The sequence below is a fragment of the Rhodococcus sp. NPDC059968 genome (assembly GCF_042738615.1).
Classification (GTDB): domain Bacteria; phylum Actinomycetota; class Actinomycetes; order Mycobacteriales; family Mycobacteriaceae; genus Rhodococcus_F.
Genome location: NZ_JBHWUE010000008.1, coordinates 55,427 through 169,553 on the forward strand (window position 1 = coordinate 55,427; position 114,127 = coordinate 169,553).

The 114,127-nt window shown below is 68.5% G+C and carries 106 protein-coding genes and 4 pseudogenes (2 of these 110 cut by a window edge); 52 read left to right on the forward strand and 58 right to left on the reverse strand.

The annotated features are described in order from the left end of the window. The 6 genes from ACFWAY_RS10390 to mrf all read right to left on the reverse strand — a co-directional run. Positions 1-715: the start of a trypsin-like peptidase domain-containing protein gene (locus ACFWAY_RS10390; RefSeq protein ID WP_378510594.1), read on the reverse strand. Its footprint begins 773 nt before the window's first position; 715 of the gene's 1,488 nt are visible here — the first part of the coding sequence; it begins with the start codon at positions 713-715; its stop codon lies beyond the left edge, outside the window. A 122-nt stretch (positions 716-837) separates the two neighbouring features. After that, positions 838-2,316: an ATP-binding protein gene (locus tag ACFWAY_RS10395; RefSeq protein ID WP_378451387.1), complete on the reverse strand. Its 1,479-nt coding sequence runs from the start codon at positions 2,314-2,316 to the stop codon at positions 838-840. Beyond that, the gene (locus ACFWAY_RS10400) at positions 2,316-3,002 is read right to left on the reverse strand and encodes a response regulator transcription factor (protein ID WP_378451388.1); all 687 of its coding nucleotides are present in this window, start codon (positions 3,000-3,002) and stop codon (positions 2,316-2,318) included. Before ACFWAY_RS10400 ends, ACFWAY_RS10395 begins: the two co-directional genes overlap by 1 nt. A gap of 69 nt (positions 3,003-3,071) precedes the next feature. Then, positions 3,072-3,680: a trimeric intracellular cation channel family protein gene (locus ACFWAY_RS10405; protein ID WP_005238652.1), complete on the reverse strand. Its 609-nt coding sequence runs from the start codon at positions 3,678-3,680 to the stop codon at positions 3,072-3,074. A 108-nt stretch (positions 3,681-3,788) separates the two neighbouring features. After that, positions 3,789-4,043, reverse strand: coding sequence for a type B 50S ribosomal protein L31 (locus tag ACFWAY_RS10410; RefSeq protein WP_378510595.1), 255 nt, complete (start codon positions 4,041-4,043; stop codon positions 3,789-3,791). After that, the gene (gene mrf, locus ACFWAY_RS10415; protein WP_378510596.1) at positions 4,040-5,305 is read right to left on the reverse strand and encodes a ribosome hibernation factor-recruiting GTPase MRF; all 1,266 of its coding nucleotides are present in this window, start codon (positions 5,303-5,305) and stop codon (positions 4,040-4,042) included. The genes ACFWAY_RS10410 and mrf overlap by 4 nt, the downstream gene beginning before the upstream one ends. 97 nt (positions 5,306-5,402) lie before the next feature. Here mrf and rpmB point away from each other — a divergent pair, with 97 nt between their 5' ends. Genes rpmB through rpsR form a run of 4 tightly spaced genes read left to right on the forward strand, consistent with a single transcriptional unit; the run spans position 5,403 to position 6,388 of the window. After that, positions 5,403-5,639, forward strand: a complete 237-nt coding sequence (gene rpmB / locus ACFWAY_RS10420) for a 50S ribosomal protein L28 (protein ID WP_378510597.1) — start codon at positions 5,403-5,405, stop codon at positions 5,637-5,639. Further along, complete coding sequence (gene rpmG / locus ACFWAY_RS10425) at positions 5,639-5,806, forward strand: 50S ribosomal protein L33 (RefSeq protein WP_160094064.1); 168 nt, start codon at positions 5,639-5,641, stop codon at positions 5,804-5,806. Before rpmB ends, rpmG begins: the two co-directional genes overlap by 1 nt. A 12-nt stretch (positions 5,807-5,818) precedes the next feature. Further along, the gene (gene rpsN, locus ACFWAY_RS10430; RefSeq protein ID WP_005259913.1) at positions 5,819-6,124 is read left to right on the forward strand and encodes a 30S ribosomal protein S14; all 306 of its coding nucleotides are present in this window, start codon (positions 5,819-5,821) and stop codon (positions 6,122-6,124) included. A gap of 9 nt (positions 6,125-6,133) precedes the next feature. Then, on the forward strand, positions 6,134-6,388 hold the full coding sequence (gene rpsR / locus ACFWAY_RS10435; protein ID WP_009478875.1) for a 30S ribosomal protein S18: 255 nt from the start codon (positions 6,134-6,136) through the stop codon (positions 6,386-6,388). A gap of 61 nt (positions 6,389-6,449) precedes the next feature. On the opposite strand, the gene ACFWAY_RS10440 is transcribed toward rpsR, so the two are convergent. From ACFWAY_RS10440 to ACFWAY_RS10455, 4 genes are all read right to left on the reverse strand, one after another. Continuing rightward, a complete protein-coding gene (locus tag ACFWAY_RS10440) occupies positions 6,450-7,055 on the reverse strand; it encodes a DUF305 domain-containing protein (protein ID WP_378510598.1) in 606 nt (201 codons plus the stop codon). Between the two features lie 71 nt (positions 7,056-7,126). Further along, positions 7,127-7,516 (reverse strand): DUF6153 family protein, encoded by a 390-nt coding sequence (locus tag ACFWAY_RS10445; protein WP_378510599.1) that lies wholly within the window; start codon positions 7,514-7,516, stop codon positions 7,127-7,129. A gap of 80 nt (positions 7,517-7,596) precedes the next feature. Beyond that, a complete protein-coding gene (locus ACFWAY_RS10450) occupies positions 7,597-8,649 on the reverse strand; it encodes a serine hydrolase domain-containing protein (RefSeq protein ID WP_378510600.1) in 1,053 nt (350 codons plus the stop codon). Positions 8,650-10,479: 1,830 nt separating this feature from the next. Next, entirely contained in the window at positions 10,480-10,707 is a 228-nt protein-coding gene (locus tag ACFWAY_RS10455) for a hypothetical protein (RefSeq protein WP_378510658.1), read from the reverse strand. A 28-nt stretch (positions 10,708-10,735) separates the two neighbouring features. Between ACFWAY_RS10455 and ACFWAY_RS10460 the strand changes: the two genes are divergently transcribed. The 6 genes from ACFWAY_RS10460 to ACFWAY_RS10485 all read left to right on the forward strand — a co-directional run bounded on the left by ACFWAY_RS10460 (position 10,736) and on the right by ACFWAY_RS10485 (position 18,755). Then, positions 10,736-11,377 carry a zinc ribbon domain-containing protein gene (locus ACFWAY_RS10460; protein WP_378510659.1) on the forward strand — a complete coding sequence of 214 codons (642 nt, stop codon included), beginning with the start codon at positions 10,736-10,738 and terminating at the stop codon, positions 11,375-11,377. 54 nt (positions 11,378-11,431) lie between these two features. Next, positions 11,432-12,361, forward strand: coding sequence for an AEC family transporter (locus tag ACFWAY_RS10465; RefSeq protein WP_378451396.1), 930 nt, complete (start codon positions 11,432-11,434; stop codon positions 12,359-12,361). Between the two features lie 14 nt (positions 12,362-12,375). Further along, positions 12,376-12,840: a hypothetical protein gene (locus ACFWAY_RS10470; RefSeq protein ID WP_378451397.1), complete on the forward strand. Its 465-nt coding sequence runs from the start codon at positions 12,376-12,378 to the stop codon at positions 12,838-12,840. Between the two features lie 4 nt (positions 12,841-12,844). Further along, positions 12,845-14,011, forward strand: a complete 1,167-nt coding sequence (locus ACFWAY_RS10475; RefSeq protein ID WP_378510601.1) for an MFS transporter — start codon at positions 12,845-12,847, stop codon at positions 14,009-14,011. Between the two features lie 149 nt (positions 14,012-14,160). After that, positions 14,161-17,343, forward strand: a complete 3,183-nt coding sequence (locus tag ACFWAY_RS10480; protein ID WP_378510602.1) for an NAD-glutamate dehydrogenase domain-containing protein — start codon at positions 14,161-14,163, stop codon at positions 17,341-17,343. A gap of 50 nt (positions 17,344-17,393) precedes the next feature. Further along, entirely contained in the window at positions 17,394-18,755 is a 1,362-nt protein-coding gene (locus tag ACFWAY_RS10485; protein WP_378510603.1) for a flavin monoamine oxidase family protein, read from the forward strand. Between the two features lie 24 nt (positions 18,756-18,779). Here the strand turns inward: ACFWAY_RS10485 and ACFWAY_RS10490 are convergent, their stop codons facing one another. Continuing rightward, positions 18,780-20,306 (reverse strand): PucR family transcriptional regulator, encoded by a 1,527-nt coding sequence (locus tag ACFWAY_RS10490; protein ID WP_378510604.1) that lies wholly within the window; start codon positions 20,304-20,306, stop codon positions 18,780-18,782. A 289-nt stretch (positions 20,307-20,595) separates the two neighbouring features. On the opposite strand from ACFWAY_RS10490, the gene ACFWAY_RS10495 reads away from it, so the two are divergent. Both ACFWAY_RS10495 and ACFWAY_RS10500 read left to right on the forward strand, forming a co-directional pair. Further along, positions 20,596-21,834: an MFS transporter gene (locus tag ACFWAY_RS10495; protein WP_378510605.1), complete on the forward strand. Its 1,239-nt coding sequence runs from the start codon at positions 20,596-20,598 to the stop codon at positions 21,832-21,834. 17 nt (positions 21,835-21,851) lie between these two features. Then, the gene (locus ACFWAY_RS10500; RefSeq protein ID WP_378510606.1) at positions 21,852-23,501 is read left to right on the forward strand and encodes an amidohydrolase; all 1,650 of its coding nucleotides are present in this window, start codon (positions 21,852-21,854) and stop codon (positions 23,499-23,501) included. An 8-nt stretch (positions 23,502-23,509) separates the two neighbouring features. Here ACFWAY_RS10500 and ACFWAY_RS10505 read toward each other — a convergent pair whose 3' ends face one another. After that, positions 23,510-24,133, reverse strand: coding sequence for a TetR/AcrR family transcriptional regulator (locus ACFWAY_RS10505; protein WP_378510607.1), 624 nt, complete (start codon positions 24,131-24,133; stop codon positions 23,510-23,512). A 104-nt stretch (positions 24,134-24,237) separates the two neighbouring features. Here ACFWAY_RS10505 and ACFWAY_RS10510 point away from each other — a divergent pair, with 104 nt between their 5' ends. The 8 genes from ACFWAY_RS10510 to ACFWAY_RS10545 all read left to right on the forward strand — a co-directional run bounded on the left by ACFWAY_RS10510 (position 24,238) and on the right by ACFWAY_RS10545 (position 36,403). Then, complete coding sequence (locus tag ACFWAY_RS10510) at positions 24,238-25,668, forward strand: APC family permease (RefSeq protein WP_378451405.1); 1,431 nt, start codon at positions 24,238-24,240, stop codon at positions 25,666-25,668. Further along, the gene (locus ACFWAY_RS10515) at positions 25,668-27,341 is read left to right on the forward strand and encodes an amidohydrolase (protein ID WP_378510608.1); all 1,674 of its coding nucleotides are present in this window, start codon (positions 25,668-25,670) and stop codon (positions 27,339-27,341) included. The genes ACFWAY_RS10510 and ACFWAY_RS10515 overlap by 1 nt, the downstream gene beginning before the upstream one ends. Before the next feature lie 185 nt (positions 27,342-27,526). Beyond that, positions 27,527-28,957, forward strand: a complete 1,431-nt coding sequence (locus ACFWAY_RS10520; RefSeq protein ID WP_378451407.1) for a gamma-aminobutyraldehyde dehydrogenase — start codon at positions 27,527-27,529, stop codon at positions 28,955-28,957. 52 nt (positions 28,958-29,009) lie between these two features. Continuing rightward, a complete protein-coding gene (gene gabT / locus ACFWAY_RS10525; protein WP_005238605.1) occupies positions 29,010-30,350 on the forward strand; it encodes a 4-aminobutyrate--2-oxoglutarate transaminase in 1,341 nt (446 codons plus the stop codon). Between the two features lie 83 nt (positions 30,351-30,433). Next, positions 30,434-32,395, forward strand: coding sequence for a primary-amine oxidase (locus ACFWAY_RS10530; RefSeq protein ID WP_378451408.1), 1,962 nt, complete (start codon positions 30,434-30,436; stop codon positions 32,393-32,395). Then, positions 32,388-33,842, forward strand: a complete 1,455-nt coding sequence (locus ACFWAY_RS10535; protein WP_378510609.1) for an NAD-dependent succinate-semialdehyde dehydrogenase — start codon at positions 32,388-32,390, stop codon at positions 33,840-33,842. The genes ACFWAY_RS10530 and ACFWAY_RS10535 overlap by 8 nt, the downstream gene beginning before the upstream one ends. Positions 33,843-33,876: 34 nt before the next feature. Further along, complete coding sequence (locus ACFWAY_RS10540; RefSeq protein ID WP_378510610.1) at positions 33,877-34,767, forward strand: universal stress protein; 891 nt, start codon at positions 33,877-33,879, stop codon at positions 34,765-34,767. 55 nt (positions 34,768-34,822) lie between these two features. Next, positions 34,823-36,403 (forward strand): APC family permease, encoded by a 1,581-nt coding sequence (locus tag ACFWAY_RS10545; RefSeq protein WP_378451411.1) that lies wholly within the window; start codon positions 34,823-34,825, stop codon positions 36,401-36,403. On the opposite strand, the gene ACFWAY_RS10550 is transcribed toward ACFWAY_RS10545, so the two are convergent. Beyond that, positions 36,363-36,974: a TetR/AcrR family transcriptional regulator gene (locus ACFWAY_RS10550; RefSeq protein ID WP_378510611.1), complete on the reverse strand. Its 612-nt coding sequence runs from the start codon at positions 36,972-36,974 to the stop codon at positions 36,363-36,365. The genes ACFWAY_RS10545 and ACFWAY_RS10550 overlap by 41 nt on opposite strands. A 162-nt stretch (positions 36,975-37,136) precedes the next feature. On the opposite strand from ACFWAY_RS10550, the gene ACFWAY_RS10555 reads away from it, so the two are divergent. Beyond that, positions 37,137-38,117 carry a nitrilase-related carbon-nitrogen hydrolase gene (locus ACFWAY_RS10555; RefSeq protein WP_378451413.1) on the forward strand — a complete coding sequence of 327 codons (981 nt, stop codon included), beginning with the start codon at positions 37,137-37,139 and terminating at the stop codon, positions 38,115-38,117. Further along, positions 38,117-39,139 carry an agmatine/peptidylarginine deiminase gene (locus ACFWAY_RS10560; RefSeq protein WP_378510612.1) on the forward strand — a complete coding sequence of 341 codons (1,023 nt, stop codon included), beginning with the start codon at positions 38,117-38,119 and terminating at the stop codon, positions 39,137-39,139. The genes ACFWAY_RS10555 and ACFWAY_RS10560 overlap by 1 nt, the downstream gene beginning before the upstream one ends. Before the next feature lie 50 nt (positions 39,140-39,189). Here ACFWAY_RS10560 and ACFWAY_RS10565 read toward each other — a convergent pair whose 3' ends face one another. The 4 genes and pseudogenes from ACFWAY_RS10565 to ACFWAY_RS10580 all read right to left on the reverse strand — a co-directional run bounded on the left by ACFWAY_RS10565 (position 39,190) and on the right by ACFWAY_RS10580 (position 43,246). After that, the gene (locus ACFWAY_RS10565) at positions 39,190-41,163 is read right to left on the reverse strand and encodes a VWA domain-containing protein (protein WP_378510613.1); all 1,974 of its coding nucleotides are present in this window, start codon (positions 41,161-41,163) and stop codon (positions 39,190-39,192) included. Next, positions 41,163-42,548 (reverse strand): sigma 54-interacting transcriptional regulator, encoded by a 1,386-nt coding sequence (locus tag ACFWAY_RS10570; RefSeq protein ID WP_105413400.1) that lies wholly within the window; start codon positions 42,546-42,548, stop codon positions 41,163-41,165. Before ACFWAY_RS10570 ends, ACFWAY_RS10565 begins: the two co-directional genes overlap by 1 nt. A gap of 97 nt (positions 42,549-42,645) precedes the next feature. Further along, positions 42,646-42,768 (reverse strand): annotated as a pseudogene (locus ACFWAY_RS10575) (hypothetical protein); the annotation flags it as partial. A gap of 166 nt (positions 42,769-42,934) precedes the next feature. Continuing rightward, positions 42,935-43,246 (reverse strand): hypothetical protein, encoded by a 312-nt coding sequence (locus ACFWAY_RS10580; RefSeq protein WP_378451416.1) that lies wholly within the window; start codon positions 43,244-43,246, stop codon positions 42,935-42,937. Between the two features lie 164 nt (positions 43,247-43,410). Here ACFWAY_RS10580 and ACFWAY_RS10585 point away from each other — a divergent pair, with 164 nt between their 5' ends. Beyond that, entirely contained in the window at positions 43,411-43,983 is a 573-nt protein-coding gene (locus tag ACFWAY_RS10585; RefSeq protein WP_378510614.1) for a DUF4126 domain-containing protein, read from the forward strand. A 17-nt stretch (positions 43,984-44,000) separates the two neighbouring features. After that, entirely contained in the window at positions 44,001-44,966 is a 966-nt protein-coding gene (locus ACFWAY_RS10590) for an alpha/beta hydrolase (protein WP_378510615.1), read from the forward strand. Here the strand turns inward: ACFWAY_RS10590 and ACFWAY_RS10595 are convergent, their stop codons facing one another. Both ACFWAY_RS10595 and ACFWAY_RS10600 read right to left on the reverse strand, forming a co-directional pair. Beyond that, complete coding sequence (locus ACFWAY_RS10595) at positions 44,967-46,058, reverse strand: N-acetylmuramoyl-L-alanine amidase (protein WP_378451419.1); 1,092 nt, start codon at positions 46,056-46,058, stop codon at positions 44,967-44,969. A gap of 206 nt (positions 46,059-46,264) precedes the next feature. Next, positions 46,265-47,126, reverse strand: a pseudogene (locus tag ACFWAY_RS10600) (DUF559 domain-containing protein). Between the two features lie 402 nt (positions 47,127-47,528). Here ACFWAY_RS10600 and ACFWAY_RS10605 point away from each other — a divergent pair. Then, entirely contained in the window at positions 47,529-47,762 is a 234-nt protein-coding gene (locus ACFWAY_RS10605) for a hypothetical protein (protein WP_378451420.1), read from the forward strand. A gap of 55 nt (positions 47,763-47,817) precedes the next feature. Here the strand turns inward: ACFWAY_RS10605 and purH are convergent, their stop codons facing one another. The 4 genes from purH to ACFWAY_RS10625 form a co-directional block, all read right to left on the reverse strand. Beyond that, a complete protein-coding gene (gene purH, locus ACFWAY_RS10610) occupies positions 47,818-49,374 on the reverse strand; it encodes a bifunctional phosphoribosylaminoimidazolecarboxamide formyltransferase/IMP cyclohydrolase (RefSeq protein ID WP_378451421.1) in 1,557 nt (518 codons plus the stop codon). Next, entirely contained in the window at positions 49,367-50,047 is a 681-nt protein-coding gene (gene purN / locus ACFWAY_RS10615; RefSeq protein ID WP_378451422.1) for a phosphoribosylglycinamide formyltransferase, read from the reverse strand. Before purN ends, purH begins: the two co-directional genes overlap by 8 nt. A 68-nt stretch (positions 50,048-50,115) precedes the next feature. After that, positions 50,116-51,639 (reverse strand): DUF6350 family protein, encoded by a 1,524-nt coding sequence (locus ACFWAY_RS10620; protein WP_378510660.1) that lies wholly within the window; start codon positions 51,637-51,639, stop codon positions 50,116-50,118. A 111-nt stretch (positions 51,640-51,750) separates the two neighbouring features. Beyond that, positions 51,751-52,818, reverse strand: a complete 1,068-nt coding sequence (locus ACFWAY_RS10625; RefSeq protein ID WP_378510616.1) for a DUF5336 domain-containing protein — start codon at positions 52,816-52,818, stop codon at positions 51,751-51,753. 126 nt (positions 52,819-52,944) lie between these two features. Between ACFWAY_RS10625 and ACFWAY_RS10630 the strand changes: the two genes are divergently transcribed. Next, on the forward strand, positions 52,945-53,571 hold the full coding sequence (locus ACFWAY_RS10630; RefSeq protein ID WP_378451424.1) for an IMPACT family protein: 627 nt from the start codon (positions 52,945-52,947) through the stop codon (positions 53,569-53,571). 60 nt (positions 53,572-53,631) lie between these two features. Here the strand turns inward: ACFWAY_RS10630 and sucD are convergent, their stop codons facing one another. From sucD to ACFWAY_RS10645, 3 genes are all read right to left on the reverse strand, one after another. Continuing rightward, on the reverse strand, positions 53,632-54,534 hold the full coding sequence (gene sucD / locus ACFWAY_RS10635; RefSeq protein ID WP_005238543.1) for a succinate--CoA ligase subunit alpha: 903 nt from the start codon (positions 54,532-54,534) through the stop codon (positions 53,632-53,634). Between the two features lie 15 nt (positions 54,535-54,549). Next, positions 54,550-55,719 (reverse strand): ADP-forming succinate--CoA ligase subunit beta, encoded by a 1,170-nt coding sequence (gene sucC, locus ACFWAY_RS10640; RefSeq protein WP_378451425.1) that lies wholly within the window; start codon positions 55,717-55,719, stop codon positions 54,550-54,552. 193 nt (positions 55,720-55,912) lie between these two features. Continuing rightward, positions 55,913-57,865 (reverse strand): hypothetical protein, encoded by a 1,953-nt coding sequence (locus tag ACFWAY_RS10645; RefSeq protein WP_378510617.1) that lies wholly within the window; start codon positions 57,863-57,865, stop codon positions 55,913-55,915. Between the two features lie 231 nt (positions 57,866-58,096). Here ACFWAY_RS10645 and ACFWAY_RS10650 point away from each other — a divergent pair, with 231 nt between their 5' ends. After that, positions 58,097-59,158 (forward strand): M23 family metallopeptidase, encoded by a 1,062-nt coding sequence (locus ACFWAY_RS10650; protein WP_378510618.1) that lies wholly within the window; start codon positions 58,097-58,099, stop codon positions 59,156-59,158. 76 nt (positions 59,159-59,234) lie between these two features. On the opposite strand, the gene pcrA is transcribed toward ACFWAY_RS10650, so the two are convergent. Continuing rightward, positions 59,235-61,721, reverse strand: a complete 2,487-nt coding sequence (gene pcrA, locus ACFWAY_RS10655) for a DNA helicase PcrA (protein WP_378510619.1) — start codon at positions 61,719-61,721, stop codon at positions 59,235-59,237. 273 nt (positions 61,722-61,994) lie between these two features. Here pcrA and ACFWAY_RS10660 point away from each other — a divergent pair, with 273 nt between their 5' ends. Beyond that, complete coding sequence (locus ACFWAY_RS10660; RefSeq protein ID WP_005238528.1) at positions 61,995-62,291, forward strand: chorismate mutase; 297 nt, start codon at positions 61,995-61,997, stop codon at positions 62,289-62,291. A gap of 38 nt (positions 62,292-62,329) precedes the next feature. Here ACFWAY_RS10660 and ACFWAY_RS10665 read toward each other — a convergent pair whose 3' ends face one another. Continuing rightward, entirely contained in the window at positions 62,330-63,784 is a 1,455-nt protein-coding gene (locus tag ACFWAY_RS10665; protein ID WP_378510620.1) for an NAD-dependent succinate-semialdehyde dehydrogenase, read from the reverse strand. Between the two features lie 69 nt (positions 63,785-63,853). Here ACFWAY_RS10665 and pgi point away from each other — a divergent pair, with 69 nt between their 5' ends. Next, complete coding sequence (pgi, locus tag ACFWAY_RS10670) at positions 63,854-65,506, forward strand: glucose-6-phosphate isomerase (RefSeq protein ID WP_378510621.1); 1,653 nt, start codon at positions 63,854-63,856, stop codon at positions 65,504-65,506. A 1-nt stretch (position 65,507) separates the two neighbouring features. Here the strand turns inward: pgi and ACFWAY_RS10675 are convergent, their stop codons facing one another. Next, positions 65,508-66,287: an FAD:protein FMN transferase gene (locus ACFWAY_RS10675; protein WP_378510622.1), complete on the reverse strand. Its 780-nt coding sequence runs from the start codon at positions 66,285-66,287 to the stop codon at positions 65,508-65,510. 104 nt (positions 66,288-66,391) lie between these two features. On the opposite strand from ACFWAY_RS10675, the gene ACFWAY_RS10680 reads away from it, so the two are divergent. Beyond that, positions 66,392-67,651 (forward strand): hypothetical protein, encoded by a 1,260-nt coding sequence (locus ACFWAY_RS10680; RefSeq protein WP_378510623.1) that lies wholly within the window; start codon positions 66,392-66,394, stop codon positions 67,649-67,651. Between the two features lies 1 nt (position 67,652). On the opposite strand, the gene ACFWAY_RS10685 is transcribed toward ACFWAY_RS10680, so the two are convergent. Then, complete coding sequence (locus ACFWAY_RS10685) at positions 67,653-69,017, reverse strand: NAD(P)/FAD-dependent oxidoreductase (protein WP_378510624.1); 1,365 nt, start codon at positions 69,015-69,017, stop codon at positions 67,653-67,655. Between the two features lie 9 nt (positions 69,018-69,026). Further along, positions 69,027-69,779: an SDR family oxidoreductase gene (locus ACFWAY_RS10690; RefSeq protein ID WP_378510625.1), complete on the reverse strand. Its 753-nt coding sequence runs from the start codon at positions 69,777-69,779 to the stop codon at positions 69,027-69,029. A gap of 88 nt (positions 69,780-69,867) precedes the next feature. Between ACFWAY_RS10690 and ACFWAY_RS10695 the strand changes: the two genes are divergently transcribed. The 4 genes from ACFWAY_RS10695 (at position 69,868) to ACFWAY_RS10710 (ending at position 75,365) form a co-directional block, all read left to right on the forward strand. Further along, positions 69,868-71,301 carry a dihydrolipoyl dehydrogenase family protein gene (locus ACFWAY_RS10695; RefSeq protein WP_378510626.1) on the forward strand — a complete coding sequence of 478 codons (1,434 nt, stop codon included), beginning with the start codon at positions 69,868-69,870 and terminating at the stop codon, positions 71,299-71,301. 64 nt (positions 71,302-71,365) lie between these two features. Then, the gene (locus ACFWAY_RS10700) at positions 71,366-72,895 is read left to right on the forward strand and encodes a carboxylesterase/lipase family protein (RefSeq protein ID WP_378510627.1); all 1,530 of its coding nucleotides are present in this window, start codon (positions 71,366-71,368) and stop codon (positions 72,893-72,895) included. Continuing rightward, a complete protein-coding gene (locus ACFWAY_RS10705) occupies positions 72,892-74,361 on the forward strand; it encodes a carboxylesterase/lipase family protein (RefSeq protein ID WP_378510628.1) in 1,470 nt (489 codons plus the stop codon). Before ACFWAY_RS10700 ends, ACFWAY_RS10705 begins: the two co-directional genes overlap by 4 nt. 98 nt (positions 74,362-74,459) lie before the next feature. After that, positions 74,460-75,365: an SDR family NAD(P)-dependent oxidoreductase gene (locus ACFWAY_RS10710; RefSeq protein ID WP_378510629.1), complete on the forward strand. Its 906-nt coding sequence runs from the start codon at positions 74,460-74,462 to the stop codon at positions 75,363-75,365. A 6-nt stretch (positions 75,366-75,371) separates the two neighbouring features. On the opposite strand, the gene ACFWAY_RS10715 is transcribed toward ACFWAY_RS10710, so the two are convergent. Then, on the reverse strand, positions 75,372-75,749 hold the full coding sequence (locus ACFWAY_RS10715) for a VOC family protein (protein WP_378451439.1): 378 nt from the start codon (positions 75,747-75,749) through the stop codon (positions 75,372-75,374). Between the two features lie 145 nt (positions 75,750-75,894). On the opposite strand from ACFWAY_RS10715, the gene ACFWAY_RS10720 reads away from it, so the two are divergent. After that, complete coding sequence (locus tag ACFWAY_RS10720; protein ID WP_378510630.1) at positions 75,895-76,992, forward strand: CaiB/BaiF CoA transferase family protein; 1,098 nt, start codon at positions 75,895-75,897, stop codon at positions 76,990-76,992. 51 nt (positions 76,993-77,043) lie between these two features. Here ACFWAY_RS10720 and ACFWAY_RS10725 read toward each other — a convergent pair whose 3' ends face one another. Beyond that, positions 77,044-78,528 (reverse strand): PLP-dependent aminotransferase family protein, encoded by a 1,485-nt coding sequence (locus ACFWAY_RS10725; RefSeq protein ID WP_378510631.1) that lies wholly within the window; start codon positions 78,526-78,528, stop codon positions 77,044-77,046. Positions 78,529-78,590: 62 nt separating this feature from the next. Between ACFWAY_RS10725 and ACFWAY_RS10730 the strand changes: the two genes are divergently transcribed. After that, a complete protein-coding gene (locus ACFWAY_RS10730) occupies positions 78,591-78,803 on the forward strand; it encodes a hypothetical protein (protein ID WP_378451442.1) in 213 nt (70 codons plus the stop codon). Here ACFWAY_RS10730 and ACFWAY_RS10735 read toward each other — a convergent pair. Continuing rightward, positions 78,776-80,314, reverse strand: a complete 1,539-nt coding sequence (locus ACFWAY_RS10735) for an alkaline phosphatase D family protein (protein ID WP_378510632.1) — start codon at positions 80,312-80,314, stop codon at positions 78,776-78,778. The two genes, ACFWAY_RS10730 and ACFWAY_RS10735, sit on opposite strands and share 28 nt — an antisense overlap. 88 nt (positions 80,315-80,402) lie before the next feature. Between ACFWAY_RS10735 and ACFWAY_RS10740 the strand changes: the two genes are divergently transcribed. Beyond that, positions 80,403-80,939 carry a methylated-DNA--[protein]-cysteine S-methyltransferase gene (locus ACFWAY_RS10740; RefSeq protein ID WP_378510633.1) on the forward strand — a complete coding sequence of 179 codons (537 nt, stop codon included), beginning with the start codon at positions 80,403-80,405 and terminating at the stop codon, positions 80,937-80,939. Here the strand turns inward: ACFWAY_RS10740 and ACFWAY_RS10745 are convergent. Then, positions 80,875-81,306, reverse strand: coding sequence for a racemase (locus tag ACFWAY_RS10745; RefSeq protein WP_378510634.1), 432 nt, complete (start codon positions 81,304-81,306; stop codon positions 80,875-80,877). The two genes, ACFWAY_RS10740 and ACFWAY_RS10745, sit on opposite strands and share 65 nt — an antisense overlap. A gap of 85 nt (positions 81,307-81,391) precedes the next feature. Continuing rightward, on the reverse strand, positions 81,392-82,681 hold the full coding sequence (locus ACFWAY_RS10750) for an adenylosuccinate synthase (protein WP_005260012.1): 1,290 nt from the start codon (positions 82,679-82,681) through the stop codon (positions 81,392-81,394). 218 nt (positions 82,682-82,899) lie between these two features. Between ACFWAY_RS10750 and ACFWAY_RS10755 the strand changes: the two genes are divergently transcribed. Both ACFWAY_RS10755 and ACFWAY_RS10760 read left to right on the forward strand, forming a co-directional pair. Next, entirely contained in the window at positions 82,900-83,553 is a 654-nt protein-coding gene (locus tag ACFWAY_RS10755; RefSeq protein WP_378510661.1) for a hypothetical protein, read from the forward strand. Then, entirely contained in the window at positions 83,550-84,323 is a 774-nt protein-coding gene (locus ACFWAY_RS10760; protein ID WP_378451446.1) for a site-2 protease family protein, read from the forward strand. Before ACFWAY_RS10755 ends, ACFWAY_RS10760 begins: the two co-directional genes overlap by 4 nt. Positions 84,324-84,340: 17 nt before the next feature. On the opposite strand, the gene ACFWAY_RS10765 is transcribed toward ACFWAY_RS10760, so the two are convergent. From ACFWAY_RS10765 to ACFWAY_RS10780, 4 genes are read right to left on the reverse strand one after another with little or no spacing between them, the layout of a single operon-like run. Beyond that, entirely contained in the window at positions 84,341-84,844 is a 504-nt protein-coding gene (locus ACFWAY_RS10765) for a winged helix-turn-helix transcriptional regulator (RefSeq protein ID WP_378451447.1), read from the reverse strand. Positions 84,845-84,885: 41 nt separating this feature from the next. Beyond that, positions 84,886-85,158 (reverse strand): DUF6510 family protein, encoded by a 273-nt coding sequence (locus ACFWAY_RS10770; RefSeq protein ID WP_378451448.1) that lies wholly within the window; start codon positions 85,156-85,158, stop codon positions 84,886-84,888. A gap of 19 nt (positions 85,159-85,177) precedes the next feature. Continuing rightward, on the reverse strand, positions 85,178-85,945 hold the full coding sequence (locus tag ACFWAY_RS10775; RefSeq protein WP_378510635.1) for a ferredoxin reductase: 768 nt from the start codon (positions 85,943-85,945) through the stop codon (positions 85,178-85,180). Continuing rightward, entirely contained in the window at positions 85,935-86,534 is a 600-nt protein-coding gene (locus ACFWAY_RS10780) for a sulfite oxidase-like oxidoreductase (RefSeq protein ID WP_378510636.1), read from the reverse strand. Before ACFWAY_RS10780 ends, ACFWAY_RS10775 begins: the two co-directional genes overlap by 11 nt. 108 nt (positions 86,535-86,642) lie before the next feature. Here ACFWAY_RS10780 and ACFWAY_RS10785 point away from each other — a divergent pair, with 108 nt between their 5' ends. Both ACFWAY_RS10785 and ACFWAY_RS10790 read left to right on the forward strand, forming a co-directional pair. Further along, the gene (locus ACFWAY_RS10785; protein ID WP_378510637.1) at positions 86,643-88,049 is read left to right on the forward strand and encodes an MFS transporter; all 1,407 of its coding nucleotides are present in this window, start codon (positions 86,643-86,645) and stop codon (positions 88,047-88,049) included. A gap of 30 nt (positions 88,050-88,079) precedes the next feature. Next, positions 88,080-89,249, forward strand: coding sequence for a thiolase family protein (locus ACFWAY_RS10790; RefSeq protein ID WP_378451452.1), 1,170 nt, complete (start codon positions 88,080-88,082; stop codon positions 89,247-89,249). A gap of 17 nt (positions 89,250-89,266) precedes the next feature. Here ACFWAY_RS10790 and ACFWAY_RS10795 read toward each other — a convergent pair whose 3' ends face one another. Then, positions 89,267-90,223 carry a helix-turn-helix transcriptional regulator gene (locus ACFWAY_RS10795; protein WP_378510638.1) on the reverse strand — a complete coding sequence of 319 codons (957 nt, stop codon included), beginning with the start codon at positions 90,221-90,223 and terminating at the stop codon, positions 89,267-89,269. 63 nt (positions 90,224-90,286) lie between these two features. Between ACFWAY_RS10795 and ACFWAY_RS10800 the strand changes: the two genes are divergently transcribed. Further along, a complete protein-coding gene (locus ACFWAY_RS10800) occupies positions 90,287-90,748 on the forward strand; it encodes a pyridoxamine 5'-phosphate oxidase family protein (protein WP_378451454.1) in 462 nt (153 codons plus the stop codon). A 266-nt stretch (positions 90,749-91,014) separates the two neighbouring features. On the opposite strand, the gene ACFWAY_RS10805 is transcribed toward ACFWAY_RS10800, so the two are convergent. The 3 genes from ACFWAY_RS10805 to ACFWAY_RS10815 form a co-directional block, all read right to left on the reverse strand. Beyond that, positions 91,015-91,941 (reverse strand): cation diffusion facilitator family transporter, encoded by a 927-nt coding sequence (locus tag ACFWAY_RS10805; RefSeq protein ID WP_378451455.1) that lies wholly within the window; start codon positions 91,939-91,941, stop codon positions 91,015-91,017. A 72-nt stretch (positions 91,942-92,013) separates the two neighbouring features. Then, entirely contained in the window at positions 92,014-93,081 is a 1,068-nt protein-coding gene (locus tag ACFWAY_RS10810) for an aromatic acid exporter family protein (protein ID WP_378510639.1), read from the reverse strand. A 64-nt stretch (positions 93,082-93,145) separates the two neighbouring features. Next, on the reverse strand, positions 93,146-93,562 hold the full coding sequence (locus tag ACFWAY_RS10815) for a DUF3151 domain-containing protein (RefSeq protein ID WP_378451457.1): 417 nt from the start codon (positions 93,560-93,562) through the stop codon (positions 93,146-93,148). A gap of 138 nt (positions 93,563-93,700) precedes the next feature. On the opposite strand from ACFWAY_RS10815, the gene ACFWAY_RS10820 reads away from it, so the two are divergent. Continuing rightward, the gene (locus ACFWAY_RS10820; RefSeq protein WP_378510640.1) at positions 93,701-94,837 is read left to right on the forward strand and encodes a transcriptional regulator; all 1,137 of its coding nucleotides are present in this window, start codon (positions 93,701-93,703) and stop codon (positions 94,835-94,837) included. Between the two features lie 59 nt (positions 94,838-94,896). Here the strand turns inward: ACFWAY_RS10820 and fbaA are convergent, their stop codons facing one another. Then, positions 94,897-95,931, reverse strand: a complete 1,035-nt coding sequence (fbaA, locus tag ACFWAY_RS10825; protein WP_378451459.1) for a class II fructose-bisphosphate aldolase — start codon at positions 95,929-95,931, stop codon at positions 94,897-94,899. Positions 95,932-96,135: 204 nt separating this feature from the next. On the opposite strand from fbaA, the gene ACFWAY_RS10830 reads away from it, so the two are divergent. Both ACFWAY_RS10830 and ACFWAY_RS10835 read left to right on the forward strand, forming a co-directional pair. Further along, entirely contained in the window at positions 96,136-96,867 is a 732-nt protein-coding gene (locus ACFWAY_RS10830) for a VTT domain-containing protein (protein ID WP_378451460.1), read from the forward strand. A 25-nt stretch (positions 96,868-96,892) separates the two neighbouring features. Further along, a complete protein-coding gene (locus ACFWAY_RS10835; RefSeq protein ID WP_378451461.1) occupies positions 96,893-97,558 on the forward strand; it encodes a DedA family protein in 666 nt (221 codons plus the stop codon). Between the two features lies 1 nt (position 97,559). Here the strand turns inward: ACFWAY_RS10835 and ACFWAY_RS10840 are convergent. From ACFWAY_RS10840 to ACFWAY_RS10860, 5 genes and pseudogenes are all read right to left on the reverse strand, one after another. Then, positions 97,560-97,694, reverse strand: a pseudogene (locus ACFWAY_RS10840) (GTP-binding protein); the annotation flags it as partial. 64 nt (positions 97,695-97,758) lie between these two features. Next, positions 97,759-99,114, reverse strand: a complete 1,356-nt coding sequence (locus ACFWAY_RS10845) for an LLM class flavin-dependent oxidoreductase (RefSeq protein ID WP_378451462.1) — start codon at positions 99,112-99,114, stop codon at positions 97,759-97,761. A gap of 69 nt (positions 99,115-99,183) precedes the next feature. Next, positions 99,184-100,302 carry a glycoside hydrolase family 76 protein gene (locus ACFWAY_RS10850; protein WP_378510641.1) on the reverse strand — a complete coding sequence of 373 codons (1,119 nt, stop codon included), beginning with the start codon at positions 100,300-100,302 and terminating at the stop codon, positions 99,184-99,186. 34 nt (positions 100,303-100,336) lie between these two features. Further along, positions 100,337-101,023, reverse strand: a complete 687-nt coding sequence (locus ACFWAY_RS10855; protein WP_378510642.1) for a TrmH family RNA methyltransferase — start codon at positions 101,021-101,023, stop codon at positions 100,337-100,339. 4 nt (positions 101,024-101,027) lie between these two features. Then, positions 101,028-101,627, reverse strand: coding sequence for a hypothetical protein (locus ACFWAY_RS10860; protein ID WP_378451465.1), 600 nt, complete (start codon positions 101,625-101,627; stop codon positions 101,028-101,030). Between the two features lie 114 nt (positions 101,628-101,741). Between ACFWAY_RS10860 and ACFWAY_RS10865 the strand changes: the two genes are divergently transcribed. Next, positions 101,742-102,188 (forward strand): hypothetical protein, encoded by a 447-nt coding sequence (locus ACFWAY_RS10865; protein ID WP_378451466.1) that lies wholly within the window; start codon positions 101,742-101,744, stop codon positions 102,186-102,188. Here the strand turns inward: ACFWAY_RS10865 and ACFWAY_RS10870 are convergent. Beyond that, on the reverse strand, positions 102,172-102,900 hold the full coding sequence (locus ACFWAY_RS10870; protein ID WP_378510643.1) for a lysoplasmalogenase: 729 nt from the start codon (positions 102,898-102,900) through the stop codon (positions 102,172-102,174). The two genes, ACFWAY_RS10865 and ACFWAY_RS10870, sit on opposite strands and share 17 nt — an antisense overlap. Positions 102,901-103,002: 102 nt before the next feature. Here ACFWAY_RS10870 and ACFWAY_RS10875 point away from each other — a divergent pair, with 102 nt between their 5' ends. Continuing rightward, positions 103,003-103,644, forward strand: coding sequence for a ScbR family autoregulator-binding transcription factor (locus tag ACFWAY_RS10875; protein ID WP_378451468.1), 642 nt, complete (start codon positions 103,003-103,005; stop codon positions 103,642-103,644). Positions 103,645-103,649: 5 nt separating this feature from the next. Here the strand turns inward: ACFWAY_RS10875 and ACFWAY_RS10880 are convergent, their stop codons facing one another. After that, positions 103,650-103,943 carry a hypothetical protein gene (locus tag ACFWAY_RS10880; RefSeq protein ID WP_378451469.1) on the reverse strand — a complete coding sequence of 98 codons (294 nt, stop codon included), beginning with the start codon at positions 103,941-103,943 and terminating at the stop codon, positions 103,650-103,652. A 245-nt stretch (positions 103,944-104,188) separates the two neighbouring features. Here ACFWAY_RS10880 and ACFWAY_RS10885 point away from each other — a divergent pair, with 245 nt between their 5' ends. Further along, positions 104,189-105,457, forward strand: coding sequence for a benzoate/H(+) symporter BenE family transporter (locus tag ACFWAY_RS10885; protein WP_378510644.1), 1,269 nt, complete (start codon positions 104,189-104,191; stop codon positions 105,455-105,457). A 4-nt stretch (positions 105,458-105,461) separates the two neighbouring features. Here the strand turns inward: ACFWAY_RS10885 and ACFWAY_RS10890 are convergent, their stop codons facing one another. Then, positions 105,462-105,959: a DUF1992 domain-containing protein gene (locus ACFWAY_RS10890; RefSeq protein WP_378510645.1), complete on the reverse strand. Its 498-nt coding sequence runs from the start codon at positions 105,957-105,959 to the stop codon at positions 105,462-105,464. A 153-nt stretch (positions 105,960-106,112) separates the two neighbouring features. On the opposite strand from ACFWAY_RS10890, the pseudogene ACFWAY_RS10895 reads away from it, so the two are divergent. The 4 genes and pseudogenes from ACFWAY_RS10895 to ACFWAY_RS10910 form a co-directional block, all read left to right on the forward strand. Then, positions 106,113-106,331, forward strand: a pseudogene (locus ACFWAY_RS10895) (NAD(P)-binding protein); the annotation flags it as partial. Positions 106,332-106,479: 148 nt separating this feature from the next. Beyond that, positions 106,480-106,935 carry an SRPBCC family protein gene (locus tag ACFWAY_RS10900; protein WP_378510646.1) on the forward strand — a complete coding sequence of 152 codons (456 nt, stop codon included), beginning with the start codon at positions 106,480-106,482 and terminating at the stop codon, positions 106,933-106,935. 84 nt (positions 106,936-107,019) lie between these two features. Beyond that, on the forward strand, positions 107,020-107,460 hold the full coding sequence (locus ACFWAY_RS10905) for a MarR family winged helix-turn-helix transcriptional regulator (protein ID WP_378510647.1): 441 nt from the start codon (positions 107,020-107,022) through the stop codon (positions 107,458-107,460). A 34-nt stretch (positions 107,461-107,494) separates the two neighbouring features. Then, on the forward strand, positions 107,495-108,763 hold the full coding sequence (locus ACFWAY_RS10910) for an MFS transporter (RefSeq protein WP_378510648.1): 1,269 nt from the start codon (positions 107,495-107,497) through the stop codon (positions 108,761-108,763). 57 nt (positions 108,764-108,820) lie between these two features. Here ACFWAY_RS10910 and pyrE read toward each other — a convergent pair whose 3' ends face one another. The 5 genes from pyrE to clpB form a co-directional block, all read right to left on the reverse strand. Beyond that, positions 108,821-109,351 carry an orotate phosphoribosyltransferase gene (pyrE, locus tag ACFWAY_RS10915; RefSeq protein WP_378451475.1) on the reverse strand — a complete coding sequence of 177 codons (531 nt, stop codon included), beginning with the start codon at positions 109,349-109,351 and terminating at the stop codon, positions 108,821-108,823. A 20-nt stretch (positions 109,352-109,371) separates the two neighbouring features. Beyond that, positions 109,372-110,166, reverse strand: a complete 795-nt coding sequence (locus tag ACFWAY_RS10920; protein ID WP_378451476.1) for an SDR family NAD(P)-dependent oxidoreductase — start codon at positions 110,164-110,166, stop codon at positions 109,372-109,374. Between the two features lie 67 nt (positions 110,167-110,233). Further along, entirely contained in the window at positions 110,234-110,902 is a 669-nt protein-coding gene (locus ACFWAY_RS10925; protein ID WP_378451530.1) for a hypothetical protein, read from the reverse strand. Positions 110,903-110,996: 94 nt separating this feature from the next. Continuing rightward, positions 110,997-111,905, reverse strand: coding sequence for a DUF5666 domain-containing protein (locus tag ACFWAY_RS10930; protein WP_378510649.1), 909 nt, complete (start codon positions 111,903-111,905; stop codon positions 110,997-110,999). Between the two features lie 144 nt (positions 111,906-112,049). Continuing rightward, on the reverse strand, positions 112,050-114,127 hold the 3' portion of the coding sequence (gene clpB / locus ACFWAY_RS10935) for an ATP-dependent chaperone ClpB (RefSeq protein ID WP_378451478.1). 475 nt of this gene lie beyond the right edge of the window; only the last 2,078 of its 2,553 coding nucleotides appear in the window; its start codon lies beyond the right edge, outside the window; its stop codon occupies positions 112,050-112,052.

The following is a 114,127-nucleotide window of genomic DNA, read 5'->3' on the forward strand; positions in this document are numbered from 1 at the left end:
CGCCCTTTGCTGCCGCGCCTGCCACGTGATTGTTGGTGAGGATCATGCCGTCGGACGAGATGACGATGCCGGATCCTTCTCCACCGGAACCGCCTGCCGTCGCCACCTCGATCTGCACGACGCTCGGGACCACCTTGTTCGCGACCGCCTGCACCGAACCTGCCGGTGCATTCGCGGCCGGGGTCGCGGTGTTGTTCTTGGGGGCGTCGAGGGAGTTGGTCACCGCGGCGCCGCTGCCGTTCCGGTCGGTTGCCAGGGAGCCCACGACGCCACCGATGCCACCGCTCACGAGAGCGAGCGCCACAGCGCCCACCACGATGGCGGTTCGGGCGGGACGCTTGGTCGCGGTCGCCGTCGATCCCTCCCCGGCCTGTCCGGGGCCCTGAAGGCCGGGGAACGGGCCCTGAGGCGCCCCGTGCTGTCCGACCCCGTGCTGGGCACCCGGGTGTCCCGGAGCGCCGTGCTGAGGCTGCCCGAACTGCTGTGTGGGCTGCTGCGGCGCACCGTACGGATTGCCCTGGGGGTACCCGGGCGCGCCGTAGGCCTGCTGACCCATCGGACCGCCCGCGGGGTTCTGCGGAGTGGCCGGAAACTGCTCGGTCGGGTGGTAACCCGGCGTCGACTGCGGGTGGGCAGGCTGATCGGGCCGCGAGCCCTGGTCGCCACCGGCATTGTCGCGGCTGTTGCCGTCGTGACTGTCTCGATCTTCGGTCATCGCATCACTTCCATCTCCCGCGACCGCCCGCAGGGGCAGTCGCACCGTCTCTGTGTACGAGAGTGCCCGGTGGGACTGAGAAGGTCCTGAGACCGGCCTTTGAGTTAGCCGAGACCCTGAGACTATTCCGCTTCGGGTTCACCCGGAAGGACGATCCGGATGAGCGCACCGCCCCGTTCGGAGACGTCGACGGCGATCGTGCCGCCGTGCTTGACCACCACCTGCCTGACGATCGCCAGACCCAGCCCGGAGCCGGGCATCGAGCGCGACGCCGTCGACCGGTAGAAGCGGTCGAACACCAGCTCCCGATCCTCCTCCGGAATGCCCGGTCCCGCGTCGTCGACCGTCAGCTCGAGAAGTCCGTCGCCTGCCGGTTGCATCGCGACGCGCACCTGCTCACCGGTGGGACTCCACTTTGCCGCGTTGTCGAGCACGTTGAGCACCGCCCGCGACAATCCCGCGTGGTCGCCGTACACGAACCAGGGAACGGTGACGGCGGTGAAGTCGATCTCGTTGCGCCGGCGGCGCGCCCGCTCGAGGCTCCGTTCCACCACTTCGCTGAGATCGACTCTCTCGAAGATGGTTTCCGGTGCGTCCTCGCGGGCAAGGTCCACGAGATCGCCCACCAGCTGCGAGAGTTCCTCGATCTGCGCCACCACGTCGGTGCGCAGTTCGGCCATGTCCTCGTCCGGAATATGCGGTGCGCCAGGACGACTCGACGCGATCAGCAATTCCATGTTGGTGCGCAACGAGGTGAGCGGCGTCCGCAGTTCGTGTCCCGCGTCGGCGACGAGCCTGCTCTGCCGCTCCCGCGATTCCGCGAGCGCCCTCAGCATCGTGTTGAAACTCTCGGTGAGCCGGGCGAGTTCGTCGTTGCCCGTCACCGGCATGGGCGTCAGGTCGTCCGTCCGTGCCACCCGTTCCGTGGCGGCGGTGAGCCGGGCGATCGGACGCAGACCGGTGCGCCCCACCGTCGTTCCGGCGGCGGCCGCGAGGACCACTCCGCACCCGCCGACGATGAACAGCACCCAGGCCAGGCGGTCCAGCACGGCGCCCGTCGGCGCCAGTCGCTGCGCGATCACCAGTGTGCTGCCGTCCTGGGTGCGCTCGGCCAGCACCCGCTGATTCTCCGCCGTCCGCAACGACGTGTCGCGCTCGCCGCGGGCCACGGACAGTTCGGGTTCACCGATGGGGACACTCGACCCCGGCGGTGTGTACGTGTCGAGGTCCGGGAAGATCAGCGCCACACTGATGTCCGTCGTGTACAGGGTCGCGCCCGCGATGTAGCGCGGATCGAACGTCACGAGATTGCTGTCGATGAGCGCCGACGCGCGGGTGCGCAGCTGGTTGTCCACATCCGCGTACAGAGCCCGCGACACCACGGCGTACGCCGCGATCGCCATGACGGCCACCGCGATGGCCACCACGGACGCAGCGAGCAGCGTCACCCGCCACCGCAACGACACCGACCGCGTCAACGGCATCGGAGGTCGCATCTCGGGCGGTAACGGAATCGGGCCTGTGGGGTACCGGGAAATGTGGTGCGAGTCGTGCTTCGCCGACCCCGACCTGTCGGCGGTCTTGTGGAACGGAACAGCCATCACGGAGGAGTCTCCCGCAGCACGTAGCCGACTCCGCGGACGGTGTGCAACAGGCGGATCTCACCGTCCGCCTCCGTCTTGCGACGCAAATACCCGATGTAGACCTCCAGCGCGTTGCCGGACGTCGGGAAGTCGTAACCCCACACCTCCTCGAGGATGCGTCCGCGGGTCAGCACCCGGCGCGGGTTGGCCATCAGCATCTCGAGGAGCGAGAACTCGGTGCGCGTCAGGCTGATGGACCGCTCGCCACGCGTCACCTCGCGAGTGACCGGGTCGAGCGTGAGGTCCTCGAACGTCATCTTCTCCGAGTCGATGCCCGGCTCCGGCGCGGCGCGGCGCAGCAGTGCACGCAGCCGGGCCAGCAACTCCTCCAGGGCGAAGGGTTTGGGCAGGTAGTCATCGGCTCCGGCGTCCAGACCCGACACCCGCTCCGACACGGAGTCGCGCGCCGTGAGGACGAGAATCGGCAGGTCGTCGCCGGTACTCCGCAGCCGTCGGCACACCTCGAGACCGTCCAGGCGCGGCATCATCACGTCGAGCACGAGCGCGTCGGGACGTGCGTTCGCCACCTTCTCGAGTGCATCGATACCGTCGACGGCCAGTTCCACCGAGTACCCGTTGAAGCTGAGAGAACGCCGCAAGGACTCCCTCACGGCGCGATCGTCGTCGACCACCAAAATGCGCATACCCGACAGTTTGGCCTGATCAACTGAGATATGTCTGAGAAGGGACCATCGAAGTGCCCTGTTGGCCAGTCACTCGAGGACGCGTGGACCCGGCAGACCCCAGTTCCGCCACAGCGCCAGCACCCGCAGCGCCGACGCGAACACCGTGCCCACCACCAGCGCCACATCGGTGCCCGAACCCCACTCGCTCACCACGACCACCAGCGCCGAACCGAGCAGCGCCGGCACCGCGTAGAAGTCCCGCTGCAGCAGCAACGGGACCTCGTTCACCAGCACGTCGCGCAAGATCCCCCCGCCGATCGCCGCCGTCCCACCGATGAGGCACGACGCGAGCGGACTCGCCCCGTGGTCGAGCGCGATCACCGCGCCCGTGCTCGCGAACAGGCCCATGCCCAGAGCGTCGAGCACCAGGATCTCCCGGCGGAGTCGCCCGACAGTCGAATGCAGGAAGAACACCAGCAACGACATGCCGAACGACGTGCCGAGGTTCGGCCAGCTACCCAGCGACGTCGGCGGATGGATGCCCAGCAGGACGTCGCGGACGATGCCGCCACCGAGAGCGGTGAAGACACCGACCACGCACACACCGAAGATGTCGAGTCGCTTCGTCACCCCAACCAGGGCGCCCGAGGCCGCGAACACCGCGATGCCCACCAGTTCCAGGATGTACAGCAGCACCCGCCAAGGTTCGCACGATCACCGTCACTTCCCGGCCGGGTCCCCCAATCCCAGCTTCACGGCCTTCGACCCGTGAGTACTTGTTAACCGCCCGCGGTTAACAAGTACTCACGGGCGCGTGCGCACTCCATAGCGGCGTTCGAACTTCTCGACGCGGCCCGCGGTGTCCATCACGCGCTGCGCGCCGGTCCAGAACGGGTGCGACTCGCTGGTCACGTCCACGACCACCAGCGGATAGGTGTTGCCGTCCGCCCATTCGACGGTGCGGTCGCTGGTTACCGTGGACCGCGTGAGAAACGTGGTTCCGGTGCTCGCGTCCTGGAACACCACGGGGTGGTAGTTGGGGTGGATGTCGGACTTCATTCGTGTCCCTCTCTCGATTCGGGTTCTGCGTAGGGTGATTCGCTGCTCTCGCAGGGATCTTCGTGGAACTGCCCGAACGGGTCGGGCCACGACCGCCATCCCGCTTCGTCCGCGAGTTCGTCGTCGGTGACGAGCGCCCACTGCAACGTGCGGTCGATCTCGGTGGGGTCGGCCGCGTGCACCAGCACCACCATCGACGTGTGCCGGTCACCGAAGCGCTCGTTCCAGCACAGCGCGGCCATCGCGCGGCGCGCAGTCGGGACCTGTTCCTGTTCCTCCGGGGTCATCGCGGCCAGCCAGCGGTCGGCACTGGCCACCCGCAGTCCCCCACCGGCCGACTCGAGCCACAGTGCCTCGTCCGGCTGCGTCGCGACCCACACGCGTCCGCGCGACGTGACGACACCGTCGAGGAGCACGTCCACGGCCTCGTGCAGCCGTTCCGGATGGAACGGCCGGGTGGCGGTGAACTCGACGAGCACGACGCCGCAGTCGTGGGACAGCGGCGGCTGCCCGCGCAGCAGCGGTGAGTGCGCGTGGGACGGCTCACCGCGCCGCGCGCCGGCCGGGATGTCGAGGATCAGGCGCTCGACGTCGAGCGCGTTCCCGCCCCGGACGATCGGCGCTCGAGGTGCCAGCCGGGCCAGGACGGCGTGGAGCCGGGCCTGCTGCCAGCCGTCGCCGGCACTGCCCGACACCACCAGGGCGTCGGCGAAGTCCACCTGCCCGACCGCGACCTGCGCGACGGTGCGGTCGTCGTCCAGTGCGTCGTCGCCGGTGGCGTCGGCCAGCCACGATGCCGCGTCGAGGCAGGTGACGACGCCGTCGACGCGAACGTCCCTCGATGCCGGACCGTCGATCTGCCCCACCACACCGGACACCGCCACGTGCTCGACCGCCCAGCACACCGCCTCGGGCTCGAGCCGGCGGTCGAGGTGCAGCACGATGCGCTGCACCGAACTGCGGGTGTGCAGGCGGCGGAGCAGCGGGAGAAGGTCGACGCGCAGCGTGCAGGAGATGCAGCCGTGCGCCAGTTCGAGGATGCCGCGGCGCTCGCGCGGCGCCCCCGACTCCAGCGTGGTGACGGTGCGGCGCACGACGCCTTCGTGCACGAGGTCGAGATCGTGATGCACGACGACGGTGCCTTCCCGGAGCAGCGACCGCGCCGTGTCCTCGGTGGGGCCGTTCCACCCGGACACCAGGATCAGCGGAGTCCGGCCGTCGAGTATCTCACTCACGAGCACCCTTTCGATAACGATTGTCATTACGTGGACAGAACGCTACATTGGAATCACGTCGTTGTCGAAAATGATTGTCATAACCTCTTGGGGCGCCCCCGCGAGAGGACAGAGAGGAACGCCCATGTCGGCGCACTGCCAGGTGACCGGACGCCAGCCAGGATTCGGCAAGTCCGTGTCGCACTCCCACCAGCGCACCAACCGGCGCTGGGATCCGAACATCCAGAAGAAGACCTACCTCCTGCCCAGCGAGGGCCGTCGGGTCACCCTCACGCTCTCCGCAAAGGGCATCAAGACCATCGACCGGGACGGCATCGATGCCGTCGTCGCCCGAATCCGCGCCCGCGGGGAGAGGATCTGATGGCCGCCCGCAACGAGATCCGCCCGATCGTGAAGCTGAAGTCGACCGCAGGCACGGGATACACGTACGTGACCCGCAAGAATCGCCGCAACGACCCGGACCGCCTCGTGATGAAGAAGTACGACCCGCTCGTGCGGAAGCACGTCGATTTCCGAGAAGAGAAGTAGAAGACACCGCGCATGGCAAAGAAGTCGAAGATCGCGAAGAACGAGCAACGCAAGATCGTCGTGGCGCGCTGGGCCGAGCGCCGCGCAGAGCTGAAGGAGACCATCCGCCGTCCGTCGAGCAGCGAAGACGAGCGCGCCGAGGCCCGCGCGGCACTGCAGCGTCTGCCCCGCGACGCGAGTCCGGTACGATTGCGCAATCGAGACGCTGCGGATGGACGTCCGCGCGGCCACCTGAGGAAGTTCGGGCTCTCTCGCGTGCGTGTTCGCGAGATGGCGCACCGCGGGGAGCTGCCAGGCGTCCACAAGTCGAGCTGGTAAAGGAAGAAGATGGCAGTCAAGAGAGCACCGTCGAAGAAGCCGCGTCCCGTCGAGGGCCGCAAGCCCAAGAAGAACCCGTTGTTCGCGGCCAAGATCGAGCACGTCGATTACAAGGACATCAACCTCCTCCGCACGTTCATCTCGGACCGCGGCAAGATCCGTAGCCGCCGCGTCACGGGCCTGACCCCGCAGCAGCAGCGTCAGGTTGCCGTCGCCGTCAAGAACGCTCGCGAGATGGCTCTGCTGCCCTTCACGAGCCGGTAACTCACGTAGGCACCGAAAAGGCCGCGTAATCCTCGGATTACGCGGCCTTTCGTCATTCCGGTCAGCCGAGCGCGGCCTGCATGTCGGCGATCTCCCTCTGCTGGGCGGTCACGATGTCGGTGGCCATCTGCCTGGCCTCCGGGTTCTCACCGTCGGCGAGTTCGGTGTTCGCCATGTCGATCGCGCCCTCGTGGTGCTCGATCATCATGGTCAGCCATTGCCGGTCGAACTGCGTGCCCGACAGTGCCGTCAGTGCGTCCATCTGATCGGCCGGCATCATTCCGTCACCGTGGTTCATGCCGCGCATGCCGGACGTGTCGGACGTGTCGGACGTCGGAGCCGGTTGCCCCCACTGCTGGAGCCAGGTGGTCATCCGGTCCATCTCAGGCTGCTGCGCCGCCTTGATCGCGGCGGCGAAAGCGACCACGTCGGCGTTGTCGGTGTGGCCGGCGACCATGTCGGCCATCTCCACGGCCTGCGCGTGATGCGGGTACATCCCTCCCACGAACGCGACATCGGCGTCGTTGAACTGCGCCCTCGCTTCGACGGCGGACGTCGATGCACCGGACGTCGCCGAGGTGCCTGCCGAGTCGGTGCCGCAGCCGGCCAGGACGAGAGCCGCGCCTGCCGCGACGGCGATCAGGGCGGTGATGGTGGTAGTACGCATGAGGAACTCCTCGAGATCGATTCGGGAAATGACAGTCGGATCCGCCGGGGCACAATGCCCCGGGCTCCCTGTCACACCCGCAGAATCGAGAGTTCCGCCAAAGAGAACACCGTCCACGGTGGTGGTCCGCGCCCCGACTGCACACGGTCGGCGCTCACCCGCGACCGTCGCGCGGCGGGATCCACGGAATGCCACCACAGAACCATCACCGACGTCAGCGCGGCGATCACCACGATCACGCCCGCACACTGATGTCCGGTGAGATGGGGTTGCTCGCAGCCGTCCCCGCCGCAACCGTGGGGGTCTTCGGCGTGGGACGCGGTGACCGACGGCTGCTCGTGCGCCGCGCCGATCGCGGTCGGCGCGATCAGACTGTGCATGAGGAGCACCCCGGCCGCGACGGCGATCAGCAGCGCGGCACGCGCCCCGACTGTGCGCCTCCGCCCGGCTGCCGTCTCCACACCGCCACTGTAACCGGACATACCCAGCGGGGGTACCCGGACACGTGAGTGACAATGTGTGCCCCGGGACGCGAAAACACTCACATGGGGGTGTGGGCGAGGATCTCCAGACCCTGCTGGTCGAGTCCCCCGATGGTGTCGGTGAGGATGACGAGTCCGCGGTCGTTCTCGCGGTCGAGCACGACGGTGCACTGGAAACCACCGGTCGCGCCGCCGTGCAGTGTGTAGTCGCGACCTTCGAACGGGACGATCGACCACGTCAGCGCCCGGTAGTTGTCGCCGATCCACCGCTGGTCCATGGCCGTGCTCCCGGGGACCGTGCCGTCGAGGAGTGCCCGGACGTACGTCGACATGTCGTTCGCCGTGGACCGCAAACCTCCGGCCGGGGCGTACGCGTCCAACGGCCACGGGTCCTGCGACCTGTGCAGGACGTCGAATCCGCGGGTGACGTTCGCGGGCAGGTCGGCGGTGGTGAGCGGCATCCACGACTGCGACAGTCCGAGGGGAACCAGCATGCGCTCACGGAGCAGCGACGGGTAGTCGGTGTGCGCGGCCGCGGCCAGCGCCTGGCCGAGCAGCGCGAAACCGACGGTCGAGTACGAGTACGTGCCGCGGGTCGTGAGCGGCGCCGACTGCAGTTGCTGCAGCAGGGTGTCCCGGTCGTACGTGAACGGGTTGGACGCGACCACCCAGTGCCCGACGGCCACCACGGTGTCGGTGCTCATCGGGAACTGCGCCAGCCCGGACGTGTGCGACGCCAGTTCGAGCAGCGTCACGTCGCCGACCTGTGCGCCCTGCAGCGGCAGGAGGTCCCCGACCTTCGTGTCCTCGCGCACCTCACCCCGGGCGACGGCGTCGGCGAACAGTTCCGCGGTGAACGTTTTGGTGACGGAACCGATCTCGAAGTCGGTGTCCTCCGTGGCCCCGAAATTCGCGAACCGGGTGCCGGCCGCGCCGATGTACGCGACGCTCGCGTTCTCGCGATAGCTGCGCCCGAGGACCTGCCCGGCGAGCGCGATCAGTTGCGGATCCCCACTCGACGGCGGGGCCAGCGCCGACGCCACGGGAGCGGCTCCCCAGGCGAGGGTCCACGCGCAGAACAGCGCACAGAGGACGGTCGTTCGACGCAGCATTGCGGCTCCTCGAGCGCGACGGAACGCGCATGCAGATGGTCTCCCCGACCGAAGTCTTCCAACTCCTACCGCTACATCTAATACTACCGAGTAGGTTCTGACACTGTCCCTCATTGCGAATGCGTGAGGCTGCATAATACTTGGGCATGTCGGTAGCTGGGGTGCGAAAGGCGCATCGAACGGTCGGTTGCCTTCTCGACGTACCGGTTCGGATAAGCGGATCTTTGACCGCGTGGACCTCGACGCCCATCTGGACAGACCCGCATCACAGTGTGCGGGAGCGGCGCCTGAGAGGGTGGAGACATTGTATTGGCGGGTGTCGGGCGAGATGGCAAGAGGCGTCGCTTGCCGATCAGGAAAAGATTCCTGCGGGACAGCGTTGCTGGTGAGGGATGTCGGGTCTACGAGGATCGCGATTCGGGTTTGCGGGACAGCGGGCTGGGCTGGGCCGGGCTGATGCTCCACGACGCGGCCGAGGGCAGGTTTACGGTGGTGTGGGGTGGCGTGGCGAGATCGATTGGCCCGGTTAACCGGTGGCATGGATCGGGCGGTTCTTGTCAGAGGCCGGCGTTACAGTCGAGGTCCTGCGAGACAGGGGCGGCACATGCTTGGGGGAGTTTGATGGATGACGTCAGGGTGGTGCTGGCCCCGTTCCGGCCGGTTGTATCGTCTGCGGTCGAAACGGAATTAACACCGGCTTCGGGGTGGCGCCGCCGCACGGCTGGGAAGGGTGACCGGTGAGCATCTCGGGAGATCGCGGGTCTTCTCGGAACGCGAAGGTGCTCGCCGATCGTGAATTGTGCCCGCTCACGGTAGCAACGAAACTCGACTGCCATCAGCTGGACGTGACCGAATCCGTTCGGCTGTGCCCGGTTCCTGGTCGGCCTGCATGACCGGGCCGGGAACGACTGCGCCGCGGCAGTTCGCGTTCACCACCCGCGCCCATGTGGCGGTCGACGACGCGACCGGGGATCCGATCGGGCTCGACGACGTCGATACCCGGGTGGGGTGGCTCCTCGACCTGATCACCGGGGCCGGCGGCGAGTTGGTGTCACGGCTGTGGCATCCGGCGACGTTCGATGTGCTCGCCGCCGGTCGTGACCGGCAGGACCGCAGGCTGCCCATACAGGGGCATGTCGCCGCGGCCCGCCTCGGCTGGAACCCGACCTATCCGGACGCGGTCTATGTGCCGTCGCGGGTCACGCGGGTGGTGACCGCGCAGGTGATGGCGACCCTGCGGACCCTGACATTCCGGGACACAGCGATCGCGGCACTGTCGGCCCGATTCGACCCGGCCACCGGGGCTGTGGCGCCGCCGACCGGGCCGGGCGACTCTGTGCCACCGGGTTTCGCTCGGGGCGTGCAACGTCAGCTCATCGCGCGCTCCCGCCGCGACGGCGGGGCACCGGCCGGCCGGTTGCGGATCACCGACGTCCAGGAACCACCCCGGATGGCGGCGATGGCTGGACTGTCGGCCGTCGATCGGCAGCTCGCGCAACTTGCCGTCACTGGTGACGAGCTGGTGTTGACGGTGAAGCTGCCCACCAGCCCGTTCCCGGCGGGGCGGGCGCAGTGGCGGTGGGTCCGGCTGTCCGCGGCCATCCCCGCGCACCTGCACGGCAGAGCTGTCATCGACTGGCATCTGCCGACCCTGGTTCTCGACAGGAAAGGCCTGCTGTGGCGGTGCGCGGCGACCGAGATGGTTCCCGCGGCCGATCTGACGGCCGGGACGGTCGCGGTGGGGGTCGATTGGTCCCCGTCCACGCTCGGTGCCGCCGCCACCGTGGCAGAGGGCCCGGACGGGTTGTCCTCGGATTACCTGGGCTGGACCTATGACGACCGCGGCCTCGGGATCAAACTGGCGCGCCTGCAGGCCGAAGGGCAGATGCTGCACCGCAAGTCGGCGCGGTTGACGCAACTGGCTGCCACCGCCCCGCCCGAGGTCCGCGCGCTGTTGGAGGAGAAGATCGCCGTCCTCGACGAGCACCGCACCGCGGTGGGTATCAAGCGGGGAAAGATCAACCGAGAACAGGCGTTCCACTTCGCCCGCCAGGCCACCGACTACGCCACTGCGGCGGGCGCGGAGATGATCGCGGTCGAGGATCTCACCACCCTCGAGGCCCCCGGACACGGGCGGGTCAACAACAATCGGGCCGCGCAGTCGGCCCGCCGCCAAGCGGTCGCTGCGCTCGCGCACACCGCCGCAGCCCTTGGTATCGCGGTGGTCTCGGTGCCGGCGCTGGGATCTTCGGCACAATGTCCGGGATGCGACGAACCGCTTGCACGCCCCGGTGGGTATCACACCGCGTGGTGCCCGGGCTGCCGGGTCGGCGGTAACCGGGACCATGTGGCGGGGGTGAACCTGGCCAAACGCGCACTGGTCGGCAGGGGCAAAGTCACCCGCCGGCGGGGGCAATTTCCCGCGGTCCGAGTGGCCGAGCATGCGCCGGTGCGCCGGTGCCGGGACAAGAAAAGTCCGACACCGCGTCGGCCACGGCATCGCCGGGTCCGCGGAAGCCTGCCCACCGCGCCACAGCGGTTGGGGGTGACTCCGAAACAGTATGTTCCTGCATCACAAGCGTCGGTGTGGGACACGGTCAAACCCACACCACCGCACGGTGATGCGGGTAGCCGTGACACACGTCCATCTCCAACGCCCGCCACACCAGTGGCAAGTAATGAGATCTACGTAGACGCTATTGTGACCCACCCGAACGCCGAGCACTAGACTTCGGAAGGTTTGCCGACAGGAGGCTGACCCGTCGAGGAGGTGCCCCGCAGCGTGTCGGGAGTGGTTGCGGGATTCACCGTCATATTCGTCATCATCGCCATCGGCTACCTGCTCGGCCGTCGCGGGACGCTGGGCGCGGAGGGCGAATCCGTCCTGGGCAGGCTGGTGTTCTTCGTCGCCACACCGGCGCTGCTGTTCGACTCGCTCGCATCGTCCGACCTCTCCGTCATCTTCTCGCCCACTCTGGCCGTCGCGGCTGCCACTGCATTGACGGTCGGCGCACTGTACATGGTCGTCGCGAGAGTCTGGCTACGCAGGTCCCTTCCGGAACTGACAATCGGCGCACTGTCGGCGTCGTACGTGAACTCCGCGAATCTCGGCATCCCCATCGCAGTGTTCGTGCTGGGCGACGCGTCGTTCGTGGCGCCGCTGCTGCTGTTCCAGATCATCGCGTACTCCCCCATCGCCCTCACCATCCTCGACGTCACCACGCTCCGGCGCGGCGCATCGCGACTCGACACGATCACCGCGCCGTTCAAGAACCCGATCGTCGTGGCGGGCGCCGCGGGACTGCTGATCGCACTCCTCGGCTGGGCACCCCCGGAAGCCCTGATGCAGCCGTTCCGGCTCATAGGTGGCGCGTCGGTGCCGGGTGCGTTGCTCGCATTCGGCATCTCGCTGTACGGGGTGCGGGTGCTGGAGAAGGGGACGAGCCCGCGACGCGACGTCGCGCTGGCGTCGGTGCTCAAGATAATCGTGCAACCGGTGCTGGCCTACCTGATGGCGCGCTATCTGCTCGGGCTCGACGGCCACGAACTGTTCGCCATCGTGGTGGTAGCGACGCTGCCGACGGCACAGAACGTCTTCGTCTACGCCAGCCGGTACGGGGTGGGAACGGTCATGGCGCGAGACACGGCCTTCGTCACCACTTTGGCTGCGATTCCGGGGATTGCGCTGGTCTCCGGCCTGCTCGCGGGATGAGGTTACCGTGGCATATGCGCGTAATCGCCCTCGCAGTGCTGGCCTGCCTCGCCCTCGCCGGATGCGGGTCCGGTTCGAGCACCGACGAACCGACGATTCCCCCGGAGATCGCGTCCGCAGTGGATCCCAGCCCGACCAATCCGTCGTCGGGGATGCCCATTCCCTCCGAAGTGCCCGGCGACGAGTTCGGCACGGTCTTCGAGTCGCGCCCCGACATCGTCCGGGCGAATCCGACCCCGTTCGAGTCGTGGTCCCGCGCGGACGGCAACAAGGTGGCGATCCACTTCGTCACCGGAACCCCGGAGTGTTACGGCGCCGACGCGACGGTCACCGAGAGCGACACCACCGTCACGATCTCGCTGCGCACCGGCACCCTCCCGGAGGCCGCCGACAAGATGTGCATTCTCGTCGCCGTGTTCGGCACCCTCGAAGTCCAGTTGCAAGGGCCGCTCGGCAATCGCCAGGTGATCAACGGATAACCCGGTGAAGCACTGGTTCCTCAATGTCTGCATTGCCACTGCTCTCCTCCAGGCCGTCTATCACGCTGTCCGCGTCCTCGTCTCCTACCGCGTCCTCGGGCTCGGCGGCGACGCCGTCACGATCGGCATCGTCACAGCCCTGTTCTCACTGGCACCGCTGCTCGTCGCGGTCCGGATCGGACGCGCCGTGGACCGGCGGCACGCCGCCGCGGTCCTACGGACCGGTGTGCTGCTGACCGCACTGGGTGTCCTGGTGATCGCGGCGAGCGGCGACCTGATCGTCCTCGCGCTCGGCAATGTCGTCCTCGGGTTCGGCCAGATCCTCGTGACCGTCGCCGGGCAGGGATTCATCACGCTCCTCTCCCCGCCCGGTGAGCTGGATCGGGGTTTCGCCGGATTGACACTCGGCGTCTCGATCGGCCAGGCCGTCGGTGTTCCGCTGGTCGGAGTGATCGCGGCGGCGGGAAGCGCGGACGGCGGCGGCGTCGTCGAAACCACTCTGGCGTTGACGGTGATGGGTGTGGTGTCGCTGGCCGCGATCCCGTTCGCCTGGCCGATACGCGAACGCCCTCAGTCGGCGGAGTCGGCGCCTGAGGGCTCGCGGCAGTCCGTGTTCAGCATGATCTCGACGACGGGGATGCGGCCGGCCGTGTTCAGCAGTCTGATCGTGCTGGCGTCGGTCGACGTCGTCGTCGCGTACCTCCCCGTCCTCGGGCACGAGTTCGGTTTCAGCGTTCTGCTGGTGTCGTTGCTGCTCACCGCGCGGACCGCAGCGTCGATCGTGTCGCGCGCGTTCCTGCCGTGGCTGCTCACCCGCGTGCCGCGGCAGAAACTGCTGATCTCCGCCACGCTGTGCTCGGCGCTGCCCACCGCCCTGCTGCCGTTCGTGCCCGACCCGGTCGGGATGGCGCTGCTCCTCGTCGTGGCCGGATTCTTCTGGGGCATCGGTCAACCACTGACGATGACGTGGGTGGCCGGGCTCGTCACCGCCGCCAACCGGGCCGCCGCGTTGTCGCTGCGCCTGACCGGCAACCGGCTCGGGCAGGTACTGATTCCGCTGGCCGCAGGCGCCGCGGCGGGGGTCGCGGGCACGTCGTCGATCTTCGTGATCACCGGCGGGCTGCTCGGCACCGCAGCGGTCTCCACCTGGCGAGCTGTGAGTACTTATTGACCGCCCGCGGTTAATAAGTACTCACAGCTCCGAAACGTCGCGTCCGTCGCCGTACGACGCTCCACTTCGTCGGATGTGGCGTGCGTCTCTTCTCGACACACTGGTTCCCGAGTCACGCGTTTGCCAGATCAGGGGTCAGGAGCCACACGATGAGCTATTCCGGTGTCATTCCGAGCACGACCGACACACCCCGTCCACGCCAGGACGAGGCCGCCGTGTCGAGCGCGGTCCTGGCGTCCGGAGGGACCACTCCGCGGCTGCGATTCGTCGACACCGCGGATGCACTGCCCGAGCCGGCCGCCGTCATGGTCTGGCCGCAGGGCACCCCGCTGCTCGCCGAGTTGGTCGCGCTGTTCGCGGACCTCGGGTTGCGGGTCGCGTCCCACGAACAGCTGCCGGCGGGCGAGCCCGGCAGCCCGCTGCTTCACCGGTTCGACTTCAGCACCGGCGACTTCGCCTGGGACGCCGAAACTCCGGGCCTGCTGTCCGACGCGTTCGAGGCCGCGGCCGCCGGACATCTGGAGGTCGACGGATTCACCCGGCTCGTCGCCGCGGCGAACCTGACGTGGACGGACGCCGTCCTGGTCCGGGCGGCCTGCCGCTACCTCCGTCAGGTGGGGCTGGGACTGTCGGAGCCCAACATCGTCGCGACCCTGTTGCGGCACAGCGACTTCGTGCGCGGATTCCGCGACCTGTTCACTGCCCGTTTCGATCCCACCGTCACCGGCCCCGACCGTGACAGCGCCGTCGCGGACGCGGAGCGTGTTCTGCTCGACGCGATCGACCGCACCGCGACACTGGACGAGGACCGTCTGCTCCGCGGCCTGCTGTCGTTCACGTCGGCCGTGCTGCGCACCAACTGGTTCCAGCACGACCGGACGATCAGCGCCGCCCCCGCGGCGTTCAAGATCGACCCGTCGCTGTTGTCGCTGTCCGCGGCCGTGACCCCCTACCGCGAGATCTTCGTGCACTCACCGATCGTCGAGGGCAGCCACGTCCGCAGCGGTCCGGTCTCGCGCGGCGGCTTGCGGTGGTCGGACCGCACGGACGACTTCCGCACCGAGGTTCTCGGTCTGATGAAGACGCAGCACGTGAAGAACTCGCTGATCGTTCCGATGGGCGCGAAGGGCGCGTTCGTGGTGCGCACCGAGACGACGCCCGACGCGGTCCGTTCGGCGTACACGAGCTTCATCGACGGGCTGCTCGACGTCACCGACGACATCGTCGACGGCGAGGTGGTCCACCCCCGCGACACGGTGATCTACGACGACGCCGACCCGTATCTGGTGGTGGCCGCGGACAAGGGCACGGCCCGATTCTCCGACCTGGCCAACAGCATCGCGACGCGTCGCGGCTTCTGGCTCGGCGACGCGTTCGCGTCCGGCGGCTCCGCCGGCTACGACCACAAGGCGATGGGCATCACGGCGCGCGGCGGATGGGTTTCCGTCCGCAGGCATTTCGCCGAGATGGGCAAGAACGTCGACACCGACGCGTTCACAGTGGTCGGCATCGGCGACATGTCCGGCGACGTGTTCGGCAACGGCATGCTGCTCAGCCGCGCCATCCGGCTGGTCGGCGCGTTCGACCACCGGCACATCTTCCTCGATCCCGAACCGGATTCCGAGGCGTCCTACCGCGAGCGCGAGCGCCTCGCGTCCGTGCCCGGCAGCAGCTGGGACGACTACGACCGGAGCCTCGTCTCGGCGGGCGGCGGCGTGTGGCCGCGGACGGCGAAGAAGATCCCGCTGTCGCCGCAGGTGCGTGAACGCCTCGGCGTCACCGCCACCGAACTCCCCCCGCACGAGGTGGTGAAGGCACTGCTGACCGCGGACGTGGACCTGCTGTGGAACGGCGGAATCGGCACGTACGTCAAGGCATCGACCGAGGGGCACGCCGACGCCGCCGACCCGGCCAACGACGCCGTCCGGGTGGAGGCGAGCACTGTGCGCGCGGCAGTGATCGGCGAGGGCGGCAACCTCGGCCTCACGCAGCGCGCCCGCATCGAGTACGCGCTGAACGGCGGCCGGATCAACGCCGACTTCATCGACAACGCCACCGGGGTCGCCACGTCTGATCGGGAAGTGAATCTGAAGGTCGCGCTGGACGCGGCCGTTGCGGCAGGCGAACTCCCCGCGGCGGAACGGAACACGCTCCTCGCCCGCGTCCAGGACGAGATCGGCGAATCGGTGCTCGCCGACGCCGCCTCCCAGACCCTCGCCATCAGCCTCGCCGAGGTCCACGCACCGTTCCTGCTCGGACGCCACGAGCGGCTGATCGAGAACCTCGAACGGGACGCCGGAATCAGCCGGGCCGCGGAGGTCCTGCCGTCGGCGGCGGAACTGTCGGCGCGGCACCGCGCCGGCCAGGGCCTGGTCCGGCCGGAGATCGCGGTTCTGCTCGCACAGTCGAAGAACCTCGTCGTCACCGAACTGCTCGCCTCCCCCGTGCTCGACGACGCCGTGTTCGACGGTGTACTCGCCGACTACTTCCCGGCGTCCATCCGCGAACGCGTTCCCCAGCAGATCAGCGGTCACCGGCTCGCCCGGGAAATCGTGGCCGTGATCGTGGCCGGCGACATGATCGACCGTGTCGGACCGGGCCTGATCCACCGTCTGGAGGAGCGGCTCGGCGTCGGCACCCCCGAGATCACCGTCGCGTACGCGGTGGTGCGGCAGGTGTTCGACATCGACCGCCTGTGGAACGAGGTCCTCACCCTGCCCGGCGCGTCCCACCGGACCCGGCTGAACCTGCACTTCGGCATCCAGGACCTGATCGAGCGCACCACGTCGTGGCTGCTGAGGCATCGCACCGCGGGCACGGATGCGCAGCAGTTGATCGAGCGGTTCGCGAAGCCGGTCCAGGAACTCGCCGCCGCACTGCCCCGGCTCACCGGCGCCCCCGCCCAGGACCTGGGCACGCTCCGGATCCTGGCGCAGGGCTTCGCCCTGGAGACCACAGCGCAGTCGCTCGACCTGCCGATCACCCAGGTCGCCGAGACGTACCGCGAATTCGGCCGCGTGGTGGGCCTCGACTGGCTGTCGGAACGGTTCTCCGTCGGCGAGACCGGGACCGCCTACTGGGAGGCGATGGCGGGTGCCGTCCTCGTCGACAACCTGCAGGAGCACTGGCACGGCCTGATCGGACTGGTGCTGCGCGACGCCTCGCCCGCGACGTCCGCCGCCGATGCCGTCGCCGACTGGCTGACCGAACACACCACCGCCGCGGACCGCCTTGCACAGATGCTCGGCGAGCTGCGGAGCCACGACCGCGTGGACAACTCGAGCATCTGCGTCATCGACGCCGAACTGTCGCTCGCGCTGACCCGCTGCTAACCGAACCACCTTTCACGACCCGTCAGCACTTCAACCAAAGGAGCTCGAAAGTGCCTACTCTCCAACGTGATGTCGCCATCGTCGGCGCCGGCCCGTCCGGCCTGGCCGCAGCCACCGCGCTGCGCAAGGCGGGGCTGTCCGTCGCGGTCCTGGAGGCGCGCGACCGCGTCGGAGGTCGGACCTGGACCGACACCATCGACGGCGCGATGCTGGAGATCGGCGGCCAGTGGGTCTCCCCCGACCAGACGACGCTCATCTCCCTGCTCGACGAACTCGGCCTCGAGACGTTCGACCGGTACCGCGAGGGTGAGTCCGTCTACATCTCCGCCGCCGGCGAACGCACCCGCTACACCGGCGAATCCTTCCCCGTCGACGAGACGACCCGCAAGGAGATGGACCGGCTGATCCAGATCCTCGACGACCTGGCCGCGCAGGTCGGGGCCGAGGAGCCGTGGGCGCACCCGCTGGCCCGCGAACTGGACACGATCTCGTTCAAGCACTGGCTGATCGAGCAGTCCGACGACGCCGAGGCCCGGGACAACATCGGCCTGTTCATCGCAGGCGGCATGCTGACCAAGCCCGCGCACTCGTTCTCGGCGCTGCAGGCGGTGCTCATGGCCGCGTCCGCCGGATCGTTCTCGCATCTGGTGGACGAGGACTTCATCCTCGACAAGCGCGTCATCGGCGGCATGCAGCAGGTGTCGATCCGGATGGCGGCCGCCCTCGGCGACGACGTCTTCCTGAACGCGCCCGTGCGCACCGTCCAGTGGGGCGAGGACGGCGCAGTCGTGCTGGCGGACGGGGACATTCGCGTGGAAGCATCCCGCGTCGTGCTCGCCGTCCCGCCGAACCTGTACTCCCGCATCTCCTACGACCCGCCGCTGCCGCGCCGCCAGCACCAGATGCACCAGCACCAGTCGCTGGGACTCGTCATCAAGGTGCACGCCGTGTACGAGACCCCGTTCTGGCGTGAAGACGGTCTCGCAGGCACCGGATTCGGCGCGTCCGAGGTCGTCCAGGAGGTGTACGACAACACCAACCACGAGGACGCCCGCGGCACCCTCGTTGCGTTCGTGTCGGACGAGAAGGCCGACGCCATGTTCGAACTGAGCGAAAAGGAGCGCCGGGCCACCATCCTCGGTTCGCTCGCCCGCTACCTCGGCCCGAAGGCCGCCGAGCCGGTCGTCTACTACGAGTCCGACTGGGGCTCGGAGGAATGGACCCGGGGCGCGTACGCCGCGAGCTTCGACCTCGGTGGCCTGCACCGGTACGGCAAGGACACGCGGACGCCGGTCGGACCGTTCCACTTCTCCTGCTCGGACATCGCCGCCGAGGGCTACCAGCACGTGGACGGCGCCGTGCGGATGGGTCAGCGCACCGCCGCGGACATCGCCGCCCGCCTCGGAAAGTAGTCCCGTCCGATCATCGCCCGGCAGTCACGACTGCCGGGCGATGATCGCGAGCAGCAGTTCGGCGCGCACCCGGGCCACGTCCAGCCGGCAGTCGATCAACGATTCGATCCGCGCCATGCGGCTGCGCAGGGTGTGCCGGTGCACGCCCATCGCCGCGGCCGCCGACTCCCAGTGCCCGTTCGCCTCGAGGAATGCCCGCAGCGATCCCAGCAGTTCGGTGCCGTTGGTGCGGTCGTAATCGTCGATCGGCGCGATCATCGTGTCCGCCAGGGAGTTCAGCACCGCCCGCGTCGAGCTGAAGGCGAGCAGCGCGCTACCGGTCAGCGCCGCGAACTCCAACGGCTCGGCCCCCGCCTCGGCGGCCGACGCAGCGAGCTGGGACTGTTCGATGGCCGCCACCAGACCGGCGACCTCCCGCTTCCCGCTCAGCCCCGCACGGATCGCCTTCCGCGCCGGCGCGGACAGTCCGCGCAGCATCGCCCGTGCGAAGTCCACGTCGTCGGTGCCCCGCAGCAGAACGGTGACCCGGGTGCCGTGACGGCGCGAGAAGAGTTGCCGTCCAGCCTTGTTCATGGCGACCGCGACCGCCGACTCCACCCGTTCCGCGAGTGCCGGTGTCTCGGCCACGACCGTGAGTCCGCGGACCATCCCGTCCGCGTCCGCGGCGTGCCGGATCTGCGACCAGGCGGGCGCGAGGTCGCGGTCCTCGGTGAGCAGCAGGCCGAGGGCGTGCGAGTTGAGCCGGTTCTGCGCGGTCCGGAGCCGCACCGGCTTCTCGAAATCCAACGCGAGCAACGAGTTCGCGTGACCGAGCAGGATCTGGTCGACGTGGCTGAGCGAGGTGGGGCTGATCACGGCGAGGTGTCCGTGCGGTGTGCTGCCGACGCTGATCTGCTGCACCGTGATCGAGGCGCCCGACCGTGCCAGGGACACGCTGCTCGACGCCCCGCCGGTGCCCGCCTCCAGCACTTCCCGCAGTTCCCCGAGCACGTCCTCCGCGGGCTGCGCCGGATGGGACTCCAGCACCCGGCCGGACAGGTCGAGGAGCAGGACGGTGGCCGACGTGGCGACGGCCAGCTCGCGCACGGTGGCGCCGGTGCCGCCCTGGATGACGGCGCGGGTCATCCGCGGTTGCGCCCGGGACGCGCGCAGCACCGCCTCGTACTCCTGCTCCGCGAGTCGGTTCATGACCCGCTTGACGACGGCCGCGAACGGGGTCGGCAAGGGCACCTCGAGTAGCGGCAGCCCGATCTCGTCGGCGACGGACACCAGGTCCTCGGGCACCTCCGGATGCGAGAGCCCGGTGCCGAACCCGACCGCCGCCACACCGACTTCACCGAGGCCGCGCAGGTATCGGGCCCGGTCGGCGGCGGTCAGTGGAAGCCGGATGCCGGTGGTGAGGAGCAATTCTCCGCCGGAGAGCCACCGGAAGGGGTCTTGCAGCTCGGTGGTGTGGGCGAACGTGATCTCGTTGCCGAGACCGGCGGCGCCACCCTTCAACTCGAGAGCCAGGTCCGGCTGGGACAACATCCAGCGAACGGGAACGGTCATGTCGGCTCCTGCGCAGTTGCGGTCGGGTCCGTGCCACCCTGACCGGTCGGGATCGGGATAGCGCTGGACAAGTTGGCCAGCAGAGCCCGGACGACTACTCCATTGTGTCAGACGTCGACCTCGGGCCACGCCGAAACCCCAACATTAACGAATTGAGTTCGTTTGACCCCTTGCGTTAGGGACGCGCCCTCCGCATACTTAACGAATCCCATTCGCTAAGTGACCCACGTCTCACGCGGGCCGCCACCCGAGACACGGAGTTGTCGTTGACCCACCCCAGGAATCCCACGTGACCGCCGCCGTCCGCGTCCCACTGACACTCGGCCGCGGTATCGCGACGTTCAGCGTCTTCGTCGTCGGCTACATCACGGCCAATCTGATCCCGCTCATGATCATCGCGATGGTCGACGATCTCGGGATCACCCAGACCGTCGCCGGTGCCGTCCTCACCGGCTCCCTGCTGGCCACCGCGCTCGTCTGCCTCGCGACCACCCGGTGGGCGGCGGGTCGCTCCCGCCACCTGCTCGGCCGCGTCAGCCTCGTCGTGATGGCCGCGGGATTCGCGGTCGCCGCCACCGTCCACTCGGCGCCCATCGCGTGCGTCGCGATCATCGTCGGCGGGATCGGTGCCGGTGGCGCGGTCGCGGTCGGCGGGGCGGCCCTGGCCGCGCTGAACAATCCGAACCGGGTGTCCGGGATCAACGGGCTCGTCAACCGCACCGCGGTCACCGGGGTCCTGGCACTGATCCCGATCCTCGGCCTGCACATGACCAACGCCTTCGGGATCGTCGCGGTGCTGGCGCTGGCGACGGTGTTCACGATCACCTGGTTGCCGTCGGCCCCCGCGGTCGAGGACGACGACGCGAACACCGCGCACACCCGAACCCCGTTGCCCGAGGGCGTCACCGAGAAGAAACTGGCCGTCGCCGGCTTCACCCTGCTCGTGGCCTTCGCGATCTGGGCGATCGGCGAGGACTCGCTGTGGGCGGTGTCCGGCATCATGGGCGCCGAACACGCCGCCCTAACGGAACAGCAGATGGGTCTGGCCCTCAGCCTCTCCACCGCGGGCGGCATCGGCGCCGCCCTCGTCCTGACCGCACTCGGTTCCCGCCTCGGACGCACCGTCCCCACCGCCGTCCTCCTCGTGCTCGGCTCCGCCCTCAAACTGGGCTCGTGCCTGGCCACCGATTCGACGACGTATCTGGTGCTCATCATCGCCTGGAACACGGTCTACGCCGCGGCCTTCATCTACGTGGTGGCCATCGCGGCCGCGCTGGACTCGTCCGGCCGCTGGTCCGCCCCACTCCTCGGAACGTATCTGGTGGGGTCCGCGTTCGCCCCGCTCTTCGGCACCCTCGTGACCGGCGCAGTCGGCTATGTCGCGTTCGGCTTCGTCCTGGCGGGCATCAGCCTCGCCCTGCTCGTGCCGATCGTCGCGATCGCCCGCCTGTCCACCCGCACCGAGCAGGCTGCCGCATTACCCGGACAGGATCCCACTGCCCGGTACACCACCTCGGTCGTCGTCTGACGGAAAGAGAGAGCACCATGAACACCGACACGACGACCCACTACCGCGGCGGCCGGATCTTCACCGCAGCCGAACCCGCCTGGGCCGAATCGATGATCGTCCAGGGCGATCGCCTCACGTACGTCGGCGACACCGCGACCGCCGACACGCTGTCCGGCGACGCCCGCGTCGTCGAACTCGGCGGGACCTTCGTCCTGCCCGGCTTCATCGACGCCCACACCCACCTGCTGATGATGGGCCAGGCCCTCCAGAAGGTGGACCTGCAGAGCGCCGCCGACCTGAACGACATCCAGAACCGCATCCGCCGATTCGCCGCCGAGAACCCGGACGCACCCCGGCTCCTGGGCCGCAGCTGGCTGTTCCCCGCACTCGACGGGCACCCGCCGACGCGGCAGATGATCGACACGGCCGAGGCCGACCGCCCCGTGTACCTCGATTCCAACGATGTGCACTCGGCGTGGGTGAACACGGCCGCGCTCCGCGAACTCGGCATCGACGCGGACACCCCCGACCCGATCGGCGGCCGGATCGAGCGCGATCCCGTCACCGGCGAGGCCACCGGCATGCTCTACGAGACGGCGGTGACCCAGATCGTGTGGCCGGCGCTCGCGAAGTTGGTCAGCGACACCGAGCGGGACATCGCCCTCGCGGCGGCGTTCGAGCAGTATCTCGCGGACGGCGTCACCGGGGCGGTCGACATGGCGCTCGGCGCGGACGAGGTCGAGGCGCTCGAACGCGCACTGGCCGACGGCGGAGGCACGCTGCCGCTCCGGGTGGCCGGGCACTGGCTGATCGAACGAACCGATTCGGACGAGGAGAACGTCCGCCAGGTGCACGAGGCGGTGGAACACGCCCGTCGCCTGCAGGGTCCATGGCTGCGGATGGCCGGGATCAAGATCATCATCGACGGCGTCATCGACAGTTGCACCGCGGCGATGAAGGAACCGTACTCGGACGGCACGAACGCCGAACCGATCTGGGACCTCGCCTCGCTGGCACCGGTGGTCGTCGCGGCGGATGCCGCCGGCCTGCAGGTGGCCCTGCACGCCATCGGCGACGAGGCGTCGGAGATCGCGCTCGCCGCGCTCGAACAGGCGATCGCCGCCAACGGGACTCGCCCACGTCGGCACCGGATGGAGCACCTCGAGACGATCACGAAGGACAACGTGCAGCGGCTTGCGCGCCTCGGCATCGTCGCGTCGATGCAGCCGGTTCACGCCGACCCGGCGATCCAGGACAACTGGCGGGCGATGCTGGGCGACCATCGGGTCGAGCGGGCGTTCCCGTGGCCCGAGATGACCGCCGCGGGCGCCGTCCTCGCGCTGGGGTCCGACGCCCCCACGGCGCCGCATCCCCCGCTGCCCAACATGTACATCGCGACGACGCGCAAGTCCGCGATCGATCCGGCGCTCGCGCCCAACCTGCCCGAGTACGCACTGCCGATGGCGGACGCGCTCGCGCACGCCACCCGCGACGCCGCCTACTCGTGCCGCTGGGACGACCTCACCGGTCAACTCGTCGCGGGCAAGGCCGCCGACTTCCTGGTCCTCGACGGGGATCCGTTCACCGCCGGCGCCGATTCCCTCCTCACCGCACGGGTGCAGCTGACCGTGGTGGCCGGCTCGGTGCGCCACGAGGCGGAGGTGGCAGGCAGCCACCCCGTGTAGCCTCCCGGTCAGTCCCGTTCGGCTGCGGCGTCTTCCGTGACGCCGCAGCCGATCTGCTCGCAGAACCCCAGCATCGCCGTCCGCGCGGCATCGACGCTGATGAGACTGTTTCCGCCGACGATGTGCAGACCGTACGCATCCTCGAGGGCCACCAGATTCATTGCCGCCTGGTCGATGTCGCCGCGCACGGCGAACTCCCCCGACGCGTGCCCGTCGCCGAGGATGGCGCGATACGTCGCGAGCTGCCGCAGGTACATCTTCTGGACCAGTTCGTCGTGCAGCTCCGAAGTGCCTGTCATGAAATCGAATTCGTAGAGCAACCGCATCAGGGTGTCGTCGGGACCGCTCGGCAGCCCGGCGTCGATGGCCGTCCGCAGCTTGGCGGCGTACGACGACTGCGCGGCCACCGCCTCGTCGCGCAGATCGCAGTAGCGTTCGGTTCCCGCTCGGTGGGCCTCGACGAGAAGCGAATCCAGATCGTCGAAATAGTAGAGCAGCGCGCCGCGCGTCAGGCCCGCACGCTTCGCCACATCCGTCAGGGACAGCGACCTGAGCCCGTGCGCGGATCCCGCCTGCAGCGTCGCCTCGATGAGCTCGGAACGCCGCTGCTTCTGAGTGTTCGGACGCGCCATGCCGTTGACACTAGCCGACGTGATCTGTGACACTCGGCCCAGTTGTTTGACGGAACCGTCAAAAAACTCCTCCGCCCTCGTCCCCTCCCCCGAACGGACAGCTCATGGACCAGACCGCCCGGCCGCCCACCGCCACTCCCCCGCCCGCACCCGGCACCTACGAGGCCTCGCTCTCCCGGAGCATCGGCGTCGGCGGAAACATCCTGATCACCCTGTCGTCGATCTCGCCGGCGTCGAGCGTCTTCATCCTCGGCGGCTCGGCACTCGCGCTGTTCGGCACCGGCGTGTTCTGGGCGTTCCTCATCGCCGGCATCGTCAGCATCCTGATCGCCTTCTGCTACGCCGAACTCGCCTCCGCGTATCCCGTTGCCGGCGGCGACTACTCGCTCGTGTCGCGGGCACTCGGTCCGGCCTTCGGCGTCGCGACGTTCTTCATCAGTCTCATCTCCCTGCCGCTGATCATCGCCGTCTTCGCCCTCGGGGTCGCCGACTACCTGGGTGTCGCGATCCACGGCCTGTCCCCGCAGCAGACCGCGCTCGTCGTGGTCGTGATCACCACCGTGACCGCGTGTTTCGACATCCGCACGAACGCGTGGCTCACCGGGGTCTTCCTCGGCGTCGAGATGGCGGCGCTGGCACTGCTCACCGTCCTCGGTTTCGTCCACATGGAACGGCCATTGACCAGCCTTCTCAGCCCGGAAGTTCTCGACCCCGGCACCGGCACCCTCGCGCCACTGGCGATCTCCGGACTGATGCTGGCCGTCACCCAGGGAATCTTCGCGTACAACGGGTACGGCGGAGCCGTGTACTTCGCCGAGGAGACCAAGAACGCCGCCCGCTCGATCGCGAAGGCCGTGATCTGGAGCGCCGTCATCACCGTCGCCACCGAACTCGTCCCGCTCATCGCGATCCTGGTGGGCGCGAGCTCGCAGACCGAACTCTTCGGTTCCAGCCTCCCCGTCGAGGCATTCCTCACCGAACGCGCCGGTCACGCCGTCGCCATGGTGGTCCTGCTCTCGATCGCCCTCGCCGTGATCAACGCGATCATCGCGATCACGCTGCAGGCGGGCCGGCTTCTCTACGCCGCCGCTCGCGATCGCGCGCTCCCCGAGACCGTCGCCGCGCCGCTGCAGACCGTCAGCACCAAGGGCCGCGTCCCCGTCCTCGCCACCGTCGTGATGGGGGCCATCGCATTCGCCGCGTGCTTCGTCCCGCTGGACGTCCTGCTCACCGCCACCGGGTCGACCCTGACGTTTACCTACCTGTTCATCGCGCTGGCCGCGATCAACCACCGCCGCGGCGGAGAAACCCGAACCGGCTACCGCATGCCGTTGTGGCCGCTGGCCCCGGGAATCTGCATCGCCGCACTCGGCCTCGTCTTCGTCGTCACGCTGCTCGACCCCGAGCAGTGGCTCAGCCTCGGCATCTCCCTCGGGCTCGTCGCCGCCGGCTTCGTCTACTTCGCCCTGTACCTGCGACCGCGCAAGAACACCCACCTGCTGTTGCTGAACGCCGCCCCCGAGGAGAACTGCTGATGCTCGACCTGCTTCTGACCAACGGTGTCGTGCGCACGTTCGACACCACCGCCTGGGCCGAGGCCGTCGGCATCGCGGACGACCGGATCCGGTACGTCGGGACCACCGGGGACGCGCCCGCCGCGCGGCGCACCATCGACCTGCGAGGCCGGCTGCTCACCCCGGGCATCATCGACAGCCACAACCACCTGCTCCTCGGATTCGATCCCGACGCCGCGAGCCTCGAAGGCGCACACGACCTCACCGAGGTCCGGCGACGGATCGGCGCGCACGCGGCCGCCCGCCCCGACCTCGACTGGATCTGCGCCGAGAACGCCGTCTACTCCGTGGTGACCGGGCGCCGCCCGAACGCTGCCGACCTGCGCGGCCTCACGGACCGTCCGGTGTTCATCACCACCTACGACCAGCACTCGGTGTGGCTGAACGACGCCGCCCTGCGGGTCCTCGGAATCGACCGTGGCACCCAGATCCCCTGGGGACGGCCGGAATTCGACGACGACGGCACCCCCACCGGCTGGGTCACGGACTTCTACACCAGCGCGATGACGCGGGCGGGCCTGGCCGGGCTGCAACGCGACATCCCGATGTACTCCCCCGACCGCCGGTACCGGCGCATCACCTCCAGCCTGGAGATGGCGACCGCGTGCGGTATCACCACCGTCGTCGAACCGCAGGTCCCGCTGGCCGAACTCGATCTGATGTACCGGGCGCGCGCCGAGGGGCGGATGAACTCGCGGGTGATCACCGCCCTGTTCCACCCGGTCGGCGCCGACGCCGCGTTCCGCCGGGACCTGCGGGAGGCCGTCGACGGCGCGCCCGTCGACGACATGCTCCGGCTCGGACCGGTGAAGCTGTACGCCGACGACGTGATCGAACCGCACACCGCGGCCATGCTGTCCGACTACGCGAACCGGCCCGGGCACCGCGGAGCGCCCAGCCTGCCGCCGCAGGAGTTCACCGCGATGCTCACCGAACTCGACCGCCTCGGCTTCCAGACGCACACCCACGCCACCGGCGACTGGGGTATCCGGCTGGCGCTCGACTCCATCGAGCACGCCGGCCGCGCGAACGGCACGGCCGACCGACGGCACGGCATCGTCCACGTCGAATGCCTCCATCCCGAGGATCTTCCCCGGTTCTGGGAGCTCGGCGTCGTCGCGGCGATGCAGCCGCGGCACTGCTCTCCCGACCTCGTCGCGGGAACGTGGATGGAAAACGTCGGCGAGGACCGGTGGGACCGGGCGTGGCGATTCCGTTCGCTCGCCGAGTCGGGGGCGGCGCTGGCGTTCTCCAGCGACTGGCAGGTCGGGGAGATGGATCCGCTCGTCGGCCTGTACTCCGCGCTCACCCGCTCGGGTCTGGACGGCCGCACCGACTGGACTCCGAGCGAACGGATGGACCTGGATTCGGCGTTGCGGGCGTACACCCGTGGCGGCGCGTGGGCGTGGCACGCCGAGGACGAGCTCGGAGTGATCCGTCCGGGTGCCCGCGCCGACCTGGTCGTCTGGTCGGCGGACCTCTACACGCTCGAGCCCGCGCAACTGCTGGACCAGAGGGCCGACCTCACCCTCGTCGGCGGCGCGATCGTGCACGACGCCGCGTCCGGGAGCATCCGCCCGGACGTGCCGTTCGCCGGCTCCGGCGCGGCAGGCCACACCTGCTCGCACGGGTGACTCCGGATTGGACAACTCGGCGCGGCGGGGGGCGCGTCTTTCACCATTTTGTCAGCTGCCCCTGGCTTGTGAGGCAGCGCACACTTGTTTTCAGATGTTCTGCAACTCCGGGCCCCGGTCGGACTGTTCGACCGACGGTTCGTTCCGACCCACGAGTTTCGACCCCACGAGAGGAACCGGTACCGATGTCGATCGACGTACTCGAGAACTACATCAACGGTGAGTTCGTCGCCTCATCCGCGACGGAGACGCTGGACTTGATCAACCCCGTGGACGAGAGCGTCGTCGGGCGTGCGCCCGTCTCCACCAAGGCCGATGTGGACGCGGCCGTCGAGGCAGCCGAGCGGGCCTTCGTCTCGTGGGGCAAGACCACTCCGAGCGTGCGGCAGACCGCGTTGCTGAAGCTCGCCGATGCGATCGAGGCGCACAGCGACGAACTCGTCGAGGCGGAGTGCCGCAACACCGGGCAGCCCAAGCAGGTCATCGCCGACGAAGAGATCAAGGTGGGCGCCGACCAGCTCCGCTTCTTCGCGGGCGCGGCCCGGATGCTCGAAGGCAAGGCCGCCGGCGAGTACATGGACGGCTTCACGTCCTACGTGCGCCGCGAGCCGATCGGTGTCGTCGGTCAGGTCACCCCGTGGAACTACCCGTTCATGATGGCGCTGTGGAAGATCGGCCCCGCGCTCGCGGCAGGCAACACGATCGTGCTCAAGCCCAGCGACACCACCCCGAACAGCACGCTCGTCCTGGCCCGGCTGACCAAGGGGATCCTGCCGGACGGCGTCTTCAACGTCGTCCTCGGCAATGGTGAGACCGGTGCCACCCTCGTGGAGAACCCGGCCCTCGGACTGGTGTCGATCACCGGATCCGTGCGGGCCGGCATCGCCGTCGCCGTCTCCGCCGCACGCCAGCTCAAGCGCGCCCACCTCGAACTGGGCGGCAAGGCTCCTGCCATCGTCTTCGGTGACGTCGACATCGAGAAGACCGCGAGCGGCATCGCCGAGGCCGCCTTCTTCAACGGCGGCCAGGACTGCACCGCCGCCACCCGCGTCCTCGTCCACGAGTCCATCCACGACCAGCTCGTCGACGCCCTCGTCCGCAAGGCCGAGACGCTCAAGCCCGGCCTGCCGGACGACCCGGACACGTTCTACGGCCCGCTCAACAACGTCAACCACTTCGACGCGGTCAGTTCCAAGATCGCCGCGCTCCCCACCTCCGCCAAGATCGTCACCGGCGGAAAGCGTTCGGGAGAGCAGGGATTCTTCTTCGAACCCACCGTGATCACCGGCGTCGACCAGCGCGACGACATCGTGCAGGAGGAGACGTTCGGTCCCATCCTCACCGTGCAGAGCTTCTCCGACGAGAAGGAGGCCGTCACCCTCGCCAACGACGTCCGGTACGGTCTGGCGTCGAGTGTGTGGACCAACGATCACGGCGTCACGCAACGCCTCTCGGCCGCACTCGATTTCGGCGCCGTCTGGATCAACTGCCACATCCCGCTCGTCGCCGAGATGCCGCACGGCGGATTCAAGTACTCCGGCTACGGCAAGGACCTCTCCGGCTACGGCGTCGAGGACTACACCCGCATCAAGCACGTCATGAGCTCCAACGACTGACGTCGCCCCACCCCACACCCATCCACGTCACGACCCTGAGGACTGCACCATCATGAACGACATCCAGTACCGGCTGCCGCAGAAGCGCGCCCTGGTCACCGAGCTCCCCGGCCCGAAGTCGGCGGCCCTCACCGCACGCCGCCGCGCCACCGTGGCCGCGGGCGTCGGCTCCAGCGTCCCCGTGTACGCGGCGGATGCCGACGGTGGTGTGGTCGTCGACGTCGACGGCAACTCCCTGATCGACCTCGGCTCGGGCATCGCGGTCACCAGTGTGGGCGCGTCCGATCCGGCCGTCGCCGAGGCGGTTCGGGAGCAGGTCGGGCACTTCACCCACACCTGTTTCATGGTCACCCCGTACGAGGGCTACGTCCGCGTCGCGGAGGAACTCGCCGCCCTCACCCCCGGCGATCACGAGAAGCGCACCGTCCTGTTCAACTCGGGCGCGGAGGCGGTGGAGAACGCGATCAAGGTTGCTCGCCTCGCCACCGGCCGCGACGCCGTCGTCGCGTTCGACCACGCCTACCACGGTCGCACGAACCTGACGATGGCCCTCACCGCCAAGTCGATGCCGTACAAGGCTCACTTCGGTCCGTTCGCGCCCGAGGTGTACCGGCTCCCCATGTCCTACCCCTACCGGGACCAGGACGGACTGACCGGCGAGCAGGCTGCCCAGCGCGCCATCAGCCAGATGGAGAAGCAGATCGGCGCCGATTCACTCGCGGCGATCATCATCGAGCCGATCCAGGGCGAGGGCGGATTCATCGTTCCCGCCGAGGGATTCCTCCCCACCCTGGTGAACTGGGCCCGCGCCAACGGCGTCGTGTTCATCGCCGACGAGGTGCAGACCGGGTTCTCCCGCACCGGTGCCTGGTTCGCCTGCGAGCACGAGGAGATCGTCCCGGACATCATCACGATGGCGAAGGGCATGGCGGGCGGCATGCCGCTGTCCGCGATCACGGGCCGCGCCGAGCTCCTCGACAAGGTGCACCCCGGCGGACTGGGTGGCACGTACGGCGGCAACCCCGTCGCGTGTGCCGCCGCGCTCGCCGCGATCGACAGCATGCGGAAGTTCGACCTGCCCGCTCGCGCACAGCACATCGGCGACCTGGCCCTGCCGCGGCTGAAGGCCCTGGCCGCCGACGTCGGCGTCATCGGTGACGTGCGCGGACGCGGCGCGATGCTCGCGATGGAGTTCGTCAAGCCCGGCACCGACGAGCCGGATGCCGAACTGACGAAGGCGATTGCCGCACATGCGCTCGAACAAGGTGTCATTCTGCTGACGTGCGGTACGTACGGAAACGTCATCCGACTGCTTCCGCCGCTGGTGATCAGCGACGACCTGCTCGACGACGCCCTGACCGTCATCGAGCAGATCGTGCGCTCGCTCGTGTGACCCGTGCGCCTTTTCGGTAGCCACCACAACCGAAAAGGCGCACGAGCACGAAGTGCCCCGCCCCAACGACCAGAGGAGACATCATGACCCGGACGACCACCGGCACGTTCCATCCTCTGGACCCGTTGGGGGCGGACGAATTCGCGAAGGCCGCGGCCGTCCTCGCCCGGGAACACGGGGTCGGGGACGGCTGGCGGTTCGCGTCGATCGAACTGGCCGAGCCGGGCAAGGCCGAGGTGTCGGCGTTCGACACGTCGGGCACCGTCCCGGACCGCCGGGCCGTCGTCGTGTGCTTCGACCGCAGCAGCGGAGACACCTACAAGTCGCTCGTCTCGCTCACGGGAGACAACGTGGTCTCCTGGGCGCACATCCCGGACGTCCAGGCGAATTTCACGGTGGACGAATGGGAAGAGGCGGACGCGTTCCTCCGCGGGCACCCGGACGTGATCGCGGCGCTCGCGAAGCGCGGGGTCACGGACATGAGCCTGGTGTTCATGGACGTGTGGACGTACGGCGACGCGGTGACCCCGGAGCAGTACAAGGGACGCCGGCTCGGCTGGTCGGACACCTGGGTCCGGGCGGCGGAAGGCGCCAACCCGTATGCGGGCCCGGTCAACGGTTTCCACTGCGTGATCGACGTCAACAAGATGGAACTGCTCGAGATCGAGGACACGTTCAGCGTCGAACGTCCCGAGGTCATGGGCGAGTACGTGCCCCGGCACATCCCGGAACGGATCCGCAACGCGAGCACCCGGCCGCCGTTGAAGCCGTTGGACATCGTCCAGCCGGAGGGACCGTCGTTCACGCTCGAAGGCAACAAGCTCGAGTGGCAGAACTGGTCGCTGCGGGTGGGATTCAACTACCGCGAGGGCATGACCCTGCACGCGGTGACCTACAACGATCACGGCCGGGTGCGCTCGATCGCGAACCGGATGTCGTTCGCGGAGATGGCGGTGCCGTACCGCGACACCAGCCCCGATCACTACCGCCGCACCGCCTTCGACATCGGCGAGTGGGGCATCGGGTTCATGACCACGTCGCTGACCCTGGGGTGTGACTGCCTCGGCGAGATCCGGTATCTCGACGCCGTTCTCCACGACAGCCACGGCGTGCCGTTCACGATCGAGAACGCGATCTGCATCCACGAGGAGGACAACGCCGTCCTCTGGAAGCACGTCGACCACGACGCGGGCACCGAGGTGCGCCGCATGCGGCGGCTGACGGTGTCGACGCACGTGACGGTCGCGAACTACGAGTATCTCGTCTACTGGCGGTTCTACCAGGACGGCAACATCGAGTGCGAGGTCCGCGCCACCGGGATCATGGTGGTCAGCCACTTCCCCGAAGGTGGGGAGCACCCCAGCGGGACGCTCGTCGACAACCGCACGTACGCGCCGTTCCACCAGCACTTCCTGATCGCCCGCCTCGATCTCGACGTGGACGGCACCGAGAACACGGTGTACGCGACGGAGACCGAAATGGTGCCGATGGGCCCGGACAATCCCCTGGGTCTCGCGCTGCGCCAGAAGAACACCCCGCTGCGCACCGAACTCGAGGGCCGGCAGGACTTCGACTGGCAGAGCCAGCGGGCGTGGAAGGTCGTCAACGACAACACGACCACCGGCCTCGGCACCGCCCCCGCCTACAAGCTCGTTCCCGGCGGCGCGATACCGTCGATGTTCGACCCGGCGTCGCCGATCTTCCAGCGCACCGGTGCGATCGGCCACACCGTCTGGGTGACCCCTAATTCACCCGACGAGCGCTGGCCTGCCGGGGAATTCGTGAACCAGAGCAAGGTCGATCACGGACTTCCCGCATGGACCGAGGCGAACCGCCCGATCGAGAACACCGACGTGGTGCTCTGGTACACGTTCGGTATCCACCACATTCCCCGGCCGGAGGACTGGCCGATCATGCCTGCGGACACCGTGTCCTTCTGGCTGAAGCCGGCCGGATTCTTCGACCGCAACCCCGCCCTCGACGTCGCCCCCACCCCGGAGGCGTGCGATCACCACCATTCCCACCACGAGGACTCCGATGACTGATTTCGAACGGCTCCGCGCCACCCTGCCCACCGGTCTGTGGATCGACGGCGCCCAGACCGACCCGATCGACGGCGGCACGTTCCCGGTCTACGACCCGGCCACGGGATCCCTCATCGCCGACGTCGCGGATGCGGGTGGCAAGGACGCGATGCGTGCACTGGACTCCGCTGCGGCGGTCCAGGAGGAATGGGCGGCGACCGCGCCTCGGCAGCGGTCGATCATCCTGCGTTCGGCGTGGGAGAAGGTCATCGAGCGCACCGACGACCTCGCGCTGCTGATGACGATGGAGATGGGCAAGGCGCTGCCGGAGAGCCGGGGCGAGGTGAACTACGGCGCCGAGTTCCTGCGCTGGTTCAGCGAGGAAGCCGTCCGCATCCAGGGCCGCTACACCACGTCACCGTCGGGTAGCGGGCGGATCATGGTAACCAAGGTCCCGGTCGGGCCCACCCTGGCCGTTACGCCGTGGAACTTCCCGCTCGCGATGGGCACCCGCAAGATCGGCCCCGCGCTCGCCGCCGGCTGCACGATCATCGTCAAGCCCGCCGAGGACACCCCCCTCACGATGCTGCTGCTCGCCGAGATCTTCGCCGAGGCAGGCCTGCCCGCCGGTGTGCTGTCGGTGCTGCCCGCCTCGAACGCCGCCGCCGTCACCGAACCGCTGCTCGCCGATCCGCGGCTGCGGAAGGTGACGTTCACCGGCTCCACCCGGGTCGGCAAGATCCTCATCGAGCAGTCCGCCCAGCAGGTTCTGCGCACGTCCATGGAACTCGGCGGCAACGCCCCGTTCGTGGTGTTCGGCGACGCCGACATCGACGCCGCCGTCGAGGGTGCGATGGCCGCGAAGATGCGCAACGGCGGCGAGGCGTGCACCGCCGCCAACCGCCTGATCGTGGCCAACTCGGTGCGTGAGGAATTCACCACCAAGCTCACCGACCGGATCGCCGCGCTAGCCGTCGGACCGGGCAGCGAAGAGGGCACCAACGTCGGCCCCCTCGTCAACGAGAAGCAGCGCCGCAACGTGGCGTCCCTCGTCGACGACGCCGTCGCCGCGGGCGCCCGGGTCCGCACCGGCGGCAAGTCCGTCGACGGTCCCGGCTACTTCTTCCAGCCCACCGTCCTCGACGAGGTGCCCGCGAATGCGCGCATCGTCCGCGAGGAGATCTTCGGACCCGTCGCCGCGATCACCGGTTTCGACACCGAGGCCGAGGGCGTCGCCGCCGCGAACGACACCGAATACGGTCTCGCCGCGTACATCTACACCCAGAACGTCGACCGTGCGTTCCGCGTCGCCGACAAACTCGAGAGCGGCATGGTCGGCGTCAACCGCGGAGTGATCTCCGACGTCGCCGCGCCGTTCGGTGGAGTCAAGCAGTCCGGGCTCGGCAGCGAAGGCGGCACCGAAGGCATCGAGGAGTACCTCGAGACCAAGTACGTCGGCTTCGCGTAAACCACCCGCCCCGAGACAGATCGGAACCGTCACCATGCGTTTGGTCGTTGGATATCTCGCCACCCCCAGCGGGGAGGACGGTCTGGCCCTCGGGGCGCAGCTCGCCCGCAGTCTCGGCGCACAGCTCGACATCTGCATGGTGCTCCCGCCGGACCGGACGGTCCCGGCGAGAGTTCCGGCAGAAGCCGGCTTCGACGACATCCTCGCCGGCCGCGCCCAGCGCTGGCTGGACGAGGCGAAGTCGTCGGTGCCGAGCGACATCGACGTCACCGTGCACCTCAGCTTCCACGAATCGTTCGCGCAGGGCATCCTCGACGAGGTCACCCGCCTCGACGCGCAAGCGATCGTCGTCGGCGCCGCGGGTGACGGCCTGCTCGGCAGGCACTCGGTCGGTTCGGTGTCGACGGAGTTGCTGCACTCCGCGCACGTGCCGCTCTGCCTCGCGCCCCGCGGCTATCGGCATTCCTCCGCGAAGAAGATCCGAGAGGTCACCTGCGCACTCGGGACGCGCGTCGGTGCGGACGTCCTGCTGCGAACCGCTGTGCGGACCAGCAAGCGGATGGAGACCCCGCTACGCCTGGTGTCCCTCGTCGAACTGGACCCGCACCACCACCTTCGCGATCATCGGGACACTTCCGAGAGCGTCCGCGAGCGCGCGGTCGCCCATGCACAGTCCACCCTGGACGAGGCGAAGTCCGCACTACCCGAAGACTTCCCCGTCTCCGTGATGATCGCCGACGGATCCTCCGTGGAGTCGGCGGTCCGCAAACTCGACTGGCAGGACGGCGACCTCGTGATGGTCGGCTCCAGCCGGCTCGCCCAACCTCGTCGACTGTTCCTGGGATCCACCGCGGCCAAGATGCTCCGCGTCCTGCCGGTGCCCATGGTGGTCGTCCCCAAGCAGGAGTTCCCCAATAGTGAGTAAACCGTCCGCGACACCCGCCCCGGATCCACGATCGCACCCGACCGGAGGTTCAGACATGACGAACAGCGAAGGCGCACCGGCGTCGGCCGGCGTTGCCGTGAGCACCAAAGGGCTGGCCACCGGTGCGGTCGGGACCTTTGCAGGGGCGGTCCTCGGGATCTCCTCCGTGGCACCGGGTTACACGCTGACTGCCAGCATCGGGCTGATCGTCGCGGCGGTCGGGCTGAAGATGCCCGCCATCTTCATCGCCGGCTTCATTCCCATGTTCCTCACGGCGTACGCCTACCGTGAGCTCAACTCCGAATCCCCCGACTGCGGTGCGTCCTTCACGTGGTCGACGAAGGCGTTCGGACCGTACGTCGGCTGGATGTGCGGCTGGGGCATGGTGATCGCCACGATCATCGTGCTCTCGAACCTCGCGGCGATCGCGGTCCAGTTCTTCTATCTGTTCATCGCGAAACTGTTCGACGCCCCGAGCATCGCGGACCTGCCCGGCAACAAATTCGTGAATGTGGGCACCACCCTGCTCTTCATCGCGCTCGCCACGTGGATCGCCAGTCGCGGCATCACCACCAGCGAGAAGCTGCAGTTCGCGCTGGTCGGCTTCCAGATGGTCCTACTCATCGCGTTCGCGGTGGTGGCACTGGTCCACGTCGGTAACGGGGACGCCCCCGCCGGGCTGTCGTTCGACCTGAGCTGGTTCAACCCGTTCACGGGACTGGCCGTCGGCGCGTTCGTGATCGGCTTGACGGGTTCGATCTTCGCGTTCTGGGGCTGGGACACGTGCCTGACGCTGGGCGAGGAGTCGAAGAACCCGAAGAAGACCCCCGGTCGCGCCGGACTGCTGTGCGTGATCACGATCCTGCTGACCTACCTGCTCGTGTCGGTCGCCGCGATGATGTACGCCGGCGTCGGCGAGGACGGTCTCGGCCTGGGCAACCCGGACAACTCCGAGAACGTCTTCGGCGCGCTCGCCGATCCGGTTCTCGGGAAGTGGGGCGGCATGCTGCTGTTCCTCGCGGTCTTCGTCTCCTCGGTCGCGAGCCTGCAAACCACGTTCCTGCCTGCCGCGCGGACCATGCTCGCCATGGGCGCCTACGGGGCCTTCCCCAAGAAGCTCGCCGACGTGAGCCCCCGGTTCCTGGTCCCGTCGTACGCCACGGTCGTCGCCGGTGTCATCACCGCGGTGTTCTACACGGTGGTGACGTTCCTGTCCGAACGCACGCTGCTCGACACCATCGCCGCACTGGGAATCATGATCTGCTGGTACTACGGCATCACGGCGTTCGCGTGTGTCTGGTATTTCCGGGACAGCCTGTTCACGAGTTTCCGCAATATCGTCTTCCGGTTCGCGTTCCCGCTCCTCGGCGGCCTCATGCTGCTCGCGGTGTTCGTCATCTCGATCCAGGAGAGCATGGACCCGGAGAACGCCAGCGGTGCGTCGATCGGCGGCATCGGACTCGTCTTCTTCCTCGGCTTCGGCATCCTCCTGCTCGGCGCCGTGCTGATGATGATCATGCGATTCCGCAGTCCCGCCTTCTTCCGGGGCGAGACTCTCAACCGCGACACGTCCGCGCTGCGGGACGAGGGCGATCTCACGGCCCGATCGGAGCCTGCGCCACCAAGCCCGCGATAAGCGTCCGCAGCCCGAACTCGAATGCTGCATCCGCCCGTCCGGGGTTCGGCCCGGACGTGGCGAGGGCGGCCCGCATGGCCTCGTTCGCCTCCGGCGCGGTCGCCCAGACCACTTCGGGTGCGGCGAGGTCCAGCGCCGACCCCAGCACGAAGCTGTCGACCGTCGTGATGGCGTGCAGAATCTCCTCGGGCGTGAAGCCACCGTCCGAGAATGCCTGCGCCAGCGCGTTGTACAGCCCGAAAGCCACGCCGGACTGCACTGTGTGCGCGGTGAACAGGGGAATCAGCCGAGGATGCTCGGCGTAGTTGCGCCGATACTCGCGCGCCAGGCCGGCCACCGTCTCGCTCCACTTGCCGTCGGGGTCCGCCACCACGATGCCCGCCATCATGCGGGCACGCATCAGTTCGATGATCTCCGCCCTCCCGGACACGTGGTTGTACAGCGAGGAGGGCCGCACCTTCAGCCGTTCGGCGAGACCGGGCATCGTGAAATCACCGGTGAGGTCCACCATGCGCATGGCAGCTTCGGTGATGATCTCCGGCGACAGCAGTCGCTGTGATGGCCGTGGCATGGGTGCCCTCCTGGTCGGTGCGTGTCACCGGCGACCAGGGTGGATACCGAAGGAATCGAAATCGTCACGTCCCACCCCTTGATCGCCGAGCATTCACCCACCATACTTAACGAATCCAATTCGTTTTAGGCGCTCGCCGAACCGAACATCCGAGGAAGCACAATGTTGACGATTACCGCCCTCACCCCTCCCGAGTCCCTGTCGAGGACGCGCGAGACGGGACGCACCCCGCTCCGTGTCGGCCTCGTCCAGCACCGCTGGCACGAGAACGACGAGGATCTGCGGGCCGAACTCGACGAGGGCATCGCCGCGGCAGCGAAACTCGGGGCGCGTGTGGTGTTCCTCCCCGAACTGACGCTGAGCCGCTACCCCGCGTCGACGCCGGGTGGTGACAACCCGGGACGTACCGCCGAGGACCTGCTCACCGGCCCCACGTTCACGTTCGCCGCCAAGGCCGCCGCGGAACACGGCGTCCTCGTCCACGCGTCGCTGTACGAGCGGAACGACTCCGAGGACGGCGTGCAGTACGAGGACGGGCTCGGGTTCAACACGGCCATCCTCGTCGCCCCCTCCGGTGAACTGCTCGCCCGCACCCGCAAGCTGCACATCCCCGTCACCGCCGGCTACTACGAGGACACCTACTTCCGCGGCGGCCCCGCAACCGATCCGTACCCCGTCCACACCGCCGAGGCACTCGGCGGGGCGAAGCTCGGACTGCCGACGTGCTGGGACGAGTGGTTCCCCGAGGTCGCCCGCGCGTACTCGCTCGGCGGCGCCGAGATCCTGGTGTACCCCACCGCGATCGGCTCGGAGCCCGACCACCCGCAGTTCGACACCCAGCCGCTGTGGCAGCAGGTGATCGTCGGCAACGGCATCGCGAACGGCACGTTCATGGTGGTGCCCAATCGCCACGGCAGCGAAGGCCTCATCACGTTCTACGGCTCGTCGTTCATCTCCGATCCCTACGGCCGGATCCTCGCGCAGGCCCCGCGCGACGAATCCGCGGTACTGGTCGCCGACCTCGATCTCCAGCAGCGCGAGGACTGGCTGGCCCTGTTCCCGTTCCTGGCCACCCGGCGCCCCGACACGTACGGCGTCCTCACCGAGCCGGTCGATCAGGCCTCCCCGTTCGGGAGGGCCTGATGTCCTGGCGCATGCCCGCGGAAGGCGAACTGCACGAACGCACCTGGATGGCCTATCCCAGTGAGGGCTACTCGCTGGGCGACACCCCCGAGGAACACCACGAGGCCCGCACCACATGGGCCGAGGTGGCACACGCCGTGGCCCGGTTCGAGCCCGTCACCGTCGTCGTCGACCCCGGACAGGTGCCGGCGGCCAAGGAATACCTCTCCGCCGACATCGACATCGTCGAGGCGCCGCTCAACGACGCCTGGATGCGCGACATCGGACCCACGTTCGTGCTGTCCGAGGACGGACGCCTCGGCGGCGTCGACTGGATCTTCAACGGCTGGGGCAGCCAGGACTGGGCCCAGTGGGACAAGGACTCGAAGATCGGCGCACTGGTGGTTGCGCGGTCCGGGGCCGAACTCGTCGACTCGCCGATCGTCAACGAGGGCGGCGGCATCCAGGTCGACGGCCTCGGCACCGTGCTGGTGACCGAGACCGTGCAACTCGACCCCGGCCGCAACCCGGAACTGTCGAAAGCCGACATCGAGGCCGAGCTCGCCCGGACGATCGGGGCCACCAAGGTGATCTGGCTGCCGCGCGGACTGACGCGGGACCAGGACACGTACGGCACACGCGGGCACGTCGACATCGTCGCAGCGATCCCGTCACCGGGCGTCGTCCTGGTGCACGACCAGCGCAACCCCGAACACCCCGACTTCGAGGTCAGCAAGGCCGTCATCGACGTGCTGAAGCAGACCACGGACGCCCGCGGTGAATCGTGGGAGATCATCACCGTCGCCGCGCCGACTGTCCTGCGCGACGAGGAGGGTTTCGTCGACTACAGCTACATCAACCATTTCGTCGTCAACGGCGGCGTCATCGCGTGCAGCTTCGACGATCCCGCCGACGAGGAAGCGGTCGCCATCCTGTCGGCCGCATACCCCGGACGCACGGTCGTGTCGGTCGACGCCCGCCCGCTCTTCGCGCGCGGCGGCGGAATTCACTGCATCACCCAGCACCAGCCCGCCGTGCGCTGACGCACCCGTGAGTACTTGTTAACCGCGGGCGGTTGACAAGTACTCACGGGCTAGCGCCTGCGCCGCATGTAGTCGCTGACGACGGCGGCGCCGAGACCGTCCAGCCCGGGGGCCACGACGCGTCCGCCGACCCGCTCGGCCATCCGGTCCACGACCCGCGCGAGACCGGGATCCTCACCGAGCCGGAAGAACGTGACGTGGGCGCCGAGCCGGGCGAGTGTGTCGAGTTCCCGGACCGTCAGACCGAGGGTCCGGGCGCTCGGCGGGTAGTCGAAGTACGCGAAGCCGTCCGGCTCGAGGTGGGCCGTCGGCTCACCGTCGGTGACGATCAGGACCACCGGCTGGGCGTTGGGGTGCCGGCGCAGATGCCGGGCCGCCAGCAACAGCGCGTGGTGGAGGTTGGTGCCCTGGTCCCAGGCGCCGTCCAGGCCGGCGAGTTCCGACGGCGTCAGCACCTGCGCGTGCCTGCCGAACGAGATGAGCTGCAGTTCGTCGCTGCGGAACCGGGTGCTCACCAAGTGGTTCAGGGCGAGGGCGGTGCGTTTCATCGGCACCCACCGCCCCTCCATCACCATCGAGAACGACGTGTCGACCAGCAACGCGACCGCCGCCTGCGACCGCTGCTCGGTCTCCATCACCTCCACGTCCGATACGGACAACCGGACCGGGACCCGACCGCGCTCGGCCGGATCGGACGCCGCCCGCAGCACGGCATTGGTGATCGTGCGGGTGACGTCCCACGGCTCGGTGTCGCCGAACGCCCACTCGCGGGACGCACCCGTCGGCTCCCCCATCGACCCGGCGCGGCGCGTCTCCCGTTGCCCGCCACGCGAAGACAGCTGCTGCGCCACGTCCCGCAGAGCCGTCTGACCGAGTTGGCGCATCGCCTTGGGCGACAGGCGCCACTGGCCGTCCGCCCCGCGGTCGAAGAAGCCCTGATCGCGCAGGGCCTTCTCGAGTTCGGCGAGGGTCTGCGCATCGGCCGCCGCCTCGTCGCCCAGTTGCCGGGCCAGAGCGTCCGCGTCGATGTCGTCGAGTTGTGCGCCCGCGTACTGCTGCGACAGTTGCTCGGCGAGCGACTCGAGTTCCGCGATGTCCTGCAACGCCCCGGTGCCCTCGCCCAGGCCCATGCCGTCGTCGCCGCGGAACCGTTGGGCGCCCTGCCAGTCCTCACCCGGGCGCGCCGCCTGCAGATGCTGGTCGAGACGGTCCAGCTGTCCGATCAGCGACGGATCGCCGAACGCCTGCTGCGCCAGCGCATCCAGTTCGTCGCGCTGCTCCTGCGACAGCGAGTTCCGCAGGCGCTGCGCGGCCGCCGCCCGCTGCGCCAGCGAATCGAGCAGTTCCTCGACATTTTGCGGGTTCTCGGGGAAGTACGCCCCGTGCTTGTCCATGAACTCGTCGAACTGTTCCTGCGTATCCTCGCCGCGGGAATGTTTGTCGAGCAGGTCGTTGAGGTCGGCGAGCATCTCGCGGATGCGTTCGCGGTCTTCTTCCGTGGCCCCCTCGAGGGCCTGTTTCATGCCGGCGAACCGCTGGTCCAGCACCTCGCGGCCCAGCAGGTCCCGGATCTTCTCGTAGTCCTCGCGGGCTTCCGAACTGCGCCAGTCGTAATCGGCGAGTTCCTGCACGGCCTGCGCGGTGGACGGCGACAGTTCCTCGAGGCGCATCTCCGAGAAGCGGGCGTCGTCGTCGAGCGCACGGGCCAGCGTCTTGCGTTCCTCGAGCACCGCGCGGTCGAGGAGTTCCCGGACCTCTTCGAGTGTGCCGTTCAGGTTGTTCCGCTTCAGCAGCTCACGGCGACGCCGATTGGCCTCGGCCGCAAGCTCGTCCAGGCCGCGCATGTCCTGGTTGCCGCGCCGCAGCATCTCGCGCAGCGCCTGCCGCGGGGACGTTCCCGCGAACACGTCGTCGCCGATCGATGCCAGGGCCTCGCGCAGGTCCACCGGCGCTGCCAGCGGATCTCCGCCCTCGTACGGCCCGTACCGCGCGTTGTGCAGCCCGCGCTCCGCCTTGCGGGACATTACGAATACACCGTCTGCCCGTTGATGTCCGGGTTCTTCGAGATTCGACGCGCCAGGTACAGCCCTTCGAGGGCGAACTCGGCGGCCGCGGCCCGCTCGCCGTCGGACTCCGCGCCCAGACGCTCCGCCAACTCGTCGAGGACCTCGAGCTCGGGGAGCTCGTTCAGCAGTGCCTTCGCCGTGATCCGTTCGCCGGTCACCACCGGATCGCCCTGTTCGACCGCGTCCACGAGTTCCGCCAGGTCGATGCCGCCGAGCCGGGTGCGGACCGTGTCGGCCGTCGCCCGCCGGAGCAGGTGCTCCAGGACCTCGATCTCGCGCCCCTCCTCACCGGATTCGAATTCCACCTTGCCCCGCAGGACGTCGACGACGGTCTCGAGGTCGACCGGCCGCGCGACCGGGTCGGCCTCACCGAGCACCGCGCCGCGATGCACCGCAGCCGCACTGACGGTTTCGGCGCCCGCCACCGCGAAGCGGGCGGACACACCCGACCGCTGATCGACCGACGTCGACTCGCGGAGCAGGCGGGTGAACCGGGCCAGGATCTCGAGGAGGTACTCGGGCACCTCCGCGGTGAGATGCGCTTCCTGCAGGATGACCGCGACCTCGTCGTCGAGCCTGGTCGGGTAGTGCGTCCGGATCTCGGCACCGAACCGGTCCTTCAGCGGGGTGATGATGCGACCGCGGTTCGTGTAGTCCTCCGGGTTCGCGCTGGCCACCATCAGGACGTCCAGCGGGAGCCGGAGGGTGTAGCCGCGGACCTGGATGTCGCGTTCCTCCATGACGTTGAGCAGCGACACCTGGATGCGTTCGGCGAGGTCGGGCAGTTCGTTGATGGCGACGATGCCCCGGTGCGCGCGGGGAACGAGCCCGAAGTGAATGGTTTCCGGATCGCCGAGACTCCGGCCCTCCGCGACCTTGACCGGATCCACGTCACCGACGAGGTCGGCCACCGACGTGTCGGGGGTCGCGAGTTTCTCCGAATACCGCTCGCTGCGGTGCCGCCATGCGACAGGGAGGCTGTCGCCCAGTTCCTGCGCCCGGCGGATCGACGCCGGGGTGATGGGCTCATAGGGATGCTCCCCGAGTTCGGAACCGGCGATCACCGGGGTCCATTCGTCGAGGAGCAGGTTGAGGGTGCGGAGGAGGCGGGTCTTGCCCTGACCACGTTCGCCGAGCAACACCACGTCGTGACCCGCGATGAGAGCCCGTTCGAGCTGTGGTTCCACCGTCTCCTCGAAACCGACGATGCCGGGCCACGGATCACGACCGTCGCGTAGGGCCGCGAGCAGATTCTCGCGGATCTCTTCCTTGACGGTGCGTTGAACGTGGCCCGACTCGCGGAGCTCGCCGACGGTGGAAGGTCTGTGTTCCGATGACGTCACCACTCCACGCTACGAGGGTTCGAGCGAATCGGCACGCGGTTAATGCGCGCCGACCCGCCCGGGTCAGCCCTCGCGGCGCGTTCTCGTCCGAGAACTGGGGGTTCTTCCGGTAGCCGAGCGCCTCGTAGAAGGCATTCGACTTGCCGAGGTCCGTCAGGGGGAGGTTCACGAAGATCATGGTCGACATCGAGCAGGGCCTGCCCGGCATCCCGTCCAACATCCTGTCGGCGCGCCTGAAGGAACTCGAGGACACCGGCGGTGAAGGCAATGACGGCACGCGAGATCACCCCGGAGGACGCCATCGCCCTCGGCAGCGTGTCCGTCACCGGCGACCCGGCGCTGTTCGCCACGTTCGCCGACGTCTTCGGCATTCCCTGACTGCCCGCCTACGCGGCGACACCGTACGAGGACGCGGCGTCCAACTCGTCCCAGGCGGAGCGGTAGCGCTCGAACGTCACCGGATCAGCCTCCGCCAGAAGGGAGTCGAGCAGGACTCGCGGATCGTCGCGCCATGCCCGGACGACGTCCGCGACCGCGCGGTTCGAGAACAGACCCGACCCGGTGAGCGCAGACACCCACTCGTCGATCGCTCCCCGGTGAATCCGCTCGACGGCCTCCCGGCGGAATCCGCCGTCGACGAAGTCGAGGGAGAACATGGCGGCGACGAAATCACCGGTGGTCAGCTGTACGACGTTCATGATGCGGCACCTTCCTGGGGTCGGGGGTTCGTCTCGGATGTAATCCGTTGGAACGACTGGTGATGCAGACGCTAGTCGTCGATTGTGTGAGTTCTGTGATGCTTCTCTGAGATCTCGGCCGCGACGGCCGCCTGCCGGTATCGCCGAGCTTCTACACTCCGTGCATGGAGACCTGGGTTCTGCCCGGACTGCTCGGCCTCGGCCTCGCCGCCGCGTCGGGACTGCGCACGTTCCTGCCGTTGCTGATGCTCAGCGCCGCGGTGCACTTCGAGGTGCTCGGGGTGACCCTGAACGAGTCCATGCGGTGGCTCGGTTCGACCGGGGCGCTGGTGGCGTTGTCGATCGCGACACTGGTGGAACTGACCGCCGATCTCATCCCGTTCGTCGACAACGTGCTGTCCGTGATCGGCAACGTCACCGGTCCCGTGGCGGGAGTCATCGCGACCTGGGCGGCCTTCGCGGACGTGGACCCGTCGACTGCCGCGATCGCCGGAATCGTCATCGGCGCGCCCACGGCTCTGGCGTTCAGCACCGCGCAGACCGGCACCCGGGCGGTGAGCACGGCCTCGACCGGCGGCCTGGCCAATCCCGTGGTGTCGGTGATCGAGGACGTCGTCTCGTTCGTCACATCCCTGATCGCCCTGCTGCTTCCGCTGCTCGTCATTCCACTGCTCGCGTTCCTGTTGTGGTTCGCGTGGCGCGGGGTGCAACGGGTGCGGCGACTGCGCGCGACGTGAACTGGTAGACAGTCCCCATGCCTGACACCGAGATCACGTTCGACAGCGGTGCCGTCACGTACTACGGCAGCCTGCGCACTCCCGACCACGCGAATGGGTCGGCGGCGGCCGCGCTGCTGCTCGCCGGCAGCGGTCCCACCGATCGCAACGGCGACAGCGCCCTGCTCCCCGGTGACATCGGAACGCTCCGCCACCTCGCCGACGTGCTCGAACAGCACGGCATCCCCAGCCTGCGCTACGACAAGATCGGCAGCGGCGAAACCGCTCTCGGCCCGTACGAGGTGGAAGAGGTCGGGGGTCTCGGATTCACCACGTTCGTCGACGCCGCATCCGCGGGCCTCGACTTCCTGGCCGCCCAACCCGGGGTCGACCCGTCGAAGCTGATCGTCATCGGTCACAGCGACGGCGGACTCGTCGCCCTCGCACTCGCCACCGCGGAAACAGAGTCGCGCGTGCGCGCCGTCGGACTGCTCGAACCGCTGAGTGTCCGGCTCCTCGATCTGCTCACCACGCAGATCCACGGCCAGCTCGACGCCGTCGTCGGCACCGGCCAGCTGCCGGTGGAATTGGCCGACGAACTCCGGCTCGCACTCGCGGACACCGTCGAATCGCTCCGCACGTCGGGAACGATCCCCGACGACCTTCCGGAACCCCTGCAGAACGCCGGGCTCGTCCATGCCAACGCGAAAGCGCTCGCGGAGGAGGACGCTCTCGACCCGCGCGCACTGGCCGGCCGGTTGCCCGCAGGCTTCCCTGTCCTCACCAGCTGCTCCGCCAAGGACATTCAGGTGCAGCTCGCCGACGTCGACGGCCTGAACGACGCCCTCGCGCACACCGAGCTGACGCCGGTGCGGATGACGAACGCCAATCACGTCCTCAAGGACGTCGGCGACCGCCCGTCCACCGGACCGGATTACGTGGAACCGCTCCCCTACTCGGCGGAGTTCACCGAACCGTTCAGCAGGTGGATCGCGGCACTGTGATCAGTTCCCGCCCGCTCCGGTGATCACGGCCATCAGCGTGCTCGCCAGATCGGACACGAGTCCCAGGTTCTTGTCGTTGACGAGGTCCTGAAGCCCGTCGAGTCCCTCGACCTCGAGCAGCGGCGCGAGCATCTCCATCAACTCGGAGAACTGCGCCGAATCGGGTGCCGTCGACTTCGGTGCCGCCTTGGGGGTGGTCGCCTTCGGGGTCGTGGTGGTGGTCGACGACGCGCTATCCTCACTCGCCTCTGGTGCCGTGGTCGCCGCCGGCGCCGCGGCCAGCTCCTCGGCGGGCGCCGACTGCGACCCCGTCAGCAGGTATGTGACGATGCCGGTCGTGATGGTGATCGCGTGCTTCAACTGGCCGTCGGTGCCCTCCAGCTGGGCGGAGTCTTCCTTGTTGGAACCGTTGCCCATCTCGACGAACACCAGCGGCACCTGAGTCAGCGCAGGTCCGGCGACATCGGCGCGGGTCTGGAGGCCGTCGTTCACGCCGGCGTAGTTGGCGGGAACGAAGCCGTCGGACTTGTAGGCGTCGCGCATCATCTTCGACGCCTCGAGCCCGCCGCCGGACTGTGCCGCATCGGCCTTTTCGTCGGGGATGGGCAGCGACGGGATGATCATGTGGAACCCGTGCTTGCTCGCGTCCTCGCCCTGCGCCGTCGAGTCCGCGTGAATGCTCACCGCCACGTCGGCATTCGATTCGCTTGCCGCACGCGCTCTTTCGTCGACGCATCCGCCCCAGCCGGTGTCGTCCTGACGACTCAGGACGACCTTCGCGCCGAGACTCTCGAGGCTGCTCTTCACCAGCTGGGACACATTCCAGTTGATGGTGTGCTCGGGCACCCCGCCGAGCGACGTCATGCCGCTCGTCTGGCAGTCCTTGGTGTTGCCCCGGCCGTCGTTTACTTGCTGTGCGAGGTCGTGGCCCTCGCTGGAACCCTGATGCCCGGGGTCGAGGAACACCGTCATCCCGGACAGCTCGGTGCCGGTCGCCGTCGCCGCGGGTTCCGCCGAAACCTGAGCAGGGATGAGCACGGACGCACCCAGGACGCAGGCGCCGAGGCCGGCCTTGATCGCAAATCGGTTCATAACGGGGATGGGCGCACCGTCGCAGTCCGGGCGCCACTCTCCTTCCACAGGTGCCACTCGAGTCACATCAGCCCCGAGTGAATCAGCTGCACCGTGCGTACGGGCTGCTCGACGCCGGATCGAAAGCAACCTGTGACCAAAGTGGTGAGATTCGAATGGGCACTTCCGTAGGCAAGCACCGAGTGGAGGCCTGCGTTTCTGCGCATTCACACCGGGACTCCTGCCTGCCGCAATCGGTCCCGAACTCGCGCGACGATCACCTGCGGCCGCCGACGCAGCTGTTCCGCATTCACCCGCACCACCGCCCACCCGAGTTCGGCGAGCCGTTCCGTCCGCTCGATGTCCCACGTGCGCTGACGTTCGTCCGACCAGTGATGTTCGCCGTCGTACTCGACGAGCACCTTCCACCTTGTCCAGCCCAGGTCCGCACGGGCGAAGACACGACCGCGGCGATCCTCGATCGGTATCTGAGTCTCCGGTGCGGGCAACCCTCCGCGGATCAGGACGAGGCCGCGTCTCCGGTGGGGACTCGGCACCGGGATCGACGAGCCACACGACTTCACGCAGCGACGCGAGACCACGTTCGCCCCGATGCCGGCCTGCCACCGCGGAAATTTCCGCCGGGCGCAGTCCGGTGTCGTGGCACAGGGCGTCGAGTACCTCGACGGCGCGATCGACGGGCAGCCATCTGCCCAGATCGAAGGCGGTCAGCGCCGGAGTGGTGAACAGCATCTCGTCCACAAGACACACTTCGTCCGGCAGGAGGGTATCCGCGCGCACCTCGATGCCGTCGACGGATCGTCGGCTGCCTCGTCTGATGAGCGTCGCCGACTCGCCCCCTCCGATCCATCGGGTTCCGTGCACGGCGGCGGCGGAGAAGCCCGCGAGTACCGCTTCACCGTCGGCCCACAACCAGGCGGCGCGTGCGCGTGAGTGCGCTGTCACCTCGACGCTTCTGGGCACATACACGTCCCGGTGCAAACGCCGGAAAGTGCGTAACCCGTGGCGGGTGAGCCGCCCGGTTCGTAGCGCTTCCGAACCCCGGAACGGCTGCTGGAATTCCCCCATCGTCGAACCCTGACAGTCCGGCACTCGATCGCGGTCGCAAATTCCGAGTCTGTGGACAACGCATATCGCCATCCACAGAAGCGTCACTGCGCAGAACTGTAGGTGAACATCGAGTACAACCCTGCATTTCTGCGCAGCGGCTGGATAATGGAAGTGCAAACCCTCAACCGGTGATGTACGGTCATCTACCAACCAGCAACGACACGCAGGAAGGCACGGCCATGATGCAGCTTCACGCGCTCTTCGCGTCCGTATCCGCATGGCGTCGCTGCTCCGCCGACAAGCACATCACCAAGTTCGGCCCACCCCGAGAATGTTGAGACTCAACCAAGTCATTCTCGGGCACCCAGGGCAAACCCCTCGGGTGCCTTTTCTTTTACCTTTCACTTTCAGGAGCACCCCATGAAACTTCGCATCAACCAACTGTCCACCTCTCCCCCCTATCTCGGTTTGCCGGACGACCTCACCGGTTACGCCGTCACCCTCGACCTGTCGCACTGCGATGCAGCCCACGAAGCGGGCCTGGGTGAGCTGATCAGCGAGGTCCGCAGCCGCGGCGCAGCCCGCGTTGTCATCACCGGTTCGCCTCGCGAACTCCAGGGCACGGGCCGGGCGCACGGGGCCGCAGCCGCCTGACGACGCAGAACGGGCCCCGGCATGATGCCGAGACCCGTTCGAGAGTTGCCGAAGGCTAGTGCGCGAAGTGCCGCGCGCCCGTCAGGTACATGGTGATGCCGGCTTCCTTGGCCGCATCGATGACCTCGTTGTCGCGGACGGAACCACCCGGCTGTACGACTGCCTTGACGCCGGCGTTCGCGAGCACCTGCAGTCCGTCGGGGAACGGGAAGAACGCGTCCGACGCGCCCACCGACCCGACCACCCGGTCACCGGCCCGCTGCACCGCGAGGTGCGCGGAGTCGACGCGGTTGACCTGGCCCATGCCGACGCCGACCGACGCACCGTCGGAAGCGAGCAGGATCGCGTTGGATTTCACCGAACGGCACGCGCGCCACGCGAACTCGAGATCCTTCAGCGTCTGTTCGTCGGCGGCGTCGCCGACGGCCAGCGTCCAGTTGGCCGGGTCGTCGCCCCCGGCGTCGAGCACGTCGCGCTCCTGGAGGAGCGCTCCACCGGACACGGGACGCAGTTCGATTCCCGTCGCGGTGGGCGCCTGAGCAAGGAGGACGCGGATGTTCTTCTTGCGCTGCAGAACTCCGAGCGCACCGTCCGCGTAGGACGGGGCGATGATCACCTCGGTGAAGATCTCGGCGACCTGCTCCGCCATCTCGACGGTGATCTCGCGGTTCGCGGCGATGACTCCGCCGTATGCGCTGACCGGGTCGCAGGCGTGCGCCTTGCGGTGCGCCTCGGCGATGTCGGCTCCGACCGCGATGCCACACGGGTTCGCGTGCTTGATGATCGCGACGGCCGGCTCGCTGAAGTCGAACGCCGCACGCCAGGCCGCGTCGCCGTCGGTGTAGTTGTTGTACGACATTTCCTTGCCGTGCAGCTGCTCCGCCTGGGCCAGACCGGCAGGAGCGGCGGGGTTCACGTAGAGGGCCGCGGCCTGGTGCGGGTTCTCGCCGTACCGCAGCACTGCCGAGCGGTCCCAGGTGGCGCCTGCCCACTCGGGGAACTGCGAGTCACCCGGTTCGACCAGCACGGACGTCATCCAGCTGGCGACGGCGACGTCGTACGACGCGGTGTGCTGGAACGCCTGTGCGGCGAGCGCGGTGCGCTCGGGCAGCGTGAACCCGCCGTCGGCGACCGCGGTGAGCACGTCGTCGTAGCGGGCGGGATCCACCACGACCGCGACCGAGGGGTGGTTCTTCGCGGCGGCACGCACCATGGACGGCCCGCCGATGTCGATCTGCTCGACGCACTCGTCGGGGGTCGCACCCGATGCGACGGTCTGCGTGAACGGATACAGGTTCACGACCACCAGCTGGAACGCCTCGATGCCGAGTTCCTCGAGCTGCGCGAGGTGCTCCGGCTTCCGGGTGTCCGCGAGGACGCCCGCGTGCACCCGCGGATGCAGCGTCTTGACCCGGCCTTCGAGGCATTCGGGGAACCCCGTCAGCGCCTCGACGGGGGTGACCGGGATGCCGGCGTCGGCGATCTTCGCTGCAGTCGATCCTGTCGACACCAGCTCGACGCCTGCCTTGTGCAGGCCCGTAGCCAGTTCGACCAGACCGGTCTTGTCGTAGACGCTGACGAGCGCTCGGCGTACTGCCTTGCGTTCACTCACTGGGGATCACGGCCTTTCGTCCATCGGAAACAACTCCACGGGTGGCGACAGCGGCGATGACGTCCGCCAACAACCGTCGCTCCACAGTCTTGATGCGCTCGTGCAGGGTCGACTCGTCGTCGCCGTCGAGCACCGGCACGGGTTCCTGCGCCAGGATCGGGCCGGTGTCGACACCCGCGTCCACGAGGTGGACGGTCGATCCCGACACCTTCACGCCGTAGGCCAGGGCATCCGGGACCGCGTGCGCGCCGGGGAATGCGGGCAGCAACGCGGGATGCGTGTTGATGATGCGACCGCCGAAGCGCTCCAGGAAGGCGGGACCGAGGATCTTCATGAAACCCGCCGACACGACGAGCGACGGCTGGTGCGACGCGACGGCCTCGGTCAGCGCGACATCCCAGGCGGACCGATCGGCGTAGTCACGGAGTCCGATCCGGAAGTGGGTGATGCCCGCGGATTCGGCGTGCCGGGTGGCGTCGCAGTCGCGGTCGACGCCGACGGCGACGATCGCGGCGGGATACCCGTCCGTGTGTGTTGCTTCGATCAGCGATCTCAGGAGGGTTCCCGCACCGGAGGCGAGTACGACAATCCGCGCCGGCGCGGACGCCACCGGCGAAGCGGTCGTGGGCCCCAGGTGGTCACGCGAGGAAGTCAGCGCTCTACTCCTGAACAATCGAAAGGCCGGATGAATCGAAAGACGGGCGAAAATGGGGGCGGTCGCATCGTCGACCGACCAAGAGCCTAGTCGCTGGGGGTTGCGGGCCCTCGGGGCAGGTCGGCTTCCGGGGCCTCGCCGGCGTCTCCGGACCCGTCGGGTTCCTCCGTCGCCGCGTCTTCCTCGACCTCGGCGTCCACCACGACCTCGGCCTCGGCGTCGGTGTCCTGCGGTGCAACCGGCGCTGCCGGCGCTTCGGTGTCGTCGACTAGTTCGGCTTCGATCACACGACTCGGCGGGACGTCTTCAGGGATCACCCGCTCCTCGGTGATCGGGGCGGCGATCGCGGGAACCTCCTCCGCGCCGGGAAGATGCGGCTCCTCGTCCTCGGTGTCAGCTTCGTCCTCGTCCACGGCGCCCCGGCTCCGATGCCAGGCCACGACCACTGCCGTCACCGCGCCCGCGAGTCCGAGCCACGCGAACGTGAGCAGCCCGAACACCCACCAGTTCAGCTCGACCGTGCCGAATGCGCCGAGCCTGCCGCCGGACACGAGGCCGAGTACCGCCGTCACCACGCCCACACTCGCAGCGGCGGTCAGCACGGTGAACAGCGCTTCCTGCCCGGCGACCTGGCGCCCGCAGTCGCGTCCGAGCATCACACCGATCAGCAGCGGAATCACCAGCAGCGCAGGCCACGCGCCACCCGACACCCCGTCGGGAACGGCGCCGAGCAGCGGCAACGGCGGCAGCGAACCACCGACATTCCCGAACACGCTGACCGAGACGTCCCCGATCTGCGCGGTCCCTCCCATGACCGCGGCCGCGGCACCCACCACGATGTTCGGCAGGTACAGCACCGACAGGATCGTCAGTCCGAGCATTCCGACGACGCCGTCGCCGCGTTCGAGCAGCGAGCCGACCGTCGACCACTCCATCAGCAGCGAGATCGTGACCATGACCGCGCCGGCACCGAGAATCGCCGTCATCGCGCGCAGGCCCGGCCGCACCGCGTCCCGGACCCACGACGGAACCTGCGCACCGAGCGTCGGCCACATCGCGACCGTCACACCGATCGCCGACGCGAGCAGGTGCACGAACAACACCCACCCGAACGCGGCGAGCGCGTTCGGGGAGGACAGCGGGATGACCGCCGACGCGTCCGCGATGACGGCGAGGCTGATGGCCGTCACGACCAGCGGTCCGGCCACCGCGGCGCCGATCACCTGCAGAGCGTGCCGCCGCGAGGACGCCGGGTGCACCACCGCAGCGCATCCGCGGGCGACGACCCACACCATCCCCGCTGTCGGGATCAACGGGAGGACACCGAGTGCCGTGCCGTCGACCGTCAACGGCACCTGGTGAATCGCCAGCCACGACGCCGCGATGGCACCGAACGTTCCCGTGAGGTCGCTGTTCGCGGCCACAAGAGTGACGACGATGAGTGCGGACAACAGGACGACGGTGACGCCCGCGGGCCGGAACGCGACCGCGAGCAGCGCCCGCATCTCGTCGGCGTCGGGCACGGGTCGCTGTCGCGGGACTGGCCGCTCGTCATCACCGACGGCGCGCCGTCGTGCACCCTGTGCGACACGCTGCGCACGATCAACCAAAGAACTCATCCCCTCGAGAGTGGCACTCCGACGCCGCGACAGCGGCCAGGCGCGCCGCACAGAAGTGGCCTCCGACCACGTTCGGTCAGAGGCCACCTGCTGGTTGGGCCGCTACTTGTCGTCCCTGTCGGCGCGCGTGTCGAACGCCTGGGTCGGCGCGCTGTAGCCCTCCGATTCGGGCTTCTCGGCCGATTCGTCCGGCTTCGCCTCGGTGGGAGGCTGCTCGCCGTATTCCAGCGTGCGCTCCACCGGCGACGACTCGGACTGCGAGCCGTACGCAGGCGCCGCGTGTTGCGCGGAACCGTAGCTGGTCCCGGCCGGGTACTGCGAGCTGGGCGTTCCGGTGGACTGCGACGGGCTAGACGGCTGCGAGTACCCCTGGTACTGCGGCTGTTGGTAGGCGGTGGTCGGGGCGTCGTACGACGCGGACCCGGCACCCCCGGCTGCTCCGTAACCCGGCTGCTGCGGCTGTCCGTAGCCCTGGCCGTAGCCGGGCTGGCTCTGCGAGGGCTGACCCTGCTGGCCGTACCCCTGCTGGCCGTAGCCCGGCTGGTTCTGCTGCCCGTAGCCGGGCTGCGACTGGCTCTGCTGCCCGTAACCCTGCGGGGCACTCTGGCCGTAGCCCTGCGGCGGCTGTCCGTACGACTGCTGCGGGCCCTGCCCGTAGCCCTGCGGGGCGCCCTGGCCGTAACCCTGCGGCGCCTGACCGGGCTGACCGAAGCCGGCGGCTGCGGCCGGCTTGGGCGCCGGCTGCTTCAGAAGGCCGATGTCGAACAGCGCCGCCGCGACGGCCACGGCCGACTGGATGAATCCGAGAACGAGGATCAGGATTGCGCCCCAACCGGAATCCGCGTCGACGTTGAGAAATACGAGCAACGCGACAACCCAGCCCGCGACGGACGCCGCCGCTGCCGCGCCCGCATAGGACTGCTTCGGAAGGAGGGACGCCGCCGCGAGCAGACCACCGAGGAACAGGAGTCCGAGCCCGTCCGTGTTCGCTTCGAACGAGTTCACGGACTCTCGCGCCAAGGTGGCGTAGGGGGCAAATCCGAGCAGTAGGTTGAGGACACCGAGAACTGCGACACCGATCAGAAGGAAGAAGCCCAGGCCTTTCGATTCTCCCCCTGCAGTCGGTTGCGCGGGCGGACCGTAACTCGGTCCTCCGGGCGTGAACGTCATGACTTCTCCTAGTCGACAAGTGGTCGTCTGCGTGCGCTCTTCCGACGCTAGCCTACGTATACCCGTCGGTCACTGCGCTCAGTCGCGGCCCGCAGCGCCGGGAACAGCGCAGGAGACAATGGTTCGGTGCCGTACACCCTCGCTCCCCGCACCGCCGATCTCACCCTCGAGACGGAGGTGAAGCACTCACGTTTCATCGCCGCCCTGCGGCGCGTAGAGGACGCCGAGGCGGCGCAGGCTTTCGTCCAGGATCAGCGGCGCGCGTATCCCGATGCGCGACATCACTGTTCGGCGTACATCATCGGAAACGGGCCCAGTGACCGGGTCGAGCGTGCGAGCGACGACGGCGAACCCGGTGGCACCGCGGGCATTCCGATGCTGCAGGTACTCAAGGCCCGTGATCTCGTCGACGTCACGGTGGTCGTGACACGGTACTTCGGGGGAATCAAGCTGGGGGCGGGCGGACTGGTGCGCGCCTACTCCGGCGCGGTGGCCACAGCGGTCGATGCCGCACCGCTCGTGCGAAGGGAACTTCGCCACCTGCACACCCTCGCCGTCGGCCACGCCGAGGCGGGACGCGTCGAGTCGGAGCTGCGTGGGCGGGGCGTCGTCGTGGTGGACACCACATACGGGGAATCCGCGGTCCTCACCCTCGCGGCGAAGGACTCGGCGGAGCTGGCCGATCTGGTCGCTGCCGTCACGTCGGGGACGGGGACACTCGATCCGGCCGGGGAGATGTGGGTCGATGCCTGAACGGCCCGTGCGCCTTTCTGGTAGCGGGAGCTACCAAAAAGGCGCACGGGCCCAAAGGGCCTAGGCCTGGACGGTCAGGCTCTGCAGGATCTCGCGAGCGAGCGCAGCGGTCTCGGACGGCGTCTTGCCGACCTTCACGCCGGCGGCCTCGAGGGCGTCCTTCTTGGCCTGCGCGGTGCCCGAGGAACCGGAGACGATGGCGCCTGCGTGGCCCATGGTCTTGCCCTCGGGAGCGGTGAAGCCCGCGACGTAGCCGACGACCGGCTTGGTGACGTTAGCCTTGATGTAGTCGGCGGCACGCTCTTCGGCGTCGCCACCGATCTCACCGATCATCACGATGACCTTGGTCTCGGGGTCCTTCTCGAACGCCTCGATGGCGTCGATGTGGGTGGTGCCGATGACCGGGTCGCCGCCGATGCCGATGGCGGTGGAGAAGCCGAAGTCACGCAGCTCGAACATCATCTGGTAGGTCAGCGTGCCGGACTTGGACACGAGGCCGATCGGGCCGGTGCCTGCGATGTTGGCGGGGGTGATGCCGACCAGCGACTCGCCGGGGGTGATGATGCCGGGGCAGTTGGGTCCGATGATGCGGGTCTTGTTGCCCTTGGAGACGTTGTACGCCCATGCGTACGCCGAGTCCTGCACCGGGATGCCCTCGGTGATGACCACGAGCAGCGGGATCTCCGCGTCGATGGCCTCGACGATGGCGTCCTTGGCGAAGGCCGGGGGAACGAACGCGATGGAGACGTCCGCGCCGGTCTTCTCGATGGCCTCGGCGACGGTGCCGAAGACGGGCAGCTCGACGCCGCCGTCGTGGGTGACGGTGGTGCCGGCCTTACGGGCGTTGACACCGCCGACGACCTGGGTGCCGGCCTTGAGCATCAGCGCGGTGTGCTTGGTGCCCTCGCCGCCGGTGATGCCCTGGACGATGACCTTGGAGTCCTTGGTCAGGAAGATAGCCATGTTTTTTGAGTCCCTTTACTTTGCGGCGAAGGCCAGCTCGGCAGCCTTGTCGGCAGCCTCGTCCATGGTTCCGACGACCGTGACCAGCGGGTGGGCGGCCTCGGCGAGGATACGACGACCCTCTTCGACGTTGTTGCCGTCCAGGCGGACGACCAGCGGCTTGTTGGCCTCGTCACCCAGCGTCTTCAGGGCGCCGACGATGCCGTTGGCGACCGCGTCACACGCGGTGATGCCACCGAAAACGTTCACGAACACGCTCTTGACCTGCGCGTCGTTCAGGATGACGTCCAGGCCGTTCGCCATGACCTCTGCGGAGGCGCCGCCACCGATGTCGAGGAAGTTGGCCGGCTTCACGCCACCGTGCTTCTCACCTGCGTAGGCGACGACGTCCAGGGTCGACATGACCAGGCCGGCGCCGTTACCGATGATTCCGACCTCACCGTCGAGCTTGACGTAGTTGAGGTCGTTTTCCTTGGCCTTGAGCTCGAGCGGGTCCGTGGCGTCCTTGTCCTCGAACGCCTCGTGACCGGGCTGACGGAACGCAGCGTTCTCGTCGAGCGTGACCTTGCCGTCGAGCGCGAGGATCTGGTCGTCCGGCGTGCGGACGAGCGGGTTGACCTCGACGAGGAGAGCGTCTTCCTTGATGAAGACGTCCCACAGCTTCTGGATCGTCACGGCCGCTGCGTCGAGCACCACGGCGGGCAGCTTTCCTGCCTCGGCGATGCTGCGCGCGAACGCGAGGTCGACGCCCTTGACGGCGTCCACGGGGATCTTCGCGAGAGCGTCGGGGTTCTCCTCGGCGGTGACCTCGATCTCGACGCCACCCTCGACCGAGCACATGGCCAGGTAGGTGCGGTTGGTGCGGTCGAGCAGGAAGGAGATGTAGTACTCCTCGGCGATGTCACTTGCCTCTGCGACCAGCAGCTTCTTGACGACATGACCCTTGATGTCGAGGCCCAGGATCGCCTCGGCGTTGGCCTGTGCGGCGTCGACGTCGGCGGAGTACTTGACGCCACCGGCCTTGCCGCGGCCTCCGACCTTGACCTGCGCCTTGACCATCACGGGCTTACCGATTTCTTCGGCAATCTCGCGTGCGCCGGCGACCGTGTCGGTAACACGCCCAGCCGAAGTCGGCACCTCGTGCTTGGCGAAGAGTTCCTTCGCCTGGTATTCGAAGAGATCCATCTGCTCACCGTCTCGTCTGCGTTGACACCCGCTCGAGGGGTAGGAGCGGGTCTGTTTTGGACTTTAACCAGTTGCCGGGCCCGGTCTGCGCCCGCGTGTCTGCTATGTGGTCCACATCACGCGATGTCACGTACTGAGGCGAGCCTCACCAGAAGCACTGAGGCGGGCCTCACCGCTGTCGACGGGGCGGACCTCACCGATTTCTGCTGCGTGTCGTGAGGGCCGCGGCAGCCGCAATCAACACTATGCCCACCGTTGTCGGGACGACACCGGCCCCCATTGCGGGGTCGGTCACCCGGGCCGCGGTGAGCGGCCACGACAGCAGGTATACCCCCACGGCAACGGCCGAACCGAGCAGGAGAGCCACCGCCCGGGCCGGCCGGGCACGTGAGGCGACGATCACTGCCAGGACCACCGCGACGCCCAGCAGGACGCGCCCCCACACGTCGAGGTTCCACGGGAACTCCGCGAACGACGCGGGCGCGTAGTCGTCGCCGCGTGCGTCGGTCCCGTGGAAGAGCGGCAGTCCCAGTCCGACGAACGCGGCGACCGCGCCGAGGCCACCGACCGCGAGGACCGCGATCGAGGTGGACGACTCCTCGGACGTGTCGATCTCCTCGCGTTCCGCCGAACCGGCGAACCACGTCAGCACGCCGGTGACGCCGGCGGTGACGGCCGCACACCACAGCAGCGCGGCACCGATTCCGAAGCCGATTCCGGGGACGTCGGTGGCGAGTACGACGGACTGCGACACCGAGGCGACGGAGAACGGGATCGTCACCCACAGCACTCCGACCGCGGGTCGGACGGTGGAGGCGAATTCCGACAGCAGCAGCCAGACGCAGCCGACGACGAGCACGAGGGCGGCGACGAGCACGACCCGGGTGGCGTAGATGTCGGGGCGCACGGCGTCGGCCGGAATGTCCAGGACGGGGAGCAGGGCACCGGCGGCGGCCAGCACGGCGGTGACGATCCCGGTGGTCCCGGCGGCGACGTGCCAGCGGGCGATCCGGGCGCGGGCCGCGGCGGCCTCGGCTCGCAGCGCAGCCTTGGCGACGCCCTTCGCGGACGGGGTGACGGCGCCCTTCTTCGCCGGGCCGCCCTGCGCAGGCGCGGTCGACGAGGGGGCGGCGAGGGTCTTCAGGATCCTGCCGTCGCGAGCCCGGTCGACCATCGGGATGCAGACGCCCACGAGGACGAGGACACCGGCGCCGACGGTCCCCCACACCGCGCCGGGCCCGGGCTGGATCCGTTCGCCCGCGGCGAGTCCGGCCACCAGGCGCGTCCCGACAACGCCGAGCGCGGCCAGACCGGCCCCGACGAGCGCACCGGACGCCACGGGTGGCGAAATGGACGCCAGTGCGGAGGCGACCACGATCAGAACGGCCGCCGCCAGCAGCCCGGCACCTGCGGACGCGGCGAGATCCGACTCCACGACCGTGGGGACGAGGATGACCGGATCCTCGGACACGAAGGCGGGAGCGAACAGCGCGCCGACGAGCACGACGGCGGCGACCACCGCGACCGCGGACGGCAGGAACCCGATACGGGCGCCCGTCGCCCGTCCGACCTGTTCGGAGCTGCGTGCGTCGCCGTAACCGTCCGTCAGAGACTCCCGATGGACCGCGACCATGCCGAGGAGGCCCGCGAAGGCGATCAGCACGTGCCCGGCGAGGGCGGCGTATGCGCCGGACCCGGCGGCGAGCTCGGCCGCCGTCTCGGGCCTGAACAATTCGAGTCGGTTGGCGTCGATGGCGTCCGTCCACAGCTGGGTGTCGAGCACGGCGGCGCCGACGGACACCGCACCGGCACCGGCCAGCAGCGCCCCGGCCACAGCGGTGCGGCGCGCGAGAACCGCGGGAACGGCGAGCACGGGTGCCGCGACGGCGAAGACGGCAGCCCACAGCGCGGCTGCGCCGATTGCGGACGGCGCCGACGCCCCGTCGACCGAACGGACGGCGTGCAAAACGGGCGCCGAAGCCACCCCCAGGCCCCCGACGAGACCCAGGACGACCGCGAGCACGCACCCCCGGCGCGCACGGGCGGGATCGGGCTCGTCGACGGCTGTCAGACCGGTGCCGCCGGACGAAGGAATACGTTCGGGCTCGGCCCTACGCCCGTCCGGAGATCGAGTTGATGACGCCACATGCCGACGCTAGCGCCAACCCACTGCCTCCCCGTGGTTGTGACACGCGTGCACACGGGCGAGATTGAACCGAGACGAAAAGTGGGTTCGACGTTTCCCCAGCTCAGTTTGTGATGCCCGTCACATGTAGCCGTTCCTCCGCGTTACAGGTTGCGCGCATCGCAACCGTTTCGTTACCGTCGCCAAGGTCTAAGTCACAGGCAGGTCACGAGCAGGAGGACGGACGGGCGTATGCACCATCGCAGCCAGTTCACGGCCAGCCGTTTTGTGAGTCACCACGATGACGAGTTGCGGGGCCACAGCGACGAAGTCGCGCCCACGTACCCCCCGAGGTCGGTCGAGCGTCATCCCGAGACCGATAGTTCTGAGATTTCGCGCATGTTCTTCCGCAATTCGCAGTCCACACGCTCCGCCCCCGACAGCGTCGACGCCGGCAACGACTTCGAGACCATCGACACCGAGTCCGAGATTCCCGGCTTCACCCCCCGCAGCGGTTCCGAGTCCTTCGAGGGCGCACCCTCCCACTCCCGCCGCGGAGCCCACCGCCTCCCGACTCCCCCCTCAGCTCTCAAAGGTCGCGCCGCAGTCCTCGCAGTCGCAGCGGGCGCCGTAGTCGCCGCAGGCCAGGCCGCCGTCACCAGCGGGTCGTCCAGCTCCTCCGACCACTCCGAGGTCGCCCTCGCCAGTGACGAGTCGAGCGCCATCGGAACCACCGCCGAGCCGCAGGCCGCGCAGTTCTCCACGGTCACCGACACCGCCGCGTCCGATTCGAACGCCCCGCAGGTCCTCAACATCGCGAACCCGACCGACCTGTCGCAGTTCAGCAACCTGCTCGCCAAGGGACAGCGTTTCAGCGAAGAGCGCGCCGCCCGCGAAGCCGCTGCCCGCCGCCCCCTGTTCGTCCTCCCCGCCGTGGGAACCTTCACCTCCAACTTCGGAAGCCGCTGGGGCACCCTGCACGCGGGCGTCGACATCGCCGCCCCCATCGGCACCCCCATCGTGGCCGTCGCCGACGGCGAGGTCATCGACTCGGGTCCGGCTTCCGGGTTCGGCATGTGGGTCCGCCTCAAGCACGCCGACGGCACCATCACCGTCTACGGCCACATCAACACTTCCACCGTCACTGTCGGCCAGAAGGTCATGGCGGGCGACCAGATCGCGACCGTCGGCAACCGCGGCTTCTCCACCGGCCCGCACCTGCATTTCGAGGTCCACCTCGCCGGCGAGAACAAGATCGATCCCCTCCCCTGGCTGGCCTCCCGCGGTATCAGCCTCGGCCCCGAGATGGACTGACCGAAAACTCTCGACACCACCCCGAACACACGACTGCGGCGCATGCATTGCATGCGCCGCAGTCGTTTTGTCGTCGCTACAGCTTGACCATCGGGACGCCACCGATCAGCATCAGCCGGACCTTCCCCGCGCTGCCGAAATCGATCGTGACCGTCGCGGTCGGCCCGGCGCCCTTGGTCTCGAGGACCGTGCCGAGGCCGTACTTGTCGTGACTGACACGGTCGCCAACCGTGAGCACCAGGTTGTTGTTGCGGGAGCGGGCGGCACCGAAGCTCGGCGTGCCTGCCGACCCGCCGCTGTAACCGGAACCGCCGCCGAAGCCCTGACCGCCGTATCCCGATCCACGCGCACGGCCACCGCCGATCGCATTACCGGAACCGATACCGGTGCCCGGGTCCTCACGACGCCAGTGCACGAGATCCGACGGGATCTCCTGCAGGAACCGCGACTCCGGGTTCTGGATGGGCTGGCCCCACGCCGACCGCATGACGGCCCGCGTCAGATACAGCCGCTGCCGGGCACGGGTGATGCCCACGTACGCGAGCCGGCGCTCCTCCGACAGTTCCGTGGGGTCGCCGAGCGCCCGCATGTGCGGGAACTGACCGTCTTCCCACCCGGTGACGAAGACGACGGGGAACTCGAGCCCCTTCGCGGTGTGCAGGGTCATCAGGGTGACGACGCCCTCGTCGTTGTCGGGCAGCTGATCGGAGTCCGCGACCAGGGACACCCGTTCGAGGAAGGCGGCGAGGGAACCGGGGTCGGGTTCACCGTCCCGGGCGTCGACGTCGCCGTCCTCCGGCGGTTCCACGAGGCCGGCCGCGTTCCGCGCGTCGGAGCTGAACTCACGCGCCACGCTGACGAGTTCGTTGAGGTTGTCGAGTCGCGCTCCGTCCTGGGGATCACTGCTCGCCGCGAGCTCGGCGCGGTAGCCCGTCCGCTCGAGGACCGCCTCGACGACGTCGCCGATGTCGCCGAGCTGGTCGGGGACGACGTCATCCGCAGTGGTCTCCGGTGGGAGCAGCACCCGCAGTCCGTCCATGAGCTCGAGGAACGACGCGATGGCCTTCTGGGAACGGGTGTTCAGCAACGGCACGCGGCCCTCACCACCGTCCCGCAGTGCCTCGGCGAAGCTGATGCCCCGCTGCTCGGAGTGGACGGCCACACACGCCTCGGCGCGGTCGCCGATGCCGCGGCGGGGAGTGTTGAGGATCCGGCGCAGGCTGACCGTGTCGTCCTCGTTCGCGAGGACACGGAGATACGCGACGATGTCGCGCACCTCCTTGCGCTCGTAGAACCGCACTCCGCCGACGACCTTGTACGGAACGCCGAGCCGGATGAAGATCTCTTCGAGGGCACGGGACGAGTTGTTGGTGCGGTAGAACACGGCGACGTCCCCGAACTTGGCGTCGCCGGAATCGACGAGCTTGTCGATCTCGGACGCCACGAACGACGCCTCGTCGTGCTCGTTGTCCGCGACGTAACCGGTGATGAGCTCACCGACACCCGAATCGGTCCACAGACGCTTCTCACGCCGGCCGGTGTTCTTCGAGATCACCGAGTTGGCCGCCGACAAGATGTTCTGGGTGGAGCGGTAGTTCTGCTCCAGCAGGATGGTGCGGGCGTCCGGGTAGTCCCGCTCGAACTCCTCGATGTTGCGGATCGTGGCGCCGCGGAACGCGTAGATCGACTGATCCGCGTCGCCCACCACACACAGCTCGGCCGGGGCGACCCGGTGGTCCGCGTCCTCGCCGTCCGCGGTTCCACCGACCAGCTCGCGCACCAGCATGTACTGGGCGTGGTTCGTGTCCTGGTACTCGTCGACCAGCAAGTGCCGGAACCGTCGGCGGTAGTACTCGGCCACCTGGGGGAACGCCTGCAGCATCGCGACCGTCTCGCCGATCAGGTCGTCGAAGTCCAGCGCGTTCGCCGAACGCAACCGCTGCTGGTAGTGCCCGTACACCTTGGCGATCAGCCGCGGCAGTTCCGCCGGATCCTGGTCGGCGTCGACGCTCGCCTGCTCCGGATCGACGAGTTCGTTCTTGAGATTCGAGATGTGGGTGGCGAGCAGCCGCGCCGAATAGCGCTTGGTGTCGATGTTCAGATCCTTGGCGATCATCGTCAGCAGTCGCCGTGAATCGTCCGCGTCGTAGATGGAGAAGTTCGAGTTGAGGCCGGGGAGCAGCGCCGCCTGGGCCCGCAGGATCCGCACGCAGCTGGAGTGGAACGTGGACACCCACATGCTGTTGGCCCTGGGGCCGACGAGGTGGGCGACGCGCTCCCGCATCTCCGCGGCGGCCTTGTTGGTGAATGTGATGGCGAGGATCTGACCGGGCATCACCCCCCGCTCGGCCAGCAGATATGCGATGCGGCGGGTGAGCACAGCCGTCTTGCCCGAGCCTGCACCCGCGACGATCAACAGCGGAGAACCGGCGTGCACGACCGCTTCCCGTTGCGGTGGGTTGAGGCCCTGGAGGAGCGCATCGGACCCTGCGCGCGCCGGTGCGGCGGCGTGCGGAGTCGACTCTGCGCTCAGGGGAGAAGCGGTGCCGGAGATAGTGTTCATCAACTATCAAACTTACCGGCGTGTACCGACAGCGTCACAGCGGCTTGGCCTGCGCGCTACCGCCATGGCAAACTGGTACACATGTTCAGTCCGCCGTCGCGCCCCCTGTGGCGATTTTTTTACGGGTACCGGCCTCCGGTGCCCGTGAACTGAACAGCTCACGAGCCCCGAGGTCCGCACCGGATCCGGGGCTTTTTTCGTCAAACGAGCCTGGATCGGTAACGACTCGAGCCAAAACAACGATCCAAGTTCTGACAAGAGGGAGACGAACCAATGAGCACTCAGACCGTCGCATCAGCCGCCAAGGAAACCGCTGTTCCCACCAGCGAGGCCGAGATCGAGGTTCTCCGCCAGGAGATCGACAAGCTCGACGCCGAGATTCTCGCCGCCATCAAGCGCCGCGCGGAGGTCTCGCAGCTCATCGGGCGCACCCGAATGGCGTCCGGCGGTCCCCGCCTCGTCCACAGCCGTGAGATGAAGGTGCTCGAGCGGTTCAACGAACTCGGCCAGGAAGGCCACACACTCGCCATGCTGCTGCTGCGCCTCGGGCGCGGCCGCCTCGGTCACTGATTTCCCGAAACGGCCTGCCCGTCCCCCGACGGCGGTCGTTACGGCTCGAGTGCCACGTACTTGGTATCCAGGTACTCCTCGATGCCTTCACTGCCCCCTTCGCGCCCGAAGCCTGACGCTTTGACGCCGCCGAAGGGGGCAGCGGTGTCCGAGATGACCCCGCGATTGATGCCGACCATGCCCGATTCGAGGGCGTCGGCCACACGGAGTGCACGGTCCAGATCGCGAGTGAAGATGTACGACGCCAGGCCGAACTCCGTCTCGTTGGCCGCGGCGATCCCCTCCTCCTCGGTGTCGAACCCTGCGATCGCGACTACCGGTCCGAACACCTCCTCCTTCAGGATCCGCGCCTGCGCGGGGATCTCGTCCAGCACGGTCGCCGGGTAGAAGTAGCCGGGACCTTCCGGTGCGACCCCGCCGAGCCGCACCCGGGCACCGGCGCCGACGGCGTCCTGCACCAGTTCCCCGACCTTCTCGAGCTGATCCGCGTTGATCAGCGGGCCGAGCGTCGTGTCGGGATCCGTGCCGGGTCCGAGCGTGTACGAGGACAGCTTGTCGACGAGCTTCGCGGTGAACTCCTCCCGCACGCTGTTCGCGACGTGGAATCGATTGGCCGCGGTGCAGGCCTCGCCACCGTTACGCATCTTGGCGAGGACGGCGCCGGCCACCGCCTTGTCCACGTCCGCGTCGTCGAAGACCACGAACGGCGCATTCCCGCCGAGTTCCATGGACGTGCGCAGCAGCCCCTTCGCCGACTTCTCGACGAGCATCCGTCCCACCCCGGTCGACCCGGTGAACGTCAGCTTCCGCAGCCGGGGGTCGTCGAGCAGAGGACCGGTGACCTCCCCCGACTTCGACGTCGGCAGCACGGACAGCACGCCCTTCGGCAGCCCCGCGTCGGCCATCACCTCGGCGAGCAGGAGCATCGTCAACGGAGTCTCGGACGCGGGTTTGACGATCATCGTGCAGCCGGCGGCCAGGGCGGGCCCGATCTTGCGGGTGCCCATCGCGAGCGGGAAGTTCCACGGTGTGATCGCCAGACACGGCCCGACGGGCTGCTTGGTCACCAGGATGCGTCCGTTCCCCGCGGGTGCCGGTGTGTAGCGGCCGGCGATTCGCACGGCCTCCTCGCTGAACCACCGGAAGAACTCGGCGCCGTACTTGACCTCCGCCGCGCTCTCCGGCAGCGCCTTGCCCATCTCCAGCGTCATCAGCAGCGCGAAGTCGTCGGCCCGGGCCGTGATCTTCTCGAACACCGCGCGGAGCAACTCCCCGCGTTCACGTGCCGGGGTCGCGGCCCACTCCCGCTGCACCGCGACCGCGGCGTCGAGCGCCGTCATCGCGTCGGCGGGGCTGGCGTCCGCCACCTCGGTGAGCGCGTCACCCGTGGCCGGGTCGAAAACGGTGAACGTGGCGCCGTTCTCGGCGTCACGCTTCTCGCCGCCGAGGAAGAGGGTTGTGGGAACGGTTCGCATGAGTTCGACAGCATCCATGACGTCCATCATGCGCCGCACCGAAGTTCGCACGGAAGTTTCGACGCGCGGGCATTAAGCTCAAATCTCGTGAGCTCAGACATCACCGGAACCGCTGCCTGGCAGAAATTGCGTGATCATCACGCTCAAATTCAGTCCGTCCATCTTCGAGAACTCTTCGAGAAGGACCCGGCACGCGGGCGGGAGCTCACCGTCTCCGCCGGCGACCTGTACATCGACTACAGCAAGCACCGCATCGACCGCGACACGATCGGGTTGCTCCTCGAGCTGGCGCGCAGCGCCGACCTGGAGGCACGCCGGGACGCGATGTTCGCGGGCGAGCACATCAACACCTCCGAGGACCGCGCCGTCCTCCACACCGCGCTGAGGCTGCCCGCCGACGCGACTCTCGTCGTCGACGGGCAGGACGTGGTGGCCGACGTCCACGAGGTCCTCGACCGCATGGGCGACTTCACGGATCGTGTGCGCTCCGGTGAATGGCGCGGCGCGACGGGCGAGCGAATCAAGACGGTTGTCAACATCGGTATCGGCGGCTCGGATCTGGGTCCGGTGATGGTGTACCGCGCACTGCGGCACTACGCCGACGCCGGCATCAGTGTCCGGTTCATCTCCAACGTCGACCCCGCCGACCTGGTGCGCAGCCTGCAGGGCCTCGACCCGGCCACCACCCTGTTCATCGTGGCGTCCAAGACGTTCTCGACGCTCGAGACGCTCACCAACGCCACCGCCGCGCGGCGCTGGCTGCTCGGCGGTCTCGGCCTCGGAAACGAAGCGGTCGCAAAGCATTTCGTCGCCGTCTCGACGCACGCGGATCGGGTGGCGGAGTTCGGTATCGACACGGCCAACATGTTCGGATTCTGGGATTGGGTGGGCGGCCGGTATTCGGTCGATTCCGCCATCGGGCTATCGGTGATGGTGGCGATCGGCAAAGAGCGTTTCGCGGAGTTCCTCGCCGGCTTCCACGCCGTGGACGAACACTTCCGGACGGCGCCGCTCGAGGAGAACGCGCCGGTCCTGCTCGGCCTGATCGGCCTCTGGTACTCGAACTTCTTCGGCGCCGAATCCCGTGCCGTGCTGCCGTATTCCAACGACCTCGTGCGGTTCGCGGCCTATCTGCAGCAGTTGACGATGGAATCGAACGGCAAGTCGGTGCGCGCCGACGGCTCCCCCGTCCCCACGCCCACCGGTGAGATCTTCTGGGGCGAACCCGGAACCAACGGGCAGCACGCCTTCTACCAGCTCCTGCACCAGGGCACGCGGCTCGTCCCGTCCGATTTCATCGGTTTCGGCGAGCCCACGGACGACCTGCCCACCGCGGACGGCACCGGCAGCATGCACGACCTGCTGATGAGCAACTTCTTCGCCCAGACGAAGGTCCTGGCGTTCGGCAAGACGGCCGAGGAGATCGCGGCCGAGGGCACGCCCGAACATCTGGTGCCGCACAAGGTCATGCCCGGCAACCGGCCGTCCACCACGATTCTCGCGCCGAAGCTCACCCCGTCGGTGATCGGGCAGCTGATCGCCCTGTACGAGCACCAGGTGTTCGTCGAGGGCCTCGTGTGGGGCATCGACTCGTTCGACCAGTGGGGTGTCGAGCTCGGCAAGACGCAGGCCGTGGAGTTGCAGCCGGTGCTCACCTCCGCGGATGAACCGGCCGCGCAAAGCGATTCGTCCACGGACAGCCTGGTGCGCTGGTATCGCCGTCAGCGTGGACGGGCGTGATTCACCAGCTCTCGGTGGTGTAGACCCGGCCCGAACGGTCCACCAGCCGGGCACGCAGCTCGTGCTGTTCGATCCAGCGGATCGCACCGATGCCCCGGGCGAGGGCGGCGACGCTGGCCGCGTATGCCCAGAGCGCGTCGTCCGCGATCACCGTCACGGTCTCCCATTCGGTGGCGGTGGGTGGTTCGGTGGCCGGGGGCGCGAACGCCGTCGCCATCGCCGTCCCGTTCACCAGTTCGACCTCGCCGTCGCCGGGCACCGGGATCTGCCACCCGCCGGCGGGACAGTGTCCGGCCGTCGCGATGACGTCGCCGATTCGCACGGCGGCCCCGCACTCGAGTTGGCGGGCGACCAGTTCCGCCGCCCGATCGACCGTGTCGGCCTTGGCGGTGTCGGTGATGTCGAACGAGGCGCCCCACGGCGCGAACACGACGTCGTCGTCGATCTGGATGTCGAGGAAGCTGGGCGCCGGGTGCACGGTGGGGATCAGGTCCTCGTCGGGGGATTCGGAGGCGAGCGGGTTCACCACCCCGTCGGTCATCCGGGCGGCCCAGAGCGCCGAACGCAGCAGCGCGGACATCCGCCGGCTGACCTTCACCGGCGCGCCCTGCGAAAGGTTGACGGCGTGGATCTCGGCGTCGCCCCGGTGGATGTCGCAGACCGATTCGGCATCGTCGATGACGGCCGCGATCAGCGCAGCAGCCTCGGGAAGGGCGGCACCCTCGGTGACGTCGACTTCCACGAGGGAACCCCACACCTTCCATTTCTCGACGCTAACCATGGTGTTCTCCGTGTGCGGTCCGTACAGCGCTGCACTTCCAGTATGCGCCGGCTGTCCAGAGGTCGGCGTCCGGCGACCACCTCGACCGGTCGTACACTTCGCTGGTGAGCGCCCGATTGAGCGTTGTCGACGAGATGTTCCTGCGCACCCATCGGGGGTGGGGAACGCCGATCGTGATGCAGGGACTGTGGCGTACCGACGGGCGGGTGAACGCCTCGACCCTCGATTCCCTGAGCGCAGACCTCGCCCACGGACCGTTGGGCAGGCGCGTGGTGCGTCCGCGGATTCCCGGCGCTCGGCCGCGGTTCGAGCCGAGTACCGACGCCTTTCCCGTCGAATACGCGGAGATCGAGTCCGGGGCGGTCCTCGCGTGGGCGGACGAGCAGGGCTCGTTGTCGGTGGACCCCGAGCGGGGTCCCGCCTGGCGTCTGGCGTGCGCACGTCCGGCCGACGGGGGCACGGTGCTGTCGCTGGTGTGTTCCCACGTGATCGCGGACGCGCGCGGTCTGGCGACAGCCATCGCGGCGGGGCTGCAGGGACTGCCCCCATCGGACCCGGGAGGTTCGGACGGCGCTGTCGCGGACATGTGGGACGCCACCCGGCTCGCCCGCCGCGTGACGGAGGGAACCGCGCGTGCGGTCGCCGGTCTCGTGGTGAGCGGGACCCGTCGCGCGGAACTCCGGCGCTTCCTGCACGTGAGCGGCAAAGCGTCCCCCGGCACACTTTGCCACTCACCTGTGTCGGCGGTGCTGGACGTGGATGCCGAGCAGTGGGACGCCGCCGCGGAGCAGGCAGGCGGAACCCCGAACAGCCTGTTCCTGGCCGTGGTGGCCGAGCTGGCGCGACGGGACGGCGAATCCCGGCCGCTCACGATCAGTGTGCCGATGGATCTGCGAGGCCCGGGCAACCCGCCTGGCACCGCGAACTCCGTTGCCATGGTCGAGGTGGACGTCGGCCCGCAGGACACCGTCGCCGATGTGCGGGCCGCGAGCCGCGCGGCGTTCTCCGCGTCCGCGATGACGAGTCCGGCCGGGTTCCCGGAGGAGATGCTGCAACTGGTCCCCGACCGGGTGGCGCACGCCCTCACGGGCAACCCCGGCGAACGGGACGTGCTGTGTTCCAACATCGGACCGCTACCCGAGGCGCTCGTCTCGATCGGCGGTCACCCGGCCACCGGCATCGCCACCCGCGCCGTGCATCCGGGTGTCGTGACCAGCCGCACCCGGCTCTCCGCCTATCTCAGCCGGTTCGGCGGCAACTACACCCTCGCGCTCGAGTCCCTGGACAGTCCGGACCACGCCGGGCTCCGGGAACGGGCGATGAACGTCCTCGCCCGGCACGGTCTCGACGCACGAGGCTGGTGAGTCAGGACTCGGACGCGGGTTCGGAGTAGGGCAGACGCGCCGACTGCGGATCGCCGTAGGTGATCGCCCGCTCCCGGCGCGTCCGCGACGCCAGCGTGACGGCCCAGTTGAGCAGGGTGCCGAACCGGTTGCGGTACCCGGCGAGGAATGCGATGTGGATGGCACCCCACGACACCCAGCCCAGGAATCCGGACATCCGGATCGGGCCCGCCTGAAGCAGCGCGTGCCTGCGGGCGATGTACGCCGCGCTCCCCAGGTCGCGGTACTTGAAGGGTGTGCGGTCGGGCGTTCCCCCCGCGACCGTGCGGGCGATGCACCCACCGACGTGCCTGCCGCCCTGCATCGCGACCTCGGCCACGCCCGGGAGCTCGTTCAGCGACATCAGGTCGCCGATCACCCAGACGTTCGGGTGACCGGGCACGGTGAGATCGGGTTCGACGGCGATGCGCCCACCCTGAATCTGCTTCACGCCCAGCGCATTCGCGAGAGCTTCCGCGAACGGCACAGCCTCGACGCCCGCGGTCCAGAGGATCGTGCGAGCCCCGTAGCGCTTCTTGGTGCGGGCGGCGTTCTTGGCCGTCGTCTCGATGCTGGTCTCGCAGACGTCGGTGACGTGCACACCGAGGTGCGTTTCGACGCCGACCTTGTCGAGGGTCCGCTGCGCCGCCGCGGACAGTTTCCGGTTGAACGACGGGAGCACGCGGTCGCCGCCGTGGAACAGCAGCACCCGGGCCTCGCACGGGTCGATGGACTGGAACTCGTGGGCGAGGGCGTGCACGGCGAGTTCCCGGATCTGGCCCGCCAGTTCGACTCCGGTGGGCCCGCCGCCCGCGACGGCGAACGTCAGCCACGGCCTGCGCTCCTCCGCGGTGGCTAGCGATTCGGCCATCTCGAAGGCGCAGATCAGCTTTCGGCGTATGGCGAGCGCGTCGTCGAGGGTCTTCATCCCCGGCGCCCACTGGATGTACTCGTCGTGCCCGTGGTAGGCCTGACGCATTCCCGCCGCGACGATCAGGTAGTCGTACGGGAGTTCGAACGTGGATCCGTCGAAGCGGCTGGCGGTCAGAACCCGGTCGACGGCGTCGATCGTGTGCGCCTCCCCGAGGGCGACGTGCACGTTGCGGTTTCCGCGCAGCAGGTGCCGCAGCGGGCTGCTGATCTCGCCCTCGGAGAGCAACCCCGTCGCGCATTGATAGAGCAGCGGCTGGAAGAGGTGGCTGGTTCCACGGTCCAGCAGGGTGACGTCCACGTCGACGTCGCGGAGCCGCCGGGCGGCGTGGATTCCGCCGAACCCTCCCCCGACGATGACGACACGCGGCCTCGAACGCTGCAGGCCGAGGGACGAGGATTCCTGGGCGGTCGTCATAGGTCAGTCCTACACGAACCGGGATGTCCACGCATGAGGAAGGAATCTCAACGCGAGGTCGATTCCGCGCCATTTGATACCCGGCAGCGCAGCGCGGTTCGTCTCCTTCTCGATGGCCGAGACCATCGCATCGACGCCGTCGTCGAGGGTGGCCGTCATTGTGGAACTGTCGCCGGCCTTGCCCGACATGTCGGTGGCGATGTACCCGGGCAGCAGCGTGGTCACCACGATCGGACTCTTCGCCAGTTCCGCGGTCAGCGCCTCGCCCAGGGCCGACACTCCCGCCTTGCTCGCCGAGTACGCCGCCTTCGGGCCGGGCAGACCGCGATCTGCACTGATCGAGGACACGAGCACGAGGTGCCCGGAGTTCTGTTCGCGGAAGATCCCGAGCGCCGCCTCGCACTGCGACAGGGCGCCGACGAAGTTGGTGCGGGCGGTGGCGAGATTGGCGTCGGCCCGGCCCGTTCCGATCCTGGCCCCTTTGCCGAGTCCGGCGTTGACGACGACGCGATCGAGTCCGCCCAGCTCGTCGCGCAGTTCGCCGAAGACCCGGACCACCGCGTCGTGGTCGGTGACGTCGAGTTCCCGGACGGCGACGGTGATCCCGGGATGCGCCGACTGCAACTCGTCGCGCACGGACTCGAGCCGTTCGACGCGGCGCGCACACAGCGCGAGGTCTCGTCCCTGGGCGGCGAACCGACGCGCCATCTCCTCGCCGAGTCCCGAGCTGGCCCCGGTGATCAGAATCTTCTGCCGTGTCATTCCGCCACAGTATCTACGCGTGGGTAACAACGCGAGAGGCCTGCCGGAACCTCTGACATCCAGCACCGACCGGCTTACGGTTACAGGTATGACTGACTCTGGGAGCGGCGTGGAAGAGTTCGATGTCATCGTGATCGGAGGCGGTCCGGCGGGTGAGAACGCGGCAAGTTACGCCATCGCGGGCAGCGACCGCACTGCGGCACTGATCGAACACGAACTGGTCGGCGGGGAATGCTCCTACTGGGCGTGCATGCCCAGCAAGGCGCTGCTGCGCCCGGGAGAGGTCCTCGGGGCGGCGCGCAACATGCCCGGGGTGTCGGCCGGTCCGCTCGACGCCGACGCCGTGCTGGCGCGACGCGACTCGTTCACCAGCAACCACGACGACTCGTCGCAGGTGATGTGGGCCGACTCGCAGGGGATCGACGTGATCCGCGGATCGGCACGCATCACCGGGGACCGCACGGTGACGGTCGGCGATTCCCGCGAGCTGCGCGCCCGGCACGCCGTCGTGGTCGCCACCGGGACGACCGCCGCCGTCCCCGACACCCCCGGCCTGCGGGCGGCGTTGCCGTGGATCTCGCGGGACGCCACCAACCTGAGAGAGATTCCGCGCCGGGTCGCCGTCATCGGCGGCGGCGTCGTGGCCTGTGAGAGCGCGACATGGCTGCTGGACCTCGGCGTCGAGGAACTGACGATGGTGGTGCGCGGCCGGGCGCTGCTCCCGAAGAACGAGCCGTTCGCCGGTGAGCGGGTCGCTCGCTCGCTGGAGAAGAAGGGTGCGCGGGTCCTGTTCGGCGCGGACCTTCGCGGCGTCGAGCGGGCCGACGCCCGGGACACGGGGATCGGCCGCATCCACGGCGGCCCGGTGACTCTGGACGTGGCGGGACAGGATCCGCTCGTCGTCGACGAGGTCGTCGTCGCGACCGGGCGCACTCCGGCGACGTCGGCGCTCGGCCTCGACGCGCGACTGCTGAACTCTCACGGATACCTCACCACCGACGACCATCTGACGACGGCGGACGAATGGCTGTACGCCGTCGGCGACGCCAACGGCCGTGCGTTGCTCACTCACATGGGCAAGTACCAGGCCCGCGTCTGCGGCGACGTGATCGCCGCCCGCGCCGAGGGCAGGCCGCTGGAGGGGTCCCGATTCCGGGCGACCGCCGACCACGGCCAGGTTCCCCAGGTGGTGTTCGCTGATCCTGAGGTCTCGGCCGTCGGGATCACCGAGAAGGAGGCGCGTGACGCCGGCGTGGACGTCGAGGTCGTGGAGGTCGACATCGCCGTCGCCGGCTCGTCGCTGGCCCGCGACGATTTCAGCGGTCACGCCAAGCTCGTGGTCGACCGGGCCACCGACATCCTGGTCGGGGCGACGTTCGCGGGCACGGACGTCGGCGAGCTCATCCATGCCGCCACCATCGCGCTGGTCGGGAAGGTGCCGCTCGACACGCTGTGGCACGCGGTCCCGTCCTACCCGACCGTGAGCGAGGTGTGGCTGCGGCTGCTGGAGGCTCGGCGCTGAGCCGAACGGAACACCGTCGGCGGAGGTGAACGCCCCCTCAGGCGGTCTCCGTATAGTTTCCGACATGGCGTCTGACACTCTCACGACCGACACGCTGGTGAGGACGACCGCAGGGGTGGTCCGTGGCCGGCGCGTCGGCGACCTGGTCGCGTGGCGGGGAATTCCCTACGCAGCTCCCCCGGTCGGGCCGCTGCGGTTGCGCGCACCCCGCCCGGTCACGCCGTGGTCCGGTGAGTTCGATGCCACCGAGTTCGGCGACGCCGCCGTGCAGCACAAGAAGTTCACCGCACTCCGGCCGGGCAGGTATCAGCCGAATAGCGAGAACTGCCTGACGCTCAACGTGCTGGCCACGCCCGGCACGTCCGGGGCGCGCCCGGTGATGGTGTTCATCCACGGCGGCGCGTACACGCTGGGTATGTCGGCCACCGCGCTCTACGGCGGCCAGTCGCTGGTCCGCCGCGGCGACATCGTGTACGTGTCGATCAACTACCGCCTCGGATCGCTCGGATACCTCGACTTCACCCAATTCTCTACCCCCGAAAGACCTTTCGACTCCAACCTCGGACTCCGTGACCAGGTGGCCGCACTCGACTGGGTGCAACGCAACATCGCCGAATTCGGCGGCGACCCCGACAACGTCACCGTCTTCGGCGAATCCGCAGGCGCCAACGCCGTCACCACGCTGATGACGACCCCCGCCGCGAAAGGACTTTTCACACGGGCGATCTCGGAGAGTTCGGCCCCCGGTCTCGTCACCACGGCCGACCGGGCCGCCCAATGGGCATCCGACTACGTGACGCTGCTCGGGGCCGAACCGGACACTGCCGCAGAGGCGCTCGCCTCGTCACCTGTCGGCGCACTGGGCCGGGCCGGAAATCGTCTCGGCGCGAAGGTGCTGTCGGAGACGCCGGGACTGCACCCGTTCGGACCCGTGATCGACGGCGACTTCCTGCCGAAGCCGCCGCTCGACGCGTTCGCCGACGGCTCGGCACACCGGGTTCCGCTGATCATCGGCACCAACGCCCGCGAGGGCACCCTGTTCCCGAAACTCCTGGACGCGCTGCCGACCGACCCCGACCGGATCGGGCGGATGTTCGCGCTCACCGACCCCGGCGCCGAGGCCCGCGTCACCGCCGCGTATCCCGGCTACCCGGCGCCGGACGCGGCCGTCGACCTGGGCGGCGATCTGACGTTCTGGAAGCCGTCGATCGAACTGGCCGAGGCCCACTCCGCGTTCGCCCCCACCTTCAGCTACCGTTTCGACTTCGCTCCGCGCGCCATGAAATGGCTCGGACTGGACGCCACGCACGGGTTCGAGCTGTTCGCGGTGTTCGACATCGCAGACACCCTGATCGGCCGTGGCCTCACCCTGCCGGGCGGTCGTCGCGGGCTCAAGGATGTGACGGACACCGTGCAGCGGCACTGGCTGCACTTCGCTTCGCAGGGAACACCGTTGGCGTCGTGGCCGAAGTACGACACCGACAGGAGGGCAACACTCGTGTTCGACACCGTCACCACCGTCCAGGACGATCCGCGCGGGGAGCGCAGGCTGGCCTGGGAGGGGTACCGGGGCTATCACGGGCAGGGCCTGTGAGCGCTCTCGAGGTCCACACCGATGCCGGCGCCGTCGGAGGGCGCCGGATCGACGACGACCTGGCTGCCTGGCGGGGTATCCCCTACGCCGCTCCCCCGGTCGGGCCGCTGCGGTTGCGGGCCCCACAACCGGTCGAACCGTGGTCGGGGGTCCGGCGGGCCTTCCACTTCGGGTCCCCCGCACCGCAGGGTGATGGGACCGACGAGGACTGTCTCACCCTGAACGTGCTCGCACCCGGGGTCACATTCGGAGCGCCGCGACCCGTGATGGTGTTCATCCACGGCGGCGCCTACTCCGGCGGGTCCTCGTCCTCGTCGCTCTACAGCGGTGAGTCGCTGGTCCGCCGCGGCGACATCGTGTACGTGTCGATCAACTATCGCCTCGGATCGCTCGGATACCTCGACTTCACCCAATTCTCCACCCCCGAACGATCTTTCGACTCCAACCTCGGACTCCGCGACCAGGTGGCCGCACTCGAATGGGTGCAACGCAACATCGCCGAATTCGGCGGCGACCCCGACAACGTCACCGTCTTCGGCGAATCCGCAGGCGCCAACGCCGTCACCACACTCATGACGACCCCCGCCGCGAAAGGCCTGTTCGCGCGAGCCATCGCGGAGAGCCCTCCGGTCGCGTCCGCGTACCACCCCGAGCGGGCGGCGCGGTGGTCGCGCGAATTCCTCGAGATCGCGGAGGTTCCGCTCTCCGAGGCCGCGACGTGGCTCGAGACCGCCGACCCGGCCGAGTTCGTCGACGCGGGGACGACACTGGCGCACCGGGGCGCCGACGAGGAACCGGGAACCCGCGCGTTCGCGCCCGTCGTCGACGGCTTCTTCCTTCCCACGCATCCGCTCGACTGTTTCGCTTCCGGCTCTGGCCACCCTGTTCCGCTGATCATCGGCACGAACCGCCACGAGGGCAGGGTCTTTCCCCGGTTCCTGAACATCCTGCCCACCGATCCCACCCGGATCGACAAGATGTTCTCGCACGTGGACGCGTCGGTGAAGGAACGGGCCATCGCCGCCTACCCCGGTTATCCCCGTCGGCGTGCGGCCGCGGACCTCGGCGGCGACGTGACGTTCTGGGAACCGTCCGTCCTGTGCGCGCAGGGCCACACGACCGTCGCACCGACCTACAGCTACCGGTACGACTTCGCACCCCGGCTACTCCACGTCCTCGGGTTGGGCGCCACCCACGCGACGGAAATGTACGCGGTGTTCGGTTTGACCGGGCCGTGGGCGCGGCTGCTCACCGCGCTCGGGGGCCGCCGCGGGTTGCGGGCCGTCACCGACACCGTCCAGTCGCACTGGCTGCATTTCGCCCGGCACGGGACCCCCGCACCCGGATGGCCCCGGTACTCGCCGGAGCGCCGGGAGACGCTCATCATCGACAATACGAGCCGGGTGGAGAACGATCCGCTCGGTGAGCGTCGACGCGCCTGGCTGGGGTACGAGCACCGGCGCTAGGCGGCGGCAGTCGCGAGCGGATTCGCGGTGCTTTCGTTCCCCGGTGCGACCCTCCCGGTTGCCCTACTCTCGTAGAGACCTGCATTCGGGAGGCGAGAATGACCGAGTCGAACGATCTCGCAGGCCGCACCATGGTGGTCACCGGTGCCACCTCGGGGCTCGGCCTGGAGACCTGCCGCCAACTCGCACGCCGCGGGGCCACCGTCGTTCTGGTCGGCCGAGACCAGGACAAGATCGACGCGGTGATCGCCGAACTGTCCGAGAGCACCGACCGCGACCGGCTGAACTCGGCGCTCGCCGACCTGTCCTCGCTCGACCGGGTCCGCAAGCTGTCCGAGGAACTGCTGCACCGGTTCCCGCGAATCGATGTGCTGGTGAACGACGCAGGCATCGACGTGGGGCATCGCCAGCTGACGGTCGACGGCATCGAAGAGATGTTCGCCGTGAACTACCTCGCGCCGTTCGTGCTGGCGACGACGCTGGCCCCGGCGATGGCGGAGGCGTCGACCGCCGACGCCGCCGGTTACCGGCACCCGGCTCGCATCGTCGACATCAGCTCGTCGGGACATCGCGGCGGGCACCTCGACTTCGACGACCTCGACGGCACGAAGGACACGTTCCACGGTCAGCGCGCATACAACAACTCCAAACTCGCCCTGACCCTGTTCTCCCACGAATTGGCGCGCCGGTCCGATCCCGCGAGACTGGTCGTCAATTGCGCAGACCCCGGTTTCGTCCGCGGCACCTCCCTCGGGCGGGTTCGGCCGTTCGGCTACCAGGTGGTGGGGACACTTCTGGCCCCGTTCACGGCCGAGGTCGCGAAGGCTGCGGAAACGGTGGTCTGGACCGCCACCGCGACGGAGAGCGGCAAGTTCACCGGCAAATACGTCAAGGGCGGCAAGGTCGTTCACCCGAGCAAGGACGCACGCGACGCCGAACTCGCCGCGCGGTTGTGGGACGCTACCGAGGCACTGCTCGCCGGCCGCGGTGCGTCCCGCCCCTGAGGCCGGTCAGTTCGGATCCTCGAAGAGCGACAGCACGTTGCCGTGCGGATCCCGGAACCACGCGACGCGGATGCCGTCCGGGGCGCGCCAGGCCGCGTGCTCGTCCTGATCCATACCCGGGTACTCGGTGAACCCGATGCCCTTGCTGCGCAGCGATTCGACGACCTTGTTCAGGTCGGGGACCTTCCACCCCAGCACCGTGTACCCGGTGTCGGCCTTCGCCTGCACCAGCGTGACCCGGAGCAGAGCCCCGTTGCAGTCGAGGGCCAACGCGAACTCGTCCCGTGAGACGCGCGTCAGCCCCAGGGTCTCCACGTAGAACATCTCCGAGACGTCCAGATCGGTGCTGGCCACGAAACTCACGAGCTCACCCTGAAGACTCATGAATCAACTGTGCCCCGCGCACCCGTGGGCAGGCAAGGGCGCGGGGTCACCCGCGGCGGTATCTCGTGACCCGGGGCACACGGCCGGGCGCCCGCAAGTTAACGTCGATTCGACAGGTTGTCTCGCACCGGAATGAGGAACTCGCGTGTCTGCTCCAGTTACAGAGAAGAAGGGCCCCCTCGCGGGCATTCGCGTCGTCGAATTCGCAGGCCTCGGACCGGGCCCGCACGCCGCCGCCCTCCTGGCCGATCTCGGCGCCGACGTGGTGTGCGTCCAGCGTCCCGGAGTGATTCCGCCGGACGGCCCGTACGACCAGATCCAGCGTGGTCGTCGCGTCGTCGAGGCCAACCTGAAGGACCCCGAGCAGGTCGAGAAGGTCCTCGGTCTGATCGAGCGCGCGGACGTCGTCATCGAGGGCTTCCGCCCCGGTGTCACCGAGCGCATGGGCCTGGGCCCCGATGTCTGTCTCGGGCGCAACGAGCGACTCGTGTACGGCCGGATGACGGGCTGGGGCCAGGAGGGTCCACTGGCCAGCGCGGCCGGGCACGACATCAACTACATTTCGCTGACCGGCGTCCTGCACGCCATCGGCCGCAAGGGGGAGCGTCCCGTGCCGCCGCTGAACATGGTCGGCGACTTCGGCGGCGGTTCGATGTTCCTGATCTTCGGGATCCTGTCGGCACTGGTGGAACGCCAGACGTCCGGCAAGGGCCAGGTCGTGGATGCGGCGATGGTGGACGGCGCACTGGCCCTGTCGCACATGATGTGGGCGTTCCGCGGCCGCGGCGTCTGGTCCGACGAGCGCGGCGTCAACCTGCTCGACACCGGCGCGCCGTTCTACGACACCTACGAGACGTCCGACGGCAAGTACATGGCCGTCGGCTCGATCGAGCCGCAGTTCTACGCCCTGTTGTTGCAGGGCCTCGAACTCGACCCCGCCGAACTGCCGCAGCAGATGGACATCTCGTCGTGGCCGCAGATGAAGAAGGTCTTCGCCGAGAAGTTTCTGTCGAAGACCCGCGACGAGTGGGCGGCCATCTTCCTCGGCACCGACGCCTGCGTGTCGCCCGTGCTGACGTTCGCGGAGGCGCCGTCCAACGAGCACATCGCCGCCCGCGGGTCGCTGATCGACCTCGACGGCGTCACCCAGCACGCCCCGGCGCCGCGGTTCTCCCGCACCCCGGCCGGCGCACCCACCCCCCCGGCCCGCGAGGGCGTCGACATCGACACCGTCTGGACCTGACCCCCACGTGAGTGGCGACGCGTTTTCCGGCACGCGTCGCCACTCACGTGCTCAGACGACGAGGAACGGTTCCGCGAGCTCACGGTCGACGGCCAGTGTCGCGTACGCCGCCGCGATGCAGTCGACACCGCGACGCAGCTCGTCGGACGTCCGCGCGTACGGGAGCCGGACGAACCGCTCGAATGCGCCCTCCACCCCGAACCGCGGTCCCGCCGCCAGCAGCACCCCGAAGTTGGGGGCCGTCGCCGCCAGCGCCGTCGAGACCGGCGCGGGCATGCGCAGCCACAGCGACATCCCTCCCGAACCGATGGTCGGGATCCAGTCCGGCAGACGGTCGGCGAGAGCGTCGAGCATCGCGCTCCGCTGTTCCCGCAATTCCGCCCGGCGACGGGCGAGGACGAGTTCGTCGTCGGAGAGCAGATGCGCCGCCGCGAGCTGGTCCATCACCGGCGTGCCCAGATCGACCGCGGCCCGCGCCCCGGCGAGCCGGGTGATCAGTGCCGGATCGGCGCGAATCCAGCCGACGCGCAGCCCGCCCCAGAACGACTTTGCCGCCGACCCGATCGTCACGACCTCCGACTTCGCGGCTCCCCTGCCGTGCGCCGCGACCGGCCCCGGTGACGGCTCGTCCAGCCACAGGTCGACCATCGTCTCGTCCACCACCAGCGTCATGCGGGTATCGCGCGCGATCCGCGCCAGTTCGGCCCGCCCGGACGCGTCGAGGCACAGTCCGGTGGGGTTGTGGAAGTCCGGAATCAGGTACGCCATCCGGGCCGCGGTCTGCCGGGCGGCGCTGCGGATTCCGTCGAGATCCCAGGCACCGGACGCCCCGCCCTCCGGACGGACGGGAACCGGGACCGGACGCGCACCGACCCTGCGGATCGCCTCCAGCGCGTTCGGGTACGTGGGGTGATCGACCAGCACCCGCTCCCCCGGCGCCGTGAGCACGTTGAGGAGCAGCCGCAGCGCGTGCTGAGCACCGGAGGTGACCATGATCTGCTCGGGCGAGGTCTCCAGTCCCCGCGCCCGGTAGCGTTCGGCGATCACGTCCCGCAACGCGCCGATCCCCACCGGCTCCATGCCGTGCGTCGGCAGGAACTGCGGAAGCGATTGCAACGCATAAGCGTAGGCCTGTTCGACCGCCTCCGCGGGCGCGGCCATCGCGGCATAGCTGAGGTCGACCACCGAGTTGTCGGACCCGGGCTGGTGCGCCCGGAACATCAGCCCGTTCTGCCGTGCCCCGAGCGGCAGCGCGACGGTGCTGCGCGACCCCTGACGGCTGATGAGGTACCCCTCGTCCCGGAGCACCGAATACGACGACGTGATCGTGGTCCGGCTCAACTCCAGCATCGACGCCAGTTCGCGCTCGCTCGGCAACGCGACACCCAGCGGGATGCGGCCGTCGTGCACGAGTAGGCGGATCCCGTCGGCCAGCGCCCGGTAGGCGGGCCGCGCCGCCGACCGGCGGCCGCTGTCGTCCTGCCAGTTGCCGAGGTCCCTGGCGAGGGAGCGTGCACCGAGTACGCGAGTCATCATGCAGTCCAGTATCAACCTCTTGGCTATTCAACTCAAAGCCAGTTGTGGCGAACCTTGAATCCATGACGACACTGATCACCCTCGCGTGCATGGTTCTCCTGGCCGCAGCGGTCGCGCACTACGGCCCCAAAGAGGGAGGTAAGGGCGTGTTTCGCCTGGAGCAGTTCCGGATCGGCGCCCCGCTCGGCGGGATCTTTCCCGACCAGCCGAGCAGTCCAGAAGATCCAGACTGGCCCGCTCCGGGCGATCAGCGAGCGGGCGACGGCAGCAGCTGACTGAACAGCACCGTCCCGGCCGCGTCGAGGAGGTCCACCCGCAACTCCGACGTCTGCCCGTCGATGAACACCTCACCGAAGTGCTGGTATCCGTCGAGCGGCGACGAGTTGGGTGCGGGCGGCGCGTGCACGAACACGGCCTCGGGGCCGAACGTGGCGTCGAGGTCGTTGGGACCGAAGCCGCCCGCGTTGAGTGGACCGGAGACGAACTCCCAGAACTCGTCGAAATCCTTGTACGTGGCGAGGTCGGGCGAGTACCGGTGCGCGGCGGTGTAGTGCACGTCCGCGGTGAGCCACACCGTCCCGGTGATCCGCCCCGCCTTGATCGCCGACAGCACCTGGGCGATCTCGGATTCCCGGCCCGACGCCTGACCGGGTTCCCCGTTCGCGACGCCCTCGAACGCGGTGTCCCCGTCCGGGACCACCACCCCGAGCGGGAGGTCGTTGGCGATGATCTTCCATGTCGCCGTGGACGCACCGAGTTCCCGGATCAGCCAGTCCTTCTGGGCCGCACCGAGAATCTGCCCGGCCGCACCGGTGTTGACCCCGTTCGCGTCCTTGTAGGTGCGCATGTCGAGGACGAAGATGTCGAGCAGTGGACCGTACCCGATCTTGCGGTACACGCGACCGTCGACCGCGTCGGCCGGCTCGAGCGGCAGCCACTCGTGGTACGCCTGGAATGCCCTCTGCGCCAGCACGTCCACGTTCTTCTCCGTGTATGCGTCGAGGTCGAGGACCTCGCCGGGGTACCAGTTGTTGACGGTCTCGTGGTCGTCCCACTGAACGATCTGCGCCACAGAAGAATTGAACCTGCGGTAGTTGTGATCGGTGAGGTTGTACGCGTACTGGCCGCGGTACTGGTCCAACGTCTGCGCGACCGCGCTCTTCGGCTCGCTGACCGTGTTCCGCCACACGCGTCCGTCCGGCAGCGCGACGGACTCCTTCAGCGGGCCGTCGGCGTACACGACGTCGCCCGAGTGCAGGAACAGGTGCGGGTCGCGCGCGGCCATCGTGTCGAAGATCCGCATCCCGCCGACGTCCGGATTGATTCCGTATCCCTGACCCGCCGTGTCGCCGGACCACTGCAACCGGATGTCGCCTGCGGCGCTCGGAGCGGTGCGGAAGACACCCGTCACCGCCTCCGAGATGGCGCCGTCGTCACCTTCGAGAGTCACCCGGTAGTGCACCTGCTGCCCTGCGGGTAGTCCGGTCAGCCGCAGCCGTCCGGTGCCGTCCGTGTCCGGGATGAGCAGTCCCCCCTCGAATCGCGCCGGGTCGGTGAACGACTCGGTGGCCGAGATCTCCACGATCATCGTGGCCGGACGGTCGGACCTCGCCCAGACGAGCGCACCGTCGGCTCGCACGTCCCCGGCCGCGACACCGTGCGTCAGGGTGGGTCGTTCACGGACCAGCGCCGGACCCGCGCTGCCGGAATCGGAGCACGCGGCGGCGGGGACGGCCAGCAACCCGAGTGCGGTGGAGCGGAGCAGGGTACGGCGGGACAGATACACGGAACATCTCCTCGGTCGTCGAGCCTCGAGGATGTCCAACCGCGGTCAACGGAAGGTGAACGTCAGATGTGGCAGGCATACTGGATTGGTGATCACAGGAATCGCCCTGTTCGACACGGCCCTCGGCACCTGCGCCATCGCGTGGCGGGCCGCCGGGATCGTCGGCGTGCAATTGCCCGAAGGTTCACCCGAATCCACCCGGCAGCGTCTCGAACACTGCTTCCCGGATGCGGTGGAGCACCAGCCGCCGGCGCCGGTCCAGCGGGCCGTCGACGGAATACGCGAACACCTGGGCGGCGCACTCGACGATCTGCGGTGGATCGACCTCGACTTCGAGGGAGTCCCCGAATTCGACTGCAACGTCTACGACCTCACCCGCGCCATCGACCCGGGCACCACGCTCACCTACGGCGACATCGCGGCGGAACTCGGCAAGCCCGGGGCAGCGCAGGCCGTCGGTCAGGCCCTCGGCCGCAACCCACTGCCGATCGTGATCCCGTGCCATCGCGTCCTCGCCGCCGGCGGGCAGGTCGGCGGCTTCTCCGCCGGCGGCGGCACCCTCACCAAGCGCGAACTGCTGGCCCTCGAGCACACTCCGGGTTTCGACGACCCGGTGCTGTTCTGATCAGCGCCTGCGGGTCGCCCACGAGTTCGCGCGCCATCGCCGCGGCCGCCGCCATCCTGTCGCCGTCGGGAACCCGAAGGGTCCGGACCACCCGTTGATCCGCCCCGGTCACCCTGGCGCATCCCAGCACGAACGCCTGCCCACCGGCGACGATCGCCCGCTCCACTGCGTGAACGAACGCGTCGACCGTCGACCTCGGGTCACCTTCGAACACCCAGACCCCGAGATCCGTCGACACCACCGCCACGCACCTGCCGGCGTCCGACGTGTCGTGCCCGAATGCCTCCAGGACGGCGGCCGCTGCGTGGAAGCTGTCGTACCACCGGCCGGCCGGTGTCCGGGTACTCGCTTCGACAGTCCTGATCATCGGCTCGAATGTATCTCGGATCGCCGAATGTCGCATCGGTTCAATTCAACTGAACCGAGGTCACATTCGGCGACAATCGAGCGGACTACCGCACCACGTCGCGGCGGACGATGGTCTCGTCGCGGCCGGGGCCGACGCCGATGCAGGAGATGTACGCACCCGACAGTTCCTCGAGGCGCAGGACGTAGTTCTGCGCGTTCTTCGGGAGCTCCTCGAACGTCCGGGCGTGGGAGATGTCTTCCCACCAGCCGGGCATTTCCTCGTAGATCGGCTTCGCGTGATGAACGTCGGTCTGCGACATGGGCATCTCGTCGTACCGCACGCCGTCGACGTCGTAGCCGACGCAGATCGGGATGGTGTCGAGGCTGCTGAGCACGTCGAGCTTGGTGAGGAAGTAGTCGGTGATGCCGTTGACTCGCGTTGCGTAGCGGGCGATCACGGCGTCGAACCAGCCGGTGCGACGGGCACGGCCGGTGGTGACACCCACCTCGCCGCCGGTCTTGGCGAGGTATTCGCCGTTCTGGTCGAAGAGTTCGGTCGGGAACGGGCCCGAGCCGACGCGGGTGGTGTACGCCTTGAGGATGCCCAGCACCGTCGTGATCTTGGTGGGTCCGATACCCGAACCGACCGCTGCGCCACCGGACGTCGGGTTGGACGACGTCACGTACGGGTAGGTGCCGTGGTCGACGTCGAGGAGCGTGCCCTGTGAACCCTCCAGCAGCACCGTCTCGCCGCGCTCGAGTGCCTCGTTGAGCTGCAGGCGTGTGTCCGCGATGCGGTGCTTGAAACCGTCGGCCTGCTCGAGCACCTCGTCGACGACTTGCTGCGGGTCGAGGGCCTTGCGGTTGTAGATCTTGACGAGCACCTGGTTCTTGAACTCGAGTGCCGCCTCGACCTTCTGGGTGAGGATCTTCTCGTCCAGCACGTCCTGCACGCGGACGCCGACACGCGCGAGTTTGTCCTGGTAGCAGGGCCCGATACCGCGGCCGGTGGTGCCGATCTTCTTGGCCCCGAGGAAGCGTTCGGTGACCTTGTCGATGGCAACATGGTACGGCATGATCAGGTGCGCATCGGCCGAGAGCAGCAGGCGGCTGGTATCCACGCCCCGCTCGTCGAGTCCGGCGAGTTCGGTGAGCAGCACTCCCGGGTCCACCACGACACCGTTGCCGATGACGTTCGTGACGCCCGGAGTGAGGATTCCGGACGGAATGAGATGCAGAGCGAACTTGTCGCCGTTCGGAAGGACCACTGTGTGTCCGGCGTTGTTACCGCCCTGGTAGCGCACCACCCACTGCAGGCGTCCGCCCAGTAGATCGGTAGCTTTGCCCTTGCCCTCGTCGCCCCACTGGGCGCCGATCAGGACGATTGCCGGCATGACGTTGTCTCCTACGGTCGACGTACAGTCGTATCCGACTGCGTGGTCCTGCCGTTCGTAGGCAGTGGCCGGGGGAACAGTCTAGCCGAGGGCATGGAGAACAGACCCCACAGTACGGCTGGGGAGGCCATCTCGGGCGTGCCACTAGGATGATCCGAAAGGGAAGCTGCGGAAATCGCGGCGGGACATCCGGGCGAGGAGTGGCGTTGACCCCCGTAGTGCTCATTTGCGGCGACGCGCCGCTTCCCCTACCTCTGGGCTCCATTTCGACCTCGAGCGCACCTGCCGTCCCGGACAAGGACGACTTCGACGAGGTCTTCTCCAAACTTCAGGTCGTCGTGGATCCGCGACTGATCGTGGTGGGCAGCGACGCCGCCTTCGCGGCCACCCTGACCCGGTTGATGCGCACCGAACGCCTGCACATCGAGCTCGCGTACGTCGCGGAGCATCGTTCCGACGCGACGGAGGCTTACCACTTGTCCTCCGGCGCACGCGGTGCCCGCACCGCGCTGAAGGGGACGGCCAAGCCGGTCCCCCTCATCCGCGACGACGCGGGGATCGCGCTCGTCGGGTGCGCCACCGTCACGGGTCCGGACGGGGGCCCGCTCGTCGGTGAGGCCTACGTCGACGACACCCGGTTGTTCTCGGGGACGACGGCGAGCCTGAACGTCACTCCGACCCCACGGACGCCCGGTCTGCGGGCGTCGGTCGAACCTCGCAGGCGCTGGCTGCCCCGCCGCTGGGCCGAGGGGCGCGCCGTGCAGCTCGGGTCGCCCGCCGCGGCCCTCACCCGCGACGGCGTGCCCAATCCGCGCGAAGTCAAGCGTTCGACGTTCTACCGCCACGATCAAGAGTGGTTGCTGGTCAGATGAACCTGCCCAGGGCGCGGACCACGGCGGTCCGTCCCAGTCCGGTATTCCTTCTGGTCGTCGCTGTCGCGGTCGCCGGCGGTGTTCTCGCGTGGCGCGCCGAACTGGAGTCGGTCCTCGGGCACGTCGGGGTGTTCCTGCTGGTGGTCGCGGGATGGGTGGTGACGCTCTGTCTGCACGAGTTCGCGCACGCGTACACGGCGTGGCGGCACGGCGACACCGACGTCGAGGTTCGCGGCTACCTCACGCTCAACCCGTTGAAGTACAGCCACCCGATGCTGTCGATCGGTCTGCCGGTGCTGTTCATCGCGCTCGGCGGGATCGGGTTGCCCGGCGGCGCCGTGTACCTGCGCACCGGACTGTTCCCGCCGAAGGTGCAGGCGCGGGTGTCGCTCGCCGGACCCGCCGTGAATCTGGTGTCCGCGATCGTGCTCCTCGCGGTGATCCGCTGGTTCGGGCTGGGCGGCGACCACCGGGTGTTCTGGACGGGACTGAGTTTTCTCGCGTTCCTGCAGGTGATGGCCACCGTGCTCAATCTCCTGCCGGTCCCCGGCCTCGACGGGTATGGCGCGCTCGAGCCGTTCCTGTCGCCCCGCACCCGCAGATCCGTCGACCAGTTCAAGCCGTACGGACTGCTGATCCTCGTGGCGCTGCTGTTCGTGCCGTCGATCAACGTGGTGTTCTTCGACGTCATCTACCGGCTGTTCGAACTGTCCGGTGTGCCGGAGATCTACGCGCAGTACGGCAACCGTCTGATGCGCTTCTGGCTCTGACCCGTGAGTACTTGTACTCACGGGCGGGACCGGCGCGCGTCCTCTTCGGTGAAGTTGGGGGTCAGCCGCAGTTCCGCCAACGGCACCTCCCGGTCGGGACTGCGGACCTCGACGCGGACGGATTCGCCGGTCGCGTCGTCCCGCAATCCGATCGGCGGTCCGTGCTTGCCCTGGAGGTACTTGTCGCCCCACTGCATCAGCGCGAGCACGGCGGGCAGGAGGTCGCGCCCCTTCTCGGTGAGCACGTATTCGTAGCGGGTGCGCTGGCCGGGCTCTTTGTAGGGTTGCCGCTCGAACAGGCCCTCGGCCGTCAGTTCACGCAGTCGGGACGCCGCCACGGCCTCGGTGATGCCGACCCGTTTCGCGAAGTCGTCGAATCGCGTGGTGCCGTAGTAGGCCTCGCGCAGGATCAGGACGGCCGAACGCGTGCCGATCACGTCCATCGCCTTGCCGATGGAGCAGTGCGTCGCCCGCCAGGTGTCGCGATCCGCGAGAAAACCGTCCAACCGTGCCGCGTCCATACACCTCAGCATAGCTGACTTGCAGATTCCATAGTCAGCAGTTAGAGCTTCCAGGACAGGTGCGACAGGCCGCTGGCGTCGAGTTCGAGCCCACGCGGAGTCGACACCAGCCGCAGCAGCACCTCCTGACACCCTGGGCACCGCACGACGACACCGGGCGCACGCGTATAGACGTGCACGGCCGCCATCGGTCCGTCGAGACCGCAGAACCGGCACCGTCCGGTCGCCGCGGTGAGGTCGTGAACGAAGATCTCCGCGAACGGCCCGCCGAGAACGTTCCCGTCCTCGAAGTCGTTGCCCTGCAACGTACTCATCGACAATTCCTTCCTCCGGTCACGGCCCCGAAGGACCGAACCGCTCGGTCTTGATGTCGTCCGGCGAGTGCCCGAGCGACAGCAGCAGGCGAGCCGCCTCCTCGACGAATCCGGTGGGCCCGCACACGAAGCAGCGCGGCGCGAAGTCCGCCGGCCATCCCCACGCCGCGAGATCGGCGGCAGTGATCCGACCCGCCGGGCGCCGCGGCGAGTCCTCGCGGGTGTGGAGAACGAACGTCTCGACTCCCCCGTCGCCGCTCCCGGGCCTGTTCAGCTCGTCCGCGAACAATTCGTCGGCCTGCGTCCGGAGGGAGTACACGAGCCGGAACGGCGTGCGGTCGTGGCGGAACCGGCGCTCGCGAATCATCGACATCAGCGGCACGATCCCCGACCCACCCGCGACGAGAAGCACCGGCGCGCCGCCACCCTCGCGCGGCGACCACACGAACCAGCCACCGATCGGTCCGCGCACCTCGATCAGATTGCCCGCGGCGAACACGTCGGTCAGATACGGAGACACCTCGCCGTCCGCCACCCGCTGGACGACCAACTGCAGTCGCCACCCGTCCGGCGAACGCTCGGCCGGCGACGCCAGCGAGTAGCTCCGCTCGGTGGTATACCCGTCGGGACCGGTCAGGCGGAGATCGACGTGCTGCCCGGCGCGATGCCCAGGCCAGTCCGGGACCTCGAGGACCAGGGCCCGCGCACTCGCCGTCTCGGGCCACGACTCGACGAGTTCCGCCACTCGCCAGCTGAGCACGGCGCGGCCCACGAGTTCACTGGTCACCCTGGTACCTCTGCTCCCGCCACGGGTCTCCGCGATCGTGGTACCCGAGTTGTTCCCAGAATCCCGGGACGTCCTGGGTGACGAGCTGGATCGACCGAACCCACTTCGCGGACTTCCACAGGTAGAGATGGGGCACGAGCAGACGGGCCGGACCCCCGTGCACCGGCGCGAGAGGCGCGCCCTCGTAGGTGTGCGCGATCCACGCCTTGCCCCCGAGGACGTCGGAGACGGGAAGATTCGTGGTGTAGCCGCCGTCGCATCCGACGAGGACGAATCCCGCGGACGTCTCGACGTCCGCGAACAGGGTGTCGAGGGAGACGCCCTTCCACGAGGTTCCGAACTTCGACCATCGCGTGACGCAGTGGAGGTCGACCGTCGGCCGCTCCTGCGGGAGCTTCATGAATTCGGCCCACGACCACTCGTGGCGCCGGCCGGTCTCGTCGGTCACGGTCAGCGTCCATGTGTCGATCGGGACGCGGGGCGTCGGTCCTGCCGAGAGGACCGGGAAATCCCCTACCTCGTACTGCCCGGGCGGAAGAGAGTGCTCGCTGCGAGGTCTGCCGTGGAATCCGGGGGTCAGAACAGCCATGCCTCACGTTAGGACCGCCGCGGGGGTCTTCGCAGCGCAAACCGTCGATCCGAGGCGTCCGTCACACCTGACTTGCCTTCGCCATAGTCAGGTGTAAATTTGCTGACTATGGCCCTCAATAGTCAGGTGCGTCAGGAAGTGCGGCTCGGCCCGCTCCTCACCGTCCTCTCCGGCGCGTCGTTCGTCGCCAGCCTCGATCTGTTCGTCGTCAACGTCGCGTTCGGCGACATCGCGGCGAGCTACCCCGGCTACAGCCTCGGCGACCTCAGCTGGGTGCTGGGCGGCTACGCGATCGTGTTCGCCGCACTCCTGGTTCCGCTCGGACGCTGGGCCGACCGCGTGGGCCGCCGACGCGGATTCCTTCTCGGGCTGGCGCTGTTCACCGCCGCCAGCGCGGCATGCGCGCTGAGCCCCTCGCTGTGGCTGCTCGTCGCCTTCCGGCTGCTCCAGGCCGTCGGTGCGGCGGCCCTGACCCCCGCCAGCCTTGGACTGCTGATCAGCATGGTCCCCGAGGCCACACGTGCGGGTGCGGTCCGGATCTGGGCCGCGTCGGGCGCCGCGGCCGCGGCCTTCGGGCCCGTGGTGGGTGGCCTGCTCGTCGAGGCGTCGTGGCGCTGGGCCTTCCTGATCAACGTCCCCATCGGTATCGCTTTCCTGATCGCCACCGTCCGGTTGGTCCCCGACTTCCGCCCGACCGCCCGCGACACAGACCTCGACCTGTCCGGAGCTGCCCTGCTGACCGTCGGCATCGGTGCCCTCGCACTCGGACTGGTCCAGGGACCCGACTGGGGATGGGACGACCCCCGAATCGCGCTCGCGTTCACCGTCGCTGCCGCGTCCGCCGCACTGTTCTGGTGGAGCAACAGCCGGCAGCGCGAGCCGCTCATCGAACCCGCCATGCTGAAGGTGCGCACGTTCGCCTGGTCGAACGTGACCGCGCTCGCGTTCAGTGCCGCCTTCGCGGCCGGTCTGCTCGCGAACATCCTGTGGCTGCAGCAGGTGTGGGGCTACTCCGCGCTGCTGACAGGTCTCGCGATCGCGCCGGGCCCGTTGATGGTGCCGGTGTTCGCCGTGGTCGGCCAGTTCCTGTCCCGCAGCTTCTCCGCTGGAGCGCTCACCGCGGCGGGCAGCGCCCTGTGGGCGGCGGGCGCCGTGCTCGTTCTCTCGTCCGTCGGGATGGAACCGCACTACGCGTCGGAACTGCTGCCCGGCTGGATGATCGCCGGTGTCGGGGTCGGCCTGGCGTTGCCGACGATCCTGTCGTCCGCCACCGCCGGACTACCGCAGTCGCGCTCGGCCACCGGTAGCGCCGTCGTCACCATGAGCCGTCAGGTCGGAACCGTACTGGGTGTGAGCATGCTGGTCGCCATCCTCGGTACGACCGCCGGTTACGAAGACACCCACTCCGCGTTCCAACTCGCTTGGTCGGCGGTGGCCGCGGTGGCCGTCGTCGCCGCACTCACCGCCGCAGGTATGAACCCACCCCGTGAGTACTTGTCAACCGCCCGCGGTTGACAAGTACTCACAGCACCGAAAGGAATCGCCATGAGAGACGCCGTCATCGTCGAGGCCGTCCGCACGCCGATCGGTAAGGGCAAGCCCTCGGGCACCTTACACGGAGTGCACCCCGTCGACCTTCTCGCCCACAGCCTGTCGACCCTCGTCGAGCGCACGGGAATCGATCCCGCACTGATCGACGACGTCATCGGCGGCACCGTCACCCAGGTCGGGGACCAGAGCCAGAACATCACCCGCAGTGCGCTTCTGGCGGCAGGATTCCCCGAATCCGTACCCGGCACGACCGTCGACCGGCAGTGCGGCAGCAGCCAGCAGGCCGTCCACTTCGCCGCGCAGGGCGTGATGTCGGGCGCGTACGACATCGTCGTCGCCGCCGGTGTCGAATCGATGGGCCGAGTTCCGATGGGGTCCAGCAGCATCGGACGCGAATCGATGGGTGTGGGCTTCGAGCGCCGCTACCCCGACGGCCTCGTCCCGCAGGGCATCAGCGCCGAACTCATCGCCGCCCGGTGGGGACTTTCCCGCACCCAGCTGGACGAGTTCGCCCTGCGCAGTCACCAGAAGGCCGCGGCGGCAACGAGTGCCGGGAACTTCGCGAAGGAACTCGCCGTCCTGCCGGAGCTGAGTGTGGACGAGGCCATCCGGCCGGACACGACACTGGACGCTCTCGGCGGCCTGCGACCGGCCTTCCGCAGCGACTTCTACGGGGAGCGGTTCCCGCAGATCGACTGGTCGATCACCGCAGGCAACAGCAGTCCCCTGTCGGACGGAAGTGCGGCGCTCATGATCACTACGAGTGAGATCGCGGGACGCCTGGGCCTGCGGCCACTGGCCCGGCTCCACAGCTTCTCCGTTGTCGGCGACGACCCGCTGATGATGCTCACCGCGGTCATTCCCGCGACACGCAAGGTGCTGCAGCGCAGCGGCCTCGACATCTCCGACATCGACCTGTTCGAGGTGAACGAGGCGTTCGCGTCGGTGGTCCTGGCCTGGGCGGCAGACACCGGAGCCGACCTGGACCGCGTCAACGTGCACGGCGGCGCGATCGCGCTCGGACATCCGCTGGGGGCCAGCGGTGCCCGGCTCATGACCACGCTGGTGAACGCAATGGAGCAGCGCGGGGCCCGGTTCGGGCTGCAGACCATGTGCGAGGCCGGCGGACTGGCCAATGCCACGGTGCTCGAACGCCTGGTGTGACGCGGCAGTGGTCCACCTCAGCCGTTCCGGCGGGCGATCGCTTCTCCCACCCCACGCAGCGATTCGCGCAGCGAGTGCGGTCGGAGCACTTCGACTCCCCCGCCGAGAACGGTCAACTGGTCGAGCGCCACGTCCTCGGCCTCGAGTAACAGGTCGACGGTCACCCAGCCGTCGTCGTCCGGCGGTCCGGGTTCGACGCGGGCGGCCTCGACACCGACCACCCGGGGCAAGCGGCGCCACGACGCGGGCGAGAGCCGCACCCGGCACCGGAAACGCAGGAGTGCACGATCGAATTCGGCCACCGACGCCGTCCACCACGCACCCAGATCGAAGTTGTCGGGGCGCACCGCCGGCTGCTTCAGCACGGTCGCGTCACTGATCCGCGACACCCGATACGACAGCGTCCGTCCGCGATGCTGCGCAACGAGATACCAGACACCGGCCTTCGCCACCAGCCCCAGAGGATCGAGAGTTCGTGCCGCCGAACGGCTCCCCTTGCTGTAACGGATGCCGAGGCGCCGACCTTCGAGCACCGCGGACGCCACCACCGGAAGATCACCGTTGTCGCGTGGCCCGTCGAACCAGCCGGGAGCGTCGACGTAGAGCCGATCCCGCCACAGCTGAGCCCCGGCGCGCAGCGGGACCGGCAACGCCCCCAACAACTTCGACTGCGCAGCCGCCGTGACGTCGCGAAGACCGAGATCGTCGGCGATCGACGGGACGCCGAGCAACATCAACGCGGACGTCTCCTCGCCCGTCATGCCGCCGAGCTTCGACTGCCAGCCGTCGAGCAACCGGATTCCGCCCCCGGGTCCACTCTCCGTCCACAACGGCACACCGGCCGCCGACAACGCCGTGACGTCGCGATACACGGTGCGGACCGAGACCCCGAGTTCGTCCGCGAGTTGCTGCGCGGTGGCCCCGCGACTGCCCTCCAGACGGAGCATCACCTCGACGAGCCGACTCGAACGCATTCTCCGATTCTAGTGAAAATCCCTGACAGTAGATGTCAGGGATAGGAGAGCACACTGGTCGGCATGACCAACTGGACGCAATTCGAGACAGAAGCCCCCGACCTCGCCAAGGCTGTCGCCGCACGCTTCGAGGCGCACAAGCACCACGTGCTGGCGACGCTCCGCAAGGACGGTTCTCCGAGGGTGAGCGGTACCGAGGTCGAGTTCTACGAAGGCGCGTTACTGCTCGGCTCGATGGTCGGCGCACGCAAAGTGCAAGACCTCCAACGCGATCCGCGATTCTCTCTCCACAGCAACCCCGGTCACCACACGATGGAGGGCGGCGACGCCAAGATCAGCGGCCGCGCGGAGGAGATCCTCGGGGAGCGGAAACAGCAGATCGTCGACCACTATCCCGACGAGATCCCCGAGGCGGACGTCTTCGAACTCGGCCTCGACGAGGTGGTGCTCACCACCGTCGACGGCGACCACCTGTACGTCGATCTGTGGCGACCGGGTGCGGATGTCACCCGGTTCACCAAGTGACGGTCGCTGGGTGACGGCGAATCCGAAGCCGAGAGTGCAGGCTGCAGCGCCCTTCGGCCCGTCGGGGTCGTAGGTTCCGCCGGGAATCAGGTGTCCGGTGAAGCCGGGCAGTTCTCGTTCGACACCGTCACCGTTCGTCAAAGGCCCGGATGTGCCGAGTGTCGGCGCCTGACCGATGTTGAGATAGGTCACCTGCGCGGCGATCGTCGCACCCCGGGGAGCGTTGAAATCCCACTCGACCAGACCGGACGAAACAGACAGGGTTCCTACCAGGTGACGTTCTCGGCGCAGTGGCGTCCGTTGGCAGTGGATTCCACCTGCACTGTCGCGTGCGAGAGCCGGTGGCTCTCGAGAACGGTCCGCGCCGATTCGAGGACGACGGACGAGTCGGCGTCCGTGGTGAGGTGGACGGTGGCCACGTCCATTCCCGTCGTGAGCGTCCACACGTGAAGGTCGTGGACTCCGGTGACCCCGGGCAGCGCTTCGAGGTCGGCCTGCACCGATTCGACATCGACGTCCTCGGGAGACGCCTGCGTGAGGATGCGCAGTGACGCGGCGGCAAGTTTCATCGCCCGCGGCACCACCCACAGCGAGATGAGGACACCGACGATGATGTCGGCGTAGGTCCAGTCGAACGCCAGCACCACGCCTCCGGCGATGAGCACGCCGACGCTGCCGACGGCGTCCGCGAGCACTTCGAGGTACGCGCCGCGGACGGCCAGGCTGTCCTTGGAATCGGCGCGCAGCATCAGCATCACCACGAGGTTCGCGGCCAGACCGACGGATGCGGTGAGGATCAGCGCCATGCCGGGAAGGTCGGGGGCGTCGCCGATGCGGGAGATCGCCTCGTAGAACACCCAGACCGCGACGGCGAGCAGCATCGCGGCGTTGGCCATGGCCGTGAGCACTTCGGCGCGGTGCCAGCCGAAGGTCCGGGCCGCGGTGGTACTGCCCTTGCGTGCCAGGAGAAGTGCGACGAGCCCCATCGACATTCCGACGACGTCGGTCAGCATGTGCCCGGCGTCGGCGAGCAGCGACAGCGAGTTGACGGTCAGGCCGACGACGACCTCGAGAACCAAGAACGCGAGGAGGATGACGAGAGCAATCACCATGCGGCGGATCCGCCCCCGTGACGGGCCTACCTCACCGCTGCCTTGCGTGTGGCCGTGCGAATGGCCGTGACCGACTCCCATAGGTGAGTCTCCTCCCGAGTTGTGCCGATCATATGCGTACATGCGCATATGTTCAACAGCGTGCTCGAGCGGTCAGAGCTCGGGACGATACGCGGGCTTCTCCACGGTCGGCGGAAGGGTGGCAATGGCCGAGATGCGTTTCAGCCCTGCGACCTGCAGAAGGTCGACGGTCAGAGAACGGATCTGCGCGAAGACGACTGTGGCCGACAAGCCCGCGTTCTCCACCAGTTCCGGTTTCAATCCGGACGCCACCGAACGCAACACCCGCGCCGCCTCGGCCTGGTCGGGTTGCTGACCGGGGTCCGCGAGCGCCATCTGCCGGAGGGTTTCCAAGGCGTGGGCGAGTTTCTCCACCTGGTCGACGAGCCGTGGATTGAGAATCTCGTCGTCGCGCACCAGCGTCAGCGAACGCCGCGCGAGAACCCGGATGTTGCGCAACGCATTGTCTAGTGGGTCCGCGGCCGCGGTGAGTCGTTCGAGCCGGCCGCGGGTGTTCCAGTACAGCGGCGAGATTCGGCTGATCTCGCGGCCGCCCGCGAGGTGGGTCCGCAGCGTGTCGATGGACGCCTGCGTTGCCCGCGCCTTCTGCAGCGCCTCCTCGATGGGCTTGTCGTCGTTGGCCACCAAACCGTCGGCCACCAGCTGCATCACCTCGGACGCCGTCCCGAGAACGTTCGCGGCGTACTTCCGCGCCCGCCCCACGGGATGCGTGGGAATCAGCGCGACGACGGCGATCCCCACCAGACCACCGGTCATGGCATCCACCATGCGGTCGATACCCGCGGTGCCGCCGGGCGGCAGCAACGTCGCCACGAGCACCGCGGAGTTACCCGCCTGCATCGAGAAGATCGGTCCACTGTTCAGCAGTACCGCCGCGGACATCGCCAGCACCACGACGAGAGTGATCTGCCAGGTACCGCTCCCGATGACGGAGACGATGAGGTCACCGACCCCGATCCCGATCGTGACACCGGCCACCAACTCGACGGAACGGCGCAGGCGGGCGCCGAGAGAGAGCCCCAGCGACACCACCGCGGCGATCGGCGCGAAGAACGGCGTCGGGTGACCGATCACCACCGTCGCCACCCACCAGGCGGCGCCGGCCGCGATCGCGCACTGCAGGATCGGCAGTGCCGACACCCGCAGCCGCTGGACCGAAGTCCTCAGCCCGTCCCGGCCACGGATTTTCGCCGAGCTGAGGGCGTTAACCGACGCCAAGCGCTTCGGCAGCTCGGGGATCGCAGTCCTCGAGCAGATCGAGGCACCGCGCGTACTCGTCCGTTTCGCCGATCGCCTTCGCCGCCTTCGCCAGCACGGCGACGCACCGGAGGAAACCCCGGTTGGGTTCGTGGCTGTACGGAACCGGGCCGAAACCCTTCCAGCCGTTGCGACGCAACTGGTCCAGTCCACGGTGGTACCCGGTGCGCGCGTAGGCGTACGCCGCGATGGTCTCGCCGGCCTGGAGGGCCGCCTCGGCCAGGTAGGCCCATGCGATGGATGCGGTGGGATGGGCGGCTGCGACGGAAGCCGGATCCTCGTGGTTCAACAGGGCCGACTCGGCCTCGTCGTCCCCGGGGAGCAGCGTGGGCTGTGGTCCGAGAAGGTCACCGAAAGACGTCATGCGCCTATTGTGCCCCCGCCGCGGCGCCGTCACTGCGTCGGCCCGCGTCCGCGACGCGCCCTGTCGCGGTCTCCGATGACGCACGATGTCGTTAGGCTGCCCCCAACGTTCATTTCTCTGCAGACCGAGGGGCAGCGCGTGCAGGACCCGAAGAAAGACGAATCGACTCAGAAGCCGGCCGCGGACACACCGTCCGGCCCGGCAGCGGCCGGCACCACCGCCGGCACGGGCACCGGCGGCGCCGACGCGACCGCGAAGCCTGCGAAGACCGCGCAGCCCGCTGCGGATGCAGAGCCCGCCGCACCGAAGTCGCCCGAGCCGAAGCCCCCGCAGAAGAAGGCCCCCGAGCGGGCGGCAGAGAAGAAGGCCGACGAGCCACAGCCCGAACTGCCCAAGCCTCCGGCACCACGCCCACGAGCCGAGACACCTCGAGCCGGCGCGGACTCTGCCACGAAACCCACGGACAAGGCATCCGAAGCGGCCACCACGGCGATCCCGACGCAGACGAGCGTGCCGGCGTCGGGGGACCCCGCGACGGTGAAGATGCACCGCGCACCCACCACGCAGAACCCGAAGGTGCAGGGGCAGGCGAACCCGCCGTCGGACGAGACGGTCGCAATCCCGGTGACGAGGCCCGCGGTTCCGGCGACGCCGCCACCGCCCCGACCTGCTGCGGCTGCTGCCCGGGCGAACCAGCCTCAGAACGCCCGGCCCGTGCCCCCGCCGCCCGCTCCCCCGCGGCCGGCGCCCACACCTCCGAAGGCCGCACCGCAGCGGGTTCTGCCGCCCCAGCAGAGCGCGCCGCAGCGCGTCGCCGCGGCGCAGCAGCCCGCGAAGAGGCACGGCAAGGCGTGGCTGTTCGCCGCGATCGCCGCCGGTGTCATCGTCGTCGCCGCGATCGCGGTCGCCGGCGTGGTGGTCTACAACAACAACCAGGCCGAGAACTCACCCGAGGCCCAGGTGCAGGGAACGATCGACACGTTCGTGGCGGCACTCACCCAGGGCGATCTGGCGACGCTGCGCACCAGCACCTGCGGAAGCCTCGCCGAGTACTACCAGGGCATCTCGGATCAGGATTTCGCCGAGGTCCACCAGGTCGCCGTGACGCAGCAGAACATTCCGGTGGTCGGCGGCGTCGACGCCGTGCAGATCACCGGCGACACCGCCATCGCCCAGGTCAAGGCCCACACGGCCGCCAACCCCGGCGAGCAGTCGTGGCGCACGTTCAACCTCGAGAAGGTCGACGGCACCTGGAAGATCTGCGACCCCCGATAAACGACTGTGCGCCTTTCCGGTAGCGGCAGCTACCGGAAAGGCGCACGAGCGCGAAGCGCCTATCCGGAGACGGAACGTCCCGCGGACTTGAGATCGTTGCAGGCTTCGATGACGCGGGCCGTCATGCCGGCCTCCGCCTTCTTGAGGTAGCCGCGCGGGTCGTAGAACTTCTTGTTGCCGACCTCGCCGTCGACCTTCAGGACGCCGTCGTAGTTCGCGAACATGTGGCCCACGATCGGGCGGGTGAACGCGTACTGGGTGTCGGTGTCGACGTTCATCTTGACGACGCCGTAGTTCAGCGCAGCCTCGATCTCCGACTTCAGCGAGCCCGATCCGCCGTGGAAGACGAAGTCGAACGGCTGCGAGCTCTCGGACAGCCCCAGCTTGGCGGCGGCGACCTTCTGGCCGGTCTCGAGCACCTCGGGACGCAGCTTCACGTTGCCCGGCTTGTAGACGCCGTGCACGTTGCCGAACGTGGCGGCCAGCAGGTACTTGCCGTTCTCGCCGGTGCCGAGCGCGTCGACGGTCTTCTCGAAGTCCTCGGGCGAGGTGTAGAGCTTGTCGTTGATCTCCGCTTCCACGCCGTCCTCTTCACCACCGACGACGCCGATCTCGACCTCGAGGATGATGTTGGCGGCCTTCGCCTTCGCGAGGAGCTCCCGGGCGATCTCCAGGTTCTCGTCGATCGGGACAGCCGAACCGTCCCACATGTGGGACTGGAACAGCGGGTTGCGGCCGGCCTCGACGCGCTGCCGCGAGATCTCGAGCAGCGGGCGGACGAACGTGTCGAGCTTGTCCTTGGGGCAGTGGTCGGTGTGCAGGGCGATCGTGACGTCGTACTTCGCGGCGATCACGTGCGCGAACTCGGCGAGTGCGACCGCGCCTGTCACCATGTCCTTGACGCCCAGGCCCGAACCGAACTCGGCGCCACCGGTCGAGAACTGGATGATGCCGTCACTGCCGGCGTCCGCGAAGCCCTTGATGGCGGCGTTGATGGTTTCGGAAGAAGTGCAGTTGATGGCGGGGAAGGCAAAGGAGTGCTCCTTGGCCCGACCAAGCATCTCGGCGTAGACCTCGGGAGTCGCGATTGGCACGGCGGCAGTCCTCCATAAAGAGTCGATTTCGGCGCGCGCGATCAGCGCAGCGCGCGATGTGGTCCTAGCAGTATGGCAATACCGGTAGCGTACGTCTCCCGGTGGCTGTCGCGGCACCCCGTTTCGGCGGGTCCGCGACCCGGCCGAAACTCCATGACCTGCACCATTCCGACAGTCGGGGAATACGCCGGTACGCTGAGGGCCGTGATTGTGCAGGCAGCATCGGATTCCGTGACCAACCTCGCGTTGTTGCCGGGATTCCTAGACCCGGTGAACCTCCTCAACTCCTTCGGCACCTGGGTGCTCGTCGGACTCCTCGCGGTCGTCTTCATCGAGTCGGGATTGCTGTTCCCCCTGCTCCCCGGCGACTCGCTCCTCTTCACCGCAGGCCTGATCGCGGCGTCGAAGTCGACGGAGATCGAACCGTTCGCCCCCATCGGGGTGCTGCTGATTCTGATCCCGATCGCCGCCATCCTCGGCGACCAGGTGGGCTTCTTCATCGGCAGCAAGGGCGGAACCGCCCTGTTCAAGTCCGACGACGCACGATTCTTCAAGAAGAAATACATCGACGAGTCGCACGCGTTCTTCGAGAAGCACGGCCCGATCACGATCATCCTGGCCCGGTTCGTTCCGATCGTGCGCACGTTTGCGCCGGTCGTCGCGGGTGCGTCGCGGATGAAGTACTCGCTGTTCCTCACGTACAACATCGTGGGCGGCGTCCTGTGGGGCGCCGGCGTCACGCTGCTCGGCTACCTGCTCGGTCAGATCGAGTTCATCCGCGACAATGTCGACGTCATCTTCCTGCTGATCGTCTTCGTGTCCGTCCTGCCGATCGTCATCGAGGTGGGCAAGCGCATCCTGAAGTCCCGTCAGAACGATGACGCGACGGCCGAGGACGCGCAACCTGTCACCACCCCCACCGATCCGACTTCCTGAAATCGATCGGGGTAACGCACTGACGATGGTCATCACGGCATCAGGCAGCTTCGGGCCTCTCGTCTCGGCCGGTCCAGCGCTGGTCTGGGTCGTCGTCCTCGCGTTCGTGTTCATCGAGTGCGCCGTGATCCTGGGCCTGTTCCTGCCCGGCGACTCGATGCTGATCACCGCCGGAATCGTGCTGGCCAACCATGCGTCCGGCGCGGGCCATGTGTGGGCGCTGTCGGTCGGGGCGATGATCGCCGCCATCTGCGGAAACCAGGTGGGGTACGTCATCGGTCACCGCACCGGCAACCGCATCCACGCCCGCAAGGGCGGGAAGTATCTCAACTACGCCAACCTCCACAAGGTGAATGTCCTGCTGGAGAAGCACGGCTTCTGGGCAGTTCTCGTCGCCCGCTGGATTCCGTGGATCCGCACCCTGTGCCCGCTGGTCGCCGGTGCGGCCAAGATGAACCACACCAAATACACGATCGCCAGCACCATCGGCGCCATCTTCTGGGCGCCCGTACTGCTGCTCATCGGCTTCTACTTCGGCTCGTTCCTCGACCGGGTGTCGTGGCTGATGCCGGCGGTGCTCGCCGGGATGGTCACACTGCTGGTGATCGGCACGGCCCTCGGGGTGTGGCACTACCGGCAGGAGATGGCGCGGCCACCCGAAGATGTGGCCGTCGAAGAAGTACTGGACTAGGGCGATGCACCGCCTCCCACACATGCAGCGGGTCCTCGGACCGAACCCACGCCTCCGGTCCTGACGCCAGCTCGTCGTCGGTGAGCAGCGCCGGGTCCAGGACGCGCCGCGGCTCGCGATCCAGCGGGCTCCCGATGTCACATCCGTCCACTCGAACGGAACGGATGCGACATCGGGCGCGCGGAAGCCGGCGCGCGCGACTACAGCGCGACGGCGCCAGACGTGTCCGCGTACTGGCTCTCGGGGCGGGGCAACCCGAAGTGGTCGCGCAGTGTGGTGCCCGAGTACTCGGTGCGGAACAGTCCACGCTCCTGCAGGATCGGGACCACCTTCTCCGCGAACACCTCGAGACCGCCCGGGTAGTACGGCGGCATGACGTTGAAACCGTCCGCCGCGCCCTGCGTGAACCATTCCTCGATGGTGTCGGCCACCTGCACCGGCGTCCCGACGACCACCCGGTGCCCGCGCGCACCGGCGAGACGGTGCAGCAATCCGCGCAGGGTCGGGCTCTCCCGCTCGACGATCCCGGCGATCACCTGCAGGCGACTCTGCTGGTTGTCCGTGACGTCGCCGGCGTCGCCGAACAGTCCGGCAGGCACGGGGGCGTCGAGTTCGAGGTGTCGCACGCTCGAGCCCGTGAGGCTCTCGAGCTGGGCGAGCCCGTACTCGGGCGACGTGAGTTCGTTGAATTCGCGTTCCAGTTCGCGGGCCTCGGCCTCGGTGTCGCCGAGGAACGGGCTGATGCCGGGAAGGATCTTCACGTGCTCCGGGTTGCGACCGTACTGCGTCACGCGCTGCTTGACGTCCGCATAGAACGCCTGCCCGTCCGACAGCCGCTGGTGCGCGGTGAAGATGGCCTCGGCGTACTGGCCCGCGAATGCGCGACCCTCGTTGGACGCACCCGCCTGCACCAGCACCGGGTGTCCCTGCGGGGAGCGTGGCGCGTTGAACGGTCCCCGCACCCGCAGGTGGCGCCCCACGTAGTTGATCTCGTGGATCTTCGACGGGTCCGCGTAGATGCCTGCGGCCTTGTCGATCAGGATGGCGTCGTCTTCCCAGCTGTCCCACAGCTTGACCGTCGCGTCGACGAACTCCCGCGCCCGCGCATAGCGGTCGGCGTGGTCGGGGTGGCTGGCCAGTCCGAAGTTGGCGGCCGCCAGGTCGGTTCCGGTGGTCACGATGTTCCAGCCGGCCCGGCCGTGGGAGATGTGGTCGAGGGAGGCGAACAGCCGCGCGAGATTGTAGGGCTCGAAGTACGTCGTGGACGCGGTCGCGATGAGACCGATCCTTTCGGTGGCGGTCGCGATGGCGGTCAGCAGCGTGATCGGTTCGAGCGCTCCGGCGGCGCCGTGCTCGACGTCGCTGCGCAGGGCCGGGCCGTCGGCGAAGAAGATCGCGTCCAGCTTCGCCGCTTCCGCGGTCCGCGCGATGTCCTGGAAGTAGGAGACGTCGTACAACCGTTCGGGGGTCGTGAGCGGGTGGCGCCACGCGGACTCGTGGTGCCCGGCCGGGTAGATGAACGCGTTGAGACTCAGCTGCCGCTGTTGATCTGACATAACGACCTGTCTAACAGCGCCGAATCCGGGGCGACACGGTTAAGTTTCGCGTGATTCGAACCGTCGCCTCTAGCGTCGCGGATACCCTGCTGCGGAAACCATGTGCGCGGCCTCCATCAGCATCCAGCCGCCGACCTGGACGGACATGTCGCGTTCCGGGATCCCGGACGACCGCACGGTGCCCCCGGTGAACGTGGCGATTCCCCCACCCAGCCCCGGCAGCTGCGCCTGCTTGGTCCAATCGTGGCCGAACAGTGGCTGCCCCTCGATCTGCAGCCGGTTCTCCCAGGCCGATTCCGCGGAGGTCAGCACGAGCTGGGCGGCGATCTCCCGTGCCCTGATGTCGGCGGGCGATTCCCACGGCAGCATCACCGCGGTCAGCGCCAGATACCGCGCGAGGATCCCGTTGAACAGGCCACCGTCTCCCCCACCACCGCCGTCGATGACGCCGTGCGGTGCGAGGTGCTCGTCGATGGCGTCGACCAGTCGGTGGGTCCGGTTGCGGTGCCGCGGCGAACCGAGGCGCACGGCGAGTTCGGTTTCGAGGCCGAGCACGACGCCCTGACAATACGAGTAGACGTTCCTTTCGATTTCACCGCCCGGGTGGATGCCGTCGACGATCAGGTTGGTGCGCACGTCCCGCAGCGTGTCGTCGATCCAGTCGGCCGTGGCCTGGGCGCGCCACAGCTTTCCGGTGCGGGCCAGCATGATCCCGGCGGGTCCGTTGGCCGGTGCGTTGTAGAAATTCGAGCCCTTCCGCCACGGGATGCCGCCGCCGGCCTCGGGCGCCCAGGCGTCGAACAACTGGGATTCGAGCGCCTGCACCGCACTTCTGTTGTCTATGAAGTGCATTCGCTGGGCACGCTCGAGGGCGATTCCCAGCCAGGCCATGTCGTCGTAATAGTTGTTGGTCCAGCCCGACAGGTTCCGCAGACGGTGGCTGCGCGCCAGTTTCACGATGCGACGACGCCGCCGCGGCGTGGGGTCCCGTTCGAGCGCGTCCACGGCGCAGTCGAGCAGGTGGGCCTGCCACCAGTAGTGCCAGCTGAGGAACAGCCGCTCGCGCCGCACCGCCGGCCACGCGACGACGCCCAGGGTGGTGCCCGGGAGCGCCCACAGCCGGCGAAGATGCCTGCTCACCACCGCTTCTTCAGCGGCGTCCGCGCGCGCCGACCACGAGTCCTGCATAAGAGTTGATCTTGCCTATCCGTCGGGGGTTCCGCTACCAGGCACGGTCGAGGTCGGCGTGCTGACGGACCCACGCATGCATGGCAATTCCTGCGGCGACGCCCGCGTTGATGCTGCGGGTGGAACCGAACTGGGCGATCGATACCGTCATCGCCGCAATCTCTTTCGCCTGGTCCGTGACTCCCGGCCCCTCCTGGCCGAACAGAAGCAGGCAGTCTCGGGGCAGACTCGCCGTTTCGAGCGGGACGGACCCGGGCGTGTTGTCGACGGCCACGATGGTGAGACCGCGCTCACGTGCGAACTCGACGAGGCCTTCGACGTCCGAGTGGTGGAGGACGTGCTGGTACCGATCGGTGACCATGGCGCCGCGCCGGTTCCAGCGTCGACGTCCCACGATGTGGACCGCGGCGGCGGCGAACGCGTTGGCGGTGCGCACCACCGTCCCGATGTTGGCGTCGTGGCCGAAGTTCTCGATGGCCACGTGCAGCGGATGGCGACGGCTGTCGATGTCCGCGACGATCGCTTCCCGCGTCCAGTACCGGTAGGCGTCGACCACGTTGCGGCGATCGCCGCCGGCCAGCAGTTCGGGGTCGTAGCGCCGGTCGGCAGGGACCGGGGTGTCGTGTTCCTCGGTCCACGGGCCGACGCCGTTCGGGTTGTCCCCCCATTCGGTGGGACCCGCCTCGGCGACTTCGACCTGACCGGTCTCGACTCCGCTCACGATGTCAGAACGTCTTGTTCGAATCGGGAGCGACGGTGAACCCGTGCGACGTCTCGTCGTTGGTGCACGTGACGGCCGTGGCCGTGGTACTGCACGTGTAGCCGAGCTTGGTCAGTTTCGCCCCGGCGGGCAGGGCCGCGTCCGGTTCGTCGCCGCCCGACGTGTAGACGAGCCCGCCCGCGCACATGAAGGACGCCTCGCCGTCGTTCTCGACGCGGATACCGTGCCCCCAGTCGACCATGCAGTCGGCCGGGCGCGGCGGCACCGGGCTCGTCGACCCCTGGCATCCGGCCTCGGTGCGGTTCGGCAGCTTGATGATGCCGCACTGGAACCCGCCGTCGGGGGACGTGAAGAAATACGACTCGTTGTGCTCGTAGGGGACGTCGACGAGCGTCGTGGTCGGCGCTTCCGTCGTCGTGGTCGGCGGCGCAACGGTCGTGGTGGTGGTCGTCGGCGGAACCGTCGTTGTGGTGGTGGTCACAGGAGCCGCGGCAGTCGTCGTGGACGGCGGCGGAGCCACCGCGTCCGAGGACCCACCACACCCTGCGAGCATCATGGCCGAGCCAATGCTCAGACACACCAACGACACCCGACGCCACGCCATACGGCCACCTCCACACACTCTTATCTGCTGCCGACACTGCACTCTAACGGCAGTGCGGCGGTGGGGCCGCCTCGGCGAGGCCGGGACGGGCTAACCTGGAGGTGGAGGCATTCGATGAATCATCAGCGCATCGTGCGGACGGTCTGCTTCGTCACGGTCGGCTACGTCGTCGTCCTCGCCGTCTGGCTGGGATGGTTGATCGAACACACCCCTCCGGCCACCATCCCGTACCAGATCATGGGATTGGTCGCCGCCTTCGGTTCGGCGCTGGGATTCGGGATGATGGCGGCCGAACGGCCCAGCCGCGCCGACCGCCAACTCGAACGACACGGACTCGAAGGCTGGGCCCGCATCGAGCACGTCACCCCGCTTCGCCACACCCCCGACAACGGCGAACTCACCGAACTGGACCTGCGGCTGACCGTGCCCGGATCGGAGAGCTACGCCGGACGGGTCGTGTACGAGGTGCGGCGGGAGAACGCGACACGCTTCGTGCCCGGCGAGACGATCACCATCCTCGTGGACCCGAAGGACCGGGACCACATCATGCTCTGCCCGTGATCCGGCGACGCCCGAGCGCGAGCATCCCCTCGACGAGCAGCAATTGGGCCGCTGCGTAGCTGGCGAGGATCACACCTTCCGCCACAGCCCTCCCCCGCTCGCCCCGGATGAACAAGCGCCGCAACACGATCAGACCGTCGGAGGCGGTGAACAGCATCCCGCCCGCGCCGAGCCAGCTGCGTCGGTCGGTTCCCGGCACAGCCACATTCGCGACGACGGCCGCGCCGGGTGCGAGGGTCGGATCGGCCGACAGGGTCGACGTGGTGCCGAGCAGCGACCCGTACGCGGTCAACGGCACGGCGACCTCCTTCGCCCGCCCGCGGAGCAGTGCCGCCGCGCCCGCCCAGCCGGCGAGCCGGGGAAGCAGTGCGGGCGCGGTGGGCCGGGCGCCCCGGCGCAGCAACAGCGTGGAATAGCCGATCTGCATGACGGCGAACGAGGACGCGCCACGCACGAGGCGGGCGTCGTCGTCGGGATCGATCATGAAGACGTCACCCACGGTCGCGGCAGTGAGACCGGCGAGGAGGAGCGCGACGTCGGCGGGGTCCGTGTCCGCACGCCGCCGCAGGACACGGGCGGCGAGCGCGGGTGCGATCAGTGGTTTCGCGACCTGCTGCAACCGTTCACGCCCGGTGACGGCCCCGACGACGGTGGCCAGCGTCGCACCGGCGAACACCGCCTGCTCGACACCCCAGTTGTTCTTCGACTTCACGTCTTCCTCCCACACTCGCGGACGTGCCGAGGTTACCGGCCCGAAGAGTGGTTGACTTGAGAGTGGACGCGACGGACAATCCGCAATTGTGAGGCACAGGTGATGGCAAAACAGGCGCGCGCGGCAGCCACCCGCCATCAGGTACTCGAGGGTGCGGCACTGAGCTTCGAGAAGCTCGGGTACGGCGGTGCGAGCCTGAGCGGGATCCTCTCCTATGCCGACGTGACGAAGGGCGCCTTGTACTTTCATTTCGAGTCCAAGGAAGCGCTCGCCTGGGCGGTGATCAAGGAACAGCACGCCATGGCGATGCTGGCGGCGCAGCGAGTGCTCGCGACGGCGCAGTCACCGATGGAGGCGATCCTGTTGTGCGCCAAGGAGATGGCGCGCCAGCTGCTGACCGAGCCCATCGTGCGAGCGGGTGTGCGACTCACCCTGGAACTCGGCACGTCTCGTGGCCCGGCCACCGATCCCTACATCGACTGGACCGACACCCTCGTCGCACTCGCGGGCAAGGCGCGGGAAGCGGGTGAATTGCGCCTGACCGTCGATCCCGCGGCACTCGCCCGGTTCCTGGTCAGTTCGTTCACGGGTATGCAGTTGGTGTCCGAAGCACTGACCGGACGTTCCGACCTGTACGAGCGGCTGGCCGACATGTGGGCACTGCTCCTGCCCTCCATTGCGTCGCCGGACATGTTGCCCCGGCTGCTCGAACTCGCGGCACTGCGCGACGACGTCGCATCCTGACCGGCTCAGACCCCGCCGGGAGTGGGCTCGGGAGTGTCCGGCGCAGGATGCGGCAGATCGAGCGGGTGCGACTGCGTCGGCGGAGTCTGGACGACGGCGATCCGTGCGCCGTCCGGGATGGCATCGACCGAGCAGATCGTTCCGAAGATGCCGAGCCCGCCGAACAACGCGAGCAGGCCGTAGGCCAGGAATGTCGACGTCCGTTCGACCGCGGATCGCGGTTCGCGCTCGGGTGCCACCGTGGTGCGCCGCGCGTACACGGCGCGTCGCTCTCGGGGAATTCGGGTGAGTTCAGCCATGTGGCCCTTCTTCGCATGGTTCGTCGGTGCGGATGGTGTCGGGTCGACGCTTTCGAGTCTGTCGCGATGCCGCCCGAGTGTCCTTCACCCCAGGGATGGAAAGCGCCCCACCCAGGGTTCGACGGCCCGACGTGGAGCCCCGGAACGCGAGTGGTTATGATCCACACCACACCCGGTATGTACGCAGTGCGGAATGTATGCCCGCCCTGCGTACAGCACGAGCATCGCACGCGCAGGAAGGCCTCATGACGACCACCGCGGAACCGGCTCGCAGCGAAGACGTGCAGACTCGCCCCCCTCGCTTCGAACGACCGCCGTGGCCGCCCGCAGGCCCTCGCCGCCTGATCGGCGACCTCGGCGGGACCTACGCCGCAAACGGTCTGATCGGGCTGATCTTCTCCGCAACGGGTCCCGTGGCCGTGATCCTGGCCGCCGGCTCCGCGGGCGGACTGTCGCCCCAGCAGATGGCGTCGTGGATCTTCGGCGTCTTCTTCCTCAACGGCATCCTGACCGCGCTCGCCAGCTGGCTGTACCGCCAGCCGCTCGCGTTCTTCTGGACGATCCCCGGCACCATCATCGTCGGCGGCTCGCTCACCCACCTGTCGTGGCCGGAGGTGCTCGGCGCGTTTCTGGTGACCGGGCTCCTGGTCCTCGCCCTCGGTCTGACCGGGCGGGTGCGTCAGGTCATGGCGATGCTCCCGATGCCGATCGTCATGGCCATGGTGGCCGGCGTCTTCCTCAAGTTCGGCACCGACCTGGTCCACGCCGTGGGAACCGATGCGGCCGTAGCCGTTCCGATGGTCGTCGTCTTCGTCGTCCTGGCATCGCGCGCCGCGTTCGGCCGGTGGATGCCACCGATCCTCGGCGCACTGCTCGTCGGGGCGGCAGCGGTCGCGGTCACGGGCCGCTTCCACCCCACCGGTTCGAGTACGCCGTGGATCGCGGCACCGATGTTCCAGGCTCCGCAGTTCACCTGGCAGGCGATCACCGAACTGGTCGTGCCGCTCGCGATCACGGTCATCGTCGTGCAGAACGGTCAGGGCGCGGCCGTGCTGACGTCCGCCGACCACAAGCCGCCGATGAACGTCGGCACCGTCCTGTGCGGGGTCTGGTCCCTCGCCACTTCCGCCGTCGGCGCCGTGTCGACGTGCCTGACGGGCCCGACCAACGCTCTGCTGGTGGCGTCGGGGCAGCGAACCAGGCAGTACACGGCGGCCGTCGTGTGCGGCCTGCTAGCCATGGTCGTCGGCCTGTTCGCCCCGCTGTTCGTTCAGCTGATGCTGGCCACCCCGGTCGCGTTCGTCGCGACACTCGGCGGACTCGCGATGCTCCGGGCGCTGCAGGGTTCGTTCGTCGCGGCGTTCAGCTCCCGGCACACGCTCGGCGCGCTCGTGACCTTTCTCGTGACCGTGTCGAACGTGCAGTTCCTCAACATCGGGGCCGCATTCTGGGGGCTGATCGCCGGACTGCTCGTGTCCCGGGTGATGGAATCGGGCGATTTCCGGAAGCGGTGATCCGTCACCGTTTCCGCCACCACCAGCGCCTGCCGGCCGGGGGCGGATCCGATTCGGGCTCCGGGGACCTCGTCACCGGCGGCTTCCGCGACGGCTGGTTCTGCTGCCGCCAGGTCGCGACGACCTCGTCCGCGTCGACCGGGCTCACCGGGAGCCGTGGGCCGGAGGGCGCCCGCAACCAGGCGACGATCTGCAGGTTGAGCCGGGCCACCACGTCGCGCACCGCCCGCTCGGACGGCAGCCCACGGATCGTGTCGGGCAACCGCTCGATCTCCTTCCGCAGCTGCAGCGGCGTGGGGAGCAGCGAGTCGGTGGGCAGATTCTCGCGTCGGAGGTAGTTCTTCACCCACCACAGTTCGTCGTCGACATCGCCCGCCGGAATCGGTTTGCCCGCGCCGGGGAGATCGTCGAAGTCGCCGCGCTCCTGAGCCAGCCGGATCTGCTTGTCGATCCAGCTCTCGAAGCTCACCCCGGGAGGTTTGCGCTCGGTCACGGGCCCCATTCTTGCAGGACCCGGTTCAGCCCGCCTCGGTCTCCGCTCCGGTGGAACGCCTGCGATCACTTGCCAATGCGCATTCTTCCTTTTACTGTGACACGGCGTCTCAGTTAACTGGACCGGCGACCACGGTTCCGCATCCGCCGCAGGAAAGAAGCCATGACAGCGACAACCACTCAGCACGCCGCCGCACCTGACGGCAGCGGAGACGAGCGGCACCTGCGCGTCGTCGTGGTCGTCGCCGGACTGTCCGGGATCGCCGCCGCAGTCAAGCTCGAACGTGCGGGCATCACGGACTTCCTCGCGCTGGAGAAGTCCGATCGCATCGGGGGCGTGTGGCGCGAGAACACCTACCCCGGGTGCGGTGTCGACATCCCCGCACCCGTGTACTCGTTCTCCTTCCAGCGTGGCCCTGGTCCACCGGGTCCCTTCGCCGTCGCCTCGCCCGGTTCGACCTTGAGAACTACGCCATCCGGCCGTACCGGACAGAGCAGTCCCCCGCCCTCCACCCGTCAGGAAAGTCACGATGATCGAGATCCATCACACTGCCCTCGCCGGCGCACCGGCGGCGGCCGCGTTCGACTACGTGGACGACTATCACCACGTCCCGTCCTGGATGTTCGGGATCACGAAGTTCGATCCGATCGGCGAACAGGACCGGGGCCTCGGCGCGGTCTACGACGCCGCGATGAAGATCGGCCCCAAGACGCTCGGCTCCGTGGTGAAGGTCACCGGATGGGAACGCGATTCGGTGATCGAACTCGAATCGATCGACGGCCTGTACACCCATTCGCGGTGGCAGTTCGAGGCGGTCGGCGAAACCGAGACCCGCCTGACGGTCGACTTCCGGTACGACCTGCCCGGCGGACTCGCAGGTAAGGCGCTCGGCAAGATCATCGAGCCCTTCGTCGCGCAGGCGATCCGCCACACCGACGCCACCCTGCGGCGCCAGGTCGAGCAGAGGACGCAACGCTCCTCCTGATTTCCGCGTCCCACATGATGCCGGTCGCCCGGCTCCGCTCTTCGGCGATTTACATAGTTAGTTAGCCTATGTAATATGTTTTGTATGGACGACGACACGCGCCTCCAGAGCCTGCTCGTCGACCTGGTCACGAATTCTCACCGATTCACCAGGCTCGCGAGCTCCTTCGGATCCGAGGACCACCCCCGGCCGTGGACGCGTGCCCTCGCCCTGCTCGACGACCAGGGCGAGATTCGCATCAGCGAGTTCGCCCGCATCGACCGCTGTTCGCAACCGTCCGCGACCGCCCTCCTCCAGAAGCTGGCCGAGCGCGGATACGTGGCCCGTCGACCCGATCCGGAGGACGCCCGGGCAGTCCGGGTGTCCATCACGGATCTGGGCCGCGAATGGCTGACCGTGGCCCGCAACGAGATCGCGGGTGCACTCGCACCGCACTTCGCGGACCTCGAGCCCGAGCAACTCGAACGACTGACGGAGGGCCTGTCGGAACTGCGTTCGATCGTCAGGTCGTCGGCCCGCTCCTGACAACCCATCCACACCCCGACGCACAACGAAGGAGGTGGCCGTGAGCACCACGACCGCAACCGTCACGAAGAGCACATCCAGCGAGGGACCACCGAGCCTCCTCCACCAGCCGAAGTCGGTGTGGGCCGTCGCCTTCGCCAGCGTCATCGCGTTCATGGGCATTGGGCTCGTCGACCCCATCCTCAAACCGATCGGCGAACAACTGGACGCGACCCCGTCCCAGGTGTCGCTGCTGTTCACCAGCTACATGCTGGTCACCGGTGTCGCGATGCTCATCACCGGCGTGGTGTCGAGCCGGGTCGGCGCCAAGAAGACCCTCCTCACCGGTCTCGCCGTCAACGTCGTGTTCGCCGCGCTGGCAGGCAGCTCCGGCAGCATCGGCGAGATCGTCGGCTTCCGCGCCGGCTGGGGACTGGGCAACGCCCTGTTCATCGCCACCGCGCTCGCCGCCATCGTCGGCGCGGCCAGCGGCGGCGTCGCGCGGGCCATCATCCTCTACGAGGCCGCGCTGGGCATCGGCATCGCCGTCGGCCCGCTGGTCGGCGGTGTTCTCGGCAACATCAGCTGGCGCGCACCGTTCTTCGGCGTCGCAGCCCTGATGGCCGTCGCATTCATCCTCATCGTCGTGATGCTGCCGTCCGCGCCCAAGCCGGAGCACCGCACGTCGATCGCCGCGCCGTTCCTCGCCCTGCGCCACCGCGGCCTGCTCACCGTCGCGATCACCGCGCTGCTCTACAACTACGGCTTCTTCACACTGCTCGCGTACACGCCGTTCCCGCTCGACATGGGCACGTACTCGATCGGATTCATCTTCTTCGGGTGGGGTCTCGCCCTGGCCGTCGCGTCGGTGTTCCTCGCCCCGCGGCTGCAGCGGCGCTTCGGCACGCTGCCGATGATGATGGCGGCCCTCGCGCTGTTCGCCCTCGACCTCGCCATGATGGCCGCGTTCACCGACAACAAGACCGTGCTCGTCGTCGGTGTCGTGCTCGCCGGACTCTTCCTCGGCGTCAACAACACGCTCATCACCGAGACCGTGATGATCTCCGCCCCCGTCGAGCGGTCGACGGCGTCCGCGGCATACAGCTTCGTCCGCTTCGTCGGCGGCGCCGCCGCACCGTGGGTAGCGGGCAAGCTCGGTGAGAGCAACATCCACATGCCGTTCTGGATCGGCGCCGTGTGCACCGCCGCCGCGATCATCGTGCTCGCGACCGGACGCAAGGTCCTCGCCCACGTCGACGAGCACGATCCCGAACCGCACAGCGTCGAGGAAGCACTGGCCATCACGGCCGCCGACGCCGACTGACAACCCACAGGTGAGTGGCGAAGTGTGCCGAGGCACACTTCCCACTCACGTGTGCGGTCAGAGGTTCAGGTCGGGGAGACCGAGGAGCGAACGGTACTCGAGACCCTCGGCCGCGATCACCTCGTCGGCACCGGTCGCGCGGTCGACGACGGTCGCCACGCCCACGACGATCGCCCCGACGTCGCGCAACGCCTTCACCGCGGTGAGCGGCGAGTTGCCCGTGGTGGTCGTGTCCTCGACGACGAGGACACGCTTGCCGACGACGTCCGGTCCCTCGATCTGCCGCTGCATGCCGTGCGCCTTCGCGGCCTTGCGCACCACGAACGAATCGATCGGCCTGCCCGCGGCGTGCATCACGGCCATCGCCACCGGATCGGCGCCCATCGTCAGTCCGCCGACGGCGTCGAAATCCCAGTCCGCCACCAGTTCACGCAGCAACTTCCCGATCAGCGGGCCCGCCTCGTGATGCAGCGTGGCGCGGCGGAGGTCCACGTAGTAGTCGGCTTCCTTGCCCGAAGACAACGTCACCTTGCCGTGCACAACAGCCAGCTCACGCACCAGCGCGGCCAGATCCTCACGATCACTCATGCCCGAAACCCTACCCACCTCTAGGTGCGGGCACGCCCCCGGCCGAACACGTTGGTCAGCCGCCGGACCAGACTCTTCGGGACGAGGCGACCGGCAGTGGTCAGCACCTTGTACTGGAGGCCGGGAATGCTCACGACCTTGCCGTCCTCGAGATCGGCCAGCGACGCGGCAACCACCTGGTCGACGCTCAGCCACATCGGCTTCGGGATCGAACTCATCTCGATGCCCGCCCGCTCGTGGAACTCGGTACGGATGAACCCCGGGCACAGCGCCTGGATCCGCACTCCCGTGCCGCCCAGCCCGTTCGCCAATCCCTCGGAGAACGAGATCACGTACGCCTTGCTCGCCGAATAGGTCGACCCGCGCCCGGACAGCAGGCCGGCGACGCTCGCCACGTTGATGACGGTACCGTTCGCCGACGCGATCATCGCGGGCAACGCGGCGCGGGTCAGCTGCATGACGGCGGTGACGTTCACGTCCAGCTGGGACTGCAACAGCTCCGGCGTCGCGGTCCAGAATTCGCCCGACGTGCCGAATCCGGCGTTGTTGACCAACACCTCGACACCCTTCCCTAGGCGCTGCGCCACTTCCTCGCGCCCGGACGCCGTTGCCAGATCGGCCTGCAGGATCTCGGATTCGGTGTCGAACAACGCCTTCATCTCGTCGGCAAGGGCCTGCAAGCGGGTCTCGTCGCGCGCGACGAGCACGAGGTCGTAACCGAGAGACGCGAACTTCCTCGCGAAACCGGCACCGAGGCCCGACGTCGGGCCGGTGACGAGGGCAACGGGTCGGGCGGAACTGGAGGGCGTCGACATACCGGTGACGGTAGCAAGGCGTTGCGCGCCTGTGCGCGGTTAGCGAGTCCCAGGACTCGTCACACACTCACGGGCGCGGAGCGCCTGGGGCCGGCCGGCTCGGGTCGTGGTGGCCGCGGTCGAGTCCACGCGGTTCTGTGACCGGGGGCAGGACGTGCAGGATGCCGGACAGCCGGGCGACGGCCTCGATGGCCGAATCCCATTCACGGCCGCTGCTGCCGATGGGCAGCGAACCGAGGGTCCACTCGCCCTCGCTCCACAGCATGTTCACGTGCGGCGGCACCGACTCGGTGAACGCCACCATGCGCTGATCGCAGACCCTGCGGGCGATCTCGAGGTCGGTGGCGAACACGACTCGCGGTCCGATGGCGCCGAGGAGCTCGAGGTCCGAGTCCTTCGGCGGCGGGGTCGACTTCAGGCGCAGGTCGATGTCGACGTCCGAACCCACCCGGCGGCGCACCGCGACGATGGTCGCGGTCTCCTCGAGGTCGAACAGAATGAACGTCTCGCCCCGGCGTTCGCCCTTCACCACATCGATGGCGCTGAGGTACTCCTGCTTGGCCAGCGCGGCCCGATGGAACTGGCCGGGCAGCTTCTCTTCGACATTGTCGTACGTGTAGCCCTGGGCCTTGGCCCAGATCTGCCGCACGCGACCCGTCTGATCACGACGCGAGCGATCGAAATAGAGCAGCGCGCACGCGCCTGCGAGTGCGATCAACGCCAGTACGAACCACATTCCCGTCATCGGTGATCAGCCTAGCGAGTCGACGCCGTTACGAGGCGAAGCGGTACCCGGACACCCCGTGTCGGTTTTGCCCGGACCCATCGTCTCAGTTACCGCCGAGCTTCGGCAGCTCGGTGCTGATGATCGTCTCGGCCATCATCGTGCCGTTCTCGACCTTCGTTCCCTGCACCATCACGGTGAATCCGGGCTTCAGATCGGCGACCGTGGTGCCGTCGAGTGCGATCACGTTGGTCTGCGCGTTGGTCTGGACCGTCAACTGGGAACCGCCGAGGGCGTCGAGGGTGAGTGTGGACCCGTCGTTGGCGCTGATCGTTCCGAACGCGGCCCCGGCAGCGCCGATGGCCTCGCCGATTCCGCCGGGGAGTTGATCGAGCGGCGACTCCGACGTGGTCGACGGCGGCGGTGTCGTCGTCTTCGGCGGCGCGGTGGTGGCGGGCGGCCGGGACGTGGTCGGGCCCGCCGCCGTCGTGCTCGAGGAGTTGTTCGGCGCGGACGTGAAGAGGGCGACACCGAAGCCGATGACGGCGATCAGCAGCAACGCTGCCGCCGTGGCGGCGATCCACGTGCCGATGCGTCGGGGCTTCTTCTCCTCGGGACCCTCGGCGGGCGGCGCCTGGTATTGCGAGCCGGTGTACTGGGCGTTGGGGTACTGCCCCGTCGGATACCCGCCTTGGTACTGCTGGGCGGCGTAGGTCGGATACGCCTGCGTGGCGTTCGGCGGCGGAGCCTGCGGGTCGTACCGCGGATCGTAGGTCGGGTAGGCCTGCGTCGGATTGGGCTGGTTCTGCCCGTACGCCGCGGTCGGGTCGGACGTGTAGAACTGCTCGGTCGGCCCGGCTGCGGGATCCATGTGCTCGGTGCGCTGGTCGGGTGAGCCGAGGTGCTCGGTCGGCTGGTCCTGCCGCGACCAGGACTCTGTGCCGTCGGGTGTCCACGACTCCGTGCCGTCGTACGCGCGTTCCTGCGGGGTGCGCGGGTCGTCGGGGTTCGTCATGATCGGCCCCTCCCTCGGGTTCGTCTGGCCGGTGTCCTGCGGTTACGGACGGTCCAGGGTAACGGCGAAACTTAAGACCTCGCTGTGAAAACACAGGTGAGTGGCACGGCGTGCGGGAGCACACCGTGCCACTCACGTGAGGGGTCAGCCGAGGACGAGCGCGTCCCCGGTCTCGGACACCTTCACGGGGACTGTGTCGCCGTCCTTGACGTCACCGGCGAGCAGCAGCTTCGCGAGCTGGTCGCCGATGGCCTGCTGGATCAGCCGGCGCAACGGCCTGGCCCCGTACATGGGGTCGTAGCCGCGGACGGCCAGCCAGAAGCGGGCCGAGTCGGACACGTCCAGCGTCAGCCGCCTCGCCGCGAGCCGGCGGGACAACTGGTCGAGCTGGATGTCGACGATGGACTCGAGCTGCTCTTCCGTGAGCGACTCGAAGATCACGACGTCGTCGAGCCGGTTGATGAACTCGGGCTTGAACGCGCGCCGGACCGCATCCATCACCTGCTCCCGTGATCCACCCGCACCGAGGTTGGAGGTGAGGATCAGGATGGTGTTGCGGAAGTCGACCGTGCGTCCCTGACCGTCCGTCAACCGGCCTTCGTCGAGGACGGCGAGCAGGATGTCGAACACGTCGGGGTGCGCCTTCTCCACCTCGTCGAACAGCACCACCGTGTACGGACGCCGCCGCACAGCTTCGGTGAGCTGGCCGCCCGCCTCGTACCCGACGTATCCGGGCGGGGCGCCGACGAGCCGGGCCACCGAATGCTTCTCGCTGTACTCGGACATGTCGATGCGGACCATGGCGCGCTCGTCGTCGAACAGGAAGTCCGCGAGGGACTTCGCGAGCTCCGTCTTACCGACGCCGGTGGGTCCGAGGAACAGGAACGACCCGGTGGGCCGGTTGGGGTCGGCGACTCCGGCGCGGGCGCGCCGAACCGCATCCGACACGGCGACGACGGCCTCTTCCTGGCCGACGACCCGCTTGCCGAGTTCGGACTCCATCCGCAGCAGCTTGGCGGTCTCGCCTTCCATCATGCGGCCGGCGGGGATGCCGGTCCATGCCGCGACCACGTCTGCGACGTCGTCGGGACCCACTTCCTCCTTGAGCATGACGTCGCCGTCGGCGGCGGCACCCGACTCGCGGGCCGCCTGCTCGAGTTCCTTCTCGAGCTGCGGGATGCGGCCGTACCGCAGCTCCGCGGCCCGGCCGAGATCGCCGTCGCGTTCGGCGCGTTCCTCCTCGCCGCGCAGCGTCTCGAGCTGCTCCTTGACCCCGCGCACGGAGTCGATGGCCTGCTTCTCGTTCTGCCAGCGGGTGGTCAGCTGGTTGAGCTTCTCCCGTTCGTCGGCCAGTTCCTGCCGCAGCTTCTCGAGCCGGTCCTTCGACGCCGCGTCGGATTCCTTCTGCAACGCCATCTCCTCGATCTCGAGGCGGCGGACGATGCGTTCGACGGTGTCGATCTCCTCGGGTCGCGAGTCGATCTCCATCCGCAGCCGGGACGCGGCCTCGTCGACGAGGTCGATCGCCTTGTCCGGCAGGAACCGGGACGTGATGTAGCGGTCGCTGAGCGTGGCGGCGGCGACGAGCGCGGAGTCGGTGATGCGCACACCGTGGTGCACCTCGTACCGCTCCTTGAGCCCGCGCAGGATGCCGACGGTGTCCTCGACGGACGGTTCGCCCACCAGCACCTGCTGGAAGCGACGCTCGAGGGCCGCGTCCTTCTCGATGTACTTGCGGTACTCGTCGAGCGTGGTCGCGCCGACGAGCCGCAGCTCGCCGCGGGCGAGCATCGGCTTGATCATGTTGCCTGCATCCATCGCGGACTCACCGGTAGCACCCGCACCGACGATGGTGTGGAGCTCGTCGATGAACGTGATGACCTGACCGGCCGAGTTCTTGATGTCGTCGAGGACGGCCTTGAGCCGCTCCTCGAACTCGCCGCGGTACTTGGCGCCCGCGACCATCGATCCGAGGTCGAGGGAGATCACGGACTTGCCGCGCAGCGATTCGGGAACGTCGCCTGCGACGATGCGCTGGGCAAGTCCCTCGACGATGGCGGTCTTGCCGACACCGGGCTCGCCGATCAGCACCGGGTTGTTCTTGGTCCGGCGGCTGAGTACCTGCACGACGCGGCGGATCTCGTTGTCGCGGCCGATCACCGGGTCGAGCTTGCCGTTCCGGGCCAGGGCGGTGAGGTCGGTGGAGTACTTCTCGAGCGCCT

Coding starts and splice junctions, on each gene's coding strand:
- ACFWAY_RS10695 (WP_378510626.1), top strand. CDS start 69,868: ATGACTGACTCTGGGAGCGGCGTGGAAGAGTTCGATGTCATCGTGATC.
- ACFWAY_RS10480 (WP_378510602.1), top strand. CDS start 14,161: ATGAGCTATTCCGGTGTCATTCCGAGCACGACCGACACACCCCGTCCA.
- ACFWAY_RS10395 (WP_378451387.1), bottom strand. CDS start 2,316: ATGGCTGTTCCGTTCCACAAGACCGCCGACAGGTCGGGGTCGGCGAAG.
- ACFWAY_RS10905 (WP_378510647.1), top strand. CDS start 107,020: ATGGACGACGACACGCGCCTCCAGAGCCTGCTCGTCGACCTGGTCACG.
- ACFWAY_RS10770 (WP_378451448.1), bottom strand. CDS start 85,158: ATGAGTACGTTGCAGGGCAACGACTTCGAGGACGGGAACGTTCTCGGC.
- ACFWAY_RS10505 (WP_378510607.1), bottom strand. CDS start 24,133: ATGGCGCGTCCGAACACTCAGAAGCAGCGGCGTTCCGAGCTCATCGAG.
- ACFWAY_RS10665 (WP_378510620.1), bottom strand. CDS start 63,784: ATGGATGCTGTCGAACTCATGCGAACCGTTCCCACAACCCTCTTCCTC.
- ACFWAY_RS10540 (WP_378510610.1), top strand. CDS start 33,877: ATGCGTTTGGTCGTTGGATATCTCGCCACCCCCAGCGGGGAGGACGGT.
- ACFWAY_RS10750 (WP_005260012.1), bottom strand. CDS start 82,681: ATGCCGGCAATCGTCCTGATCGGCGCCCAGTGGGGCGACGAGGGCAAG.
- pcrA (WP_378510619.1), bottom strand. CDS start 61,721: ATGAACACTATCTCCGGCACCGCTTCTCCCCTGAGCGCAGAGTCGACT.
- ACFWAY_RS10440 (WP_378510598.1), bottom strand. CDS start 7,055: ATGCGTACTACCACCATCACCGCCCTGATCGCCGTCGCGGCAGGCGCG.
- ACFWAY_RS10780 (WP_378510636.1), bottom strand. CDS start 86,534: ATGGCTGTTCTGACCCCCGGATTCCACGGCAGACCTCGCAGCGAGCAC.
- rpmB (WP_378510597.1), top strand. CDS start 5,403: ATGTCGGCGCACTGCCAGGTGACCGGACGCCAGCCAGGATTCGGCAAG.
- ACFWAY_RS10650 (WP_378510618.1), top strand. CDS start 58,097: ATGCACCATCGCAGCCAGTTCACGGCCAGCCGTTTTGTGAGTCACCAC.
- ACFWAY_RS10625 (WP_378510616.1), bottom strand. CDS start 52,818: ATGACGTTCACGCCCGGAGGACCGAGTTACGGTCCGCCCGCGCAACCG.
- ACFWAY_RS10560 (WP_378510612.1), top strand. CDS start 38,117: ATGTCCTGGCGCATGCCCGCGGAAGGCGAACTGCACGAACGCACCTGG.
- ACFWAY_RS10845 (WP_378451462.1), bottom strand. CDS start 99,114: ATGTCAGATCAACAGCGGCAGCTGAGTCTCAACGCGTTCATCTACCCG.
- ACFWAY_RS10410 (WP_378510595.1), bottom strand. CDS start 4,043: ATGAAGTCCGACATCCACCCCAACTACCACCCCGTGGTGTTCCAGGAC.
- gabT (WP_005238605.1), top strand. CDS start 29,010: ATGAACGACATCCAGTACCGGCTGCCGCAGAAGCGCGCCCTGGTCACC.
- ACFWAY_RS10730 (WP_378451442.1), top strand. CDS start 78,591: ATGACGACACTGATCACCCTCGCGTGCATGGTTCTCCTGGCCGCAGCG.
- ACFWAY_RS10550 (WP_378510611.1), bottom strand. CDS start 36,974: ATGCCACGGCCATCACAGCGACTGCTGTCGCCGGAGATCATCACCGAA.
- ACFWAY_RS10890 (WP_378510645.1), bottom strand. CDS start 105,959: ATGGGGCCCGTGACCGAGCGCAAACCTCCCGGGGTGAGCTTCGAGAGC.
- ACFWAY_RS10460 (WP_378510659.1), top strand. CDS start 10,736: ATGATCGCGGTCGAGGATCTCACCACCCTCGAGGCCCCCGGACACGGG.
- ACFWAY_RS10745 (WP_378510634.1), bottom strand. CDS start 81,306: ATGATCAGGACTGTCGAAGCGAGTACCCGGACACCGGCCGGCCGGTGG.
- ACFWAY_RS10590 (WP_378510615.1), top strand. CDS start 44,001: ATGCCTGACACCGAGATCACGTTCGACAGCGGTGCCGTCACGTACTAC.
- ACFWAY_RS10835 (WP_378451461.1), top strand. CDS start 96,893: ATGGTCATCACGGCATCAGGCAGCTTCGGGCCTCTCGTCTCGGCCGGT.
- ACFWAY_RS10500 (WP_378510606.1), top strand. CDS start 21,852: ATGAACACCGACACGACGACCCACTACCGCGGCGGCCGGATCTTCACC.
- ACFWAY_RS10530 (WP_378451408.1), top strand. CDS start 30,434: ATGACCCGGACGACCACCGGCACGTTCCATCCTCTGGACCCGTTGGGG.
- sucD (WP_005238543.1), bottom strand. CDS start 54,534: ATGGCTATCTTCCTGACCAAGGACTCCAAGGTCATCGTCCAGGGCATC.
- ACFWAY_RS10585 (WP_378510614.1), top strand. CDS start 43,411: ATGGAGACCTGGGTTCTGCCCGGACTGCTCGGCCTCGGCCTCGCCGCC.
- pyrE (WP_378451475.1), bottom strand. CDS start 109,351: ATGAGTGATCGTGAGGATCTGGCCGCGCTGGTGCGTGAGCTGGCTGTT.
- ACFWAY_RS10805 (WP_378451455.1), bottom strand. CDS start 91,941: ATGGGAGTCGGTCACGGCCATTCGCACGGCCACACGCAAGGCAGCGGT.
- ACFWAY_RS10790 (WP_378451452.1), top strand. CDS start 88,080: ATGAGAGACGCCGTCATCGTCGAGGCCGTCCGCACGCCGATCGGTAAG.
- ACFWAY_RS10450 (WP_378510600.1), bottom strand. CDS start 8,649: ATGCTGCGTCGAACGACCGTCCTCTGTGCGCTGTTCTGCGCGTGGACC.
- ACFWAY_RS10795 (WP_378510638.1), bottom strand. CDS start 90,223: ATGCGTTCGAGTCGGCTCGTCGAGGTGATGCTCCGTCTGGAGGGCAGT.
- ACFWAY_RS10470 (WP_378451397.1), top strand. CDS start 12,376: ATGCGCGTAATCGCCCTCGCAGTGCTGGCCTGCCTCGCCCTCGCCGGA.
- ACFWAY_RS10715 (WP_378451439.1), bottom strand. CDS start 75,749: ATGAGTCTTCAGGGTGAGCTCGTGAGTTTCGTGGCCAGCACCGATCTG.
- ACFWAY_RS10490 (WP_378510604.1), bottom strand. CDS start 20,306: ATGACCGTTCCCGTTCGCTGGATGTTGTCCCAGCCGGACCTGGCTCTC.
- ACFWAY_RS10515 (WP_378510608.1), top strand. CDS start 25,668: ATGCTCGACCTGCTTCTGACCAACGGTGTCGTGCGCACGTTCGACACC.
- ACFWAY_RS10885 (WP_378510644.1), top strand. CDS start 104,189: ATGACGACCACCGCGGAACCGGCTCGCAGCGAAGACGTGCAGACTCGC.
- ACFWAY_RS10785 (WP_378510637.1), top strand. CDS start 86,643: ATGGCCCTCAATAGTCAGGTGCGTCAGGAAGTGCGGCTCGGCCCGCTC.
- ACFWAY_RS10710 (WP_378510629.1), top strand. CDS start 74,460: ATGACCGAGTCGAACGATCTCGCAGGCCGCACCATGGTGGTCACCGGT.
- ACFWAY_RS10760 (WP_378451446.1), top strand. CDS start 83,550: ATGAACCTGCCCAGGGCGCGGACCACGGCGGTCCGTCCCAGTCCGGTA.
- ACFWAY_RS10930 (WP_378510649.1), bottom strand. CDS start 111,905: ATGACGAACCCCGACGACCCGCGCACCCCGCAGGAACGCGCGTACGAC.
- mrf (WP_378510596.1), bottom strand. CDS start 5,305: ATGACAATCGTTATCGAAAGGGTGCTCGTGAGTGAGATACTCGACGGC.
- ACFWAY_RS10880 (WP_378451469.1), bottom strand. CDS start 103,943: ATGGCTGAACTCACCCGAATTCCCCGAGAGCGACGCGCCGTGTACGCG.
- ACFWAY_RS10535 (WP_378510609.1), top strand. CDS start 32,388: ATGACTGATTTCGAACGGCTCCGCGCCACCCTGCCCACCGGTCTGTGG.
- ACFWAY_RS10675 (WP_378510622.1), bottom strand. CDS start 66,287: ATGGTTAGCGTCGAGAAATGGAAGGTGTGGGGTTCCCTCGTGGAAGTC.
- ACFWAY_RS10850 (WP_378510641.1), bottom strand. CDS start 100,302: ATGCAGGACTCGTGGTCGGCGCGCGCGGACGCCGCTGAAGAAGCGGTG.
- ACFWAY_RS10400 (WP_378451388.1), bottom strand. CDS start 3,002: ATGCGCATTTTGGTGGTCGACGACGATCGCGCCGTGAGGGAGTCCTTG.
- ACFWAY_RS10685 (WP_378510624.1), bottom strand. CDS start 69,017: ATGACGACCGCCCAGGAATCCTCGTCCCTCGGCCTGCAGCGTTCGAGG.
- ACFWAY_RS10860 (WP_378451465.1), bottom strand. CDS start 101,627: ATGGCGTGGCGTCGGGTGTCGTTGGTGTGTCTGAGCATTGGCTCGGCC.
- ACFWAY_RS10565 (WP_378510613.1), bottom strand. CDS start 41,163: ATGTCCCGCAAGGCGGAGCGCGGGCTGCACAACGCGCGGTACGGGCCG.
- ACFWAY_RS10815 (WP_378451457.1), bottom strand. CDS start 93,562: ATGACGTCTTTCGGTGACCTTCTCGGACCACAGCCCACGCTGCTCCCC.
- ACFWAY_RS10875 (WP_378451468.1), top strand. CDS start 103,003: ATGGCAAAACAGGCGCGCGCGGCAGCCACCCGCCATCAGGTACTCGAG.
- ACFWAY_RS10865 (WP_378451466.1), top strand. CDS start 101,742: ATGAATCATCAGCGCATCGTGCGGACGGTCTGCTTCGTCACGGTCGGC.
- ACFWAY_RS10595 (WP_378451419.1), bottom strand. CDS start 46,058: ATGAACCGATTTGCGATCAAGGCCGGCCTCGGCGCCTGCGTCCTGGGT.
- ACFWAY_RS10580 (WP_378451416.1), bottom strand. CDS start 43,246: ATGAACGTCGTACAGCTGACCACCGGTGATTTCGTCGCCGCCATGTTC.
- ACFWAY_RS10925 (WP_378451530.1), bottom strand. CDS start 110,902: ATGTGGTTCGTACTGGCGTTGATCGCACTCGCAGGCGCGTGCGCGCTG.
- ACFWAY_RS10690 (WP_378510625.1), bottom strand. CDS start 69,779: ATGACACGGCAGAAGATTCTGATCACCGGGGCCAGCTCGGGACTCGGC.
- rpmG (WP_160094064.1), top strand. CDS start 5,639: ATGGCCGCCCGCAACGAGATCCGCCCGATCGTGAAGCTGAAGTCGACC.
- ACFWAY_RS10800 (WP_378451454.1), top strand. CDS start 90,287: ATGACCAACTGGACGCAATTCGAGACAGAAGCCCCCGACCTCGCCAAG.
- ACFWAY_RS10765 (WP_378451447.1), bottom strand. CDS start 84,844: ATGGACGCGGCACGGTTGGACGGTTTTCTCGCGGATCGCGACACCTGG.
- ACFWAY_RS10920 (WP_378451476.1), bottom strand. CDS start 110,166: ATGTCGACGCCCTCCAGTTCCGCCCGACCCGTTGCCCTCGTCACCGGC.
- ACFWAY_RS10660 (WP_005238528.1), top strand. CDS start 61,995: ATGAGCACTCAGACCGTCGCATCAGCCGCCAAGGAAACCGCTGTTCCC.
- rpsR (WP_009478875.1), top strand. CDS start 6,134: ATGGCAGTCAAGAGAGCACCGTCGAAGAAGCCGCGTCCCGTCGAGGGC.
- ACFWAY_RS10700 (WP_378510627.1), top strand. CDS start 71,366: ATGGCGTCTGACACTCTCACGACCGACACGCTGGTGAGGACGACCGCA.
- ACFWAY_RS10555 (WP_378451413.1), top strand. CDS start 37,137: ATGTTGACGATTACCGCCCTCACCCCTCCCGAGTCCCTGTCGAGGACG.
- ACFWAY_RS10545 (WP_378451411.1), top strand. CDS start 34,823: ATGACGAACAGCGAAGGCGCACCGGCGTCGGCCGGCGTTGCCGTGAGC.
- ACFWAY_RS10605 (WP_378451420.1), top strand. CDS start 47,529: ATGAAACTTCGCATCAACCAACTGTCCACCTCTCCCCCCTATCTCGGT.
- ACFWAY_RS10520 (WP_378451407.1), top strand. CDS start 27,527: ATGTCGATCGACGTACTCGAGAACTACATCAACGGTGAGTTCGTCGCC.
- ACFWAY_RS10725 (WP_378510631.1), bottom strand. CDS start 78,528: ATGATGACTCGCGTACTCGGTGCACGCTCCCTCGCCAGGGACCTCGGC.
- ACFWAY_RS10900 (WP_378510646.1), top strand. CDS start 106,480: ATGATCGAGATCCATCACACTGCCCTCGCCGGCGCACCGGCGGCGGCC.
- rpsN (WP_005259913.1), top strand. CDS start 5,819: ATGGCAAAGAAGTCGAAGATCGCGAAGAACGAGCAACGCAAGATCGTC.
- sucC (WP_378451425.1), bottom strand. CDS start 55,719: ATGGATCTCTTCGAATACCAGGCGAAGGAACTCTTCGCCAAGCACGAG.
- ACFWAY_RS10510 (WP_378451405.1), top strand. CDS start 24,238: ATGGACCAGACCGCCCGGCCGCCCACCGCCACTCCCCCGCCCGCACCC.